We start from the raw sequence: 115,343 nt of genomic DNA on the forward strand, positions 1-115,343 counted from the left end.
TTAAACCCTGAACAAGAAATCGTCAAAGCGGAGAGTGCATAACGTAGTGATCGCGACAACTAGTTTGACAAACACCGTAGGTAATTACCATAATCCTATTAGAACATTCAACGATAAAACAAATCCATTTCAAGAAGTACCAAGTTTAGCTAAACCTTTATTTACAGCTTGCCAGAATATTGTGAGCGAAATTCATAAAAAGGAAATTAAACAGAACTAAAACGGTGAGTTATCGTTCGCTTGCTACACATTGCAACCCACTTTTTTAATCCGCTTATTGCGGCATTATCAATGACCGCAATTGGCATAAACCGGAAATCACCCATCCATAAATTCCGTATTTATACATTAAGTTTTTTAAAGCCTAAAGTAATTCATTCTCAACCATTCAGATATTTACCTAAACCTAATTTTACTCACATTTTAAGTGAGCTCTAATTAATAAATCTCAATCTGTGTGCCACACCTTGCTTGAAATTCAAACTATTCTCAAGCTGCCGCGAATTCTCAACTTAAGTGGCGCTGGCCAAAAAAATTTCAAAAAATACATATATTTTCAAATAACAATTGATAACCATTTTCGTTTAGATTAGTATGCACCTACTAAATGAAATTGAGAGTGGTTTGTATTCATGTATATTTGTCTATGTCACTGTGTGACCGATAAAAAAATTGAGCAAACAATTGACGATGGTGCAACGACCATGCGTGAATTAACTAAAGAGCTTAAAGTAGGCAGCCAATGTGGTAAGTGTTGTGGTTGTACTAAAAAGATCCTTAATCGCAGACTTATTCAAATTGCTGATGTAACGGATCAAGTTGCTTAATTACATATAAAAATTTAGATATAAAAAAAGCAGCTTTTTAGCTGCTTTTTTTATGCTTGTTACTATTTACAGTTGAGATTGTAAGTAGTTTTTAATACCCGTATTTTTAATAAGTAATTGCTGGGTTTCTAACCAGTCAATTTGCTCTTCTTGCTCATTTAAAATGTGATCAAGTGCTTCACGGGTAATGTAATCTTTTTTGCTTTCAGCCAGTTTTACTGCGCTTTGCAACTCGGTAATAGTATCAAGTTCAAAACTCATGTTAGCTGCAATCATTTCTTCGCTGTTTTCACCAATACGTAATCGACCTAAGTCTTGAAGATTTGGTAAGCCTTCTAAAAACAAAATACGTTCGATTAAACGATCGGCGTTTTTCATCTTTTGAATTGATACTTTGTAATCTGCTTTGTCTAGTTGAGTGAAACCAAAATCTTTAAACATGCGTGCATGTAAAAAGTATTGGTTAATACCAACAAGCTCATTAGCGAGTACTTTATTAAGCGCTGCAATAACGTCTTTATCGCCTTTCATAATATGCTCCTACTAAGCCATTTGTGCTTGATGATAGTTTTCAGAACCAATCTTATCAATTAAGCCAAGTTGCTGCTCTAACCAGTAAACATGGTCTTCTTCGGTATCAAATAACAGTTTTTCTAAAATGCTACGAGATTGATAATCTTGTTGTTCTTCACATATTGCGATTACATCTTTAACACACGCAACTACTTCAAGCTCTAGTGTTAAATCGTTTTGCATCATGCTTTTTACATCGTTACCGATAAGTAAATCACGGCGCTTAGTCATATTTGGTACACCTTCTAAAAACAAGATGCGCTTAATAAGCCAGTCTGCGTGATCTTTTTCTTCTTCCATTTCATGGTTAAGGCGCTCGTATAGCTTGTTTAAACCCCAGTCGTCATACATGCGCGAGTGTATAAAATACTGATCGATTGCTGCTAATTCGTTAGCTAACAATGTATTAAACGCATCGATTACTTTTTGATTACCTTTCATGATAAATCGCCTTAACTATTTCAATTGTATGCAGTGTAGTACAAATAGCCTACATTGCAAGTTTTCTCTATAAAAATCATTGTGTTACTATTGGTTTTGATTCTTATTTAAGTTTGCGTTACTGCTTGGTTTATGGACAGTTTTTTATTTGTATTAGCATCTAATACAAGATCATGACTGCTAGATAAAAATTGAGACGTTTATTTATGCGGGATTTGTTAAGCATATAGGCATGCAGGGCATGCCTATAACGTGTGTTTATTTGTTAAAATTGATATTTAGCACCCAGCGTTGCGGTTGTGCCTAAGCCTTTAATGTTATATCCACCGTAGGTGTAAGCCTGTGCGCGGGCAGGGTAGTAATCACTATTGAATAGGTTTTCTATTCCAAAATACCCACTCCATTGAGTGTTAACATTGTATAGGCCACTTAAGTTAAATGTATTGTAGCTACTAACAGGGCCCTGATCGCCAGAGTATTGGCCTTGCGCATTTTTATCAAAGCGCTTTCTGTCGCCTACATATAAAAAGCTCATAGCAAGTGATAGTTCGTCATTTGTTTGCCACGTTACATTCGCTGTTGCTTTAGGTGGGCTAATTTGGCTTGCCCCTAAATATTCATCGGCCTCGGTATTTTTACCTTCAACATAGCTGTACGTTGCGCTTAATTTAAGATCTTGGGTAATAGTGTAGTTAACTAACCCTTCGTATCCCCATATTTCTTGTGGTGCACGTACAGGTTCGTAAACACCCGTTATTTCATTATACTCATTACTTGTACCAAGCTCTGAGGTACTTCTGTAAAGTGCAAATTCAAAACGCACGTTTTCAAACTGTGAAGTAAAACCAACTTCGTAATTATCGATTATTGAAGCTTGGGTTTGAATTAGCGCAATATCGTCAACGGTCGCTGCGCGAAGTAAGCGACCAATATCAGAAATATCAGAGCCCTGTGAGTAACTAAAGAACGGGCTAAAGGCATCTGTTAAGTTATATTTAATACCGGCATTATAGGTTGTTGCATCGTAATTAATGGTGTCGCCACGAACACTTAATGGCACTGAACATTGTGATGCGGTTCTGCACAGCTTTAGTGTTTGATAATCACTTACGCTCAAATCAATGCTTTCGTTTCTTACACCCGCTTTTACAATAATGTTGTCGTTTATTACCCATTTGGTTTGTAAAAAGCCAGCAACACTTTCCATGTCCATTTCTGGCACCCAAACACGACCATCCACTAAAGGTTGCGATGTTTTATCGTTTAAAGCATCAATTCCATAAATTAAAGTAGCGGTTACGTTTTCAAAATCAAACTGGCTGTTAAATGTGGCTCTTGCCCCTTGTTTATCTGACTTAATAACCGATTGACCACCGCTATAACCTTCATCAAGATTGGCTAAAGCGGTTGAGAAAAAGAACACGTTTTCTATATTTTGTTTATACAGATCGAGGGTCATTTGTGTGTTTTCAAACAACGCGTAATCAACATATTTTAGGGTTATATTTTCGTTGCCTTCTGGGCCTTGCGGTTTACCTTGTTTTTGAAGCGCTAAGGGGACGTGTATAGCGTATGTTTTTTCCCCTATATTGACATCGCCAGTAACATCGCCTAAATCAGTTTTTTGCTGTGAACTATAAAAGTTATAGCTAAACTGCAGTTGCTTTTCGTCGTCAAAATCATAAGTTAGTTTGGTAAAATAGTTTTGAGTTTCAGAGTCGGATAAACCATATTGTAAACCTAAAATATCGCCTTCTGCATCGCGTTGTACGCCGTTTTCTTCATAGCTTGCTGTTAACAGATAGCTTAGTTTATCGAGCTTACCGTTTACCGCTGCCGATATTCTACCGCCGCCACTTTCTGCTAATTTAACCGCACTAAAGCGACTTGAAATACTTATTTCGCCTTCAGGCTTACCATCACTGCGAGCCTGTTTTGTTATGTAGTTAATAATGCCACCTGAGGCACCATTACCATAAATAGACGTTGCGCCTTTTATGACTTCAATGCGCGCTATGGCACTTGCATCAAGCGTTTTTACGCCTAAAGAACCATTACGAAGAGGGGTTGATTGCGGTACACCATCAATCATTATTAAAGGCGCACGGCCGCGTAGTGTTTGCCCAGAATTGCTTGAACTGCCAGTATCTGGGGCAAGGCCAGGAACCATTTGCGCGAGTAAACTACTTAGTTCTGAACTTACTTTTAAATGCTGTTGTATTTGTTGCTGATTAATAACGGTAATAGAGGCGGGTACTTCGTCTATGCTTTCTGATATGCGGCTGCCAGATACAATCACGTGCTCTAACTGATCAGAAGTGTATTCATTTTTATTATTTTCATTTGCTAACGTGTTAGCACTTATTGCAACAGCAATAAGGCAAAGCGAAGTTTTTAACATGGGGTGTCTTAGTTGATAATAATTTCCGTAATGGTAATTATTATCAACTAATGACGCAAGTGTTAATGAGATTTATTTCCATTTATGGCGTTTTAACCAAAAATACACACCGCTTACAATAAAAAACGCGAGTGAAAGGGCTATTAATAACCATAAAAACTGCACTATAGGACCTGCAAAATCACCAATGTGAAACTTATACTTAAAGTTCCATGCTTGTGTTGTGAAGTTAGTTTTACTGGCGTCAAATGAGTTTAATACTTTACCAGTAAATGGGTTGGTCCACACCCAACTGTAAGCGTGGCTTTCGCCAGGGTTTTGCATTCTCAGTGCTATTGCTTCGTCGGCTTTTTTAGGTAAATAAATTCTATATACTTTGCCATCTGGAAATACGTTCTCTGCATTTTTAATTGCTTTGTTATAGTCTAAAGTAGCCTGAGAGGGCTGTATTATTTTCGGTGCTTTAGGCCTTTGTTCTACTTTATTAAACGTTACAAATTCTAATACCGATTGAGTTTGTGTTTTCCAATTAAATGCCATGCCAGTGAAGGCAATAAGTACCAGCGGTATAAAAAAGTAAACACCCAGTACGGTATGTAATTGATACATGAGCACTCTAAATTTGGCTTTTGGTTTTATAGCTAAACGCTTAATTCTGTTTTTAGGTTTTACCCATAAATAAAAGCCGAGTAATACATTTATTAAAAGTAGCAATGCACACACCGACATCCAATTTCTAAAGGTTTTTTCACCCTCACTGTCTTCAAACAACAGCCAACGATGTAATCCCATAGCAAACCCATAAATCGTATCGGTTGATTCATAGACGTTTAGCACTCTCCCTGAGTAGGGATCAACACTGGCGTAGTATTTATTAGCTAACCTAAATTGCCATGCAGTTTCTGGTGCTTGCTCGGGCATAAAAAAGGTGATTTTTTGCTTAGTTTGAGCTTGTACATTTTGTATAAGCTCATCGTAAGGCATTAAATTTGCTTGTGGTGTTACTTGCCATTTTGCGGGTTCTATTAAGTGCTGTATGTCTTTTGCATAAATCATAACAGCACCGGTTAAGCTCACTATTAATAAAAATAGTCCGCTAATAAGGGCAAGGCCTAAATGAATTCTACGTAACCAAAGTTTCAAAAACGGTATCTCATTATGAGTTAATGGCAATATTGTAAATGATAATACGAGCTGTTTTCAATTAAATAGTTGTGTATTTGGTTGGATTTCTATTATGCAGTTTTCGATATTAAAATTGTCGTGTAAAAAGCTTTTTACGGCTGGCAAATCAATTGCTTGCTGAGTGCTAATAACAAGCTCGCAGTAGTTTTCTTTATCGTCTAGTTGCCAAAGCTTAATACTGGTTACAGATTCGATATTAAATTCACTACTAATAGCATTCGATATTGCGTGTGTGTCGAAGTTATTGGGTGCTGCTTGCATTAAAATTTTGCAGCTTTGCTTTAATAGTAAAATGCCATGATAAATTACATAGATAGAAATAAGTACAGTGGCAATTAAATCGACAATGTACCATTGATATAAAATAATTAAGGTGCCCGCAATAATTACCACAATAGACGCCATTGCATCAGATACGTTATGGATAAAGGCCGCCTTTATATTTATGCTGTGATTTGCACCTGCTCGGTAGGTTAAAAATGCGGTTGCTAAATCAATAACCAATGCTAGTGCTGCCACCCACACAACTATCCAGCCATTAATTGGTTGAGGGTTTAAATAGCTCGAAATGGCTTCAAAAATTAAATACACGCCAATTATTATTAATGTACTGCTATTAAAAAGGGTGGCGAGTATTTCGGCGCGTTTATAGCCAAAATGATGAGTGCCGTCAGCTGGTTTATTGCCAACTTTACGTGCAATCAAAGCTATAAATATAGCGGCGGCATCACTTAAATTATGAAGGGCATCGGCTATAAGTGACAAACTGCCCGAAAATATCCCGCCAATAACTTGGGCTACGGTTAGCAATACATTAATAACAACCGCGACGGTGAGTTGTTTATTGCTTTGGTTTTCGTCTACATGACTATGTGAGTGATCGTGCGCCATAATGCTCTCAAATGCTTTGATTGAATATTGCTTATATCATGGGTGATTTAAAACAGCTACAGGAGTTATAGCGTAAATGAACGCAATTGTAAGTTAGTAATAAAGACGTACTTTTTTTGAATGCGTGAATTTAAGATCGTAACGCTAAATGTCGATTTTTTAAGGAGTTTACAGCTCAAAACTTGCGTCTTTATATATTTAGTGCATTAATGTAAGTAATATTAAATGATTAAAAGCTGCTGGGTATTAAGCATGGACAAAGGTTTAAACTTTGGTGAATTAACAGGTAAAGGACAATCTGTTCGAAGTAAGTTAATTATAACCTTTATAATTATAGCCTTAGGGCCACTTTGTATACTTACGTGGTTTAGTCTTGAACATGTAAATAGCACCCTTAAACAAAATGCAGACACTGAACTAAACGAGCTTAATAATATAGGCAAGCAATTTGCTGATATTTGGTTTGCGGACCATGTTAAGGACTTATATTTGCTTAGGGAACAGTTTGATATTAGTCCTGCTAAAAAGCAAAAATTAATTAGTCAATTTGTTGAGCAGTACGACTTTGTTAATAATGTAGAGCTTATTGATGTAGACCTCGTTAATTCACTCCCCACATCCCCCTTTTTTAATATTATTAAAGATCAACGCTTTAACGACATTCGTTCTGGTATTAAAAATACAGGAAAAATTCAATTTCAGTCAATGACTGTCTCAGGGCGTGAGTATCATATTATTGGTTTACCGGTATTAAATGGCGAAAATAAGTTACAAACCATATTGCTCGCAGATATAAATTTAAACGGCTTATTGAATAATCTAAGTAAAATACACACAGCTAATAAAGACATAACATTTTATGTTATGCACAATAATAAAATTCAAAAAAGTAATAATACAGACGATGCCCAACCACTATTTTTCTCTCAGAATGGCTCACCAATACAACGTGTTTTTTCTTATAGTAATAAAGATGAAGCCACTTTATATGGGTATATTAATTCTTTAGAGTTTTTAAATGAATCTGGTTGGCAATTACTTGTATCAAAAACAAAAGACGTTGCATTGCAAGGATCTAATTATTATAAGCAGCTCGCTATATTAACAAATATGGGGGCATTACTACTTATATTAACGTCGTCGTGGTGGTTTGGTCGTCGGCTTTCTCGTCCTTTAATTAACTTAGCTAAAATTGTTGAAAACATTACCAAAGGTGATGTGGTTAAAGTGCCAATAATAAACGACAGCATAGAGTTTAATCAGCTTTCATTAGGCCTGCGTAAGTTAGTGGCCGTAAAAGCAGAACAGCAAAGCATACTGCAAAAACAACGCTCTGCGCTTCAAATTGCATTAAAACAATTAGCTGAACAAAAAAGCGCATTAGATGAACATGCCATTGTTGCAGTAACTGATTTGCATGGCACCATTACTTTTGTAAATAAGAAATTTTGTGAAATTAGTGGCTATGATGAGCATGAATTAATAGGTCAAAACCACCGTATTTTAAATTCAGGAAAGCACGAAAAAGAATTTTTTAAAAATATGTATCAAACGCTTAAACGCGGAGATGTATGGAACGGGCAAATATGCAATAAAGCGAAGCATGGTGGTTTTTATTGGGTAGATACGACCATTGCGCCATTTTTAGATGAAAGCGGTAAACCGCAAAGCTATATTGCTATTCGTACCGATATGACATTTCTTAAACTGCAAGAACTAGAACTTGAGCAGCATAAAACACAGTTGCAGTTAGTGATAGATACAACTGCTGTAGGTATTTGGGATTGGTATATTGATACTAACGTAGCTGTTTTAAATAACCGTTGGGCTGAAATTATAGGGTATAAACTCAGCGAAATAGAGCCTTGTACAATACAAACTTGGTATAAATTTATTCACCCAGAGGATTTAATTGAATCAGACTTAAAGCTAAAAGCGCACTTTGCAGGCGAAACAGATTACTACGAAAGTGAAGCGCGTATGAAGCATAAAAATGGCCACTGGGTGTGGGTGCTTGATACAGCTAAAGTGGTTGAATGGAATAGTGATGGTTCGCCTAAGCGAATGATAGGTACTCACTTAGATATCTCAGATAAAAAAGCAACTGAACTTGAACTGCAAGGAAGCCGAGATAGATTTGCATCTTTGGTATCAAATATACCGGGTATTATTTATCAGTGTAAATTTGATGATAAATTAAGCACGCTTTATATGAGTGAGCAAGCAAGTGAGATAACAGGCTATTCACCTGATGAGTTGATAGGCAATGATGCTCTAAGCTTTTTTGATTTAATATGCGAAGACGATTCTAAAAAAATAAAAGCTGAAATTTTACGCTGTGCCAGTGCTAAGCAGTCATGGTCTGTTGAGTATAGAATTACAGCTCGCGATGGCTCTTTGCATTGGGTAAATGAAAAAGGCCAAGCGATTTACGATGAAACTGGTAACGTTTTGTATTTAGATGGATTTATTTTAGATATTACAGAGCGATACAATACGCAATTAAAAATAAATCGTCAGCAAAGCTTGCTAGAGTCAATGAGTAAGCAAGGGCAGATTGGGGCATGGGAAATTGACTTAGAAGCACATACGCTTTATTGGTCTGATGAAGTTAAAGTTATCCACGAAGTACCAGAGGGCTTTGAGCCTAGCATAGATACCGCAATTGATTTTTATAAACCAGGAGTGCACCGAGATACTATAAATACTTTGTTTGAATGCGCAGTGACATTAGGTGAAAGCTGGAGTGTAGAACTTATTATTTTAACCTATGCTGGGCAAGAACGCTGGGTTAAATCGATGGGGCAAACAGAGTTTAAAGATGGTAAATGTGTGCGTGTTTTTGGCTCATTTCAAAGTATCGATGCACATAAACGCCTTGAACTTGAAAGCGAAAAAGCCAATAGATATAACAAAAACTTAGCCGCGCTTACGGTTGCACCTGAAGTACAAAATAGTGATGTAGAGCAAGTTAAAAAGCTAGCGGTTAAATCTATGTGTGAAGTGCTAAATATTGCACGTGCTTCGGTATGGATTTTTAACGAACAACGAGACGCAATGGCGTGTCATAGTTTATATATAGATGGTCAAGGGTTTGTAGATACAGATGCTGTTTTAACAGCCAAAGATTACCCTGCTTATTATGATGTTATTTATGAGCAAAACTTAGTGGCTATTGATGATGTTTATACTCACCCGGCAACTGTTGATTTTATAGAAGCGTATGCAAAACCACTAAATATTAAATCTATGCTTGATGCCGTTATAGCAACAGGCGATGGTAATTTAGGTATTTTATGTGCTGAAACTGTTGGCGAGCACCACTATTGGACGCAAAGTGAAGAAACCTATCTTCGATCATTAGCTACTTTAGTGGGCAGTACGTTGGTTTCTCAAAAACGAAAAGTAATTAGTGAAGAGCTTAAAATTGCGCTTGTAAAAGCAGAGGATGCAGCTATTGCTAAGAGCCAATTTTTAGCCACTATGAGCCATGAAATAAGAACGCCAATGAATGGTGTACTCGGTATGTTAGAGCTTGTTCAATTAGAGTCATTACCTAAACCAATAGAAACTAAAGTCGATATAGCCAAAACAAGTGCACATTCTTTATTGGGTGTAATTAACGATATTTTGGACTTTTCTAAAGCCGAAGCGGGTAAAATTGAGCTTGAAGAAATTAACTTTAATGCCCGCGATTTAATTGGTGAAGTTGCTGCCGCGCAAGCATTTACAGCTCAAGACAAAGGGATTGAAATAATTTTGGATTTGGTTGCACTTGAGCCTTCGCAGTTATGCGGTGATCCTGGGCGAATTCGCCAAGTACTTACTAATTTACTAAGTAACGCCGTTAAGTTTACGAGTAAAGGCGAGGTTGTTGTAAGTGCGAAAATTAATAAAGTGGCTCAAGGCTTAGAATTTATTGTCAGTATAAAAGACTCAGGTATAGGGATCAGTTTAGAAAAACAGCAGCAATTATTTACTCCGTTTTCTCAAGTAGATGCATCAACAACGCGTGAATACGGGGGCAGTGGCTTAGGGCTGGCTATTTGTAAGCAGCTTTGTGAGCTAATGGGTGGGGCAATTTCTCTTAGTAGTGAAGCCGGCGAAGGAAGTACCTTTACTGCCACTATAATGCTGACCCCTGGCGATCAAAAAGAGCGTTATATTCCTAATATTAATATGAAAGAGTTAACGGTTTTAGTTGTTGATGATAACGAAACAAATCGGATAGTAATTTTACAACAGCTTGAGCATTGGGGCGCTAAGGTTGCGCTTGCATGCGATGCACATCAAGCACTTGATATGTGCGCGCAGCAATATGAAAGCAAAAATTGTATGTACGATATTGCAGTGCTTGATATGCAAATGCCAGGAATGGACGGCATAGAGCTTTGTAAAGCACTAAAAGCACATGCACATTATAAATCAATGCCACTTGTAATGATGACCAGTATTGCTGGAATGGAAGGCGCTCAGCGTTATTCTGACGCTGGCTTTCAGGCATACTTTCCTAAACCTGTGACCACTGCCGATTTAATTTCTGCATTGTCGGTTATTACGAGTAATGGAACAGGCGAAACGCTCCCATTAGTTACGTCTGGCTATATTTCGTCACTTAAAAAAGAAAAGGTGCAGGAATCTGCCCAAATACTACTTGTAGAAGATAATCCCATTAACCAACAGGTGGCTAGATTAATGCTCAAAAAGCTTAATTGTGACGTTACGATTGCCGGGAATGGTCAACTGGCAATTGATATACTAAAAGCGCATGATTCAGGATTCTTTAAGCTTGTACTTATGGATTGCCAAATGCCAGTTTTGGATGGCTTTGGGGCAACAGCAGCTATACGCGAAGGGGGAGCGGGTGAGCAGCATAAAAATATAAAAATTATTGCCCTTACTGCTAATGCAATGAACTCCGATAAAGAGCGTTGTATAACGGCTGGAATGGATGATTACTTGAGTAAACCTATTCAATTAGATATTTTAAAAGATAAATTAGAGCTGTATATTTAAGGTCAAAATACAATGAGTAAACCCATTATAATACGTGATGCAAAACCAAGTGACGCAAAAACAATTTTGCACTTTATTACCGAACTTGCCATATACGAAAAAGAACCTGATGCGGTAAAAACAGATGAACAAGCAATTCTAGATACTTTGTTTAGCGAAGGATCAACCGCGCACAGCATAATTTGTTTAGAAGGCGATGAGCCAATTGGTTTTGCAGTATATTTTTATAATTACTCTACCTGGTTAGGTAAAAATGGCCTGTACCTAGAAGATTTATATGTAAGCCCTGATAGCCGTGGCAATGGTGCAGGCAAAGCCATTATGAAGCACTTAGCTAATAAGGCGATTAGTAATAACTGTGGCCGTTTTGAATGGGTGGTGCTTGATTGGAATAAACCCGCTATCGATTTTTACAATAGCATTGGTGCAAAGCCACAAAACGAATGGATTATATATCGCTTAACAGGGCAGGAATTATTAGATTTCGCTAAATAGTTAATGAAAATCATTTGCATTTGCGTTGTTGGGTGTGTAAGTTAAATACACACTCAATAATTAAATGTGCAGATGATTATATGATCTCAAGTCAAAAACAGCCCCACCCAGATCGACTCTATTTTGAGCAAGCATTAAGCCCTTGGCAGTCGAACATAATGCAAGGTAATTATGCATTTGAACAAGGTGCTTTACTCGAAGCACGCGATAAATACTTATTAGCCAAAACACTTGCAGATCATCTCCTTCAGCAGTTTTTATACGCTCAGATTAATAATAATGCCATTCATGCTATTGAGCATTGTATACCCGCACTTGTTGTTGCTTCACATAATTTAGCTGATACCTATATTGCTATGCAACAGCCTGAAAATGCATGTAAATGGTTATGCGAAGTACACTTAACACTCTCTTCATTAATTAAGCATACTCATTACGATATACAAAAAGTGAGTAAGCATCATTACATTAAAACCACCTCTGAACTTGTATCTTTTGCAAGACGTTACCATTTTCTGCCTGAGTTAATAGAGCAAGTTAATTTTTGTTTAAGCTCAAACACACCTTCAAACAACCAGTTGCACTAAAAAGGAGTAATTTATGACGTTTACCTTGCCAGCACTTAATTATGAATATGATGCACTTGAACCTCATATAGACAGTAAAACAATGTATATTCATCATACTTTGCATCATCAAACCTACATAAATAAGGCTAATACAGCATTAGAGAGCACTGAATATGCCAACGTAAATGCTGAGGAGTTACTTATTAATATAAGTAAGCTGCCCACTCAATTGCAAAAAGCGGTTCAAGAACACGTAGGTGGGCACTTTAATCACAGTTTGTTTTGGCAAGTAATGAGCCCGCAAGGAGGTGGTAAACCTGAAGGTATTGTGGCCCAAGCTATAGATGAGCAACTCGGCGGTTTTGATGAATTTAAAGAGGAATTTACAGCCGCTGCAATTAGCCAATTTGGTAGTGGCTGGGCGTGGTTATGTGTGACCCCAGATAAAAAGCTGATTGTACAAAATAGCGCAAATCAAGATTGCCCTTTAATGCAGGGGAATATCCCTATTTTGGGACTTGATGTATGGGAACATGCCTATTACTTGAAGTATCAAAATAAGCGCCCTGAGTATATCGCTGCTTTTTATAATGTAATTAATTGGACTGAAGTTGAAAAGCGCTACTTAGCTGCTATTAGTTGAGTTCCGAATATGGCTAGTAAAGTGAGTTTTTTTCTATAAGCTAGACTCTATTAGGTTATTTTACAGAGTCGCTTATGGACATTTTACATTGGCAAAAAGCACGTCAGAGCCGCGATCCACGTTTTGACGGGCTTTTTTATGTTGCTGTTAAAAGTACCGGTATTTATTGCAGACCTATTTGCCCTGCACCAACGGCTCACGAAAAAAACGTCACGTATTTTCAGTTTGCACATAATGCAGCCCAAGCTGGGTTTAGGCCATGTATACGATGCAGACCCGATAGCGCACCAGGCAGCGCTGCTTGGCAGGGTACAAAAACCACAGCTCTGAGAGCTAAGCAATTAATTGATCAGCACGATGAGCACGACTGCGAAAAATTAGCAGCTCGTTTAGGTATAAGCAGTCGTTATTTAAGACAGTTGTTTAAGCAGTATTTTGGCGTGTCGATTACGCAATACCGATTATTTAACCAGTGTCACTTTGCTAAAAAACTGATTCAAGAAACACATTTACCTCTTACCGAAATAGCATTTGCTGCTGGCTTTAAAAGCATTAGGCGCTTTAATGATGCTTTTTTACAGCAGTTAAATATAGCTCCCTCAAAGCTGCGCAGTGGCGATAAAAAACCAACATCAACACTCACGTTAACGCTACCATTTAGGCCGCCTTATAATTGGCCTGCTTTGCAGGGCTTTTTACAAAGGCGTTTGATAAAACCAATGGAGTGGATAACGCAAACGAGTTACGGGCGCACTTTTGCAAGTGAGGAATATAATGGAAGCTTTACCGCTGAATTTATAGCGAGTAAAAACCATTTTAGTGTATCTATCAATATAGATAATACGGCTTATTTGCAATCGGTTATAAATAATATACGTCGTGTGCTTGATTTAGATGCCGATATTAATTTAATTCAAATGCATTTAAGCGCCAATATAAACAATGCGTTTGCAGTGTGTGAAGGGCTCAGACTTCCAGGGATTTGGTCAAGTTTTGAAGCCGGTATAAGGGCAGTACTTGGGCAACAAGTGAGTGTTACTGCTGCGCATAATTTAGTAACAACGTTAGTTGATGAATTAGGCGAAAAAGAGGGCGATGTTATTTACTTTCCTACGGCTAACATTGTTGCTAATAGTGACTTTGCATTTTTTAAAATGCCACAAGCGCGTAAAAATGCACTGCATAATTTAGCGCAGTTTTGTGCTTTAAACCCTGAAAATGACGATTTAGACGAATGGCTTATTTTAAAGGGAATTGGCCCTTGGACGGTAAATTACGCAAAGCTGCGAGGACAAAGCCAACCCGATATATTACTTGATGGCGATTTGGGTGTTAAAAAAGCTCAAGCGGCGGCAAACCCTTTTGAACCCGCTAATTGCGCTCCCTTTCGGTCTTACTTAACTTTTCAACTTTGGCAGCAATTATAATGATAATTCAAACATCAATCTCAAGCCCAATAGACGACATAATTATTCAAGCGACCAATAAAGGCGTGAGTTACGTCGGGTTTTATCCTCCCGTTGAGCACCCTTATACCCCATTTGAACAAGTCATTAATAAGGCGGTGCTGATTTGCGCTGCGCAGTTAAACGAGTACTTTGCAAAAAAACGCACTACTTTTAATGTACCACTTGATACAAACGGTACTGTATTTCAACAAAGTGTATGGCAAGCACTATTAACGGTGCCTTTTGGGCAATCGCAAACATACGGCTATATTGCAAACCAGCTCAATAACCCTAAAGCAGTGAGAGCGGTAGGCGCTGCGAATGGTAAAAACCCGATTAGCATAATCGTGCCTTGTCATAGGATCATTGGCGCAAATGCAAAGCTAACGGGTTATGCTGGTGGGCTTGATAGAAAACGTTGGTTACTGAAACACGAAGGATTAATGTAAATTAATTTAATATTAAGGTAGCATAAGCGCACTTTTTATAAAATGGCACTGCAATGGCTCAATTATACTTTTACTACTCTGCAATGAACGCAGGTAAATCAACCACGTTATTACAATCTGCATTTAATTATAAAGAACGTGGCATGGAACCTGTGATCCTTACTGCAGCCATTGATGATAGACAAGGCGTGGGTAAAGTATCGTCTCGTATAGGCTTACAAGCTGACGCGCATGTATTTGATGCTAGTAAAGATGTATTTGATCTTATTCAATCGCTTAACAACGACAAAAAACGCCATTGTGTATTAGTTGATGAATGCCAGTTTTTATCAAAAGAACAAGTAATGCAATTAACCGATGTGGTTGATGAGTTAGGTATACCGGTACTGTGTTATGGCTTGCGTAACGACTTTAGAGGCGAGTTATTTATAGGGTCGCAATATTTGCTTGCGTGGGCTGATAAGTTAGTTGAGCTTAAAACTGTATGCCACTGCGGGCGTAAAGCTAACCATGTACTGCGTACCGATGAAAATGGTGATGCAATAGCCGATGGTAACCAAGTAGAAATTGGCGGCAATGACCGATATGTTTCGGTATGCCGCAAACATTATAAAGCCGCGTTAAATATGGGCCGACAAAGCATTTAAAAATGTATCAATATCTTCGCGCGTAATATCTAAATGCGTTACTAGCCTAAGCTGCTTGCTTGGGCTAAATAATATACCTTGTTGTTTAAGCGCCTCAGCAATCTCTTCAATATTTATACTACTAGTGTACGTTGCATAAACCATATTAGTGGTGTTGCTCATATCAACAGTAAAACCACTTATCTCACTTAATTTTTGAGCCAAATAACGTGCATTTGCATGATCGTCTTTTAAGCGATTTACATTGTGCTCAAGTGCGTACTGCCCAGCGGCTGCAAGCATTCCGGCTTGGCGCATACCGCCACCAAGTACTTTTCTCCATCGCCTTGCTTTATTAATAAGTGCTGGTGAACCTAATAATAAAGAGCCAACGGGTGCACCTAAACCTTTAGATAAACAAATAGAAACTGAATCAAAATGTTCTGTAATCTCAGTTATATCAATTTTTAACTCAACAGCAGCATTAAATGCACGTGCGCCGTCTAAATGCAGTGCTAAATTATGCGTATTAACAAAGTTGCGAGCTTGGGCTAAGTAGTCAAGAGGAAGCACTTTTCCGCCAATGGTGTTTTCGAGGCTAAGTAATCGAGTTTTAGCAAAATGGCAATCGTCTGGTTTTATAGCCGCCGCTATTTTACTAAAAGGGATGCTGCCATCAGCTTCGTTTTCAATAGGTTGAGGTTGAACAGATCCTAAAACGGCTGCGCCTCCGCCCTCAAACTTATAGTTATGCGCATTTTGGCCACAAATGTATTCGTCACCTCGCTCACAGTGCGCCATTAACGCAAGTAAGTTGGCTTGTGTGCCTGAGCTACAATAAAGTGCGGCTTCAAAGTTAAAACGCTTACACGCATAGGCTTCTAGTTGGTTAATGCTTTCATCATCACCATATACATCGTCACCAACCGGTGCGCTGTACATAATATCGCGCATTTCTTTTGTTGGTTTTGTAACTGTATCAGAGCGAAAATCTATCATGATTGCCTTATCCTTTTTATTGTTTTTAATAAAATTGGTATTAATCAAGCTCGCTACAAATTTGCTCACGAGTGTCTTTATCAAAGTAAGTCCATGCAATAAAGCGGCTGATTTTTTGACCTTGTGCCATATCAACTATTTTATATTGTGCTATTGGATGAGCTTTTAATACTTCTTCAAGGGCTGCAATATTGTCTTTTTTGGATACTAACGACGTAAACCACATTACTTGCTCTGCAAAGTCTTCGCTCTCTTTAATCATGTTAGAGATAAACTGTACTTCACCGCCTTCACACCATAATTCATTATTATGACCACCAAAATTAAGTGCGCTACTGGGTGTTTTTCCTAAGTTTTTCCATTTACGTTCACTGCCTTTACTTGCCTCTTCTTCACTTGCATGAAACGGAGGGTTACAAAGTGTTAAATGGTATAGATCTTTTTGATTTATAACGCCTTTAAAAATATGTGATGCGTTTTTTTGTTGTTTTAAGGTTATTTTTAAGCCATTAAACTGCGCAATTTGCTTTGCTATTTTAACTGATGCAGCATCAATATCAGTGCCTGTAAAATGCCATTTATATTCACTTGTGCCCGTAAGTGGATAAACTAAGTTAGCGCCAGTGCCAATATCAAGCACTTTAATTTGCTTACCTAAAGGTATTTGTTGTTGATTATCGTCACTTAATAAATCGGCTAAGTAATGAATGTAGTCAACACGCCCTGGTATAGGTGGGCATAAATTATGCTCAGGAATATCCCAAAAATTAATATTGTAGTGTGCTTTTAAAAGCGCCTGATTAAGTGTTTTTACCGCTTTGTTGTCACTAAAATCAATGCTTTTAGTGCCTGCAGGTGTGGTTATAACAAAAGGCAGTAGAGCAGGGTGCTCTGTTGTTAATAAATCGAAGTCGTATCCATTTTTATGTAGGTTACGAGGATGTAATTTTGAACGTGTATTATTTTCTTTCATGGCTTCATTTTAACAACAGATATAATGTGGTGATTGTAACAAATGCAGGTGGGTAAAGTGCAGACATTTCCTTTGGTATATCGAATATTACTGGTAGGATGAGTTGAAAATAATAAAAAGGAACCGCAGTGGCCATTTCTCAGCAATCAATAATTATTACTTTAGCTGATCAACAAACCCTCCATTTACGCCGTATTAGCGATGATAATCAGCAAGGGCCTGTTGTATTTTTTATGCATGGGGCTATAGAAAACGGTAAAATTTTTTACACGCACTCTAATAAAGGGCTCGCACCATTTTTAGCTGAGCATGGATATTGTTGTTATGTTGCTGATTTACGGGGCCGAGGTGATAGTAAACCGGTTATTTCAAGTGACGCTAAGTACGGGCAAACGGAGGCTATTTTAGAAGATATCCCTGCTTTTATTAATCAAATAGAGTTGATTGAAGGTAAAAAGCCCGATTATTGGGTCGCTCATTCTTGGGGCGGGGTATTAATGAATAGTGCGTTTGCACGTTTTCCTGAATATATTAACGATGTAAAAGCATGTGTGTATTTTGGCTCTAAACGCTCTTTATTTAATAACCATCCTCAAAAATTATTACAAGCCAATTTGATTTGGTACTTTATGGCGCCTTTGCTCGCTAAAAAACACGGTTATTTAAATGCAAAAGGCTATAAGTGGGGAAGCGATAACGAAACTCAAAAGTCGCATTATCAAAGTATGCAATGGGCTAAAAAGAAGCCTTGGATAGATTCTGATGATAATTTTGATTATGCAAAAGCGCTAAACAGCCTGCATTTACCGCCAACGCTTCATATTGCTGCAGTAAAAGATAAAGCATTAGCACAGCCAATCGATATTCAAAAATTTATGGCCGAATCTGGGCCTGGCATTCAAAAAATGCAAATTTACGGTCGTAAACACGGACATAATTTTGATTACGATCATATTAATATGCTTACCCACCCAAGTGCGCGTGACGATCAATTTATAGATTTACTTAATTGGTTTAAAGCGCATTCTAATTCTCATTAAGTAACTTTAGAAGAGGTGTTTTGTAGCGCTCCCACTTAGCGATTGCGGCGTTATTAATAGGTTGGCGAATAGCATGCTTACTCAACGTGGTTACTGGTTTTTTATGCTTATAAAACGCTAAACAGCGCTCTTCAAAATGGCAGTTTAAAAAACCAAGTAACTGCGTTAGCTGCTCTTTTGGGTTACTCACTAAATCTTCGTAACTGACATCATAAATTGGCATATCGTTGAAGGAGTGCCAATGGCTCATCAGTTTTTCATACACACTATAGTAAAGCTTAAACTCAGGTAGTGAGCAAAAGTAAGGTTCGTTTTCGGCAAAGTAATTAGTGAAAATAGAAAACGCGGTAGCATTAAAATCACGACTTAAATTTATAAATTTGGCATTTGGAAATAGGATATATATAAGCCCGAGCGACTGATAATTACTCGGCAGTTTATTTATTATAAAAGGCTTGATAGGCGATGCTGTTTTTAATGTTGTGATATAAAACTCGCGGGCTTTTTTGACTAAGTCAGGTGTTAAATGCGCTAAACATTGCGGGTAAGCAACTCCCGTTTTTTGTTCAATAAAAGCAACCGCATTATTACTAATACTTGTACTCTCCCCCAGGCTCGAAAACTGACTATGGCTAGCCAACATTTGCTCCAAAAGTGTAGAGCCACTACGTGGCATACCAATAATAAATACAGGCGTAATATTACCTGTAAACTTTTTATCGGCAGAGGTAATAAATTCCACGGTGTTGTATTTTATTATTTCATCATAAAAAGGGATTAAATCTTTAGTGTTAAATTCACTTAATTTTTTTTGTAATTTATTCGCCAATATAAAATAATTAAATGCTTGCTCGGTGTCCTCAAGTTTATCGTAACTGTTTGCTAATGCGTAGTAACACACCATTTTTAAACGTAAATTGCTCGTTTGAGTTAATAAGTGATGTAAATTACTTACATAATTATGTTCTTTATTAAAGCGACCTAACTGCACAAGTTCGAATAAAATATAGGCTGTTACAGGGTATACACCAATGCTGAGTGCATGGGCAAACGTTGTATGGGCTTTATCTAACTCGCCATGTGTTAAGTAGTGTTGAGCTAAGTAATAATGAGGCTCTGGGTGATGACTTGCTAATTTTTTTGCGTATTCAAGTACGGTTAACGCATCGTTTGGCGAATTAACACCGTTAAATGCATCAGCAAGGGCATGTAATGGTTCAAGCATATGAGGCATGCGCTCACACGCTTTTTGGAGTAAGTATACGCCAGCGTCATAACGCTCTAGTCGTAGGGCAATTCTGCCTAAGCCAAATAAAGCTTCACCATTTTCGGGATTACTATTTAATAGCGTTTTAAAATGAAACTCAGCTTCTTTGAGTTTATTTTGTTGCAGTAGTTGGTTAGCTTTTTCAAGTAGCATAGTTAGGCATTATTATTATTTTTATTAACTATAAAATTAAAAAGGCGAAATGTCTTTAACATTTCGCCTTTGGTTCTTCATGAAAATAGTTTAAAAAGTATACGTTGCTTTAGCGTAGTAAAAGCCACCGTTAATACCAAACGGAGATGTTTCGTAGAACTGACCACCCCAGTTGTTATTAGGGATACCCGTTGCATCTGCAAAATCAAGTTTTTCAGCATCTTGGTCAAACAAGTTTTGAGCGCCTACAGAGAAGCTAACTGATTCATTTAAGAAGTAAGTTACTTCAGCATCAATAGTCACTGCAGCATCTGCTGTTTTAGCTGTTGCATCATAATCAACGTGAACACCTTGGTATTCGCCGTAGTAGTTTGCACGAGCAAATGCAGAAACTGATTCCCATTGTTGAGACAATGTGAAAGTTGCACGATGATTGGGTAAATCTTCTTCTAGACGTTTAACTTTAAACGCACCTGTAATCTCACTAAATTGAGTTACTTCAGTATCATTCCAGTTATAAGCAAGGCTAAATGTAGAGCTACCGCCCATTAGTTCAGCAGTATAGTTTGCAACTAAATCGATACCTTGAGTTGTTGTATCAAAGTCATTTGTAAAAAAGCTTACTTGAGCAAGACCTTGTACATTAGGCACGCCAGCCGCTGTAAGCGTATCTTTATCTGCTTGGCTTAAGTTGATTTTATCTGATTGGCTAATACGGTCATCTACTTGAATGTTGTAGTAATCAAGCGTTAAAAATAACTCGCCGATTGTGTATACAGCACCAAGTGTATAGCTTTGTGATTCTTCCGGCTCAAGCTCTGTACCACCTAATTGCACTGCGATTGGGTTTGTTGGTGGAAGAAGCGCTGAATCTTGTAATACGCCGCCATCTAAATTTGTTTGTACATTACTTACGTTAGCTTGGCCAACTGTAGGTGCACGGAAACCGCTACTTACAGAACCACGAATATTTAAATCTTCAGTTAAATGGTATTGAGCCATTACTTTATAGTTTGTTGTTGTACCAAAGCTGTCGTAGTCTTCAAAGCGAAGCGCTAAGCCCATTAAGAAGTCTTCAGTAAATGGTGCTTCAACATCAACATATGCTGCATAGTTACGACGAGAAAACTCACCAGCTTGTGATGGTTTAAAACCTGGGAAGCCGTTAGAGCCAATACCAAAACCTTGTGCTGTTAAAGGGCCAGCTGTGTAAGATGCTTCATCACCAGAGATGATAGTGAATGTTTCTTCATGCCATTCAAAACCACCGGCAATGTTTACATCATAAGCTAAACCAAAGTTGACACCCTTTGATAAATCAAAGTTAAAGTTTTTCTCTAGTTGCTCATATTTACCTGGGCTGAAATCACGTGGTGTATCTGCACCTAAAGAGGCATTAACCGTATCGTAAATAAAGTAACGTGATTCATTTAAACCCACAGTACCACTTAAGTCATAGTATGTATCTTTTAAGAAACCACCAGTGAATCGACCTTTAGTACCAATAGTTAAAGAAGTATCAGTAATGTTGCCGCCAAAGTTAGGTGTAAAACCACCTGGAAGCATCTCATTAAAGGCAAAACAATCTGGGTTGTTTGCTACACCATTTATATAAGCAGGATCATCTAGTACGTTGCCATCTGTTATTGCAATAGTAGGACAGTTAGCACTCATATCAGGTGTTGTGTCGGCAACGAGTAGTGTTTCACCACCATCGTTTGAGTAAACGCCAGAACGTGTTTGCGGGTTACGGTAGTAAAAGCCGCCGCGTACATCGCGTTCAGAGTAGTTACCAAACATGTAAAATTCAGAATCGTTCGTTAGCTCTAAACCTACATTACCAAAAATTGTAATATCGTCGTTTACTTCTGGTGCGCCCCATACTTGTGCAAGAGAAGATACATCAGGAACACCGGCTGCTGAAAGTGCAGCAGCATCGGCACGTTGAACTGATCGGCTTGTTGCATCAGCTGTTTTATATTGAAAGCTTAAATTAGCAAAGCCATTGTCGGTAAACGGTAAACCCACGTTACCCGACACTTGTGTTGTATCGCCATCACCTTCATAAAATTGACCATGGCGGATTTCTAATTTACCACCTTCAGAAGCGTCTTTTAGTTGGAAGTTCATTACACCCGCAATTGCATCAGAACCATACTGTGCAGCTGCACCATCACGAAGTACTTCTACTTGTTTAATAGCAATGCTTGGAATAACTGAAATATCTGCGCCTTGTGCGCCATCGTTAATACCACCGCCTAAAAATGCAATTACAGAAGCACGATGACGACGTTTGCCGTTTAAAAGAACCAATGTGCTGTCTGATGGTAAACCACGTAAGTTAGCTGGGCGAACAAGAGAGGCCGCATCGCTAATAGGATTTTGATGTACGTTAAAAGATGGCACAGCACCTTTTAAAAGCTCAAGCATGTCGGTATTGCCTGATCTTTCTAATTCTTCGCCGCCAATAATATCGATTGGCACGGGTGAGTCACCAATTGAACGTGGAGCAGAGCGCGTACCTACTACGGCAATTTTCTCTACGTTTTTATTTACTTTAGTTTGTTGTTGCTCGTCTGCTGCAATAGCAGAACCTGAAATAAACAACCCTGCAGTGGTTGTAGCTAAAGCAAATTTAATTGCTTGGTTTAGCGCATTACTTTTTAATTTCATTCTAATTTTCCCCAGTTAGAATAATTCTTATCTTTGATGCTAATTTCACATCATTTATTTTTTACTTAATTTTTTGTTTCACATAAGTTTGAGGTTTTAGCTCAAAAGCCTAATCAATTAAGCTTACTTTTTGTGAAGTCCTATCTACAGACTATAGATAAAAAACAGGAAGGGCAATTACTAATTAACTATTTGATAACAAAAGGATTCAATTTAAGAAAAAATGCAACAGTGGTGCAAAGTAAAGGCAAAATGAACTAAATAGGTGCAAATAGGGCTTTTTAGGGGAGTGTTAATGCGCTGGAAGTGTTTAAATGTTATTTATTTGTTTCTTTTTTGTGGAGGTTTCAATGTTTTGTTCGCATCGCCAAGCTGCTAATTTTTCTTTGTATTCATCCCACACGCAGGGGCAGCAACTGCCTCCACCGCAGCATTCATCAGATTTTGGTTTTTCAGGTTTTTGCGGTAATTGGTTTGTCATATTCAGTGTTGTTGTATGTATTTAATACTAATTTGGTGCAAAGGATAAGTTAAAGGATGTTGTAAGTAAATTATTCTTTGTGAACCTGTGTTGCTGTGTGAAAATAAAAGTTATGCGATTATATAAAGTTATTCACCGTGCACCTTGGCGGGTAGTTAAAATTAGTAAGAAACGCCAACAGCTGCGTTTTCGTCGTGCTATGGTGGCGCTTAAAATTGCACTTGCTCAAGAAAGGCAAGAAACCAAAGAAATGCTCTCTATTTATAGGCGCTACACTCAAGGCCAAACAAGTAAAGAGGAGTTAAAACGCGCCAATGAACAGTTTGTTGATATTTTAAAAGGGTTAGGGCTCGGTGTGTTTGCAGTATTACCTTTTGCCCCGCTTACAATTCCTTTAGTTGTTAAATTAGGGAGTTTAGTGGGAGTTGATGTACTGCCAAGTTCGTTTAATATGAACAAATCTATTAAAGAACTTGATGCTAAAATAGATCAAGAAAATCAAAAGCAAGAATCCAAAAATAGCTTAAAAAAGTAGCTAAAATCCCTTCAAATTAGCGATACCTTTTAGGTGCGCTTATTGATATGCTCTTAAGTACCATTTTTATATTATATGAGCTTTTTAATGAGTGCATTACTACGTCATACATCTTCTGGTATTCCTTTATCTTTTATTCTTAAAAACGAATTATCTGACTGGCAAGCACAGCAGCCTGCATTTATACAAAATTGGTTAACTAATACAGGTTTCGAAAAGCAAGGTGTTGCTTTAATCCCTGATGCTAAAACGGGCGAGTTAAGCCAGGTATTTTGTTTAATGCAAAGTAGCGATGATTTTTGGGCTGCGGGTAATTTAGCAAATACACTTCCTACTGGTACTTATCAAATTCAAGGTGAGAGCGCTTTTGTAGAGCAAGTTGCTTTAGGGTTTGTGCTTGGTGGTTACGAATTTAGTGAATATAAAGAAAAACCAACAGCAAAAGCGCAATTAGCCATTAGCGATAAAGCGTTGTTTGAGCGTATTAGCCAACAAGCTGATGCTATTACACTTGCACGTGATTTAGTTAATACGCCAGCGGTAGATATGATGCCGCAACATTTATCGCAAGTAATGGAAGATTTAGCTGCAACTTACAATGGCGAATTTTCACAGTGGATTGGCGATGAGTTACTAGAGCAAAACTACCCGACTATTCACATGGTGGGTCGTGCAAGCGAAAATAAACCGCGTTTACTCGATTTAAAATGGGGTGCAACAGATGCTCCATTAATTACACTAGTAGGTAAGGGCGTATGTTTTGACTCAGGTGGACTTGATTTAAAACCAAGCTCTGGCATGCGTAACATGAAAAAGGACATGGGCGGTGCCGCGCATGTTATTGCTCTAGCACAGCTTATTATGGCAGCTAACTTACCAATTAGATTACGAGTGCTTGTACCCGCTGTTGAAAATGCGGTATCGCGTAACGCGTTTCGTCCAGGCGATGTTGTTAAAACACGCAAAGGCATTATGGTCGAAATTGATAATACAGACGCAGAAGGGCGCTTAGTATTGTGTGATGCATTAAGCGAAGCACAGAATGATAACCCTGAGCTAATTATTGATTTTGCTACCCTTACGGGGGCATGTCGTGTTGCCTTAGGCACGGAGCTTCCGGGCTTTTTCTCAACAGAGCGCGATGTAGCAAATGGTATTATTGATGCAGGTTTAAGCGTACATGACCCTGTTTGGCAACTTCCGTTGTTTGAGCAATACAAAAACTTACTAAAAAGTGATGTAGCCGATATGGCAAATTGCGCAAGTACACCGTTTGGTGGTGCTATTACTGCGGCGCTTTACTTAAAAGAATTTGTTGAGCCAACAACACCGTGGGTACACTTTGATGTAATGGCGTGGAACTTACGTGCATTACCAGGTCGTCCAACGGGTGGTGAAGCATTAGGTATTCGTGCTGTATTTAACTACTTACAAAATCGTTTTAATAAGTAAGTTTTTTAGTCAATAGTAAGAACTTGAGCTTATGAACTTTAAACCTCGTATAGCTCAAGTGGTAAATTGTCTGGATCGGCAAAAAAGGTAAACTTTTTGCCGGTTATTTCATCCACTCTAATATCCTCAACGTTTACTTCGCACGATTCTAAATACGTTTTTGCAATCTGTACATCAGCTACCTTAAAAGCTAAATGTCTTAGGCCTTGTGCTTCTGGATAGCTTGGTCTTACAGGTGCGCCATCAAACGAAAATAGCTCTATTTGACTGCCATCGGGCATGGCTAAATCTAATTTATATGAATTACGCTCTGCTCTAAAGTGCTCATTAATAACGTTAAGTTTAAGTACGTTGCTATAGAAGTGTTTAGAGCGTACGTAGTCACTGCAAATAATAGCAGCGTGATGAATACCTAAAAGTTTCAAATTTAATTCCTTAAAAAGCAAAAACGCACTTATAAAGTGCGTTTTATGTATAGCTTATTACATGTGTTTTTAGCTTGGCTCAGCTTCTTTACATGCTTTAACGGCCGGTGCTACAAGTTCTAAGCCTGTTTTATCACATGGCGGTAAAGCGGCATCGCTTACACTAATAGGCGTTACACGTTCGCCCCATTTTATGTAACTTGCAGCCCACGTAAGGCCTGCACCAAATGCAGCAGACATAATGTTTGAATGCGGTTTAATTAACCCTTGCTCAACCGCTTCACATAACGCAATAGCAATAGTCGCAGCAGAGGTATTACCATACTCACCAATGTTAACCATTACTTTTTCGTCAGGTACTTTTAAACGATGCTGAATAGCCTGAATAATGCGTAAGTTAGCTTGGTGTGGAACGAGTACATTAATGTCATCAAGGCTCAAATCGGCTTGTTTAAGTACATCGTCACACGCTTCACTCATACCTTTAACAGCACGTTTAAATATTTCACGACCTTCAAATAATAAATCAGATGGGCCAATTGGCTCATACTTATTTAAATCACTACCAAAGTTAGTGATGTGTAAAATATCGCGGTCTTCACTGTCACAACCTGTTTTGGTTGCCAGTAAACCAGCTGGTGTTTCTGCAGCTTCAAGTACGACTGCACCTGAACCATCGCCAAATAAAACAGCGCTATCGCGACGTGACCAGTTTACGTACCACGTCATGCGCTCTGCAGCTATTACTACTGCTTTTTTGATCATACCCGCTTGAATTTGTGCTGTAGCGGCTTGCAATGCATATAAAAAGCCAGAACATGCCGCGTTTGTATCCATTGCGGCAGCGCCGGTTGCACCAATATTTTTTTGCACTTGTGAGGCGGTATTTGCCACAACAGTAGAAGGTGTACAAGTGGCTAATATAACTAAATCAATATCTTTAGGGTCAACGCCTGCGCACGCAATAGCATGCTTAGCTGCAACGGTTGCCAGCTCGGCGGTACTTACATGGCTCACTCGGCGAGATTTAATGCCAGTACGCGTGGTTATCCACTCGTCGGTAGTATCAACTATTTCACTAATCTCATCGTTGCTAATGCTTGCTGGTGGAATGCATTTACCCCAACCAGTGATATGTGCGTAAGGCATAGTATGCTCTCTTAAGGTGGTCTGACATGTATTACTTATGAAGACGTTATATCAAAAAATGGCTTTCAAGACTAGTTTATGAGGTGTTTTGGCGTGTAATTACTGATAATTAAAAGAGAATTATATATAAGTTGATTTAAAAAAGAGCAAGCCTAAGTATAATCTTAGTGTTCAGGCTGATCGCTCTCCTTATAATAAAAATTAGTGGCTTGAGTGTTGGTATGCAAGCAGATAGTATTAATTCAATAAATTATTGTCGAAATGCTACCGTATTTTAGAGCGTCATGAGTTATAAAAACAGAGTCGATTTATAAACAATAGGGAAGGTTATGAGCAGCAAAATAAAAGTGTCGTTGTTTAATCATTTGATTGACGCTGAGCGCCAGTTACTAGACCCAGAAGTTCGCCAATCTGAGCGCGCATTAGATGCTTTACTCGATGATGAATTTATCGAAATTGCTGCCAACGGCACTACATTTAATAAATACCAAGTACTTACCCGCTTACCTACCGAGGTTGTGCCACAGTTTTATAATCAGCATTTTAAGGGCCGAATGCTGAGCGATGATGTAGTGCAACTTAGTTATCAAGCAGCTTATAGGCGCTCTGCTCGCAGTGAATTTAATTATTCATTGCGTATGTCGCTTTGGCGTAAGCAAGGTGAGCAATGGCAAATGGTGTTTCACCAAGGAACGCCTTGTGCTCCGTTTTCAATTTCGATGGATGATGATTAAAAACAATATAACCGTTAAAATAACCTTATTAAACATTTGATTGGGCAATTACCTCTTGTTAATGCGTACCGACCCCACCATTAGTCGACTATTAATGCTGCGAAGCGGCGCTATTGCGGTGCAATTAATCGCGGTGCTTAGCGTTTATTTTTTACTAGAACATCAAATTGCATTACTGCCTTTACTGATTGTTATTGCCGTTGAGGCTGTGTTTCAGCTTATTAGCCTGTTTGCCTATCGTAATGTAAGCCGCGCTAAACCTTTGGGTATGTTGATGCAGTTAACCGCTGATGTATTATTTTTAACGGTTTTGCTCTCTCTAAGCGGTGGTGCAACCAATGCATTTGTATCACTGTTATTGCTCCCAATAATGATCGCTGCTGTTACGCTGCGAGAAAAAGGATTAGCTTATATTGCAGTATTAGCCATTGCCGCATACAGTTTGCTACTGATTAAGATGCCCGAACACAGTATGCATCAAATGAATATGAGTGGTCACTTTATTGGCATGTGGGTCAATTTTGTTTTAAGTGCCAGCGTAATCGCACTTGTTATTGGCGCAATGAACAGGGCGCTTAAAGAGCGAGAGCGTATTATTGCAAACGTGCGTGAAAAACAATTACGTAACGAACAGCTTGTTACCTTAGATGGCGCTGCTGCACAAATAACCCATCAACTAGCGACTCCAATTGCAAATTTACAGTTACTTTTTGAAGAGTTATTAGAAGATCAACCAAACAACCCTATTGTTAAGCACATGCAAGCACCGCTTACTCAGTGCAGTACGCAACTTAACAGCTTTAGAAAACTCTCAGAGCAATTACGCCTTAAAAATTCGCAAGAGCATACAACGGTAAAGCAGCTGCAAACACAAATTACAGATACACTTTTACTGCAATACCCGGATCAGCACATTAAATGGATTACGCCACCAATTGCAGCAACGCTATTGAGTGATGCGATGTTATTGCCTGCTATTTTAAATTTATTGCAAAACGCCGCGCTCGCCAATCAAAAGCAAGGTCAAACTCAATTAGAGTTGAGTTGGCAGCAAGATAACTTACATAGCGAATGCGTTTACTTGTTAATTCGTGATTTTGGCCGTGGCTTTTCATCATCGCAGTTAGCAGAGCTGGGCGGGCAACTTATGCCAAGCGATCAAGGAATGGGGCTTGCTGTGCTTTTATCAAACGTTACTTTTGAGCGTTTAAATGGCTCACTTACCTTGTTTAACCATGCAGATGGCGGCGCTGTTGCCAAAGTGAAACTTGCTATTGTAAACACCGAGAAAACAGCCTCATGAAGTTACTTATAATTGAAGACGACATTAATTTAGCCAGCACACTGGCAAGGCGCTTAACTAAACAGGGCTTTACCTGCGAAGTGGCACATAACCAAAGTGATGCGTTACTTGTTGCGCGCAAATTATTACCTGACTTTGTTTTATTGGACATGAAACTAGGCGACGATAACGGACTTGCACTCATAAAGCCGCTGCGTAGTTTGCTCCCCCAAGCACATATTGTTTTACTAACCGGATTTGCAAGTATAGCAACCGCAGTAGAGGCAATGCGCTTAGGCGCAAACGACTACCTTACTAAGCCGGTTGATATGGCAACATTATTAAAAGCGCTTAACACCGAGCCTGTGGCATCGGCATCGAATGTTATTGATGATGCAGTTATGTCGCCAGAGCGCTTAGAGTGGGAGCATATTCAACAAGTATTGCACAGTAATAATGGCAATGTGTCGGTTACCGCAAGGCAACTTAATATGCACAGGCGCACGTTACAGCGCAAGTTACAAAAAAAGCCGGTGCAGCAGTAGTTTAGTACTTAATTTAAGGAAGGTGTTATGAGTAATGATGCAGCTACAATAATGCTTAATCAAAAAATTATATTATTTGATGCGCAATGTAAGCTTTGCAGCGCGTGGTGTAATTTTATTATTGCTCACGACACTAATACTATTTTTAAATTATGCAGCGTGCAATCTCCAAAAGGAGAGCGGTTGTTAACATACTTTGGTTTTTCAACAATTGAGTACGCTTCAATGGTACTTGTTGAAAATGGCAAAGTGCATACTCAAAGCCATGCTTTTTTTAACGTTGTTAAGCAGCTAGGTTACCCATATAAACTAGCAAACGTATTTAGTGTTTTCCCAAATAGGTTTAATAATTGGTTATACGATAGGGTTGCTTTAAACCGCTATACCTTATTTGGAAAATATCAGTACTGCAGAATTCCCAACCCAGATGATGCTAAACATTATTTATAAATTAGTGGTTAATACACTGCAGTATAAGTAGATGCTAGGTTTATGAGGTTGTGTTAAAATCGCCGCGTTTAATTTTAGCTAACGGTATAAAAGGCTTTTTTCATGGCAAACACAGCACATGCACTTCACATTTTGGTTAAGCACAAAGAAATTGCAGAAGATATTATTAAGCAATTAAGTAAAGGTGCAAAGTTTCAAACCTTAGCTAAAAAGTATTCGTCATGCCCGTCGGGCAAAAAAGGCGGAGACTTAGGTGAATTTGGACGCGGGCAAATGGTCCCACAGTTTGATAAAATTGCATTTAAAGGTGCAATTTTAGAGCCCCACCTAGTTAAAACAAAATTCGGCTGGCATGTAATTAAAGTACTTTATCGTACTTAGTTTACTTAAGCAGTTTGGCAAATTGACGCCGTATTGGGGAGCATCAATTTCATCACCCATTCTAAATTTTATACTTTGACGAATTGAGAATAATTAGAGTGGGTGCTATTTTTGTTTATTTATTCATAACTCTTAATTAACACACATATTTAAAGCTATAGAATGAGAACAGTAATTTCAATTTAACCCTAATTACGCAAAAGTCATATAGAACCAGTACAATCAAGCTCTAAAGTCAATGCTCAGTGAATCCAAGTAAAAGCCCCCGAAAGTAATCGGGTCAGTATCATTTAGCCTTTTTTCCATTGTATTATAGTCTCGACCAATAGCATATGTCTCTGGGGGGAATTGATTACTATAGCGCTCCGTTAACTCATTAAGCATAAATGAACCATTAAAGTGATCGGGTTGAAGATCTTCAAATGAAGAACTCCTAAGCTTAATCGCTTCGACAGTACTTGTATGTACTTGAGAAAAAGCGTCTACCAGCTTATCATTTTTCGCAATTTCTTCTTCTAGTTCTGACAACTTAAAGTCAGATAAATTCGAGTCTATGAGTTTCAAATTACCCTCTTTATCCAAAGATAAATCGAGTTTGCTTAAATCTAACTCTGGATTTTGAGCTGTTTGCATGTTCTTAAAAGCTGCAAACTCTTCTAAGCTAGTATTGAGTGAAGACTGGATTGTCGCCATTTCTTCATCCATTTTTAACGAATTCTCCAATGCATATTCATCAATATACCTCGATAATTCAGCAGAGATCCCTTTATCAATATTAAGCGATATTTTTTCTTGGCTAGGTGGTTGAGATCGCTCAGGCGTTACTGTTTTGAGAGATTTAACAAGCGCTTGTTGTTCAGTTCGACTTGATTGTGGGTAAGTTGAAATTTGATTGTTTCTATTAATTTCTACCATGATTTCAATCCTTGTATATAGTATTTATTTTACACATTACACTTAATCCTAAGTGCTGTAACTAATGGCTTAAATTTAAACTAAAGAAGATAATTTAACAAGCCTGGAATTTGGGGTGGTGTCTCTTAATGCTCTAAAACAGACGTAAAAAAGCTATCGTAAACTTCACGCAGTTGTTTGTTATAATCGCTCCAACCTTCTAAGTTTACTCTAAATTCTAAATTCCAAATTCGAATAAGCATACTCAGAGAGCGCATCAACCAAAAAATTAACAAGACATATATGGACGCTCCCTTGAAGTCAAGACGAGCTAATGTATAAACATCAAAATTGATGCCTTTATTTTATTATCATGTATCCCATTTCACAGTCATGATGCGTCACAAGCTTGCTGAAAAGCAAAGGTACTGACATATATTCGAGCTATGGTGTCATGATTGTCATGCGCCATGCTCCTAATGAGCTTCGTACCAAGGGACCTAAAAAATATTCACCCAAACGAGATTTAATCTCGTGTCTTTATCTGGTTAACCTTGGTTAGCGTGCGCTTTTTGTTTCATTATAAGTGAAGTACATACAGGATAAGCGTATGTTACGACTTAAGTGCCCAAACACCCACTCAGGTTTTAAAACCTATGTCTTCGACGGGCTGTCTTAAGTCGTAAACTCGGGTGTGATTGGTGTGTAAAATACGCATAATTAAGCATCCTTTTGTGTATTCTGCACAAACTGAGGTGAGTAGAGAGTTTGCTTGGTCAGCAATATCCACATCAGTCGCGCCAATCTGTGTGCGGTGGCGACTACCACACAATTAAAGTGTTTTTTCTCGCGAACTGGTTTATCCACTGGCTTAGCGCATCTGTTTTATGGTGGCTTCTGGCGATAAGGGCGCGAGCACCGTGAATAAGTTGTTTTCGTAGGTAACTGTTGCCGCGTTTAGTAATACCAGACATTTTACTTTTATCGCCTGATGCGTATTGTTTAGGTGTTAATCCTAGCCACACACCGAGTTCTTTTGCGCTCTTAAATGCCTGACCGTTCCCGATTGATGCTGCATAGGCTGAGGCATTGAGTACACCCACGCCAGGGATAGAGTGAAGTATTTTAGCGTTTGTATCCCGTTCAACGTGTGCAGTAAGCATCGCTTCAATAGCTTTAATGCGTTTAACAAGGGTTTTGTATTCGGTGTAAATATCACTCACCATTATGCGCAGCTGAGGGCGAAGCTCAGAATCACTTTCTAAGGCAATTATCCCTTGCTCAAACGCCTTAATACCGACAGGAAATACATACCCAAAATCGACCAATAAACCGCGTAACTGGTTGGTTGCAGCAATCCTGTTTTGCAGAAGTCGCTCACGTATCTTATGGAGCATGAGTATTTCTTGCTGAGCTTCGGTTTTAATAGGAACGAATTTAATATGAGGGCGTAAGCTTGCTTCATAGATAGCAAGTGCATCGTTACTGTCGTTTTTATTACCGCGAACAAAGGGGGTAACGTGTTGTGCAGGAATAAGGTCAACGGTATGACCGTAAGACGAAAATACTCTTCCCCAGTAGTGGGAAGAATAACAGGCTTCCATCACCACGCGGCACGGAGGGGTATTAGCTAAGAAGGCGTTGAGTTTAGCTCTGTTTAAGCGTTTATTGCATTCTCTTTTATGGTTAGAATTAAAGCCAGCGACTTGGAATACATTTTTTGCCAAATCAATTGATAATGTGCTAATTTTCATGAAGGACGTTCCCTTTTAACTGAGTGAGTTCAATTACCAGTTTGGCGCATTGACGCCGTTTTGGGGAGCGTCCATCTCATCACCCATCCTAAATTTTTGCGAAAAAGCCAACAAAAACATCATGAAGAGTACATTATTATAAATAATGAATCACGCAAAAAGCTGAGCTATGTAGACAAAATGAAAGTAAAAGTAGATAGCCCAATGGGGCGACGATAGCTGTTTATTAAAGAATGGCAAACGACTAGGCTGTATTGAACCGGCTTTCCTTCAAATAAAAAGCGGAACATTACAGTGAATAAAGGGATGAATAAATTGACCTTACGGGGTCAAACGAAAGTGAATGCCTTACTTCACGCTGCGGCAACTGTATTGTCTTGTTCATAATATAGAAAAACTGCAAAACACGATGCATTAAGAAGGGTAAGCCCTTTTAACCTAAATAAAAGCCACTCAACCACTCGTAACCACTTCCAAAACGCCAATTTAAACAACACCAAACACTTCTTTATATGCTGCGTAAAAATACAGTAATCGATTGAACCAAAATAGGAACTCAGCTATGGTTTGTTTATCAATAAAAACAAATTAAAAAACGAGTTAATCTACAGGCTCGTTATATTTTTCTTAGAGTGCGGAGTTAACATCCATGCTTTTATGCAATATCCGCACTATAAATATCTGGTTGTTCTTATATTCTTTGTAATAAATTACATGGCTAGCTTGCGGATATTTACTATAGCCTTCTCTAATGTAATCACAGTTAATGCCTAGCTCGGGATCAATCGATAATAAATGAAACGTATTATCTAATACTTTAAGGTAATCATTTCGCTGGGAAAGTCCCCACGTTATTTGAGTATATTTAGCTATTTTTATTAAGTCTGTTTTTGCTTTCGAAGATAATACAAACTTATCCATTAATGGTTATCTTTATCTAATTCAGTTAATAGGTTCTCATAGCTGTACTCGGCAACACCGCTTTGCTCACCTTGGATTAGCATATTACGTAAATTTAATAACTTAGCTTCTTGGTCTTCCAAAGCTCTTAATCCAGCTCTAATAATTTCACTTGCAGAGCCATAACGACCAGTGTTAAGTTGTTGGTTTATAAACTGATCGAAGTGATCGCCTAATGTTACGCTTGTATTTTTAGCCATAATATAAAACCTCATAAGTACCTAGATATAATATATTATGGTATAAAAAATATAACAAGTCACTTAAAAGGACAAATAACAATTGGTTTTGGTTTTTGCTCCTGCGTTGCTTATTTTAACCAACCACCTGTATCGAGAGTTGCGCCTTTGGCGGAGTGTGGGATTAGCAAATGCTTTTCAGCAGTGAGGACTGCATCACACGAACAATATTGATGAAGCGTACACAGAGAATTATGTAGGCCATAGGCGCTATCGTGGCCCTGAAGTGCTGGTATCGCTCCGATAAATATTAGATCTGACTGACGAGGTTAATAAATTAACGTGACACCCATCTTAATTGGGATAGCTTTGTTTGTTCAATTAAGGTGCCTGTCTTGCTTTTTCTTGTTATATAAATTAGCTGTTTATGTGCGTCGACACTCAAATAAGTTTATAGTAAGGTAATTATTGTTCGCTTGCCTATACGCAATAGAAAAGGCTGCAATGTGCAGCCTTTTGAAGTGTTAAACAACAATTTTACTCGCTAAGCGTCTTGCTTGGCTTCTTCTTCACTAATTTGTTTTAGTGCTTGAATGAATGAGTCGCTTGGTTGTCCGCCAGTAAGTGCATATTTATCGTTTATGATAAATGTAGGGACTGAAGTAATACCCATTTGTTTAAAGTTGTCTTGCTCTTGGCGTACGTCTTGTACGTATTTGTCTGAATGTAGAATACCGCGCGCAGTTTCTTTATCAAGACCTACTTTTTCAACAACGTCGAGCAGTGCTTCTTCTTGATTTAAGTATTTTAAATCTGTGAAATGCGCTTCAAAAAAGGCGAGTTTTAACTCGGTTTGCTTACCTTCTTCACGTGCCCACATTAATAAACGATGCAAATCAAAGCTGTTGATCATGATGCGTTTGCCATCAAAATTAAAGGTAAATCCAGCACGTTGACCTGCTTCGAACATGTTTTTACGATTTTCGTCGCCTTGCTCTTCACTTAAGTTGTACTTTTGCATTAAGTGTTCGTTTAAGTCTTGACCTTCAATTGGCATATCTGGATTTAGTTCAAAAGGATGCCATGTAATATCTGCGCTCATTTCGTCTTTAAGTTGCTCTAGTGCAGTTTCTAGGTTTTTATAACCCACTACACACCAAGGGCACATTACGTCTGAAACGATATCAATTTTAAAGTTTTTCATATTTATCCTTTTGAGGATTGCTTATAACTAAGTATAAAAAAGGATATTGGGACGAAGTATGCATTATCAATCCTCAAACTAAAAAGAGCAGCTAAACAGCTGCTCTTGAAGGTAATCAGTTTTAGGCGTTAAGCCCAAATGGGTCATCGATGCTGTGGCTAGGCTCTGTAAACCAATGAGGGCCGTTGTCGGTCATGTAAAAATGATCTTCTAAACGTACGCCAAATTCATCGGGTATAACTAACATTGGCTCGTTACTAAAGCACATGCCAGGGGCAAGTGGGGTTTTATCACCGCCAACTAAGTATGGCCATTCGTGAATATCTAGCCCAATACCGTGGCCCGTTCTATGTGGGCAACCCGGTGTTTGATACTGCGGCCCGAGCCCTTGCGCGGCTAAATAGTTACGTGCGCCAGCGTCTACGTCTTCGCAGGTAGCGCCAATTTTAGCGGCATTAAACGCAGCCATTTGCGCTGCTTTTTCATGATCCCAAAACATGCGTTGGCGCATTGTTGGTTCGCCAAATACATAAGTACGGGTTATATCCGATAGGTAATCGTGTACTTTACAGCCGGTATCAATTAATACCATATCGCCTTTTTTAAGTACTTGGGCGTCTTTAACACCATGCGGGAAAGACGTTGCTACACCAAATAAAACAATACAAAAATAGTTACCTGGCGCGCCTACTTTTTGGTGTGCTTGCTTTATAAAAGCTTCTACTTCGGTGGTGGTTATTCCCTCATAAAGCATGCTTGCTGTGGCTTGATGCACGGCTAAGGTCATATCCATAGCGCGCTGCATTAAGCTAAGCTCGTGAACTGATTTATGCATGCGGCAATGCGCCGTTACGGGTTGTGCATTTATGAGTGTTAAACCCGTTTGCGCTTTATTAATACCGTCGAATATAAAAAATTGCGCGCTTTCATCAATGCCAATGGTTGCGTTTTCATTAATGTTTAGTTTTTTTAGCACTTCTACAAAAAGTGCGTAAGGATTTTCGTGCTCTTGCCACCCATGGATAGGCCCATCTATTACTTTAAACCCGTTTAATGAGCCAATCTCAAAGTACGGCGCAATGTATTGCACGTCACCAAGGGCGGGTAATATTGCGCCAACCATACGCTCGCTCGCGTACCATTTCATGCCTGTAAAGTAGGTTAGGTTGGTACCAGCGTTTAAATAAATTGCATCTATGTTGTTTGCTAGCATATAAGCTTGCGCCTTGGCTATGCGCTCTAAATGTTCGTCAGCAGCAATAGGGGTTAGCGTTTGCGTCATATTACTTAAGCTTGCCAGCGCTTGCTCGCTTGATTGTGTACCTATACCTATGGTGGTCATGTTTTTCTCCTTGGTTTTTAGGCATTGTGCGCAATGTGAAAAGGGAATTCAATTTTATGAGATAACATGCACGCTAAGGTTTTTTTGCATAAGGCAGGCGCATTAATTTATTACTTGTGTGGTAGCTATCAAGCCCGGTTACAGCCACTGTTTCTATTGCTTGTAAATCTAAAAAGCCATCACTTTGTAGTGCTGCTTTATCTACATATACATCCATAATTTCGCCAATGACAAGCTCAGTACCATTGATGGCTAAATGTTGGTTTTCTACAAATTTAACCGAGTACTTTAAACGGCTTTCTTGTACAAAGGGCGCTGCAAAGTCGTTTAAGTACTCAGGTGTTAAACCTGTAGCGTCAAACTCAGACTCGTCTTTATCGTAACGGGCTGAAGTTTGATGAGCTTGCTTATAAATTGACTTATTCACTTGGTTTATGGTGTAAGTGCCCGTTTGTAAAATATTTTCAAACGTATGACGCGGCACACTGTGAGGGCGCATAATCATGGCGACTAACGGTGGGTTAGCACCCAAGTGAATAACGGAGCTGACAATAGATAGATTGGTATTGCCAAGTAAGTCTTGCGTACCAATTAAATTAGCGCTTTTAAAACCCGAAAGAGAATTAATTAAATGAGTACGGGTATGTTTTTCCAGTGCGTCTATTTGCGCTTTAGTAAAATGCATTAAAAGTCCTTACCACGGTATTGTAGAGCCTTGCCAATCTAAATAAGCAGGTTCACCGTCTAGTTTTAAATCAGGGTTATTGTTTGTTAATTCAAAAAGTTGCTTGGCTACAAATTCAGGGGTAAATAATTTGCCTTCAGGTACATTCTTTTGAAAGGGCTTTGAAAGTGCTGTATCGGTAGTGCCAGGGTGAAACAGAATGAGTTTGGTATTTTTAGCACGACGAGCAAGCTCTATAGCAGCGGTTTTAAATAGCATGTTAAGCGCCGCCTTAGATGCGCGGTAAGTATACCAACCACCTAATTTATTGTCGTTTATGCTGCCTACGCGCGCACTTAATGCAGTAATAGTACACTGCGTTTTGTGGGTTAACAGCGGCAAAATACTCTGCAAGCAAAGTAGGGGAGTTAGGGTGTTTGAATTTAGAAGTTGGCTAAAATACTCAGCGTCTAAATCCTCCATCTTTTTTTCAGGCATATGGGTTTCGTTGTGCAGTGTACCATTGAATATAATAACTTGTTGTATATCGGCATTTTGCTCTTTTAGGTAATTAGTAACGCGCGCTAAACTTTGTTTTGTGTAGTCAGTATGCAGGTGGACAACACTTGAGCCAGATTCAATACTTTTTGAACTAATACAAACGATCTGATGAGTAGGCGTGTTTATTTGTAGATGTTCTATATATGCATTTGCTATGGCACTGCTTGCGCCGAATAAAACAATAGTTTTCATTTATCACCTTTTGCTTTTAGTCCACATTGGCCATTACTGCACTGAGTATTTGGCATTAAAAAGCGACTGATGGGGTGCCGATACTTAGCAAATAATAGGTATCCGCAGTCAGCGAAAAAGCGAATTATTGGCAAGCGAAAAATTTTCAACCAGCCGTGTTTACCCACTATTTTCCATGCTTCGTAAGTTACATCAAGCCCATAAATCATTTCACCTGATTGCTTTTGAGCTTGAAGGTAGTTCATTGCTTTGTCTTTATCAATATACGGGTAGCGCTCGCTGAAGTCGCTCGCGTTAAGATCTTCAAGCGTAATTAAGTTTTTGTTATCAGCGTGTTTTAGTTGCTGCATTTCGGTGCTACAAAGAGGGTAGTTACCATCGTAAAAAATGATCATGTGAATACTTTGTGATTATTTTATATATACTTTTTTACGACAAGACATTGCAAATGGATCTATTAAATATCTCTTCATGATGATATTAATAGTGTCCTACGAAAAAATGGAGATTGATAAATGAGTGAACAATACGCCGCCTTGCGAGGTAATGTAAATTTACTAGGGCAACTACTAGGACAAACAATCAAAGATGCCCAAGGTCAAGCGATTTTAGATAAAGTGGAAGAAATTCGTGCTTTATCAAAATCATCTCGCAGTGGTAACGAAGACGACAGACAAGCGCTAATAGATGTTTTACATGCGCTTAGTGATGAAGAGCTTTTACCGGTTGCCCGTTCATTTAATCATTTTTTAAACCTTGCTAATGTAGCAGAGCAATTTCATACCGTTTCGCGTTTTAATGACGTTGGCCTTGGCCAACAAAACCCTCTCACTCAAACATTAAAAACGTTAGCTACAAAAGCAGAACAAGGCCAGTTAGACAGTAATCATTTGGCCGAAACACTCTCAAAACTCCACATAAACTTAGTATTGACTGCTCACCCAACCGAGGTTACGCGCCGTACTATTATTAACAAACACGTTGAACTAAGTGATTGCTTAGCGTCATTAGAGCGAAAAGATAACTTAGTGCAAGAGCGGGACAATATTTTAAATCGTATTGAACAACTGATTAGCCAAGCTTGGCATACCGACGATATTCGTCGCTCTCGCCCAACGCCAGTTGATGAAGCCAAATGGGGCTATGCAGTAATAGAAAATAGCCTGTGGCATGCGGTTCCGCGCTTTTTACGTGAATTTTCAGCGAATGTTAAAGACCAGTTGAGCTTAGAGTTACCAATAGATTACAGCCCAATTGAGTTTACATCGTGGATGGGTGGAGACCGTGATGGTAATCCGTTTGTAACATCGCAGGTAACAAAAGAAGTGCTTGATCATGGTCGTTGGATGGCACTTAACTTATACATTCAAGATTTAAAAACGTTGTGCGCTGAACTCTCTATGTCAGATGCCAGTGATGAGCTTGTTGACCTTGCAGGGCAAGAGTTTGAACCATATAGAGCAGTAATCAAAAAGCTTAAAAATCAGGTTGCAGAAACAGTGGCGCACTTAGGTGCTAAAATTAAAAATAAGCGCAGCGATTCACAAGATTTAATTACTAATATTAATCAGCTTAAGCACCCAGTTGAAGTGTGCTATCGCTCGTTATTAAAGTGTAATATGAAAGTAGTTGCGGATGGCTTATTACTTGATTTACTGCACCGTATAAATAGCTTTGGTTTGCGTTTAGCCAAACTTGATGTGCGCCAAGATTCATCTCGCCACGGCGATGTGTTTTCAGAACTGACTCGTTATTTAGGTTTAGGCGACTACAACCAATGGCAAGAGCAAGACAAACAAGCATTTTTACTTGCAGAGCTTAACTCGCGCAGACCGCTTATTCCAAAACATTGGCAACCAAGCCCTGATGTACAAGAAGTACTTGATACCTTTGATGTAATTGCCAAGCAAGACGAAGCAACATTTGGTTTGTATATTATTTCGATGGCACGAACAGCGTCAGACATTTTAGCAGTACAACTATTGCTAAAAGAAAGCGGCTGTAGCTTTGATTTACCAGTAGCACCGTTGTTTGAAACACTCGACGATTTAAACGCAGGCAGTGATGTAATTACCACATTGCTTGATAATGTTTGGTATCGCGGGCACATTAAAAACACCCAAAACGTAATGATTGGTTACTCTGATTCAGCTAAAGATGCTGGCATGATGGCAGCAGGTTGGGCGCAATACGAAGCAATGGATAAGCTAGTACAGCTTGCTGATGCACGTGGTATTGAGCTTGTTTTATTCCACGGACGTGGTGGTACAGTAGGACGTGGTGGTGCACCTGCGGCGCAAGCGCTGCATTCACAACCGCCAGGTTCGTTAAAAGGGGGTTTGCGTGTAACCGAACAGGGCGAGATGATCCGCTTTAAATTTGGTTTACCCGATGTAGCACTGCAAAGCTTAAATATTTACGCAGGCGCAGTTCTGCAAAGTAACTTACTACCGCCGCCGGAGCCAAAGCCAGAATGGCGCGAGGTAATGAAGCTAATAAGTGAAGAGTCGTGTGAGCACTACCGTAACGTAGTTCGTCACGATGAAAACTTTGTGCCTTACTTTAGAATGGCAACACCTGAGCTTGAACTGTCTAAGTTACCGCTTGGCTCGCGTCCTGCAAAACGTAATCCTAATGGTGGCGTTGAAAGCCTACGTGCTATTCCGTGGATTTTTGCGTGGAGCCAAAACCGTTTAATGCTTCCTGCATGGTTAGGTGCGTTAACTGGCTTAAAGGCTGCGCTTGATAAATACGGCGCCGCTACACTAAATGAAATGAGCTTACAGTGGCCGTTTTTTAGATCGCGCCTAGAAATGCTAGAAATGGTATTTAGTAAAGCCGATTGTTGGTTGAGTGAGCATTACGATAATGCGCTGGTGGAAGATATGTACAAACCATTGGGTGTAACGCTTCGTAAAGAGCTACAAGAAGCTATTAGCCTAGTGCAATCACTTAGCCCACAAAAAAGCTTACTAGCTGAACAGCCATGGATTAAGGAATCGATTAACTTACGTAACCCGTACACCGATCCACTTAACTTACTACAGGTTGAGCTTTTACGTCGTGCTCGCTCAGAGGAAAAACGCAACGAAGGTGACATTGATAATGCATTAATGATCACGATGACAGGTATTGCAGCAGGTATGCGTAATACCGGCTAACATGTTATTTTGTTAGGTATACCAATTAATTATTTTGTTGGGTATATCAGTTAAAATTAAAGGGAGCACGCGATGTGCTCCCTTTTTTTGCGTTTAATAACCTAGCAATTAGCGGCTTAACCTTTTAAACTACTTAGCCATTGAATAATTAAAAAATGTTATGGCTTCAGCAACTTTTACTGTACAGCAAGATACAGCACTTACAAATTATCACATCACATTAAACGTAGCGCAAACAGCGTCATTACGTAGTCAATTAAAATCACAACGTGGCATATTAAATTCTAATAATATTAAGCAGTTATGTGCACAACTCAATGTGTCTGATGATGCATTATTACAAGGTTTAGTACCTTTGGCTTCTGAGTATGCTGTTGCGCCGATATCAGATTTTCATGTAGGCGCAATTGTTAAAGCACTTGATGAAAACGATGAGGTAAACTTTTACTTTGGTGCAAATGTAGAATTTGATCATCAAGCATTGAGTTTAGTGGTTCATGCAGAGCAATCGGCTATAAATAACGCATGGTTAAACGGCGCCAAAAAAATAGTTAAAATAGCGATTAGCGATGCACCGTGTGGATATTGCCGCCAGTTTATGAACGAACTCGCTGATGCGAAAGAGTTTGATATTTTATTGCCAGAGCAACACTTTAAGTTGGCAGAATTACTGCCGTACTCGTTTGGGCCGACTGATTTAGGTAACGCGTTTAGCTTGTTTAATCCAGAGCCTCACCAGCAAGTATTTGCAAATGATCAACTAGATGAAAAACTAGCAAGTACAGCATTAAACGCATACGTACCCTATAGTAAAAACTTTAGTGCAGTAAAAATTAGTACATTTGAAAATGGCGATTTTTACGGAAGTTACGCAGAAAACGCAGCGTACAGCCCAAGCTTGTCGCCACTGCAAAGTGCACTTAGCCAATTATTTATCGCAGGGCTTAGCTTTGATGAGCAGACGGTAAAAGGTATTACACTTTTAGAAACCGCAGGCCATGAAAACCAAGCGGGTGTAGCACGTGCTGTACTTGCAAGTTTTAAAAATTTACCGGCAATAGAAGTAATTAGCGCTCAGCTAAAATAACCTCTTAAAAACAATAAAGCACAGGCAAAGCTGTGCTTTATTAAAATGCGCCATTCTATCGAATTAAATAACTCACTAACTGCGTTAAAAATTATTCATATAAGACAACTATACTTCATAATTTTTGCCTTGTTACTGAGCCATTTTCTTATCGTTATAATAGCCCATTAAGAATAGAATCCGTATTAATCAAGTAATACTTTAGCCGCTTCTAATACTACCGCTACAGATTTACGCTCAATTTCACCATGGTCAACATTTGGTATTTCTTGGCGAGTACGATTAACAAGTACGCCTGCTACACATGCTGCTTGTAAACCAAGGGCTGCACACATAGTGAATAATGTTGCTGATTCCATTTCGTAGTTCATCACGCCCAGTTTTTGCCACTCTTCGCAGCTACCTTGTAGTGATTTAGGAACGTAACCAGAATGCGTATCGTAACGCTCTTGTCCTGGATAAAATGTATCGCTTGATGCAGTAATACCAATATGAAAATCGATATTTAAGTTTTTACATGCTTGTACCATAGCTTGTGTTGCATAAAAGTCAGACACAGCAGGGTAGCTAAGAGGAGCAAAATGCTGGCTTGCACCGTCTAAACGTACAGACGCTTGGCTAATTAAAATTTCGCCTTCGTTGATATGTGGCTGAATCGCACCTGTTGTACCAATACGTAAAAATTTACGCACGCCAAGTTGTGCTAATTCTTCTACTGCAATCGACGTAGATGGACCACCAATACCCGTGGAACAAACAACCACCGAATGGCCGTTTAGTTGACCTAAGTAAACATGAAACTCACGAGTTTGAGCAAGGCAAGTTGGGTTGTCTAGGAATTGTGAAATGCGTGCAGCACGATCTGGATCGCCCGGTACAATCGCAAGTTTTGCACCTTTAAGATCGTCAATACATAGTCCTAAGTGAAATACCTTTTCCATAGCTAAGCCTTTTTATAATAAATTGTGTCAATCTAGCATCATTGCTAGAAACGTTTATCAAGTACAGGACGATTGTCCGTTTTACCTTAACTCCTCCAATTAAGTCTTAATAATTTTGAGGATTAATTTGATTTATTCATCAACTATGAATATTCAATCAAGTGCTTATACAAGTAGCCTTGTTGTGCTGTTGACATGTTCAAGCAGACATAATAAGTATCAACCAAGCGCGTAACTACAATTAAATAGTTTATGGTAAATGTTCATTAATATTAAATTAATTCAATGGCTTAAATTTGTATTAAGCACGTAAAAGATAGCGTGTTTATTTATATTAGGCACAGACTTATTTAGCAAAGTGGAATTTATTTGAAGTTTAGGCACTTTTGGTGATTTTGCATAACTAATCAAAAGTAATTAGCTACGTACAGAATAAAAATCGAAGGAGTTTATTATGAGCACACAATTTGAAGCATTTAAAAACAAAGTTGAGCACTGTTTGTGCGCACCTGGTGATGGCGTATACACAGTAAATACTGCAAAAGAGCGCAAAGCCGCACTGCGTAATAAACTTTATGGACAAACTGAAAACGTTGATAATTTGTGGCGCGAGTCTTTAAATGAATTACCAAATTCTCCACATAAAGCCGTTATGTTAGGTATTAGCTCAGACTGTGGCGGTGGTATTTTACGCGGAGCAAACTGGGGGCCACTGTTTGTGCGCTCAGCTTTAATTGATCAGCAACCGCAGTGTCACTCGTTTGATTTAGGCGATGTACGTGTAATCCCACATTTACTTCATGATAAATACCTAAATGATGCAACCATTTCTAATTGCCAAAAAGCCCTATACGGTAATGAAGATAACGACTACTACGTAAGCCCATTATCAATCACTGAGGATGTATGCGACAGTTTTTACGCAACATTTAAAGATAAAGGGATATTTGGTATTGGTGGCGATCACTCAATTAGTTACCCACTTACCAAAGCGTACTTAAAAGCAAAACGTGAGCAAGGTAAGCGTACCGCTATTATTCACTTTGACGCGCATACAGATTTACTTGTTGAGCGGCTAGGCATAGATTTATGTTTTGGCTCTTGGTGTACACATATTTTAGAGTTTTTACCGGCACCACATCATTTAATACAATTTGGTATACGCTCAAGTGGTAAGCCTAAAGCACACTGGGAAAGTACCTTTGGCGTTAAGCAACATTGGGCACATGAAATCATTGAGCGCGGCGCAGCAGCAGTTGCTGCCGACGCTATTGCACAGTTAAAAGCCGATAACGTTGATGAAGTATACGTAAGCTTTGATATTGATGCGCTTGATGCAGAGTTTGCATCTGCCACAGGTACGCCAGAACATAATGGTTTAACACCACAGCATGCGCTTGATATTTTATCAGCCATTGCGGATGAGTTTCCGATTACGGGTGCGGATATGATGGAAATAGCGCCATTTACCGACAGCTCTTTAGTGGGTCAATCAAGCTCTGAAACGACACTTAGAGAAGGCGCTAAAATTTCAGCCTTTTTAATTAGTGCGATGAACAAGTAAGCTGTATGAGCTATAAATACTAGCACTATCAGCGTATAAGTGTACATTGCATGACTAAAAACTAGCAGTTCATAAAGCCTCAGCTATATTTATTAAATACTTATAATGAGTTAGTTGAGGCCTTGCTGAATGAAATTATTGATCTTTTTATTGTTCATTAGCTGTATTAAAGTTGATGCAACTGAAATTACAATAGTAACGGAAGTATTTCCGGACTTTCAGTATCTCAATGAAGATAATAAACTCGTTGGCCGTTCTGTCGATAAAGTTCATAAAGCGCTAGAAGGCACTGGTATAAAATACACTATGTTGGCGCATAGTTGGGCCATATCTTACAATGCAGCGCTACGCGATAAAAACACCTGTATATTTTCAATTGTTCGACTACCTAATAGAGAAAGTAAGTTTAACTGGGTAGGTGAACTGGAAAGCTTTGATTCTGCTATTTATGGTCTAAAATCTAGAGGTATAAAGTTAAATACTCTCAATGATGCTAAAAAATATAAAATAGCAGTACTGCGTGATAACTTTAGTCATCACTATTTGCTTGAGAGGGGCTTTAGTGAGAACAAGCATTTATTACTCATCGATAGCCTAGATAAAATAGATAAACTCATAAGCACTCGTCACGATATTCTTGATTTTGTTGTTCTTAGCAAAAAGCAATTTAGCTATCGAATAAAAACTGAGCCTAGGCTTGAGCTACTCGAGCCATTACTAAATCTAAATACAGCCCAATCTCCATTATTTTTTGCTTGTAATATAAATATGGATCCGGCCTTAGTTGTTCAATTAAAAGTCGCCTTTAAAGGCAATTAAACAGTTTAAAAAAACAGTTTAATCAATGTAACCTCATGAAATTAAATTACTTTAATATATTTTATAAATATAAATTGCCGCATTTAAAAAACCGATTATAATCCAGCTGCTTTTTGTTTAAAAAAGCACTAACTTTTTGGAGCGTTAAATGGGTGATTTAATCGGGATTAGCTTATTGATCTTGATCAGTGCGTTGTTTGCTATGTCAGAAATAGCAATTGCAGCGTCGCGTAAAATAAAACTGCGAGTAATGGCAGATGAAGGGAATATAAAGGCAGCAGCGGTACTAAAGCTACAAGAAAATCCAGGGGCTTTTTTTGCCATGATCCAAATAGCACTCAACGCGATAGCGATATTGGGTGGTATTGTGGGCGAGCAGGCCTTATCGCCTTATGTTGAAAGTGTGTTGGTATTGTTTTATCAAGGTGCGCATTTAGAAAAAATTAGCTTTTTATTCTCATTTTTTACTATTACATCCTTGTTTATATTATTCGCCGATTTAATGCCAAAGCGTTTAGCGATGATCATGCCAGAAGCGGTCGCTGTTAGAGTGGTTACAATAATGCGCTGGGTTACCTTTGCATTAACCCCGCTGGTGATGTTTTTTAATGGTGTCACTAACTTTGTGTTGCGCTTATTTAAAGTGCCCGCTGAGCGAGAAGACAATGTGACAACTGAGGACATTGTTGCCATGATGGAAGCAGGTGCTGCATATGGTAGTTTGCAAAAGCAAGAGTATGAATTAATTGGCAATGTGTTTGACCTAGAAGCACGATTTTTATCAAGCGTGATGACGCCACGTGACCAAATTGTATATTTTGATTTAAACGAATCTAGCCATGATATTGCGACTAAAATTATTGACCATCCTCATAACCACTTTTTAGTGGTGTCAGGAAATTTAGATAAGTTGCATGGCTCTGTTGAATCTAAAGATATTTTACGACAAGTACTAAAAGGCGAAGCTGCCAATATAAACGATGATCTCATTGATAAAGATGTTTTTTACTTACCCGAAACATTAAGCTTATCTGAAGCTTTAAATGCGTTTAAAAGTGCAGCAAAACCATTTGCTGTTGTCGTAAACGAATATGCGCTTTCGGTTGGTATTGTAACGGTAAAAGATTTAATGAAAGGGTTTATGGGTGATTTAATCACTCATCAAGGCGACGAATTAATCATAGAACGCGATAAAAATTCATGGCTTGTAGATGGCTTAACCCCAATTACCGATTTAGCAAAAGTACTTGATATAGAAGAATTTCCTGATCAGATGCACTATGAAACGGTCGCTGGCTTTTTAATTTACAATATGAAGCGAATACCTAAACGCGCGGAGCATTTAACTTTTTCAGGCTTTAAGTTTGAAGTTGTTGATGTAGAAGGAATTAGGGTAGAGCAGTTGTTAGTTTCAAGGGTTATTAACCCGCAGAGTGCTAATATCCTTTAAAATAAGGTGTGCGCTTTAGTTTTTATATAAATAGCCAAGCTGTATTTGCTTGGCTTTTTTGTGTCTGTTAAAAACTTCGTTTCTAAAATGAGATATTATTTCAATATGTTAAGTTGTTTTATTTTCATACAGTCTTGATTCTATTTTCATCTAATTAACATTAAATGCAACCTAAGACGTATATTGTACTGAGGAGTGTAAGTTTGTGTAAATTTCTTCTAATTAAGATTCATTATCAGCGCGTTTTAATTTAGAATGATCGTTCACTCTAAACTAAAAGGTATTTAACATGCAGCGTTCCCGCATCGCTTTATTTGTATTGTCAGCCCTCGTCGGTTCTGTTGCTTTAACTGGTTGCGATCAGGCTGCTGAGCAGTCACAAGCTTCAGCTCCTAAAGCTGTACCAGTGGGTGTACTTACATTAAAAAGCCAAGCGCTTACTCTCAAAAAAGAACTTCCTGGTCGTATCAGTGCATTTCAAATTGCTGAAATTCGCCCACAAGTAAGTGGTATTGTGCAATCTCGTTTATTTGTAGAAGGTAAAGAGGTTAAACAAGGCCAGGCTCTGTACCAAATAGACCCTGCGACATTTGAAGCAGACTTAGCAGCAAGTGAAGCAAGTGTTGCACGTGCTCAGGCGAGTATTTCAAGTAGTAAAGCTAAAGCATCTCGCTTTAGCGAGCTTTTAAAAATAAAAGCGGTAAGTCAGCAAGACTTTGATGAAGCAGATGCTGCATACAAACAAGCAAAAGCAGAATTATTAACGGCTAAAGCGCAGTTAAAATCGGCGCAAATTAACCTTGATTACAGCCATGTGTCGTCACCAATTAGTGGTCAAATTAGTAAATCAAGCGTAACAGTTGGTGCATTAGTAAGTGCCAATCAAAGTACTGCACTTGCTACAGTGACTCAGTTAGATCCAATTTATATCGATTTAACACAATCAAGTAATGAGCTTACCAAACTTAAAAAAGCAATATCATCAGGTGCTCTAAGTGTTGATTCGACTAGCCAAACTGACGTTGAACTTATTATGGAAGATGGTTCTGTTTATCCTCATAAAGGCACATTGCAGTTTTCTGAAGTGACAGTTGATCCAAGTACTGGCTCAGTAATACTACGTGCTAAATTTTCAAATCCAGAAAAATTATTACTGCCAGGCATGTATGCCCGAGCTTCTATTGTGGAAGGTGTTAAGGCGGGTGCTATTTTAGCTCCGCAACGTGGTGTTAGCCGTAATTCAAAAGGCGAACCAACAGCAATGGTTGTCAGCAAAGATAACACAGTAGAAAGCCGCGTATTAAAAGTAGATAGAACGATTGGTTCTGATTGGCTTGTTACTGATGGCTTAATGGATGGCGATAAATTAATAGTTGAAGGTTTACAAAAAATCCGCCCTGGTGCACCAGTGAATCCATCTGAAATTCAATCGTCTACTAAAGCCGATCAAGCGCAATAACGGAGAGTTTTAATGTCACGATTTTTTATCGATAGACCGATATTTGCTTGGGTACTCGCTATTGTAGTGATGCTTGCAGGTATTTTGGCAATTAGGAGTTTACCTATTTCGCAGTATCCTTCAATTGCACCACCTGCAGTGAGTATTACTGCAACGTACCCTGGTGCATCTGCACGTACACTTGAAGATACGGTAACGCAAGTTATTGAGCAAAAAATGAAAGGACTTGATGGCCTGCTTTATATGTCATCTACGTCTGAGTCGAGTGGTTCTGCTACGCTTACACTTTCGTTTAGCGCTGAAACTGACCCTGATATTGCACAAGTCCAAGTGCAAAATAAACTAGCAACAGCGACTCCACTATTACCAGAAGCCGTTCAAAGGCAAGGTGTTGTAGTTGCAAAGTCAGCGCGTAACTTTTTAATGGTTTATGCTTTTGTGTCTAAAGATGGCAGCATGACCAATATTGATATTGGCGATTATGTTTCATCAAACGTGCAAGATATTGTCTCACGTGTTGAAGGCGTAGGTGAAGTGCAGCTGTTTGGTTCTCAGTACGCGATGCGTATTTGGTTAGACCCTTCAAAGTTACAAAATTATAAGCTGACACCTGCTGATATTAGTGCATCAATTAGTGCGCAAAATGCACAAGTATCTGCCGGTCAACTTGGCGGTATGCCTGCCGTTGATGGTCAGCAACTTAATGCAACAGTAACGGCTCAAAGTCGATTACAAACGCCAGAGCAATTTGAACAAATATTGGTTAAAACCAATCCAGATGGCTCTTTTGTACGTCTAGAGGACGTTGCTAGAGTAGAGCTTGGCGGTGAAAGTTACCGCGTTGTTGCTCGTTACGATGGACAACCAGCATCAGGCTTAGGTATTAAACTAGCCAGTGGTGCTAATGCACTTGATACTGCCGCTGGAGTTAAAAAAGCAATTGAAGAGCTAAAACCGTTTTTCCCTGAAGGGTTAGATGCTGTTATACCTTACGACACAACGCCGTTTGTATCGTTATCTATCGAAAAAGTTATTCATACCTTAATTGAAGCTGTTGTACTTGTTTTTGTAGTTATGTATTTGTTCCTACAAAACTTTAGGGCAACACTTATACCAACAATAGCAGTGCCAGTGGTTTTACTAGGTACGTTTGGTATTTTGTACACCTTTGGTTATTCAATAAATACGCTAACGATGTTTGCGATGGTACTTGCCATAGGCTTATTGGTAGATGACGCAATCGTTGTGGTAGAAAACGTTGAGCGCTTAATGACCGAGGAAAAACTCTCGGCACTTGAAGCTACGCGTAAATCGATGGATGAAATTAAAGGCGCGCTGGTAGGTATTGCCATGGTGCTTTCTGCGGTATTTATCCCAATGGCATTCTTTAGTGGCTCTACCGGTATTATTTATCGTCAGTTTTCTATAACACTGGTATCGGCGATGGGGTTATCTGTTTTAGTTGCTCTTATTTTAACGCCTGCATTGTGTGCAACGCTTTTAAAACCAAGCCATGTACATAACAATGAGACGTTATTTGGCCGATTTTTTACAGGCTTTAACCGTGGTTTTGATAAAACAAATTCAGGTGCACAAAGCTTTGTAGGCCGTATGCTTACGCACTCTAAACGCTACTTACTTATTTATGGTGTGATTGTGGGCGGTATGGTTTATGTATTCTCAAGCTTGCCAACGGCATTTTTACCTGACGAAGACCAAGGTATTTTGTTTAACCAAGTTTCACTGCCAGCAGGCTCTACAACACAGCAAACGCTTGAGGTTGTTAAAAAGGTAGAAAATCACTTTTTAAACGATCAATCTGAAGCTGTGAATGGTATTTTTACCGTTACTGGTTTTAGTTTTGCAGGCTCTGGCCAAAACTCAGCAATTGCCTTTGTTAACCTTAAACATTGGGATGAGCGTCAACGTGACGAGTTATCTGTTCAAGGTGTTGCAGGTAAAGCGATGGGCTACTTTTCAACGATAAAAGAAGCGTTTGTGTTTGCATTCCCGCCACCTGCAATTGTTGAACTGGGTACTGCTAATGGCTTCAATATTTTCTTACAAGACCGTGTAGGCCTTGGCCATGACGCACTTTTGGCGGCACGAAATCAGTTATTAGGTTTAGCAAGCCAAAGTCCAATTTTAGCGGGCGTACGTCCAAATGGACAAGAAGATATGCCAGAACTACAACTTGATACAGATTTGGCAAAAGCCGAAGCGCTTGGTGTGTCGCAAAACGATATTAACAGTACACTTTCGACAGCATGGGGTAGTAGTTATGTGAATGACTTTATTGACCGTGGTCGAGTTAAAAAAGTGTATATGCAAGGTGATGCACAATCGCGCATGGTGCCTGAGGATCTAAATAAGTGGTATGTGCGCAATGATAATGGCGATATGGTGCCGTTTTCAGCGTTCGCTAGTGCTTACTGGACGTATGGTTCGCCACGTTTAGAGCGTTACAATGGTTTTTCAGCAATGGAAATTCAAGGTAGCGCAGCGCCGGGTTACAGTACAGGCCAAGCAATGGATGAAATGGAGCGTTTAGTTAAACAATTACCTAATGGTATTTCGTCTGAGTGGACCGGTATTTCATTCCAAGAGCGCTCAAGTAGTGGTCAAGCACCTTTACTATATGGCTTATCGCTATTGTTTGTATTTTTATGTTTAGCTGCACTTTATGAAAGTTGGTCGGTACCGTTTGCGGTAATGATGATTGTGCCACTGGGTATATTTGGTGCAATTATGGCAGCGCTAGGCGGTGGTTTATCAAACGATATTTACTTGCAGGTAGGCTTGTTGACCACCATTGGTTTGGCATCTAAAAATGCGATACTGATTGTAGAGTTTGCGATTCATAAAATGGATGAAGGACTAGGGCTTGTTGATGCTGCAGTTGCTGCGGTACGCCTTCGTTTACGTCCAATTTTAATGACTTCAATGGCGTTTATTTGTGGTGTAATCCCACTAGCAATCGCCTCAAGCGCGGGCTCTGGTGCGCAAAATGCGCTAGGTATTTCGATTATTGGTGGCACACTTGCATCATCAATATTAGTTGTTGTTTTTGTACCTTTATTCTTTGTTTTAGTTCGCCGTGTATTCCCAGGTAAAGCTAAAGAGACAACGAAGGAGAGTGCAGAATGAGTATTAAAACATTCAGCCTAAGTGCAATTACTTTATTGGTGCTAAGTGGTTGTCAATTAGCGCCAGAGCAAAAAGACCTTGCTCTACCAGTATCTGATGCTTATGCATCAGGTACTGAGCAAAGCGCTGCGCAGCAATTAAATTGGCAGCAGTTTTTTAATGATGAAAAACTACAAACGTTAATTAGTCAAAGCCTTGAGCACAATAAAGACATGCAAATTGCAGTGCTTAATGTGCAGCGTGTTCGTGGTTTGTATCAAATTGAAGACTCTGCTTTGTATCCGTCGCTTGATTTAAACGCATCTGGTACGCGCCAGCGTTTACCGGCTGACTTATCAGGTACTGGCGATGCAGCTATTAGCTCACAATACAGTGCAACAGTGGGCATTACGTCTTACGAGTTAGATATTTGGGGCAAAGTACGCAATCAATCAGCGCAAGCACTCCAAAATTTATACTCTACAGAGCTTAGCCAATACAGTACGCAGGTGTCTTTAATTTCAGAGTTGGCAAATGCGTGGCTTAGTTACGCGACGGACTTACAACTGCTAGAGCTTGCAAAAGAAACGCTCACCTCTCAGCAAGAATCATTATCGCTTACGCAAAAAAGCTTTGATTTAGGTGCGACGTCTTCGATTACCCTTGAGCAGCTTAGAAGTACAGTTGCTACAGCAAAAGTAGACATAGCAACGTACAAACGTTTGTTAAAGCGTGATAAAAGTGCCCTAGATTTATTAGTGGGTAAATCTGTTTCAGCTGATTTACTGCCTAGTAAAGACCTGACTAACTTGATCAGTATGCCAGAAGTGCCGGTCGGTTTACCGTCTGACCTGTTATCGCAACGCCCTGATATTAAAGCCGCTGAGCATTTAATGCTTGCTGCAAATGCCAATATTGGTATTGCACGTGCGGCGTTTTATCCAAGTATTAGCTTAACAGCCAATGCCGGGTCTGCTTCAAGTGATTTAAGTGGCTTGTTTGATTCAGGCTCGGGTACATGGAGTTTTGTGCCGTCAATTAGCTTACCTATTTTTAATATGGGACGTAACCAAGCAAATCTTGATGTAGCAAAAGCTGATCAAGAAATTGCAGTGGCTACTTATCAGCAAAAAATTCAAAATGCGTTTCGCGAAGTTGCCGATGCTCTTGCTGATAGAGAAGGTTACCAAGAGCAATTAAGTGCACTTGATATGCTTATAAGTAGCCGACAAATCACATTTGATTTATCAAAAATGCGTTACGAAAAAGGCGCAGATAGCTACTTGCAAGTACTTGATGCTCAGCGTACATGGTACGGCGCACAGCAACAGTTAATTTCGGGTCAGCAAGCGTATCTTGCAAGCCAAATTAACTTGTACAAAGCGCTTGGTGGCGGATGGAATACGAGCGACAAAACAACTCAGGAAGAGCAGTAATATTAGCAGCTCGCTGGCGAGCTGCATTTTAATGATACAGCGAGGCTATTTATAGTGCTCGCTTTACTGAGTTTAAGACTTAGTAGTGGAGTTGAACATGAAGCCTAAAGCAAGAAGGCAAACAGATCCCGCGATAGCGCAAGCTAGGCGCGAACAAATACTAACAGCTGCTGCAGAGTGTTTTCACCGAAAAGGTTACCACGGTGCAGGCATGGCTGAAATATCTAAAACGGCAGGGATGAGTGCAGGCCATATTTATAATTACTTTGAAAGTAAAGAAGCAATTATAGAAAGCATTATTGAAAAAGACATGGAAGAGATGTTTTCTATCTTCCAACAGTTTGAAGATCATCCTGGTGATGTACTTCAAGCGCTCATTGATGGCTTAAACATTGGTGTGCAAAGGCACATGGACACGGGATCGTGTGTTATTGATTTAGACATGATGGCTGAAGCAGGTCGAAATGTTAAAGTGGCAACACTTTTACGCGAAACTGATGTTCAGGCAAGAGATCGCATGAGACAGCTTTTAACAAGTGAGCGAAGTGCGCTAAAAGATATTGATGAACTTGAACTTGAAAGCCGAATTAATGTTATTTTTTCGATGATGGCGGGGTTATTACTCAGAAAGTTACTTTACCCTGAGCTAACCGAAGAAACGGTACTAATAGCACTTCGCCCTGCAATGAAAACATTACTGATGCCATTTGATGAAGCGCAGTAACGCTCAAAATAAATAACCAAAAGTAAGCTAGCCAATATTTTGGCTAGCTTTTTTATTTTAGTCTATTTAAAAGCGCTCGATTGACCACTGAAGTGCAATGATTGCGATAGCAACGGAGCCCATTGGCATTAACCACTTTTTATACCAAGTGTAGTGTCGTACATAAATGAGTATTGGTAAGGCTACTAGTAAGATACTAAGTTGGCCGATTTCGACGCCTAAATTAAACGCTAAAATGCTAAGCAGTTGATAGTCGCTCGACAAGCCAAGTTCGCCAAGTACGCTCGCAAATCCCATCCCATGTAGTAAACCAAAAGCAAAAGTAAGCCAACCTAAACGAAGTACCAACGGCCACACATTATTTAATGCTGCAAATAAAACCGATATAGCAATTCCAAGTTCTACCCAGCGGCTATTTGGTGATACAAGGTTCATAGCGGTGCCGGTAAGCGTAATAGAGTGCGCAAGCGTAAACGCGGTTACTATCCATGCTGTGTGTTTAATAATTTGTTTTTTAGAGCTAATACCTTGCCATGCTTTATCGCTGCGTTTTAAAACACAGGTAAGTAACAGGGCGATTAAAAATAAAATATGATCAATACCAATCCAAATATGTAAAACACCCTGATACACGTATTGATTAAACGTACTTAAATAACTTGTTTGCTCAAAGCTGAACGTTTGTTGTGCCTCGTTGATATTAAATACACGAGATACACCGTTTATATTTACGATGGATTTATGATTGGCATCGGTTTTAAAAAAAGCGGAATAGGAAAGGGAGATTGCTTCATTGTCATCACAGCTAAACAGCAGCGGAATAACCAAATAAGGCTGGTTAAAATGGTTATCTAGCTGATAGATACCTTCACTTTTTAAAGGGCATGATTGCGCGTTTTGCGTGATATTTAAATTTTCTTCAATGAAGTTATTAATTGAGCTGCGTTTTGCTTTTATTTCTGCCCACGAAATTTGCCCATTTTTGTCTAAATCCAGAGGCACTGCGTGCTCTAAGTCGGCTATATTAATTTGCCAGGTACCCGTGTATTGGTTTTTGTTGGTGTCGTTATTGTTCTCGCTATTTAAGGTTATATAACTTGTACTTAATTGATGGGCAAAGCTGTAAGTTGAAAAAATGCACAGCATTAAAGTGAGTATAAATAGATAAGGCGTTTTCATAGTGTGTCTCGTTGCATCGCTTTTGCTTGAGTAAGTAATTGCTCATCGGTGCTCATTTTAGCCTGTTGCCAATTAATATGAGCCCAGTAAAGTGCTTTTTCGCGATTTGGTTGTACATCAAGGTAATATTTAGCTAAGTCACTTGCATGAAAAGAATCTTTGCGAAGCTCTCGTAGTGTAACTCTTTGCGCCATTGTATTTTGCCATTTTTTATCGCGTTTATTTAGTTTTTTTTCTGCGATTGAAAGTCTTAACAAAATAGCATCCTCTAAATTACTTTTATCAGGTAGCAGTACGCTTAATGTATTTAATACTTGTTGTGGTTGATTTAGAGCAATTTGAATATCGGCCCATAAAACAATAAGGCTCACAGGGGCTTGAACTAAATCTACACTTTGTAAGTGAGACAACGCTTGTTTGTAGTTATTTAAACGGTAGCTCATTTCACTTAAAACATGGTTTGTAGCTAGGCTAGTTTGATTATTATTTATAATTTTTACTAATGCTTGGTAGCTGTCTAAAACGCTTTCATGTTGGCTTTGTACATCGAGTACACAGGTGCTAGCAGTAATAGTGCTTACTTGCCCAATTAAGGCTACGCAGTGTTTTTTTGCTTGTGCGAACTTACCTTGAGTCATAAATATATTGGCTAGCAATAAATGGCTATTACTATGTTTTGGCTCTCCAATCAAAACGTTGTTAGCAATATCAATAGCTTCGTCAAAAAGGTGCTCTTTTTGTAAAACGCGAGCATATAAGTAACCAATTTGAGATGAGGGTGTTTGTTTATATAGCTGGGCTAAACGGGTTTTAAGTAGCCCCTGTAAGCGCTCTGTTTGGCCTGCATATTGGCTGTTAGTGACTAATGTATTTATTTCCTCAACAGACAGAGAAGCACTAAGCGTTGAATTACTTTTGGCAATAACTGCATCATCTTTTGGGGTAAAAGGCGCAGCGCTTAACGCAATGGGTGTTAGGCAGAAAGTAATAAATGCGACGGACTTAAAAATTGATAAATGCATTATAAATATCCTTTGAAAAAAGCCATCCATGGCCTGTCAGCTTAATTACTTGGTTAGTTACCGTTTGTTGAAATTAATCCATCAACATCGGTATCGGTGTTTGTAAACACCCGACCGTTAACAGTTAACGGCTCTGCATTTGGGGCTTGATTAAATGCATCGGTTGCAAATTGAGCAAAGTCGACTTGTAGTGCGTCAATTGTAATGTTCACTGTTGCAGTTACTTGCGAATTAACGCCATCACTTACACCAAACATAAAACTATCTGAACCTGTCACTTCTTTATGCGGTGTATAGGTAAAGTTACCATCGCTATTAACGGTAACAGTTCCAAGAGTTGGCTCACTTGTTAACGAGTAAGTAAGCGAATCGCCATCATTGTCGGTTGCGCTAAGCATATCGGTAATGCTTACTTCAGTTTGTGTAGTTAGCATTGCATCACTTGCGGTAGGCGCTGTGTTTACAACCGGTGTAGGTTGTTTTTTATCGTCATCGCTACTACATGCTCCCAATGTTAATGCACTGAGGAGAACACAAATATGGGTAGTTTTTAAATTACGCATTATTTTACTCCTTATTTAGAGCCAGCAAGCGGTGTTGCAAGGTATGGGAATGATGAATCCATCATTGTTGCATCAATAGGCGCGCCGTCTGTAAATGGCACTGTGCCTGTATTAGCATCCTCTGGTGCACAAAGTCCTAAATCAGTGTCTTCACCATTTACAGGAATAGGATGACATAAACGACCCATCACAACACGAAGTGCAATATCAACCACATCATCACCCGGGCGACGACCATTTGGGAAGCCGGCTAAATCATTACCCGCTACACCAAATGCAGATTGATCAGCTTGCGCTGTTGCTGCAATGCCTGTATTTAAACGTAGCATTTCTGAAGGTGTTACAGTTGCTTGTTGATTAACGCCTGCAAAACCTGTTAAAAATGCAGTGATTAAATCAGTACGCGGGAAGTTTGTGGGTGCCAGTGTTTCTAAGTTTGCGCCAAGGGTCGTATTAACAGCATCTTTAAATAAAATGTTTAATAACTCTGGTAGTGCTGGATGAGATACATAATCTAAAAATTGTGCATCATCTTTAGGGTGAGCAGTGGAAAATGTGTCTTTGTCTTTAATGCCAATTACAAGCTCGTTTACAAGCGGGCTACCCAAGCGTGAAACTTGTGTTAAAGCACCACCATTAACGGCGTTATTAGCAAATTTAGCATTAGGGTTTAATACGCGAGCTTGAGGTAGGCTTGCTGTTGTCCACGAACCTATTACGCCGTTACCTTCACCAACAATACAGCTTTTAGGTATTTCGATAGCGATTGATGTTACGTTTTTATCTGCAAGGTCGTCGTTATCAGCTGATTGTGTTATACCACCTGGAAAACCACCGCCGTCACCAGCACCAGGGGCGCTATCACCCTCTACAGGTACATAGTTAACTAAATCAAATGTTTTGCCTAGGTTAACTACAAATGGGTCTTTACGTTGTCCTACAAAAACTTGTGCCATGCTTTCACAGTTAGGAATTGAAACCTGATACACAAATTGGTCAGCGTAAGTTTGGTAATCGCTCATTGAACCAAATGTTTTATTGCCCACATAATCAAGTGGTTTAGAAAATGTACTTGAGTTTGATGCTGTGTTGTTTAGTAGCGTTGTTTCGCCAGTACGCTGCGCGCCGCTAATCATACTCATTGTGTATGATTCGCTAAAATTTGCAGCGCTGTCATCACCGGCAGATACACCGCCTACATTTTTAAGCGGTACAGACACGGTACGCTGATTACCTTCAGGTCCAACAGTTAATTGCACGCCTTGATTATCGTTAGGGAGCATGCTTTTAAAGTTAAACGCAAATGTAATATCTTCAACAGCATCGCCATCGTTATCGATATGAATGCTGTAAGTTGCATCCGGATCCATTGCAAAGTAATTAGGGCCGCCGTATGCGTCTTGTAGCGGGATGTAGTTAGCTATTAGTGTTACAAAATCGCCACGGCCTTGCTCGTAACTATTAAATACATAAAAATCGGTTGAATCTAAAGTCGGGAAACGGCTTATATTTGGCGCTTCTCTGTGGCTTGATGCTTCACTTGGTGCACTTACAAACGTACTACATATTACTACTGCGAGTATTGATGGAGTTAAAGCTTTCATGACTTTGTCCTTTAGTTTTGATTGAAGTCATAGCTAATAACGGGGCAGGATTTAAATTGGATGCAAAAAAGTTAAATTATTTTTATTTTTTGTTAAAAAAGTTTTAAAGAAGGTTGGCTGCTTTAAGTAAACAGCCAACTTTAGTCATAATAGTAGGGTTATAAAAGTACCAGCTCTGTGGTGTATAGTACCTCAGTAGGAGATCCATTTGGTGAGCCACCAATAGGTTCTAAGCTCACTGCTAACAATGCGATATCACTTGCGTTAAAGCGGTTATCTTTAAATAATATTTTACTGCCTTGCTTGGGCAGTAAACCCAGTGAAATAGGTGCATCTTGCCCTTTTAAAATCATCCACAACTCATAATCTTTATTAGTTTGGGCAACCAATTGGCTACTGGCTTTAATTGAGAGCCCTTGCTCGCTTACATCAATAAACCACAATGATTGTTTATCTTGATTTTGAACCAAAGCAATTTGTTGAGTGTGCATAACATTGGTACTAGGTTGAATAACCAAAAAGGCTAAAACAATACACGCAGCAGTTGCCACAAAAGACCATGTACGCCAAATTGAAGGCTTGGTATGTATGACTGTTTTACTTGTTTGTGGCCTGTTTTCAATACGCTGTAGTATATTTACCCATACATCGTCACGTGGCGTTTGCGGTGTAATAGCACTCGCTAAGTTGTTTAGGTTTTGCTCCCATAGACTTGTTGCTTCACGTGCTTGATTTGAGTTAAGTAACAGACGCTGAAAACGCTTACGGGCAAGCCCTCTAAGTGTGCCAAGCACGTACTGCCCAGCAAGCGCGTCTAATAGTTCGGGTTTATTATAATTCATAATGTTAAACACCTTTGTAGCTGCATAAGCCCACGCCTGATCCAGCTTTTAACTGTACCTAATGGCGTCTCTATATGATCCACTAGCTCGCTATGACTCAGCCCCTTATAATAAGCTAAGTGAATAGCTTGTTTTTGTTGCGGCTCAAGTTGTTCGATACAATTAACCAGTTTCGTTTCTTCATCGTAATTAACGTCAACACTTTCATTTTCATATTCGTCATCGCCTAACGACTGCTCTTTTCGTACTTTGTGATAGCGCAGTGAGTCAAGACTTCTATACCTAACTATACTTATCATCCAACTAATAACGGTGCCTTTAGAGGCGTTATATTCAGATGCGTTATGCCAAATTTTTATAAAAGCGTCTTGTAGTGCTTCCTCAGCATGTGCTCTATTTGTGAGCATGTTTAAACTAATCGCAAAAAGTTTGCCGCTAGTTTGTTGATACAAACTCGAGAAAGCATTTTTGTCTCCTTGTGCTGTTGCGCACAAAAGAGGGAGTAAATCATCGTTATCCATAGGGGTCCTGTTTTTCTTATTATCATTGAGAAAACGGTTGAGAGTGTGATTTGGATGCAAAAAATTTAATTGATTTTTAGATTAGCTGCTTTATACGTTAGTACAAGCAATAACCGATCAGTGTTTGAAATTTAGACGTGTAAGTATAATTTATTCACATGTTTGTAAAAAATGCACAAAGAGCAGATTGCACTTAAATTTATTTTATTATTAACATTATATATCAATAGCTTATAATTTTAATTTGAATTTAAAATGCCATTTATATGGCGTGATATTTGCAAAAGAGTACATAAAGCCGTTTAAATTAAAATTAGAAAATTGGAATTATTTACACAAAGGAGAAACTATGTGGGCTGCAATTGGTTATTCACTTTTAGCATTACTACTTATTTTTATTGGTTGGGAAGTAAACTCTGTTTACTTTGCTATTGTTTTTTATTGGACTGCACTGTCACTTTTATTAGTGAGTACCGCATATATTTTTAATACAGCAAAAATATTTAGAAAACGTGAAAATGGGGTGATCCCATTTTATATACGTTGGGCATTTGTGCCATTTTTATTTGGTGTGCAAATTTATAATGCCTGGTCACGTAAGCGCGATAAAGTGCCGCCAATTCAAAAAATAAACGAAAACCTATTTTTAGCTTGCCGATTATTTCCCTCAGACATAGACACATTAAAAGATAACGGAATTACTGCAATTTTAGACGTTACGTGTGAATTTGACGGACTCGAGTGGAGTTCAACACAAGAGAATATAAATTACTTAAACATTCCGGTGCTCGATCATAGTATTCCTACCCATTCTCAGTTAAATCAGGCTATTAATTGGATACATCATCATATTAAAGAAAACCGTCGCGTAGTTGTACATTGTGCTTTAGGCCGTGGGCGGTCAGTTTTTGTAATGGCGGCTTATTTATTGAGTCAAAACAAAAATGCAGATGTACATGAAGTACTTGCACAAATAAAGGAAACCCGCGAAACCGCAAACTTAAATAAGCATCAGCTGCGTCATTTAGCTAAGCGCCATAAAAAAGGCGAGCTGCTGATTAAAAACAAAGCAGTTTTAATTGCAAATCCAGTATCTGGTACACGATTATGGCAAGAAAAAGAGCACTTAATTGTTGCGCGGTTATCGGCCTATTACGATTTAAAAGTACTTACTACTTCACAAGACGTAAACGGTATTGAGCTTGCTAAACAGGCAATTGCGCAAAATCCAGACATGATAATAGCGTGTGGAGGCGATGGTACCGTGGCCGAAGTTGCAAGCGTACTTGTAAATACACAATGTAAGCTAGGTATTATACCAATGGGGACTGCAAACGCACTTGCGCATGTATTGATGGGGATTAGCTCTAAATTTATTCCTGTTGAACAAGCCTGTGATTTAATAATTGATGGTCAAACAAGCACAATAGATACCGCTTATTGTAATAACGAATTAGTACTTTTATTAGCGGGTATTGGTTTTGAGCAATCTATGATAGAAAAAGCAGATAGAGAGTCGAAAAATAAGTCGGGGCAACTTGCCTATTTAAATGGTTTTTTTGAAGCCTTTGGTGAGCAAAAATCACAGCTACTTAGTGTAAAACTCGATGATAATGAGCCGAAAGAAATATGTACAAATAGCTTTATTGTGGCTAATGCTGCGCCTTTTACAACGTTATTGGCTCAAGGTGGTGGGCAGCCAGATCATAGTGACGGGCTTCTTGATGTAAATTGGCTAACACCAAATAATGAAAATTCTACGACAATATTGAGTATTGCAGAACTGATGTTTAGCAGTTTAACGCAAACACATTTAGCTATAAATTCGCATCATACAAATGCTAAAAGAGTCGAGGTGACAGGCGAAGGAGAGCTTAAGTACGTACTTGACGGTGAAGTTAAAACTGCTCACAGACTCGTTATTACTATTGAGCCGGCCTCATTAAATGTGATTTGCAAAGAGCAATAAATCGCGCTAGTTACAATTAAAAAAGGAGCTAAATTAGCTCCTTTTTTACATCATTTTTTAATTGATGGCCAAACAAACCCTGTTGTATCCGGCGCTTGAGAAGATGTTTCTCTCGGTGCACTTTTTGGTCTACGAATAGGTTTGTTATTTATAGTGTGAATATAAAGTGCTTCCACTTTATCGCGAGCCCAAGGCGTTTTACGCAAAAACTTTAAACTCGATTTAATGCTCGGTTGATCAGTAAAACACTTAATTTTCACTTGCTCGCCAAGGGTTCTCCAGCCAAGTCGCTGTTCTAACTCAACAAGTATTTGTTCTAACGTTACCCCATGTAAAGGGTTTTTAGGTTGATTATCCATAGCCATACTACTTATTTAAACTGCGTGCATTGTAGCTCAAATCAGCTTTTAGCGCTAATTCACAGTGATTGTTTTAGGAGCGGTTGGGTAAATAGCATTACCTTGTTTATCTATTTTAAGCCAAATGAGTTGACTGTTACTGTGTTGAGGGTTTTTAGCACCGCATAAAAGTGTAAAAGAGTGAATTTGTATTAACGCGCCTTCGCTATAGCGTTTGTTGTCGTACCAACAGTTTGATTCTTCATTTACAAACTGGTTTGCATCAATAATTGAATGGGTTTTAAGGGTTGTTGCTTCACTAAATATTGAATACGATAAGCTGCTAAAACAAAAGCATAGAATTAAAAAGTTACGCATTAGAGGCCTTTAAATAGGGAGGGTTAAAAATAATACATTAAGCTAAAAAACGTGCTAGTGTAAAGTACACAAAGTGATTTTAATTATAAACTTAGTTACTCACAGAACAACTTGGATTCAAATAAAAGGTGCACACAATGCAATTTAATCAAACAATGATCGAAGAATTCACACTATTAGCAAAGTTTCCTCGCGACAGCAAAATGCAGGGTATTAAATTACACTCAGACGCAGAGCCAAGCTTACTTAGTGCAGCGCAACGTTTATTTGAAAAAGGGATTATAGATAGCCCAGATGGCGGGTATTTAACTGATCTGGGCTTAGATTTAATTGAGCACATTACGGTTATTCATAGTGCGCTACAAAGTTAGTTTTAAATTAGCTTAATTTGCATCGGGTTGATTTTGCGGTGCAGCATCATTAAATGCAGCTAATTTATTACAGTGTTCGTAAATAGCTGCAATTTTTGGATAAGCGCTCATATCTATGTTAAAACGAATTGCATTAAATACTTGCGGTACTAAACAAATGTCAGCAAGTGTTGGTTGGTTACCAATACAGTAGTCATCACTTTCGTTTAGCATCAGTTCTATTTTTTCAAAACCAATTTCTATCCAATGTCGATACCATTTATTTTTAGCCTCGTCATCAACACCTAATTCGTTTGATAAATACTTCAGCACGCGTAAATTATTAACAGGGTGAATATCGCAGGCAATGGCAAAGCTTAAGTTTCTTATTTGTGCTTTTTGCCACGCAGTCCCTGTAATTAATGGCGATTGCGGATAAGTTTCATCAAGCCATTCCAGTATTGCAAGCGATTGTGCTAATACACCATCATCGGTTTCAAGTGCAGGGAGTAAGCCTTGTGGATTAGTAGCTAAATATTCCTCCCCAAGTTGCTCTGATTTTAAAAGGTTAACAATAGCAAGTTCATGATCGATTGCTTTTAAGTTAAGCGCTATACGCACTCTATAAGCCGCTGATGAGCGAAAGTAGCTGTATAATTTCATAATTAATCCTGTGAACCTGTAAATTGTTTTTTAATAGTACGCCAGCAATCGGTGTAGTTTGGTTGGCGCTCTTTGCCTTCTAGTGCATATTTTGTTGGTGAAATTATATAGCGCGACTCAAACATAAAGGCCAATGTGTTTTCGTATTTTTGTGGTGTAAGCTCAGCGTTTGAAGCTTTTTCAAATACGTCGGCTTCAGGTCCATGTGGCGACATACAATTGTGTAAACTTGCGCCACCAGGTACAAAGCCGTGCTCTTTTGCATCATACACACCTTCAATTAAGCCCATAAATTCACTCATAATATTGCGGTGATAATAAGGCGGGCGAAATGTATTTTCGGCTACCATCCAACGCGGTGGAAATATCACAAAATCGACATTAGCCATACCCTCAGTAGCAGAAGGAGAGGTTAGCACAGTAAATATGGAAGGGTCGGGGTGATCAAAACTCACTGTATTCATTACATTAAAACGCGATAAGTCGTATTTATAGGGTGAGCTATTACCGGTCCATGCAACTACATCAAAAGGGGAGTGCTTTATTTCACAGCTAAATAAATTACCGTTAAATTTAGAAACAAGCTCAAAGTCACCTTCTTTATCTTCAAAGGCAGCAACGGGGTATTGAAAGTCTCTGTCGTTAGCGTAGCCATTAGCACCAACAGGGCCTCGCTCAGCAAGCTCTAACGCATGACCATAATTTTCACAAATATAACCACGCGCGGTATCGTCAATTAAATCAACAGAGAATTTAATTCCTCTAGGTATAACCGCAATTTCACCAGGTTTAATGCTTAACTTACCGCACTCGGTGTGAATTAATAACTCACCTTGCTGAGGGACAAACAACATTTCGCCATCGGCATTGCAAAAGTAACGCCCTTTCATTGACTGATTAGCGACATATACATGAATGCCAATACCAGATTGCCCATTAGCACTGCCATTAGCTGCCATCGTTACCAAGCCATCAATAAAGTCAGTAGGCTGTGAAGGCATCTCAATAGGATTCCAACGTAGCATTGTTGGTGGTGTTACGGCTTCAGTGATTGGGGCTGTTCTTATTAGGCCGTTATCAATTGCTTGGTAATCACCTTGCACTACAGATGGGCGAAGGCGGTAAAACCAAGTGCGACGATTTGAAGCGCGAGGAGCCGTAAATGCAGTCGAACTAAATTGCTCAGTGTATAAATCGTATTTAACCTTTTGTGGGCTAAATTGTCCTATTGGCAATGCATCAGGTAGCGCTTGTGTTTCAAATTCATTACCAAAACCTGTCATATAACTTAATTGTGTCGTCATTACTGACTCCTGTGAGAGGGGGTTGGTTTAATATTATTTTTATTTCAGTTAAGATACTCTCAAGTGAGACTAATATCAAATGTGCAACTGCGCGCGTCCGTAAATATAAATGAACACTAAAGTAAAGCTTACAAAGCTGGGATAACCAAAAATGAAAATTGATTTAGCAACGTTTTTACCCTATCAATTAACGAATATAGCAACGCGCGTAAGTAATGATTTTGCAGAGGTTTATCAAACTAAATACGGTTTAAATATTCCTCAGTGGCGAATACTTGCTAATTTAGCGCAGTATGGCCAAAGCAACGCAAAGGATTTATGCGCGCAAGCAAATATGGACAAGTCGACTGTTTCACGCGCGGTAAAAGTTTTAATTGATAAAGGTTTAGTGATAAGTGAGTTAAATGAGCAAGATAAGCGCGCAGCATTACTTGTACTGAGTAAAGCAGGGCAAAGCTTATATGAGCAAATAGCGCCCGATGCATTAAATTGGGAAAAACAATTACTGAGCACTTTGACTAACGAAGAATACGAAGTGTTAGTGAGTATTTTTGAAAAGTTAAATAACAAATTAAAGGCATAAAAAAGCCCACAAAGTGGGCTTTTAAATATTAACTAATTTAATAAGCTAAATTAGAAAGTGTAACGAACACCAACTTTAACTCTGTAAGTTGAATCTTCCGCTTCAAAAGTAAAGTCATCATTTATAGGGTTGCCAATGATGTATTTACCCGTTGCTTGGTCAATATCCATCTCAATAACATCTCTTGAGTTGTTATTCTGGCGGTAAACCTTACCTTTAGATGAATCAATTAAGTTTAATAAGTTATCTATAACGAAATAAAACTCGCCACGATGATCATCTGCAAAACCAGGGATTTCTTGTGATACATACAAATCCATTGTAGTTACCCAAGGTGTTTTTCCTTGGCTTCTATCAGCAAAACCACCAGCAGAACCTGAAAGCCCTAGACTGTCAAAATGAGCTAAAACTTCAGCTTCACTAACACCATCAGCATAAATCACATTTGGATCATTTGCTGTTGGAACATAAGGTAAGTAGTTACCACCAAATGTTGAACCAAAACCAGAAGGCTGAATTAGGTCTTGATTAAAGAAACGTCCACCACTTAGGTTCTCTAAACTTACTAGCTGGCTATAAGCTGAACCAGAATTACGCTCAATAAATAAGTTAAACTTGGTTTTATAATTTTCAATTAATTCAGCCGTATACCCTAGATTAATTACAAATCTGTGCTCAGTTTCATAAGGTGACACACCAACTTGAGTTTCTTGATGGTCTCCAAAATGACCAAAGCGGTAGTTACTACGTGCTGTTGATGAGCTTCCTGGATTGCCATCTGTAATATCTTGGTTTGTATAAGACGCATCAAACTTGAAGCCGTTATCCCAAGACTTAGATATACCAGTGCTTAAGATAACAGATCTGCCATCGTCATCAGCATTTGTAAGCATTATTTCTAGTTCGCGTGTATCGTAAAACGGTAGAGTACCATCTATCGTTGAACCAACCACATCACCATCTTGTAAAAGCGCAGCGTTAATCCATTCAGCGCTATTTTCCTTTTTAGTATAAATAGCTGTAGTTGTCCAAGCAAAACCTTCACCAAGGTATGGAATATCTAAATTAACATCACTGTTTAACATGAATGTCCACTGTGAAGGGATTTCAAAATCAGGATCAATGAAGTTAGAGGTAGAGCCACTAGTACCTGAACTTACTGCAGCTATTGCTTCAGGGATTGGGGTGTTTAAAGCTGTAGAAGGGATAGATATAGGGTCTCTAGGTGCAAAAGACTGCTTACTGATACCATCGCTAGAATACGAGTTAGATATCCAAACGTTAGGGTTGCCACCAGCATAGCGACCAGCACTACCTCTTATGGTTACATCTTCATTAAGTGTATAAGTAAAACCAACGCGAGGTAGTATTATATCTTCGCCATCTAGGTTGTTTGTATTACTAAAACCAGTACGAGTTTCTAAACCTGCGTTGTAAATCGGTTTATCGTCAGAGCCCAAACGCTCATAACGTAAGCCAGCAGACAATATTAAGTCGTCACTGTAATCCCATGTATCATTTACATATAGAGCGATATCATTTCGTGAAAACTTAGCAATTACAGCTGCAGGATTATTACCAGTACCATTACTATAACTATATTCAGATGCTATTTGGTCATTAAAATCTTGTAAACTATTAAATGAGATAACACCTTTTGAACCAGGTAAAAATTGATTCTCAATATCTAGTACATCATATTTGATACCAAACTCTATAGTGTGTTCATCTAAAAGGTATGTACCATCGAACTTAACTGTAAACAAGTCGTTTTCTAGAGTGTTGGAATGACGGAATTCATCAGAGCCAAATGCAATAGCACCTTCTTCACCATCACCATCTACATCAAGGTTTTCAATCGTAATATCGCCTAGATTAAATGAATTACCAAGAGATATAGCCCCAGTTTTAACTGACTTTTGAGTTACGCTAATTTGCGTTGAAAATTCGTCAGTCCAATCTGAATACAAAGTTGAACTGAAGTTGTCTAATTTTTGTGCATTATTGTACCACTGGGTACTCAATCTTAATTCTGTATTATTGTTAGTCATGTTACGAGTGCTATTACCTTCACTGTGCATATATACGAAGTTAGCACGATGGTAATCATTGATATTCCAATCAATTTTTGCAATGTACTTTTCATCATTTAACTGAGGTTGTACATCTGATTCACCAATATCACTAATACCATATACATCATTAGCTATGGCTCTAACAGCCTCTAAATCGGCAGTAGTTACAGTTGTTTTATTTGTTCCAACATTTGAACCAGCTACGCCATATTCTAATTGTTGCGGTGATTCAAATTTTTCATAAGCAGCAAAAATAAACAACTTATCTTCAATTATTGGAGCACCAAAAGACGCGCCATAGTTTTTTTCTTCAAAATCTAATTCAAGCTTTTCACCAGAAGCATCTTTTGGAGAGCCAGCCCAATCGCTGCTTAATTTTTCATAAAAAACACTGCCGTGCAGTTCATTCGTGCCTGATTTGAATACGGCATCTACATTACCACCAGTAAATCCACTTGATTTTGCATTAATTGGAGCAACAGAGACTGAAACTTGATCTAGTGCATCTAGAGGGAAAGGGTTACGCTGAGTAGGGTAGCCATTGCCATTTAGACCAAAATCATCATTTAGTGGGATACCGTCAATGGTTATTGAATTCGTACGAGGATTAGACCCAGCGATCGTCATCGAACTCTCGCTACCAGGCTGAATAACTACTAAAGGATTGTTTTTAACAATATCTTTTATATCACGACCTATACTAGGTGTTGTAGTTATTGCTTCTTGTCCAAAGTAAGAGTCATTTGCAGATGAATTGAATAGAACTGGGGAGCCAGTTACAACAATAGATTCCATGCTGTTACTAGATAGTTGTTGATCTAGCTGTCTAGTTTCGCCAAGTGAAAGATAAACATCTTCAATTTGAACATCTCGGTAAACATCAGAATCAATAATTATTTTGTAAGGACCACCTACACGAAGGCCTGTGGCATTGTATGTACCTGTATCGTTTGTTGTTACTACTCTGCGGGTACCTGTTGGCTCATGAACTAATATTAGCTTAGTATTTGCTGCAGGATTACCGTTAGGGCCAGATATTTGCCCTTTAACTGATGACGTTGTGTCACTAGCGAATACGCCACCACTCACACCAACACATGCTGCGATAGCAAGTGAAAGAGCTGTTTTGCGAAGTTGAGTTTTCATTTAATTTTCCCGTGTAGTTATTAATTAAATTTTTATATTTTTATTTTAAAATTTTGCAAAATAAACAGTTGAAGTTCATTTATTCAAAATCCGTTACTAGTGTACCTTATTTATTCGTTACAAATAAAATACAACTGCAATATATTTTTAATAAATAGTAATGTTTTTGTCTATTTTAATGTTTTTTTGAGCAATAACTCTATATCGGGGTTTATATTACGTGGGTTTTATGACAAACATGTGAAATTGTAGGGGGAATATAAAAAAACCCATTACAAATTTGTAATGGGTTTATTGTAACTTACAAATAACTTAACAAGTTATTGATGTAGAGTTTTTAAGGCTTAAAACTTGTAGCTAATACCAATTTTAGCCTGCCATGCAGAAGAACTAGTTACATACTGGCTATAGTTACGAACGTCAGCACCGTCGTGTCGAGGGTCAATTTTGTAACGACCTTCAGCATCTAAACCTTCAAAGTCATATACAGCTTGGTCAGAAAAGCCTAAACGTTTTTCAACACCCCAATCGCTATTTAATAAGTTTGCAAAGTTATCAACCATGAAATAAATTTCACCGCTGTGACCTTCGGCAAAGCCAGGTATTTCTTGTTTGATACTTACATCCATAGTAGTTACCCAAGGTTGAGTGCCTGAGTTTCGACCTAAAATTTCACCACGTTCAGAAATACCAGCACGATTTAGAAGCGTTTCTAATTCATTCCAAGATAAACCAGACTCATCCCAGTTTACATTTGGATCATCAGCACCTGTAGGTATATAAGCTAAGTAAGCTGAGCTACTATCAAAATCTTTAGTATCACCTAGGCCGCGCTCTTGGTACATACCCATAGTGTAGCTAAAAGGGCGACCCGAACGACGTTCAAAAAATACGTTAAACTTAGTTGCGTAGCCACTAAAGAATTCAGTGTTATACGCTAAATTAACTTTAAAGCTGTGCTCTACTTCATAAGAGCCACGGTCAGCAAAATCTTCATTGCGATTACGTGTTATGTTGTACTGATAATTACTTTGTGCACGTGAAGATGAACCAGAAGATGCTTCAGTTACGTCTTGGTGTGCGTAGCTTGCTGAAACGTAAAGACCATTTTCGAACTCTTTTGCAAGACCCGTTGAGATAATAATTGAACGGCCATCGTCAGATGAGTTAGTCATTGCAATATCAAAGTTTTGAGCAAGGTCACCGCTATAAATACTTTCGTTGATTACACGCTCACCATCGGCAGCTAAACCAACAGGTTGGATAGCCGTGTTATGCCATACAGCTTCGTTCTCTTTCTTATGGTAAGCAATTTCAGCTTGCCATTTAAATCCATCGCCAAGCAATTCTGAGTCAAACTCATATTCAAAACCAACTTGAGCACGAATACTTGAAGGTAATTTAAAGTCAGGGTCAATGTAGTTTGTACTACCAGTACCTTGCACTAACGAATTTTTAATTGCGTCAGGCACTTGTGTAATATCAGCTTGGTTGTTTGCATAATAGTTGTTAACGAAGTTTTCTGTCGGTTCAACAATTGTAATACCATCATTTTGGAATGAGTTGTTATACCAAACATTTGGAATGCCACCTTGGAAGCGACCTATGCCACCGTTGATGGTTAATGCTTCAGTTGCATAATATTTAAAGCCTATACGTGGTAGGAAAATATCTAAGCCATCAAGGTTTTCTTGGTTATTGAAGTCATCAACTCCATATAATGCGCTGTAAGCATTAACAAAATTTTCATTACGTGTTGGTTTATCATCTGATGATAAACGCTCATAGCGAATACCTGCAGTGACTTCTAAATCGTCACCAACGTAAAATGTATCCTCAATGTAAAGCGCTAATTGATTACGTGTTGCATCGTATGCAGTGTCATTTGGATTGTTTGTAAATGCGTTACTGTAAGAAAAATCGTAAGTGCCGTCGTAGTTACCAACTTCACGGTTTTCGAAGCCTTCAAAGTTATCAAACTCCCAAGAGCCTAATGAATTGGAAGCGAATAAGTTGTATAAGTTTAACGATTCATACTGCATACCAAAGTTAATCTCATGGTCATCCATTAAATAAGTTGCATCAAACGTGAGTGTTAAGTTTTCAGTTGATGCGCTATTTGCATGGCGGAATTCGTCGGTACCAAACTCGTAAGCAGGACCACGATAGTATTCTTCAACTTTAACGTAACCGATATCAGAATTTGTTAAGCTTCTAGATGAAACATCTTTATAAGCTATACCAATTTCAGTTGAGAAGTTTTCATTCCAGTCTGAGTATAATTTAGTCGCAAAATTATTAAATTTAGTGGCGTAAGTGTAACGGCTTGACGCTAAATTTACAGTGCTTCCGCCAGTACCAACATTTGTTTCGTCTTTGTCATCTTGCCATTGGTAAGTGAAATCTAGACGGTGGGCATCATTAATATTCCAGCTTAACTTAACAAGTAGTGACTCGTTTGTATCTTTAGGATCCCCACCTAAAGAGTCAGTTAATCCATATTCATTACTTAAAATATTAAGAAAATTATTGTAATTATCTTCTGTTACGTCGTACTCATTCGTTGCGCCTGAACCTTCAAAACCATAATCCAAATCAAGTTCGCTTGTCCATTTATTGTAGTTTACAAAATAAAACAAAGTGTCGTCGATCAATGGTCCGCCAACGTTAAAACCATAGCGTTTTTCAGTTTGGATTGGCTCAACTTTTTCAATAACATATGTACGATGACCATCTTCATCTAAAGCCGGTCGGCCATCAGTATAAACTTGAGAAATACTGTCTACATCGCCTGCAATATCAGGAGTTGATGTTTCATAAAAACCAGAAAACTTAAATTCGTTCGTACCTGATTTTGTTACCGCATTAATAGTACCGCCGCCAAAGTTACCTTTAGAAGCTGAAAAAGGAGATACATCAACAGAAATTTGTTCAATAGCATCAAGTGCAACTGGAGGCTGTGAAGTCGGGTAACCACCGTAACTTAAACCAAAATCATCGTTTTGGCCGATGCCATCAACAGTTAAACCATTTGAACGAGGGTTACTACCTGCAAACGTTAGCTCGCCATTACCGTTAATACTCGCAAGTGGGTTTAAACGCGCAATATCTTTAATGTCACGATTAAAGCTTGGCATGTTTTCAATTGTATCAGAGCCAAATGTACTGCTAGAGCCACCTGATTGTTGAACAATTTTATAACCAGACACTTCAATTTTTTCGATGTTTCGCGGAGCAAGCTGTGAGCTTAAACGGTAAGTTTCACCCAGGTTCAAGTAGATATTTTCAACAGTGGTATCGTTAAACGTATCAGAGTCGATGATAACCATGTAAGGGCCACCTACACGTAAACCATTAGCGATAAACGTACCACTTTCGTTTGTAGTTAATTCGCTAATAGTTCCCGTTGGTTGGTGAACTACTTTAATTTTAACGTTTGCAGCACTGCCACCTGAAGGCGTTGTAATTTTACCACGCATTGCAGATGAAGTATCAGCAGCCATTGCGCTTGTAGAAACACCTAGCGCTAAAATTACCGCTCCAGTTAATTTCGAAAGGCGAAGCTTAGTCATAATGTTGATTTCCCGTGTGTAGGTTATATAAATTTAATACAGTTTATTTGTCAGTCGTCATTTTTAGTGCTGTTTTTAACTCTTTTGCAGAAGGGTCAAATAAAGCATTTAATAATCCAGCTAATCGAATACCCGCCTGTTGTAAGCGCGTTTTTACGATAGGCGTATTGTTATAAATGTAGCTGTATCCAACTTCGTCGTTGGTGTACTTATAAATTTTTGTTGCTAAGTTGTGCGATTCTTCAACCCAGGTTTTAGGAGAACTTTGTAAATACTGTGCAATTAACTCGCTGTTATTAGTATCTATAAATTGCGCGTATTCAGTAAACGACAAGTTTTCGTTCTCAACTAGCTTTGTATCCCAAAGACTATGAAGATTTGTTTCTTCATTAAAAAATGAAACCTTTATACGATTACCACCTCTGTCTTCACCTCTACCTGCATGAAATGGCTGATGGCTATCACCTACTAAATGCACTAAAAAACGTAAACTAAATTGCTTAGCGTCTAACGTGCTATTGGTATCTGTAAGTGTCTGCATTGAGTAGTGAATACCTTCAAGGATATTACTTACAGATTCTTTGTTTTTAGTATGTTCGTGGTTGAAGCTGAAAGACTTACCCGGTGCTGCATTTATATAATGCCAACGAGATGATTTCTTTTGCCAAAACTCACCAGGAGCAGATCGCATTTCATCAGGCCACGTTGATATTTGAGCTAGTGACTCGCCATCTAAATAAGGCTTAATTGCTGCTTTAGTTGTTTCGCTTATATGAGATTGTGCAATCTGCCCTACAATACGATGGCCATTTTGACCCCAAGCATGTGAGTCGGTGCTTGTGAATATCGCACTAACCAAAAGTGCAGAGGATATCGAGTACTTTATACTGTTATGCATTAGAACTTCCTAAATGAATATTTCATGGGGTTGCTATAAGCTAATGCGGTCAATTGTCCTCACTTTTCGTGTTGATAGGAAGGACTTATTAAAATTCATAGTTTCTTATTTAGATTTGATATAAATCAATAGCTTATGTTTAACAGGTAAAATTACTTGTTGTAATAAGTAAGCGAAATTGTTCAAATGCACTATATAATCTTTTTTTGAGTAGCATTGCTTTGAATTTTAAAAATATCGTGTTGCACAAAATGTTAATTGTTACATTTTTGTTTCTATTGTTGGTCGTTACGTGGATTTGCGGTCAAGTTAGTGTATACAACGATGATTTGCATTTTCCAGTTATGATTGAAACCTCAACAGAATGTCAAACAACTGCAACAAGTAATAAAGACCAGCTAATTATTTTCACGCAATCGAAAAAAATAGCCAAGTTATTAACACAGAATTTGTGTTCTGATAACGTAGTGGCTAAACAATATGGCTCTGTAAAAGGGTATTGGGGGTATAGAACCGCAGAAAGCTTTGAGTTTGTTGGTAAAGGAATTGCTGACTTAATTTTAGCTAAAAATAATATTATGGCCGCCTTCAAAGCTGAGTCGACTTATAACTACCAGCCCGTTGTTGGGTTTTCTGACTACACTGCCTTTTTTATATCGTCTAAAGAAAAACCTCGCATTACAAAACAGTACTTTTTAGATAAGCGTATAGGTTTGCTTGATTATCCAACTAGCCGCTCAGGGCACATATTACCAAAGAAGGTATTTAAAGAGCTGGATATTAATTTAGCTAATTTGAAAATTACCTATGCTAGTTCTCATAATGAATTACGTGATCTACTAGCCGACGGAAAAGTCGATATTATTGCTTCATTTTGGAAAGAGAGTGACGAAAAACGCTTTTCAAAAAATTATATTACGCCTTTGAGTAATAATATTTCTGGAACAAGGTGGTATTTAAAAATGCGGCAAAACAATACTGATTTGTTGTGTGCAGTTCAGGAAAACTTACTTGCTATGTCTAAAGATCAAAGGTTGCACTACTATCAAAATGTGCAGCCGTTTTGGAGTTGCGGTACTAGCTCAGTAAACTTAAAAGAGGAAGTTAGTGATGAGTAAATATAAGCAATTACTTGTTTTTATATGTTTATTTTTAATTCTATCGTCTGTTTTTTATATTTCTGTAACCCAAAAAAGCCAGCAAGTAGTTAAACAAAAAATAATTCAGATAGAGAAGCAAATAGCACTAGATTTACCCTTACTTGATTTATCAAATGAGCTGCTTAAACACTCAGGCAATAAAGACGCGGTTAATAGCTACATTAAAACCTTAAATAGCTATATCGATTCGGATGATCTTAGGGTTGTTACTATTGTGCCCAAAAGCGAGATGGTAACACCTATAAAGCCCAACCAAATAATACGTAGTTTGAGTACAAACAGCGGGTTTGTATTAGTTGTATTTAGCGTTAAGCACACTCACTTTATGTTGAGTCAGATTATTTATTATTTAATATTTTTTGTTTTAAGTGTGTTGGTTAGCTTTTGGATAAAATTTGCGTTTATTAAGCAAAGTAATAAACAATTGATTAATACAGAGCATCAAACAATTACTGAGCCTGCGCCGCTTGTACTTATTGTTGATCTTAACGATAAAACACTATCGAGTAGCTGTAATCCAGAACAAAAAATGAGTTTAGCTAATAAGCCATTATGCTTTTATTTAGCACTTGTAGAGTATTGTACAAATAACGATGATGTAACGCTTAGTCATAATAAAGATGTACCAGAGGAGCTGCTAGAGCTTGCGAATAAGTATTTTTATAGGTTGATTGAGCTTGGTCACACGGTTAGAAAAAGGCCTAACTTTAATAATAGTCTTGAAAAAACCTTAAGTGAAATACGTGCGGCATTAGATGAAGTGCTTAACGAATGTCCTGAAGAGAAAGAATTATATTATCCCCCAAAAGCATATGGAGAAGGGTCGCGTTCTCGACTGCATAGTTATGGGCTGGCAAATATTAGAAAAGGCAATATTGAAATAATAGGAAAGTAACACAGTTACTTTCCTATTATTATCTTCATTTATTTAGGGGTAAATTCAGCCGCTTTAAGAGGGCTGTTTTTTGATATAAAGTCTTGTAGCGCTTGGGCATCTGTTTCGTCTGTACTAACAAAGCCTTCTTTATTTGTAAGCGTAGGATAACCATCACCGCCTGATGCGTTATAGCTATTTAGACTCATGCGGTACGTTTTATTTTTATTCAAAGGTTGGCCATTAATAACCACATTAACTAGTTGGCCATTTTTACGTTCAAACGATAGCTTATGGTACTGTAAGTAAGCACCTGCATCCGGTGGGAAGCTCGTTACTGTATTTAAGTAATCCCATAAATCACTGCCTTGCCAATCCATATAAGTAATACGGTTTTTAAAAGGATGCACCTTTAAAATATCTTTATAGCTTACTTCACCCGCTTCTATTGAGCTGCGAATACCACCACCACTTATTAGTCCAAAGTCTGCATTTACTACATTCATTTGAGCTTGAATAATTACGCGCGCAAGATTAGTTTGTTGGTAGCGAACTTTGTTTCTGTCGCCTTCTAAGCGAGCATCAACTTCACCAATGGTACCTTCAATTTGTTTAGCGCCTTTTGCTTGGTATACCGCTAAATAAGATTCAAGTTTTGGATCTGGTTTTATGTACTCGTTTGCTAATACTTCTTTAGTAGAACCATCAGCTTGTACTTTATCAACATACAAATTAACTGGCATAAGTTTGTAGTCAAGTAACGTTAATTTACCGTTTTCAAGTTTAAACTCAGCTTTACCAACATACTTACCCCATTCATGGGCTTGCATAATGTAAGTACCGTTTTGTTGGTCTGGTTTACAGGCAAGGCCTGGTTTAAAGTTGTCGTCATTTACATTTGTATCACTCATACATACAGGTTCTTGAGAGTGACCACCAATGATCATATCAAGCGTGTTTGCTGGCAATGAACGAGCAAGTGTTACATCACCGGGTGCATTAATACCAAAGTTAGCATCAACATAATGGCCCATATGAGTAAGCGCGATTGTAATATCAGGGTTGTACTTAGCTTTTATTTCTTTAGCTAGTTTTGCTGTAACGTCAACAGGGTCTTTAAACTCTAAGTGCCCAATATATTGAGGATTACCAATTTTAGCTGTGTCGGTTGTTGTTAAACCAATAACAGCAATAGTTAATCCATTCTTTTTGAATATTTTGTAGCTATCAAACGCGTGTTCGCCTGATTCTTTTTCAAATATATTGGCTGATAAAAAAGGGAAATTCACCCATTTTTGTTGTTGCTTCAATACATCAATAGGGTTGTCGAATTCGTGATTACCCAATGCCATTGCATCGTAACCAATCAAAGACATACCTTTAAAGTCAGGCTCTGCTTTTTGTAAATCTGACTCAGGAATACCCGTATTAATATCGCCACCAGAGAGAAGCAATACCGCATGACCTTGTTTTTGAGCTTTACTGCGTAAAGAGTCAATCAGCGTTTTACGCGCTGCCATACCATATTCGCCTTTTTCGTTGTGCCAAAAGCGCCCATGATTATCGTTAGTATGAAGTACAGTAAGATATTGAGTTGCAGGAGAGTTATTTACACTTGAGTCGGTTGTAGCCGATGTACACCCAAGTACGCTTAAAAAAACTGAAAATAAAATAATTATTCGCATAAAATACCTGTCTATTAAGGCCCACTTAATTTATTGAGCGGCTAGTTTAAACTAGTTTTATGCGAAAAAAACGTACTTATTTACATTTCATCTTAATTACGGCTTGTCGCAGCAGTTTCTCTGCGCTTTAACTCTTTACTCGCATATTCAGATTTTTCATGGTTTGCTGCAATCATCCATGTTAAAAAGCTGGCAGGTAGCTTTGTGTAAGCTTCGCCTCTGTGTAAACCAAAGTCGCAAATTGTGTGTCGTGTGTTTGACATTATTATTACCAGTGTTTTTTATTTTGGTTGATAGTAGCAAAAGTACACACAGAGGTAAGATGATTTAGCTTTAGCTGTTTTAATTTTTATAACTAAAAAGAATATATAAAATGTAATTTAAATGTTACCAAGGCGGTCTAATTTGTATCAATCACCTTTTTATTATCGATTTTTTAACTGAATAATATTAACTTACTTGTATTAACAATTATTTAAATAAATATAACAACAGGATGTAACATGAAAAAACTCTTACTTGGCTCAGCACTCGCCGCAGCAAGCTTTACAAGTACTGCCACTATTATCGAAATGAACACGAGCCAAGGTGTCATAGAAATTAACTTATTTGATCAACAAACACCTAAAACAGTCGCAAATTTTTTAAGTTATGTTCAAGATGATTCATATAACGAAACAGTGATTCACCGTTCAATAAGTAACTTTGTTATTCAAGGTGGTGGATTTACATACTCTGATTCATTAGATGCGATTACTACAAAGCCAGCCGTAGAAAATGAGCCTGTTTTTTCAAACGTTAAAGGCACCATTGCAATGGCTAAGTTATCAGGCAATGAGAATAGCGCTACAAGCCAGTGGTTTTTTAATATGGCTAATAACAGCGCAGGAAGTGCAGCGCTAGATACACAAAACGGCGGTTTTACTGTGTTTGGGCAAATAACAGCAGCGAGTCAGTCCACTTTAGATAAAATCGCCGCATTGGTGCATTGTGGTGATACACCGGTGGTTGGTATTACCACTGAGCAATGCTCAAGCAGTGATGTAGCCATTAGTAATGCTAATTTAGTAACTATTCAAAGTGTAACCGTGATGGATGATGATCCGAATTCGGCTGCTGGTCTAATCGTAACTGAAAACACGTTAATTGACTCAGGTGCACCAATAAACTCAGATAGTAGTTCTGGCGGTGGGCTAGCGTGGCTTTTAGGCGCTTTTTTACTTGTGCTTCCTCGCTTAAGACGTGCTAAATAATTAAATCTAATCAATAGTAATGTGGCAGGCGTAAATTGCCTTTCACATTACTGCTTAGCATGAGCTGTTTAAAGCATTACTCGCCAAACCATTGCCAGCCAAATTGAAAACACACAAACACAACCCAATAAAAATACATTAAAACGTGCTCGTACGTTATTTTCACCTAAATGAATAACACTGTGCACAATACGTGTTGCTACAAATAAACAGGCCAGTATAGCCACAAGTGTACTGGCGCTATTTAGTTGTAGTGCAAGTAAACATCCCGCGTAAAAAAGCACAGGTATTTCAAACTGATTCGAAAAATTTCTATCTGCAACCCTAATAGTGTCGCCAGCCTTATCTAACTGCATTGTTTTAAAATCGCTTAAATCTAGCTGTTTGTTTTTAGCTGCTGCAAAGCGCCTTTTACCCATAATGAGCATGACAACCAGTGAAAGCGTAACGTGTGCAAACATGGCAAGTATGATGATTTTTTCCATCGTTTTTCCTTATTATTATTTAGGGTTTGTGTATCTTTTGATATTGAATGATTTTTAATCACGGAAGGTTGGCAGACTCGTAACTAATATTCGATTATGAAGACATTTTTCACAATGTGTTACACAAAATAGCGTTATTTTGTAGAAAGTTATTAATCGAAAATGTTAGTTTAGCTTAACTATATTGCTTTGAATTGGCGCATGCTATTTTGCGCAATACTTTTTAATGGAAAACAAAAATGAAAAAGATTATTGGTTTTAGTGCTATTGCACTTGCAGTTTTAAGTGGTTGTTCAAATACAGCTTCGGTTTCTGTGGCGCCTCAGGCCTCTTTACTATCAGATACGTTAGTTGTAAGCCCTAATGATAACCGCGAATATAAAACACTTAAATTAGCAAACGACATTGAAGTTATTTTAGTGTCTGATCCTAGTGCTGAAAAATCAGCAGCGGCATTAAGCGTAGGTGTTGGTTTACTGCACGACCCGATGTCGCAACAAGGTATGGCGCATTATTTAGAGCACATGCTGTTTTTAGGCACAGATCGTTACCCAGACACAAAAGGGTATTCTGATTTTATGACCAAAAATGGTGGTGCGCACAATGCGTATACGTGGCTCGATATTACTAATTACATGTTTAAAATTAATAACGACGCGTTTGATGAAGGACTAGATCGTTTTTCTGATTTTTTTAAAGCGCCTAAGTTATACCCAGAGTACACAGACAAAGAAAAAAATGCAGTAAATGCTGAATGGTCAATGCGCCGCGAAATGGACTTTTTTGGTCAGTTTAAATTAGCACGTAAAATGATGGGAGATCACCCCGCTAATCGCTTTTTAATTGGTAACCTAGAAACCCTTGGTGATAAAGAAGGCAGTTCTCTTCACAAAGAAACGGTTGATTTTTATAATAAATATTACTCTTCAAATATTATGAAAGTAGCGCTTATTTCTAATTTATCGATTGCAGAAATGGAGCAAAAAGCGCAAAAATACTTTGCTGATATAAAAAATAAAAACATCGAAAAACCAACAGTAACTGCAAAACTTGATTTTGATAACGCTGGCGGAAAACGCGTGTTTTATGCACCAAATGAAGATGTAAAACAGCTACAACTTGATTTCACCATTGCTAATAATAATAGCGAATTCGCGCTTAAACCAAATCGGTTTGTAGCATATTTACTAAGTAATGAAATGCCGGGCAGCCCAGCGCAATTGCTTCGTGACAAAGGGTGGGTATCTCAGTTGTCAGCTTCAGCTGCACCAAATCAATATGGTAACTACGGGTCATTAAACGTAAACGCAGAGCTTACAGATGAAGGCATGAGAAATCGTGACGAAATAGTTGCGACTATTATGCAGTACATCGATTTAATTAAAAAAGAAGGCGTTGATAGCAAGTACTTCAACGAAATTCGCACATCATTAAATAACCAGTTTAAGTTTTTAGAAAAAGGTGATGAGTTTAATTATGTAAGCTCGCTTACACAAAGCATGCAAGACTATCCGTTAAATCACGCTATTAATGCGCCATATTATTATGCAAAATTTGATGCTGACGCTGTAAACAATGTACTTAAGCAGTTAAATGCCGATACTCTTCGTATTTGGTATGTATCGCAGCAAGAAGAAACAGACTCACAACTACACTTTTACGACGGTAAATACCGCATTAGTGATATTAGCGATGATGAAATTGCCAGCTGGAAAAAGCCAAGCGAGTTTAAGCTAGCATTACCAACTGTAAACAATTTATTACCTGAAAACTTTGCAATAAAAACCCAAGCTTTTAAAGAGCAAAAACACCCTGAGCTTGCTTACGATAAAAATGGTGTAAAAGTATGGCGCCAAGCAAGTCAAAAATTTGCAGAGCAACCCAAAGGGCTTGTTGAAGTATATATAAATACCCAACCGGGTTTGAACGACATTAAAGCAGAAGTTTTATACTCTGTTTGGGCTGATTTATATAACATTCAACAAAGTCAGTTAAGTACCGAAGCGGCAATCGCTGGTATGAGCGTAAGCCTTGCACCGAGTAACGGTCTTGTTTTATCTATGAGTGGTTTTACAGATAAACAAGATGTATTACTTAAACAAGCTTTAACCGGATTAAAAGCCGATGAAACAGCACAAGCATTTAGCCAAGCTGTTGATCGCTTTAAACGTAATTTACTAAACCAACAAAAACAGTTTCCGTATGCACAAGCATTTGGTGAATATTCAAAACTAACGCGTACAGGTGGTTTTGATACAGATGCGCTTATTAAAGCCGCTGACTCACTGAGTGTTGCCGACTTAGCACAATTAAAAACAGCTACGTTTGCACAAAATGATTTACGCGTATTTAGTTACGGTAACTACAACCAACAAGATATTAACGCAATTGCAGAAGAGCTAAGCGCAACACTACCAAGTAATCATACACGTACTGCATTTGCACGTAGTAAAGCATGGTTACCACAACCAGGTGAAACGCTTGTACTGCAAAAAGACATTGATGTAGCTGACGTAGCCGTAGTTGATATGACGGTTCACCCAATTGCTGGCTATAAACAAAAAGCACAGGCGGCAGTATTACAAAGCCACTTTAGAACAGTTGCGTTTGATAAAATGCGTACTGAGGAGCAGCTCGCTTATGCAGTAGGTGCATTGGCTCGCCCAATTGAAGATTACTCAGCTATTGGTTTGTTTATACAAACACCAGTTAAAGGCCCTAAAGAAATTCAAAATCGTTTTGATAAGTTTAAAAAAGAATACGCAGTTGAACTTGATAACATGAGCGAAGAGACGTTTGAGCAACTTAAAAACTCAACCCTTGTATCACTTAAAGAGCAGCCTAAAAACTTAAGCGACGAAATGAGCCCACTTATAAGCGATTGGTACCGTGAAAACTTTACCTTTGATTCTAAGCAAAAGCTGATTGATGAAGTTGAAAAAGTAACGCTTGCAGATATAAAAGACTACTACAAGCTAACAATGCTTAACCCTAATGCAGCACGTTTAAATGTGCAATTACGTGGTACTAAGTTTATTAAAAGTGACTTTGCTGATTTACCTAATCAAACAAAAATCACAACGCTTGATGCCTATTACAATGGTATCAAACTACAAAAGTAACCTTTATTCGTACGGTTAAAAATAAACCCCAATGTATCGCTACATTGGGGTTTATTATTTTTTAAGCTAATTTAAGCCATTATTAAAAAGCCTATTACGGCAAGTGCCGCAGCAATCAGTGTATATGGCAATTGTGTAACGGCATGGCTCATTAAGTTACAACCTGAGCCTTGCGCTGCAAGTACGGTTGAATCTGAGTAAAAACACGCTTGGCTACCAAAAGAAGAGGCCGATAATAGCGCACCAATTACCAAGGGGATGTTCGCATCAACCGCATTTGCCAGTGGCATAACAATCGGAATTGATACAGCAAAAATACCCCAACTCGAACCCGTTGCAAACGCTAAAATAGCCATCGAAATAAACACCACTGCCGGTAAATATCCTGCAGTCATATAAGGGCTTAAGCTACCAATAACAAACTGAGGCAAACCAATTAAATCGCATACATCTTTGAATATAAACGCCGCTATAACAGTGCCAATAGCGGGGATCATACTTTTAAAGCCATCAAGCATGCGCTCAATCATTTCACTTACGCTCATTAACTTTTGTAGCGCATAAAACGGGAGAGTGACCGCCATCGTTGCTAGTAAGCCTTTGTATACGTCTATTTCAAAGTAAACAGTAAATGCGACCAGTAAAATAATCGGCACTAAAAAATTACGTAATTTACCTTTAGGATCAGCATCTTCAAAGTTTTCTTCAGCTGCTTTTACTGCGTATTCATCTGCTGTTTGAACGTCATTGTATTGAGCTGGATCGACTTGAGCTTGCTCTATTTGCGCCATTTGCTCTGCTTTTTTCATTGGCCCAATCGCAGGAATAACACCCAACACAACAAGTAAAACAACAAGCACTGCAAACCATGCGTAAAACATGTACGGGATGGCTTGAATATAGACAGCAATACCTTTGCCTTCCTCAGCAATACCGTTATCTACCAATAAGCCACCAAAAAATACCGCCCAAGTAGATAAAGGAACAAGTACACAGATTGGTGCGGCAGTAGAGTCAACAACGTAAGCAAGCATTTCACGGCTAACTTTAAATTTATCAGTAATGCGTTTCATGGTTTCACCCACAGTAAGCGCATTTAAGTAGTCATCAATAAAAATAACCACACCCAAGCAAAAGGTCATAAACAAAGATGAACGCTTACCTTTGGTGTATTTAAGGGCTAACTTACCAAAAGCCGACGCGCCACCTGTACGTACTAATAGCGCGATAAGAGCACCAAAACCACCACATACAAGTATTAGCCAGCCGATGGTTTCGTCTGTCATCACTTTTAGCGATGTACTCGCAAAGTTAGTAAGTACTTGTGCAGGGTCGGCTATAACTAAACCAACTAATGCACCAATAAGTAAAGATAAAATAGGGCGGCGTAATACAACAGCCAATACAACCACCACTAACGGTGGTAGTAAACTCAACGCAGAAGGTTCAAGCATTTAAGTATTCACAAAATTAAAAGCATGCATAAAAATTAAATTAATTTTCAAGCTGCTTATACAAAAACAAAGAAGATGATAAGTTTGTTGTTAAATCATCTTCCAAGTCACTGCTTTTGTACGCGAGGGAGGGACACATAAACAGTTATGTTAAATAGCAGCTTAAGTGAAACGCGTTGGCTTTGGCGCCAGACGGTGCAAGGAGTGCAAACCGCTATTGTTGTGCCTGTAAAAACATCGGCGCAAAAATAATCTGCTTTTGTATTTCAGTCAACAAAAAAACACATGATTGATAAAATTTATTAGAGGCGGCTTTAATAGTGTGATTCATATGGCTCACTTTTTTGTGGCGCGGAGTGTTGAGCAGGATGAAAATTATTAAAGAAGGAGTTTTAAGCGAAAGGTACGGCGGTAATTGATGATAAAACCGCCGTGCTTGCATTTTTACTCAATGATTAGAGTCTTGCTTGTTCTATTTGTTTTGCAACATTTAGGTTTATATTGAGCCATGTTGCTTCAAGCGTTGAAACTAAACCATCGTAGCCGTCATCATCAATAGCTACTACGTTTGAGAAGTTATGAATGCTGATCAAACGCCTGCCGGTCTCTGGGTGTGTGTAATATAATCGCCAAAGACCAGAAATATCAGCGTTACCTTGCATATCGCCATTAAAGTGGTGAATCTCGTACTCAAGTTCATAAAACGTTTGTTGATCGAGTTCAGTAATCACCGGTAAGCCCTTTATCACCATCCAGTTAGGCATAGCATTAAAAAGTGTTTGCTGGGCTGTTGCAGTAAGCATTACATCCGGCGATTCACCCCACAGGTTGTAATTAGCAGCATGTATTTGGTTGCTATCTATTTTCATAGCGATGCCTAAATTATTTAAAGCACTTCTAAGTACAACTGTTTGTATTCTTAATTGTGCGTCTGTATCAGCAACGTTTCGAGATGATGCACCAATAGGCTGCTCAAACTGATAATACTGTGTCGCAGTTTGTATTGATGAACTACAACCTGCTAATAGTAATAATAAACTTGCAGTTAAAAATAACGATTTCATTATTGCTTCCTTGGTTTTGGATCTGCTGGTAATGATTTATCAAAAATTAGCATATTAGGTTGCTCGTTCAAACCGCGAGTAAGTGGCTGTAGGCCTTCACTTAAACGTTTAAATTCTTTTAACGTTTGCTGTATTTGATGATGAAGCTCAGAGCCTGCTTGGTAACTGGCCATGGTTTTATCAAATTGGCGCATGGTTACTTCAAACTGCTCCATACTTTTTGTCATCTTTTCAAAGTTACGGTTAAAGTCACCCGGTAAGTTTTGTGTATCTTTTTGGCTTAGCAACTCTCGCATTTCATTAGCAAGCGCTCGGTAATCGGTAAATGTGGCTTGCATTTGTTCTAAGCTATCTTCAACTTTTAAGTTATTTACTTTATTAAGTACGTCAGATACTTGGTCTGCCAATACGGTTATGCCGCTAGAAATACTCGGAAAAACATCATACTGTACAAGTTTACCTAGTTGCGTTTGTGGTGCATCGGGGTATATATCAAAATCAACATACACAGCACCTGTTAATAAATTACCTGGCTTTAACGACGCACGCATACCACTTTCAATCCAGCCTTTTAAACTGCCTTGCCAATACTCCTTAGCTGAAGCGCTATCGTGATACAAGCGTCCGTATTCAACTTTTATTAATACTGGCACAGCGGTGCTGTTATTTCTAAAGTGTGCAGGTTTACCGTCAATAATTACATTGGCTGGGGCTTCTACCACTGTACCTACGCGCATACCTCTATACTCTACTGGAGCACCTGGGCGTAACCCTCTAATTGATTGTTCAAACTCAATTAGGTAGTAATCAAAATCGTAAAAACGCTCCTCAAGTGCTTCTTTGTAACTTTGACTTAGTGAAAAGCTATACCCATCATCAGCTATATCGCCAGGGGCTTGTTGCTCAGGTAAGCCAACCGAAATACCGCCTTTTAAAAGCTTGCTTAAAGAACCTGTATTAATATTTATGCCATCGGCAGACAGGTCAATTTCTATTCCTGCATTTACCCAAAAAATAGAGTTCTTGGTGATGAGGTTTTGATATGGTTCTTTAATAAATACGCCGTACTTCATTGCTTGGTTTTCCCAATCAAAAGTGGCGGTTTCTATTTGACCTATTTTGTAGTTTTTGAAAAATATACCGGTACTTACATCAAGTACTTCAGCGCTGTAGCTCATTAATTTAAAACGGCCGCCTTTTACATCTTTACCAATAAGGGCGGGTTCATCTTGTAATTGAAAACGCTCTTTTAATTCTTTACTTTCACCTGGCGAAAACTCTAAATATACACCAGACAATAGCGTGCTCATTCCGCTAATACCCGTTTCATCAATGCGTGGTTTTACGACCCAAATTTTCGCATCATTAGTTAACAAGTTATTGTAGTTTTTGTCTATTTGCGCTCGGGCAATAACGCTGTCTTGGGTATCAGATAGTCGAACATGATCAATTTGGCCTATTTTTACGCTACGTACTTTTATTTCAGTTTTACCTGCAATAATGCCTTCGGCTTGTGGCATTTCTATAAAAATCGTAGGGCCTTTATTAGCTTGGTATTGGTATAGCATCCACATGCCTACTAACAGCGCAATTGCCGGAATGATCCAGATAGCGGAAATTTTCGGTTCTTTTGTTATTTCGGCAGTTTCGGTCATGCTTTGTTCTCTGATTATTTATTTTTGGGTGAATCCCACAATAAACGTGGGTCAAAGGCATGGGCAGCCATCATTTGGCATATTACCATAATTGTAAAAAATACAATGCCTAATCCTGGTGTTACTGACATTAAATTACCCAATTGAACTAAGGCAACTAAAATTGCCACCACAAATACATCTATCATCGACCATTTGCCAATAAACTCTGTCAGTTGATAAATTCGTGTATAACTTTTTGTGTGTCTGTTTGCGGGCCTTGTTACCATAAAGCATAAAAAGCTCAACACAAAAGCTTTAGCAAGTGGCACCACTACGCTGGCTAAAAAGATAATAGCAGCAATAGGGTAGGAGCCACTTTTCCAAAGTGTAATTACGCCACCAATTAAAGTTGAAGGTGATTCATCCCCAAGGCTAGTGGTGTGCATAATAGGTAAAACATTAGCTGGAATATAACAAACAACAGAAGTAATTAGCCAAGCAGCTGCTTTTTGTACGCTATAAGGGTTTCTGACGTGTGTTTTAGTATGACAACGCTGACAAATATTACCCGTACAAAGTTGATGGCACACATGGCAAGCTTTAATGTTTTCATCTATTGCACGTTTAGCATGCTCTGCGCCTTCGAGTATTTTTACAGGCTTTATTTGAGCCCACAAGCGTGGGCGGTTTAAGTGAACAAGCGCCGCTATATATAAAATAACAAACCCCACATAAGCCCAAAAACTCGTACCAAAACTAATATCAGCCAGCGACATGATTTTAACCATACTAACCAGTACACCGATTAAAAATATTTCCGACATAATCCAGGGCTCTAACGCAAGGGTGAACTTTAGTAGTCGCCTTGCAATCCCCTCTGGTAATGTTTTTAAAAGGCCAAGATGCAAAGGAATTAAAATAAGAAGCAAACCCATAGGCAGAGCAATAATGCTCAAATCGATAAATAAGCCGAGGAGTTCACTATCATAATTAAATAAAATTCGGGCAGCATCGGGCAGAGTAATTGTTTGAGTAATACCACTACTGCTAAAAGAAATAAACGGGTAAAACATACTACTAAGTAGCATGAGTAGGGCACTAAAACTCAGTGCGACAATTCGGCTGTCGTGATTAACATCAGCTTCGCAAAGTTTATGGTGGCAGTGCGGGCATATCGCCATTTGTTTTGCGATTATGCGAGGTATATCTATGATCAGATCGCAGCAGGGGCATACAGTTTGCAATTTAATACCAAGCATGAAGAAAATTTCTCCAATTTTGCAATATTTAATGCATTAATACAACGCGAACAGCTAATAAGCATTTAATGGCCAAACAATTTAATATTGTTTGGCCATGCTTTTAGTCAAATAAAGCGACTGTTTGGCGTGTAAGGGCTATTAACTCACCCGATTGTGACCATATACAGCCATCTTCTAAACCGTAACCATCTTTTGAATGATGTGTCATTGCTTCAAAACCTAGCCATTCGCCGGGAGTTAAGTTCGGCTCTTGTACAAACTCTAAATACCACGACATGCTACTTGCCGGCGCAGGTTGTTTGAACATTTGTAAGAGGGTTGGCGGCCATGCATCGGTAAGTGCAATAACATGTGCCTCTGTTATTTGCTCTGGCGTATGCTTAAAGCGCATCCAACCACCTAGGTGAGACGTTTCTGCACTACTAAATGGCATACCACCTTGTTGGGGGCATAAATCAACATGCTGAAAAAACTCAGGCATCTGACCTTTTATAAAAGGTAATGTATGACGCGCATCTACCGGCTTTAAGCCCAATGACTTTGAAACAGGCACATTAATGCCCGAGTCTCTGCTTTTTGCAAAACACGCTTGTACTATTACACATACTTGTTCATTTTGAATCGCTTTGGCCAATACCTGTGTACTACTTTTACCTTGGCGTAGTATTTCAACCGACAATGAAAAAGGAGTATCGGCAAGTAATGGCCCTACAAAATTAGTACTGAGAGAGAGTAAGCGACGATCATCCGTTACCTTACCTCTAATTGCTTGATAAAGTAATGCAGCAGAAAGACCACCAAACGTGGTTCTGCCTTGGCACCAATTTTCTGGAAATTGCATGGTGCTAGTTGATTGTTCGATATTATCTGAATTTCCAAGATTTGCGGCTTGTTGAAGTAATTGCTCAAAATGCATGTGGATGTCCTTTTAAAGTGCGATTTAATAAATTTATAACACAACCCAACTGGTCAGACTAGTAATTAAAAACCTCCCTGACGGTGTAAAAATCACCATTCCTTACAATTATTAGGGTTATTTTGTAAATAAATCACAAAAAATGAATTTTTTTTCATTTTTACAGTTGAATTAAGTTTGCAGCATCCCTATTAACTAAGTCATCGAACGTATTAACGAATATTGAAGTTGGAGAAGTTTCATGGGTAAAATTATCGGAATCGATTTAGGTACTACAAACTCTTGTGTTGCAGTACTTGATGGTGGCAAAGCACGTGTTATTGAAAACGCTGAAGGCGATCGCACAACCCCGTCTATTATTGCTTATACGCAAGACGGTGAAACATTAGTTGGTCAATCAGCTAAACGTCAAGCGGTTACTAACCCGACAAACACATTATTTGCAATCAAGCGTTTAATTGGTCGTCGTTTTGAAGACGAAGAAGTACAACGCGATATCGGCATCATGCCGTTTAAAATTGTTAAAGCTGACAACGGCGATGCATGGGTAGAAGCGGGCGGCGAAAAACGCGCTGCACCACAAATTTCTGCTGAAGTACTGAAAAAAATGAAAAAAACTGCTGAAGACTTCTTAGGTGAAGAAGTAACTGAAGCCGTAATCACAGTACCTGCATATTTTAACGATTCACAACGTCAAGCAACTAAAGATGCGGGTCGTATTGCGGGTCTTGAAGTTAAACGTATTATTAATGAGCCAACTGCTGCGGCACTTGCTTACGGTATGGACAAAAACCGTGGCGAAAACGTAGTTGCAGTATATGACTTAGGTGGCGGTACTTTCGATTTATCAATCATTGAAATTGATGAAGTTGAAGGCGAGCACACTTTTGAAGTACTTGCTACAAACGGCGACACTCACTTAGGTGGTGAAGATTTCGATAACCGCGTAATCAACTACTTAGTAGCTGAATTCAAGAAGGATCAAGGCTTAGACTTAAAAACTGATCCTCTTGCAATGCAACGTGTTAAAGAAGCTGCTGAAAAAGCTAAAATAGAACTTTCATCTGCACAGTCTACTGAAGTAAATCTTCCGTATGTAACTGCTGATGCATCTGGTCCTAAGCACATGAACGTGAAACTAACACGCGCTAAGCTTGAGTCACTAGTTGAAGATTTAGTAATGAAGTCTCTAGAGCCGCTTAAACGTGCACTTGCTGATGCTGATTTATCAGTAAGCGACATCAACGACATTATCCTTGTTGGTGGCCAAACACGTATGCCTTTAGTACAAAAAACGGTTGCTGATTTCTTCGGTAAAGAGCCACGTAAAGATGTTAACCCTGATGAAGCAGTTGCAGTAGGCGCAGCGATTCAAGGTGGTGTATTAGCGGGTGATGTTAAAGATGTACTTTTACTAGACGTTTCTCCATTATCTCTAGGTATCGAGACAATGGGTTCAGTAATGACTGCATTGATTGAGAAAAATACGACGATTCCTACTAAGAAATCGCAAACATTCTCAACAGCTGAAGACAACCAATCTGCTGTAACAATTCACGTGTTACAAGGTGAGCGTAAACGTTCAAGCGATAATAAATCTTTAGGTCAATTTAACCTAGAAGGTATTCGCCCAGCACAACGTGGTACACCGCAAATTGAAGTAACATTTGATGTTGATGCTGATGGTATCTTACATGTATCTGCTAAAGATAAAGATACAGGTAAAGAGCAAAAAATTACGATTCAAGCATCTTCTGGCTTAAGCGATGAAGAAGTTGAAAAAATGGTTCGTGATGCAGAAGCACATGCTGAGGACGATAAAAAGTTTGAAGAACTTGTAGCTGCTCGTAACCAAGCTGATGCTTTAGTTCACGGTACTCGTAAGCAAATTGAAGAAGCTGGCGATGCATTACCAAGCGAAGATAAAGAAGCGATTGAAGCTGCTGTTGTAGATTTAGAAGCTGCAATTAAGAGCGACAATAAAGAAGAGATTGAAGCTAAAACTCAAGCTCTTGCTGAAAAGTCTCAAAAACTGATGGAAATTGCCCAAGCGAAAGCACAGCAAGGTTCAGCAGATGCAGGCGAGCAACAGCAATCAGCTAAGCAAGACGACGACGTTGTTGATGCAGAGTTCGAAGAAGTGAAAGACGACAAGTAATTGTTGCTACCGCTTCTCGCTAACCAAAAACACTTAACTACGTTAGGTGTTTAGGTTAGGATGAACAATTGAGGCGCGCGAGCAATAGCTTGTCGCGCCTTTTGCATGTGTTTAAGGTTCAAAAATTCAATGATAAATCGATGCGATTTATCGGTTTATCCTGCAGCTTATGCTGTAAACAGAAAAGAGTAGTGTGATAGATATGTCAAAACGCGATTATTACGAAGTCCTCGGCGTAAGCAAAGATGCGAGTGAGCGAGACATAAAAAAGGCGTATAAACGCTTAGCGATGAAATATCATCCAGATCGTACCGCAGGCGATAAAGATCTCGAAACAAAGTTTAAAGAAGTTAAAGAAGCGTACGAAATTTTAACTGATAGCCAAAAACGTCAAATGTATGACCAACATGGTCACGCAGCATTTGAACAAGGTGGCGGCGGTGGTCACGGTGGTTTTGGTGGCGGCCATGGCGACTTTGGTGATGTATTTGGCGACGTGTTTGGTGATATTTTTGGTGGCGGCGGTGGCCGACGTCAATCTCGTCAGCAACGAGGATCTGATTTACGTTACAACATGGACTTAAGCTTAGAAGAAGCGGTTCGTGGTAAAGAAGTTGAAATTAAAGTACCTACATGGGTTGGCTGTGAGCCGTGTGATGGCAGCGGTGCTAAAGCGGGTTCTAAACCTAAAACATGTACTACATGTCATGGTGCTGGCCAAGTGCAAATGCGCCAAGGTTTCTTTGCTGTGCAGCAAACATGTCCAACGTGTCAGGGACAAGGTCAGATTATTTCAGATCCTTGTAACAAGTGTCATGGTCAAGGCCGCGTAGAAAAAACTAAAACGCTTTCAGTGAAAATTCCAGCTGGCGTTGATACAGGCGATCGTATCCGCTTAACAGGTGAAGGCGAAGCCGGAATGCATGGCGCGCCATCAGGCGACTTGTACGTGCAAGTATCGGTTCGTGAACATGAAATATTTGTACGTGAAGCAAACAATTTATACTGTGAAGTACCAATTAGCTTTACGACTGCAGGCCTTGGTGGCGAAATTCAGGTGCCAACACTTGATGGTCGTGCAAAACTTAAAATACCGTCTGAAACGCAAACAGGCAAAATGTTCCGTATGCGTGGCAAAGGTGTTAAGTCTGTACGCAGCGGCGCTCAGGGCGATCTAATTTGTAAGGTAGTAATCGAAACGCCAGTTAATTTGAATGAGCGTCAACGTGAACTATTAACAGAGTTAGATGAAAGCATGGGCACAGACAGCTCAAAAAACCGACCTAAAGAGCAAGGCTTTTTTGACGGTGTTAAAAAGTTTTTTGATGACTTAACTAAATAAATTTACGTTTAGTTATTAATAAAACGGCGCTATTTTAGCGCCGTTTTTTTTGCTTAAAATTGTGCTACTTTAATATTAATTCAGCAATATGATAAATGATTATGACACCAGCAATCGAACTATTAAAAAAACAAAAAATTCCCTTTGAAGTGCTCAGCTATGAACACGATACAAGTAATAGCCATTATGGGCTTGAAGCCGTTGAAAAGTTAAATTTAGATAGTGCTCAGGTATATAAAACTCTCGTTCTTGAAACGCACGAAGGCCAACTAATTGTTGCTGTCACCCCTGTTTCTCAACAAGTTAACTTAAAACAGCTAGCAAAATTATGTGGTACTAAAAAAGTAGTGATGGCTGCCCCACAAAAAGTCCAAACTAGCACGGGTTATATTTTAGGTGGAGTAAGTCCTCTTGGGCAAAAAAAACGTCTAACTACGTTTATTCATAGTAGTGCTTCACTGTTTAGCACTATTTATGTGAGCGCCGGAAAACGAGGCTTAGAAATTGCACTCTCACCAACTGATTTGGCTGTATTGACTAACGCTAAATTTGGCGATTTATAGACTTTATTTTGTATAATTACCTTCTGTACAGGTAATTAATTCAAGTTAAGCCATTTGCTCAATCCCCTATTTGTAGCTACATTTAGAGTATCTTTATACCGTTAATATTTAATACTAAACGGTATTATACTTTTGTATACGGCTGTTTGTATGAACCTTTTAGATGTTGATTATTTTGCAATACTTGTAGCTGCACTTTCATCTTTTATGCTTGGCGGTGTATGGTACTCAAAAGCTTTATTTAAAAATGCATGGCTAGAAAGTATTGGCTTAACCGACCAAGATTTGCAGTCGGCTAATCCTAAGTTGATATTTGGCGGCAGCTTTTTTTTAGTGTTTATAGCGGCTTTAATGCTGTCTCTTTTTTTAGGTAAAGACGCAAGCTTAGGTGAAAGTATAGGGACTGGCTTTATTATCGGCTTTTTTTGGATTGGCAGTTCATTAGGATTAAGTTATATATTTGAGCAACGTCCTTTAAAGCTTTTTTTAATTAACGGGGGGTATCACATTTTACAGTTTTCGTTAATGGGGCTTATTTTAGGGCTATGGCCGTAAAATTTTAATAACCATTAACGCCTAATTTGATTCTTATCTACGAGTAGAGTAGTTTTATATAATCTCCATTTACATGATTGGTAAAGGTATTAATGAAAATATTAGTTGTTGATGATATGCCGCTTATGCGTCATGTATTAATTAATATGTTGAGAAAACTAGAGTATAGCAATATCGTTGAAGCCACTGATGGATTGCAAGCTTTGGCTTTTTTACACAATCAGCATTTTGATTTGGTTATTACAGACCTCCATATGCCAAAAATGAATGGTGTTGATTTACTCGCAAATATTAGAAAAGATGAAGCTCTTGCTGATATTCCTGTATTGATGGTCACCTGTGAAGATGGTACAGATAAAGTTAAGCAAGTTATTGCAGCTAAAGTGTCGGGGTTTATAATTAAACCTTTTAATATGAATGTATTATCATCTCAATTAAACCGCTTCTTTTTTAAAGATTAGGCTGTATTTATTTATAGCCACAAAACTATTATGAGCTTATTATCAATAAACATACCGCATAAAAATTCTAAGTTCCTGTTGTAACCTTTACCTATCTAAACTGATATCATAGTTAATTACTTTTTATAATCCAGTAGGACGTAATGGCAAAACCCAATAAAAAAGGCCCTACTAAAACGGTCGATATTTTTTGCTCAGCCTGTAAAGCTTCGTTATTTAAATACCGAAAAGGAGGGAAAGGGGCATTAGTTAAGTGTTTTAAAGAGCGTATTAGTCAAGACTTTACAAGTGAGCCATGTATTTGCCCTAACTGTAGCCGTCCATTTGCCCGAGAAACTATTATTCGTGGTGCACCAGCCTATAAAATTATCGGCGGAAAAGTAACGTTTAAATAAAGTTTTGAAGTAAAGCCTTCTCCATACGGACATATGGCCTTGTTAGAATTTACCATATTGATAGAATCGCTCGGTTTGCTGTTTCAATGAATGAAAAAACACCCTCCCCATGGATTGGGCCAGTTTATTGGGTTATTTTAAAAATGGATAAAGGATAGTTTCGTGATAGCACTCTTATTTGACATCATAGGCATGACAGGTACTTTTTTAGTAGTTGGTTCATTTTTCTTACTGCAGCTAGGTAAAACGTCTCCAGCTAGCCTAACGTATAATATGATGAATTTAACAGGGGCGATTTTATTGTTAATTAGCCTTTGCTATAACTTTAATTTAGCAAGCTTTGTGATTGAAATATTTTGGATAGCCGCATCATTAATCGGTTTATACAAATACTTAAAAAACAGATCAACTTTAGCTACAAATTAATAAAGTATTAATTTTGTTCTACATCTTAGGCACTGCAAACATAACTGTTTGCGGTGTTTTTTGCTTTTAGGGTTAAATTTAGTTAGTAAGTATAATTAAATGCTTTTGTTAACAAAAAGTTTATATCTCTGTGTCCTATAAGTCGTTACACTAGCTGCCTTAAATTTTTAGGCTATTTCTCGGGCAGGCCATGTTTACGTTTTCTAAAAAAATAATTACAGTATGTTTATTATTAGTATTAATTTTAGTTGTTACATTTTGGGTAGGCCGCACTAACGATATTGAAAAAGCAACGGTGCAAGCACAAAGCCAAATTACTCAATTAAATAATTATATTGATACAGAGCTAGCTCGTTTTTCTGCTATTCCACAACTGCTCACTTACAATCAGTTAATGATTGATTTTGTAAGTGGTGAGCAACAACATTACAACGCTATTAATAACTACTTGGCCGACATTCAACAGGCAAGTGGCTCCTCTGATATATTCGTACTTAATACTCAAGGCGAGGTTACAGCGAGTAGCAATTGGCAAGTTGATTACACCTTTTTAGGTAGTAACTTTGCATTTAGACCTTATTTTAAACGTGCCTTCGCAGGCGAAAAAGTGGCCTATTTTGCCTTAGGTATGCGCTCAAAAGAGCGAGGAATTTATTTTTCACAAGCGGTTTATCACGACAACAAAGCGGTAGGTGTTGTGGTATTAAAGGTTAATGTAAGTAAATTTGAAAATGATAGAGAGCTTTTAAATACATCAATGGCGAGTCATTTTTACTTGCAGCTTGCTGATGACGTTATTGCTATGTCGGATGTGCCCGCTTGGCGTTTAAATAGTTTTAGTGAGTTTGATATAACGCAGCGTCGTGATATTAAATTACGCAGAGCGTATTTAGATCATCAACCTGCATATGTTGAGCAATTTCAATATATTAGTGAAGGTATAACGCATTATAAAATAAATAAAAAGTTATATGTAAGCGCAGCTAAACCACTGCGTTATTTTAGCGCAAATATGTATGTGCTTGTTGATGTAACCTCTGTAAATTCGGCGCAATTACCTCGATTATTTTGGGTTAGTGTTATTTACGGTTTAATAACTATTATAGGCTATAGCTTACTGGCTCGTTTTGCTGGCTATAAAAAACTTTTATATTCAAGACACAGTCTAGAAACAAAAGTAATTGAGCGAACACAAGAGCTTGAAAAAACACAAGTTGCGCTAATGCAATCTGCTAAGCTGGCCACAATAGGGCAGTTAAGTGCAGGCATTAATCATGAAATAAATCAGCCATTAAGTGCAATTAACACTTACCTTGCAAGTGCTAAAAGATTGTTAGCTAAGCAAAACTATAGCGCTCTAGCTGAGAGCCTTAATGTTGTTGAAGGGCTTGTAGAGCGAGTGCACAAAATAGTCGGACAGTTAAAGCATTTTAGCAAACCCTCACAAACTCAGTTACGGCCTCACCCATTGGCGGGTTTAATTAATAACGCTTTAATGATAGCCAGCTCGCAATTAAAGCAAGATAACGTGCTGGTAGAGCCACCTCAAATAGATGACGCATTGATTGTATGGGTAGATTCGCTTAAATTTGAGCAAGTGCTGGTTAATCTGATTACTAATGCAAGCCAGGCAATGAATGGCGCAATAGTTCGTAAATTGAGCTTCAAGGTTGAATGCTTTGATAACCGCGTAAAACTCTCAATTTTAGATACCGGTTCGGGTATCGAACAACATGCATTTGGTAATTTATTTGAACCATTTTACAGTACTAAAGCAAGTAATGGTTTAGGGCTTGGGTTATCTATATCAAAGCAAATTATTGATTCGTTTAGTGGATCTTTAAGTGCACATAATAGATTAGAAGGAGGTGCTGAGTTTATAATAAGCTTATCGAGTACGCAGGATAAAGCAGATGATTGAACAATCAGCATGTAAGCACATCATTATTATTGATGATGAAGCTATGATCAGAGATTCATTAAAGCAATTACTGACCCTTGAAGGCTATACAGTTGAGTGTTTTAGCGATGCAAGCGCCGCCTTAACTAAGCTCAACCGCCGTTTTATGGGCGTGGTGCTTAGCGATATAAATATGCCCACAATGGATGGGATAACACTGCTTGAGCAAGTAACTGCCTTTGACAGTGAGCTTCCGGTTATATTTTTAACAGGTTATGCCGATGTAACAATTGCTGTTAAAGCGATGCAACTAGGGGCCTATGATTTATTTGAAAAGCCACTCAATGAAACACTACTCGATTGCATAGCCAGGGCCTGCGATAAACGCAGCCTTGTGATTCAAAACCGCGCATTAAAATTAGCCGTACAAAAAACCTCAGCACCCGGCGTTCGCATATTGGGTGATACGCCTAAAATGCAAGACATGATGCATTTGCTAAATACCGTGATTGATACGCCTGCTGATGTGATGATTGAAGGCGAAACAGGTACGGGTAAAGAGCTTGTAGCACGTTATTTACACGACCAAAGCATTCGTTCTAGTTCTAACTTTGTTGCGATTAATTGCGGCGCAGTGCCTGAGCAATTAATAGAAAGCGAGTTATTTGGCGCAGCAAGTGGTGCCTACACTGGAGCAACTCATGCTCGCAAAGGTAAGTTTGAATTTGCGCAAGGCGGCACCGTATTTTTAGATGAAATTGAAAGTACGCCTATGTCGCTACAAGTTAAATTACTGCGTGTATTAGAGGAGCGCAAAGTAACCCCTGTTGGTGATAATAAAGCAATTAATTTAGATATACGAATTGTGGCTGCAACTAAAGTTGATTTGCTCTCGTTGGTTGAAAAAGGCGAGTTTAGAGCTGATTTATACTACAGACTCAGCTTAGTAAAAGTAAACATACCGCCACTGCGCGCCCGAAAAGCCGACATATTACTTTTGTTTAAGCATTTTAGCTCTATTGCAGCAACGCGTTACCATAAACCACCAGCCCCTCTTAATAGCGAATTACAGCAGCGCTTAATTGCATACGATTGGCCAGGTAATGTAAGGGAGCTCAGAAACCAAGCTGAGCGCGCCGTTTTACTCGGTGTTGAGCTGGCTTTTGTCGTTACAAAAACGCAGTCTCAAGGTGAACTATCTCCCGATTTAAGTCTATCTGAAAAAGTCTCATTTTATGAACAATCCCTAATAGAAGAGGCGTTAGAGCGACACCATGGCAGCATTAAAAATACAATGGAAACACTGCAAATTGCCCGTAAAACCCTCTACGATAAAATGAGTAAATACAATTTAAACCGTGATATGTTCACTGACTAACGTGTGCGGTATTTGTGACAATCTAATTATTTTAATGTGTGGAAAACCGCACATTTTTTTCTTTTATTGTTGATTTATAAAACCAACCATCTGAAATTTAATAACTTTATATCATTGGCAGTAAAGTTGCTCTATTAGAACTGACAACAAGTAGATTCTAATAATCAGGACACACAATGATAAAGTTTACACACCCCTATATTTTACTCACCTCAATGAGTGGCCTCGCTATTTGCTCGTACTCTGCTCAAGCGGCTGAATATGCTGTATATGGTAAAGCTGAGGTACAAATTGCTAATACCGACACGGGTATAATGCGCTACGCAGATGAAGGCACACAAATAGAAGCGCCATTCTCGCGTATTGGTATTAAAGGCGACCACAAACTTAACGAATACCTAAGCGTTGTTTTTAAATATGAAGTACAAGTAAAAGGCTTTGAGGAAGACGACACCGATGAACCTTTCACTGCACGTAATACTTACTTAGGTTTAAAAGGCGCGTTTGGTGAAGTTGTAGTAGGAAGAAACGATACACGTTTTAAATACTCAGAAGGAAAAGTTGATAACTTTAACGAAACCCAAGGCGATATATCACAAGTTATTGCTGGGCAAGACAGACTCGGTGATACGTTAACTTATACCTCTAAATACTGGCATAATGCACAGTTTTCATTTACCTACGCCCCAAAAGATGACAATAAAGATAACGAAGCGGGTTTTGCTGCTACGCTTATCTATGGTGATCGCAATTTAAGCAATACAGCATATTATGTATCATTGAGTCATGTAGAATCGCTTAACAACATCACCGCAAGTCGTATTGCGGGCGCTTATAAGTTTGAACAATTACAATTAGGCGCTCTGTACCAGCATTCAGAATCGGAAGATGGCATTAAATCAGGCAATTGCTATGTTGTAAGTCTAAGCTATACACTTGATAAGTGGGTACCAAAAATTCAGTTTGCTAAAGATGATTCAGCACTTCGTCAAGCTTCAGATGCCACACAATGGACTACTGGGCTTGACTACGTGTTCGATAAGCAAACAACTGCTTACCTTTTATACACCGATCTTAATTTAGAAGAACAAGACGACAGCAGTGTTGCGCTTGGTCTTAAATACAAATTTTAGAGGCCTGCCATGACAGATAATATACTCACACAAGAACCAGGTAAGAAAAGAAATTTTCAATGGCTTTTTTTAATACTAGGCCCTTTAATAATGCTATTAACATGTTTACTCGATCCACCAACGGGTATGTCTGTAGCCGCATTTAAAACCGCAGGTTTAGCATTCTGGATGGCATCGTGGTGGGTGAGCGAAGTAGTACCAATTCCTGCAACTGCTTTATTACCACTGGTAATATCACCACTTGCTGATATAGCAGCAATTAAAAGCGTGGCAGCCCCGTACGCACATCCATTAATATTTTTATTTCTAGGTGGTTTTTTAATTTCCATTGCTATGGAGCGTTGGGGGTTACATAAACGTATTGCACTAAGCACTATGCTCTATGCGGGTAAGAAACCAAGTTTGCAAATTTTAGCCATGATGCTGGTAACCGCATTTTTATCTATGTGGATGTCTAATACGGCTACAGCCGTAATGATGCTGCCTATTGCACTTTCGATCACCAATTTAGTTAAACAGTCAGATCCTGAAAACGAAGGTTTTGGCAAAGCATTGTTGTTGTCGATTGCTTATGGCGCAAGTATTGGTGGTATTGCTACTTTAATTGGCACACCGCCTAATGCTTTAATGGCTGCTTATTTGTCAGATAGCTACCAAATTGAAATAGGCTTCGCGCAATGGATGATTGTAGGTGTACCTCTGTCTTTAAGCATGCTAATTATTAGCTGGGTTTGGCTTACTAAATTTGCGTATAAAGTAGATGCTAATGTTAAAAACGGTCAAAAAATTGATACGAAAGCGGTGTTTTCAACGCAGTTAAAAAATCTTGGAGTAATGCAACGTGCAGAAAAAGGCGTGTTGTTTGTATTTGTACTTGCTGCACTTTGTTGGATATTTAGACCTTTATTAGGTGATATAACGGGTCTTAATATTTCAGATACTACAATTGCAATTGCAGCGGCATTGCTGTTGTTTGTAATGCCAGCGAATAAAGACAAAGAGGAACGTATTCTAGATTGGCATCACGCGTCAGATGTACCGTGGGGCGTATTACTATTGTTTGGAGGCGGATTAACACTCGCGTCTCAAATAAAGTCATCGGGGTTAGCTGAGTATATAGCGCATATGATTGAAGGCGCGAGTGCTATACCTTTAGTTATGAGTGTACTTGTTGTGGTTGCCTTAATTACCTTTTTAACTGAGATCACCAGTAACACAGCCACCGCAGCTGGTTTTTTACCTTTGTTAGGACCCGTTGCAGAGTCTATAACAGGTTCGCCATTGGTTTGGGTTATCCCAGCAGCTATAGCGTGTAGTTGTGCGTTTATGATGCCGGTAGCGACACCACCAAACGCTATTGTGTTTGGCTCAGGGCAAATACAAATGCGCGACATGATCCGCGCAGGTTTTGTACTCAATATTGTCGCTATTGTATTAATTACGCTGGTAACAATGACTATTGCAGCTCAAGTATTTGGTTTTTAAATACCCACTAAATTAGTTCCAACCATATGAGCAGCCTGAAATTTAATTTAGGCTGCTATTTAATCGCATTAGTTAGTGTTATTGCTCGAAAAACAGAACAAGGTTATAGTCTGCGGTAACTTTAAAAATTGAGTAATCTATTTTGAGCACCGACACACCACACGCAATGCCTTTAATTCCCCAATTTGATGAATTGCAAAAAAGCTTTCTCGAAACGCCTTATTTGCCAGTTGATAAACGTCTCGTTTTATTAAAAAAACTACGCACTCGTATTGTTGAACTTGAGCAAGAGCTAGTGGATGCTGCTTCAAAAGATTTTGGTTACAGGACTGCGTTCGATACATTAGTTGGTGACATATTACCTACAGTGCAAACACTCGCGCACATTATTAAAAAGCTACCAAAGTGGGCAAAGCCAAGTAATCGCTCTGTGGGTTTAAGCTTATGGCCTTCTAAAGTCAGTGTTAATTACCAGCCCAAGGGTGTAGTCGGTATTATTGCACCGTGGAATTACCCAATTCAGCTAGCGTTAGTACCTGTACTTACCGCGATAGCCGCTGGTAATAGAGTTATGCTTAAATTGAGCGAATTTACACCTCACACAAACGTCGTTATCGAAAAAATATTTAAAGACGACATGCAAACGCATTGCAAAATAATACAAGGCGGTAGCGACGTAGCCGCGCAGTTTTCATCGCTCCCATTTGCTCATTTATTATTTACGGGCTCAACGGCCGTAGGTAAATTAGTAATGGCTTCGGCTAGTCGTAATTTAACACCCGTAACGCTTGAGCTCGGTGGTAAATCGCCAGTTATTATTACCCAAAATGCCGATATTAAAAAAGCGGCGCAAGCTTTACTGTTTGGCAAGATGGCCAACGCAGGGCAAATATGTGTAGCACCCGATTACGTATTTGTACCCAAAGCGCTTGAGCATCAACTTATTCAGCAGTTATGTGAGCTATATAAAAAGCATTTTAAAGAGGGTGTTGAAGGTAAAAACTTAACCTCTATTATTAGTGATTCGCACTATCAACGTTTAGCAAGTTACTTAGAGCAAGCACAAGAGCTTGGCGCAAATATTATTAAGCCACTTGAACAAAACCAACAAGATGCAGACAAGCATCGTATGGGGCTGCACTTAGTGACTCAAGTTACTGACGATATGCAGCTTATGCAAGACGAGTTATTTGGTCCAATATTACCAATAATGAGTTATGAAAAGCTCGACACTGTAATTGATTACATTAAAGCACATCATCACCCGTTAGCGCTTTATATTTTAGGGCAAGATAAGCACGCTCAAGAATACATTATGAAGCAAACCATCAGTGGCACTGTGGCAGTAAACGACACGCTTGTACAAGTGACTGCTGATGACGTCCCTTTTGGTGGAGTGGGGCACTCAGGTATGGGGCACTATCATGGTGTTGAAGGGTTTTTAACGTTTAGCCACGCTAAAAATACGTTAGTATCAGGATCGTTTAATCCTCGTATTAATCTGTTACTTAAACAAAATAAGCTTATTATTAAGTTATTAAAATGGCTTTACATAAAATAATAGGGTGTTGATTTTGTAAAGTTAAATAGATTTTTAACTTGCTCAATCAAGATATATTAAAAAGGCTGAATTACGTTATGCAATTCAGCCTTTTTTAGATTAGTTTTAAACTAAACTCTTAAACTTAAAATAAGCGACCTTCACCGGCATACGTGCCTACTTGAATTTTTGCATAAATGGCATCGGCTTTTTCTTTAGCTTCTTCAATTTCTTTAGGTAGCATTTTACGCTCATCAAGTTTGCGGCTGTGGCTCGCTTCCATGTTGCCGTTGTACTCAGCAATCGTGTTCCAAATGTATGACTTTTCTAAATCTTTTGGCATACCTAGGCCTTCAAAATACATAAGTGCCAGGTTAAATTGTGCTAAAGAGTAGTTATTAGCCGCCGCTTTTTCGTACCAGTTACGTGCAGCTTCGTAATCACGTGTAACGCCCACGCCATTAGAGTACATAACGCCTAAATTAAACTGAGCTGCAGGTAGGTTTTTATTTGCAGCTTTTTCAAATAAGGTAACGGCCATTTGGTGATCAAGCTTAACGCCTTTACCTTCGTCATATAAAACCGCTAAAGCAAACATAGAATCCGGGTGGTTCTTTTTTACGCCTTGCTGATAAAGTGCAGCCGCTTTTCGGTAATCGCGTGTTACACCGTATCCACCTTCATACAATTTGGCTAATTCGTAAATCCCTGGTGCAAAGCCTTTATCGGCAAGGTATTCAAATTCTTTCAGGGCGACTGCAAATTCACCTTCGTTAGCTGCTCTTATGCCATCTTCTAATGTGGCATGAGCAAAAGGGCTGGCAAGTAAAGCGCCAGCAAGAACGAGTGCTTTAAAATTAAACTGTGACATAACAATGTCTCCAATTAGTAATAGTTACGATAGGTATTAATTAGATGCTAATTTATTAATTTTTTGCACTATTTGCGTGTTTCAAGCGTTTAATACTGATAATTAACGACAAATAAGTGCTTAAGAGTGCCTACTATTATGTTTTACGCCTGCTTTAGTATAAACGCAAGGCGATGCTGTTTAAGATAGCGAGTGTAGAATGCAAGCACATCAATTTAGAAGTGTAAGATACAGATTTTATAGAAAAATTAAAGAAATAAAAAAAGCCCGTTAGGGCTTTTTGGGGTCATATTAACCGTCACTAATATGAGCAATGTAGCAAGTAAATGTGATATTTGATGTTATAACTTGAATCGAGTAAGTAATAACACGAAGCGGCACGCTCTTCTTTTAATGTGTCAGCATCCTTGCTGAATATTCTTCCGTAGGCACTGAGGTCGTTACACTGTGTTTGTACGAATGATTATTAATTAGATTAAAGCACAAGTCAACACTTAAATGATAATTATTATCAAATGACTATTATCTTTACTATACAATTTTTAAAATGGAGAAAGTGATGCTTAATAATCTTAAAACTAAAAAGCTAATACGCTCATGCTTCGCTATAAGTATGCTGTTTTTATGTAGTTGCTCAGCATCCTTTACGTATAACAATTTAAGTTGGCTTTCATCGTTTTGGGTTGATGATTATATTGATTTGAATAAAAAACAAAATGAGCAGCTAAAAGATATAATTAAGACCACTCAAACGTGGCATAGACGCACTCAGTTACCTGCATATAAGCAAGATATACAAAATATTAAAACGCTTTTTAATCAATCACTCGAAACCGATCAATTAAAAGAACAAGTCGTTTTTGCAAAAAAGCATTGGCAAAACTTACTTGAGTACGCACATCTTCCTCTTGCAGAACTAGGTGCAACATTATCTGGTGAGCAACGAGATGAACTTTTAAATAATATTCAATCACAAATTGATGAAGAGCGAGAAGAGTTTAACGATCAAACTGCGCATGAGCGTAAAACTGAGCGTTTAGAGTCACAATTTGAATACTACGAAGAGTGGGCGGGTAAGCTCAGTAAAGGGCAAAAAGCATTAATAACCACGGCCAATGAGCAACATCAAGATTCAAATACACTTTGGTTAGAGTACAAGCAAAACAGGTTAGATTCTGCTAAACAAATATTTGAAAATAAAAGCTTAACGCAAAGCCAATTTATTGATCAATTGAGTACGGTAATAAAAGAGCGTGAGATTTATATGAGCCAAGAGCTACTCAAAATAAATGAAGAAAACCTCAATTTATACATTAATTTATTGTACGAATTAAATATGACGTTGAGCATAAAGCAACGCCAAAGCGTAAATGATCAATTTGATGAGTTAATTGAGACTTTAAACGATATAATAGAAAACTAAATTGTGCATGAATCGCTAAGTCTTGAATTCAGAAGTTTTAAAATAGCTTCTCAGACTAATTTTTTAAACGCAAAAAATGCTTTTAAAGGGCAGTATATGGTTACAGATTTGAAAAGTATCTTAAACTCGTGGTATCCCGAAAGAGATAATCAAGAGTGGGTTTTAGCTACTTTGTACAAAATAGAAGGCTCTAGCTACAGAAAACTAGGCGCTATGATGCTTATTTCTAGCCTAGGCGAGCGCTTAGGGATGCTTTCGGGTGGCTGTTTAGAAGCTGACATACAGCGCCATGCTAAACAAGTAATGAGTACTTTAACAAGTAAAACCATTAGTTATGATGCCACCGATGAAGACGATTTAACATTTCAACTAGGCATTGGTTGTGGGGGAATAGTACACATTTTACTGCAGCCCATTCACAAGGCTAATGACTATTTACAGTTAGATCATGTATCTAAAGCACTTAATGAGAATAAACCAGGGCGGTACCTTCAACAAGTAAGCCCCATTTTGCCAGCCGGTAGTGGCGTATTTACGCAAAATGATGAGCCACATGGTTTATCGATGAACCGCAAAGCGCAGTTGCTAGAGTTACAAGGCGCTACGTGCCTGCAAACCTCTATTTATCCGCCGCCTCATTTACTAATAGTAGGTGGAGGCGCTGATGCAGTGCCTGTTTATGCTCTAGCAAAGCAGCTTGGTTGGAGTGTAACTGTATGGGACACACGCCCTGCAAATGCAAAAAGGCAATATTTTAAAAATGCAGATGCTATTTTGCGCATCACGCCGAGTGAGTTAAAAGAATATTGCATAATAAACAAAGTAGATGCGGCTATTTTAATGGCTCACAGTGTTGAACTAGATGCAATTACGCTCAGTCAATTTGCTGATGTTGCTTTTAAATATATAGGGTTACTTGGGCCTAAGCACAGACGCGAACAGGTACTAGAGCATGCAAGTACAAAACGTGAACAAATTAAGGCTCCTGTGTTTGGTCCTGTAGGGCTAAATTTAGGTGGGGATTCGCCAGAGAGCATAGCGCTTTCGCTCATTAGTGAAATACATGCGGTGCTTAGCAATAAAAATGCACAGTCGTTAAGTAATTGGGGTCAAGAGCTGTGCTAATTGCAAAAGTAGTGCTGGCAGCAGGTCAATCATCTCGTTTTGATGGTTGTAAGCTAATAGCCGATGTGGGCTTAGGGCAAACAATGATTGAGCGAGCGGTTGAAGTGCTGCAAGCGCTTGATGATTCACCCGTATATGTAGTTACAGGAAAGTGGCATGCAGAGGTTGTACAAGCACTCAGCGGGCATTCAAATATATATATTATTGAAAACAAACGGTGGGATGACGGCTTAGGTGTTTCAATTGCTGTCGCTTCGCAAGCGCTATCTAAACACCCTGCTTATAATGGAATTTTATTTATGCTTGCCGATCAGGTTGAGCTTAAAACGCAGGATCTAGCTGCATTAGTTACAGGTTTTACACGTGAATCCACGCGCTGGTGTGCAAACTATGGCGAGCGTTTAGGTGTACCCGCTATATTCCCAGCGGTTGATTTATCAAAGCTTACAAGCTTAACTTCAGATAAGGGTGCACAGCAATTACTGCGTTCCAGCAGTGAAGTCGTCAATACAATTAATTTAAGTAGTGCGAGTGTAGATATAGATACACAACAGCAGCTGAGTAATTTTATAGCTAAGCATGAATTAAAAGCACACGAAAAGTAATTGAATTATATCAGTTGTAACTATGATTATGTTTAAAGTATTTAGCTGTGAATACAATGGGTATTACACAGTAAATGATGTTTTTAGAGTGAGTAGTTACAACAATTTTAACGGTTAAAGCCAAAGTATTAACTAATACTGAGGTTATAAAGCTTAATCAAGGGGCAAGCTATGGTGACATTTACAATTAATGGCAAGGTGGTTGAATCACACGCAAGTGAAGATACACCATTGTTATGGGTTATTCGTGATGAAATTGGATTAAAAGGTACGAAGTTTGGTTGCGGTATTGCAATGTGTGGTGCATGTACGGTGCATTTAGATGGGCAAGCAACTCGCTCATGTGTGCTACCAATTGGCGCTATTGCGGGTAAAAGCATTACCACAATTGAAGGACTTAATAACGAACACCCACTTCAAAAAGCGTGGATTGAAGAGCAAGTACCACAGTGCGGTTACTGTCAATCGGGGCAAATAATGCAAGCTGCTACATTACTTGCTGCAAACCCTAGCCCGTCAGATGAAGAAATAGTCAGCCACATGAATGGCAACTATTGCCGCTGTATGGCTTACAAGCGTATTAAAACTGCTATTCAACGCGCTGCAGATGAGTCACAAAGTGTAGTAAATATATTTGATCCAAATGCACAAGACGCTTAACTGGAGCCGATAATGAAAAAATTATTTCAAAAAAATAGCGAAACCGTTAATTTAAACCGTCGCTCGTTTATGATTGGTACTGCAAGTGCGGGCTTAGTTATGGCGTTCGCCCCTGCGTTGTTTTCGGGTTCGCTCAGTGCAAAAGAATCAATTGCACAACAGGCTTTTTCACCGACTATTTGGTGGACTATGAGCAGCGATGGCGCCGTAGAAGTAAGTATTGCTAAAGCTGAAATGGGTCAACATATCGGTACTGCACTTGCGCGCATTGTAGCTGATGAACTTGAATGTGATTGGGATAAAGTATCAATTACCTACGTAGATACTCACGAAAAATGGGGCTACATGGTTACCGGTGGTTCGTGGTCAGTGTTCCAAAGCTTTAAGCCACTGTCGCAGGCGGGTGCTGCGGGCAGAATTGCGTTAATAGACGCAGGCGCGAAAATGCTAGGTATGGCTGCGGATAAATGCCACGCTGAAAAAGGTTATATTGTATCGGGTGATAAATCGGTTAGTTACGCTGACATTGTTAAAAAAGGCGAGTTTAATCGCACATTTACCAGTGATGAAGTTGCAAACCTGCCACTAAAATCAGCTAATAAACGTCACTTAACGGGTCTTAAACAAGACTTTAAAGCGCTCGATATACCGGCTAAAACAAATGGCACCGCAGTATATGGGATAGATGTAGAAGTTGAAGGCATGTTGTACGCGCGCCCAGTAATACCGCCAACCCGTTATGGCAGTACGGTGACAAATGTTGACGATAGTGCAGCAAAAGCGATTAAAGGCTACAAAGGTTATGAAGTTTTAAATGACCCTAGTAACACAGTGCAAGGCTGGGTTGTTGTTCTTGCGGACAACTACCCAAGTGCCATTAAAGCAGTAGATGCTTTAAAGGTGAGTTATAAAAAGGGTGAGTCGGCAAATATATCTGAAGCTGATATTCAAAATGAAGGTAAACGATTGTGCGAGCAAAGCGACTCCGGTACTTTGTTTGTTGATGACGGCGATATAAAGAAAACCCAAGCCGATGCCAATGAATCGTTAGAATCAATGTATACCACAGCAACAGCGAGTCATTATCAGCTAGAGCCACTCAATGCGTTAGCCGAATTTAAAGACGGTAATTGGATTATTCATACGGGGAACCAATGGCAATCTCTTACGTTACCCGCTATTGCAAAAGCACTTGAAGTCGCCCAAGAGAAAGTAATTATTCGCCCTTATTATTTAGGCGGTGGCTTTGGTCGCCGACTATTTGGTGATTGGACTGTACCGGCAGCCCTAACTGCTAAAGCAGTAGGTAAACCAGTAAAGCTAGTATTTACACGCGCGGACGATAGTTTATTTGATCAGTCTCGCTCTGCATCTGCAGCAAAAATGACAGCATCGTTTGATAAAAACGGCACTTTCACAGGAATGGAACATGCATTTGCGGCAGGTTGGCCTACCAAAGCAATGGCACCCGGGTTTTTAGCTCCAGGTGTTGATGGTAAAGGTAAATTTGATGCGTTTTCAGCATCGGGCGCCGATCATTGGTATAGCATGAGTAGTCATCGAGCACGTGCTATTAATAACGAAGTTGCACAAAGCACCTTTACTCCAGGCTGGTTACGCTCAGTAGGACCAGGTTGGATTGCATGGAGCCTTGAGTCGTTTATTGACGAAATTGCCCATAAGCAAGGCAAAGATCCGGTTCAATTTAGAATCGAAATGTTAGATGGTAAAGGCAAGCAAGCAGGTAAAGCACCTGAGAGTGTTGGTGGAGCGCTACGTTTACGTAATGTACTTAAAACAGTGTCTGATAAAGTCGCTTCTGTTAAATTAGCGAAAGATGAAGGCATTGGTTTTTCAGTGAGTTCGGGGCAAGAGCGCACAATGCCAGCTTGGCTTGCAACCGCAGCACATGTTCATGTTAACCGTGATAGTGGTAAAATAACGCTTAAAAAACTTTATGTTGTTGTAGATGCAGGCTTAATTGTTCATCCTGATGGGGCATTGGCGCAAATTGAAGGGTCGTTATTATGGGGTAGCAGCCTTGCTTTACACGAGTCAAATACGTATAAAGATGGACAAGTATCGGCTACTAACTTTAATACTTATTTACCGCTAAGAATGCAAGATGTACCAGATATAGACATTGAATTTTTACAAAGTGATGAGTTTCCTGTTGGTTTAGGTGAGCCTGGGGTTATAGGCGTTGCACCAGCCATAGGTAATGCCGTATTTAATGCTGTAGGTGTGCGTTTACGTGATCTACCAATGAAGCCAAGCGCAGTTAAAAAAGGCTTGGATGCGTAAAGCATAATTAAAATAGTTAAAGGGGCCTGTTTTAGAAGGTTCCTTTAGCTATTACACGTATTTTTGTAATTATTATTATATATTAATAACTAAAGCAGTTTAGGTAGCGATGGCTTATTGATATTAGTTAAGGTTTGTTTATGCTAATCGACCCAACAGGGCGAGAGTTTAGTTACTTGCGTTTGTCTATTACTGACGTATGCAATTTTAAGTGTGTTTATTGTTTACCCGACGGTTATCAAGGCGGGAGTGACCGTGGTTTTTTAAGTGTGAATGAAATTAGCAATACGCTTAAAGCATTTGCTCACCATGGTATTGAAAAAGTAAGGATCACTGGCGGAGAGCCCACCTTACGTAAAGATTTTATAGATGTTATTCGCGCCGCAAAAGATATTGCAGGTATCAAAAAAATTGCAATGACCACCAATGGCTTTTCTCTTCATAAAAACATTCACAACTGGGTAGATGCCGGCTTAAATGCAATTAATGTAAGCATTGATACCTTAGACCCACGCATGTTTAACACTATTACTGGGCACGATAAATTTACCTCAGTAATGAAAGGTATTGATACCGCGCTTGAAACAGGGATTGATTCGGTAAAAATAAACAGTGTGCTTATGAAGCAATATAACGCAAAAGAGTTTGATACGTTTTTAAATTGGGTTAAACATCGCCCCGTTACTATTCGCTTTATTGAGTTGATGCAAACAAACGATAACAAAGCCTTTTTTGATGCTAACCATGTCTCTGGTCAGGTGTTAAAAGCTCAGTTATTACAAACAGGGTGGCAGCAAGTTGCGCGTAGTGCATCAGCGGGTCCTGCGCAAGAGTTTGCACATCCTGATTATCAAGGCAGAATTGGTTTGATTATGCCTTACAGTAATGACTTTTGTAGTACCTGTAATAGGCTAAGAGTAACAGCCAAAGGGAATCTGCATTTATGTTTATTCTCTGAAGAGGGGATATCGCTAAGAGAATATATGAATGATAGTTCTAATAGTGAGTTAATGGCATTGCTATCGCGTTATATTAAAACTAAAAAACCAACTCATCTTTTACATCAAGGTAATACAGGTATTACGACTAATTTATCTATGCTAGGTGGCTAGTTATTAAGGTTGCTTGATGAAGCTAAAATACCAAACATGCCCCTAAAATGCATAACATTATCCTAAAAAAAGGTAATAACAGGGTTTATCTACATGGTTTTAGAGCAACAAAGCTTGTTAAATTATATTTTCCCGTTAAACTTAATTTTTATTTTTTGTTAAGTGATTAGAATGGATATCGCAGCTCTTAATAGCACTAAATCATTAAGGAAGGACGTCCTGAGAGGGATGTGTCTTTGTTTTGGTTTTTTATCAGCTGGATTTGCGGGGCTTAATTTAACCGTAAATAACTTTCCACTGCTTGGCTATATCGAAATCTGTTTTTCCATTTATTGTATATTTACTTATATTTCACTTACACGCCGTCCACTACAGTTTTGGCAATCGGTTGTGATGTGCGCACTTGTAACGTTTATTGTTATTTTAGCTACAGCGTTAGCATCGCCTCGTAACGGTGTATTTGTATGGTCGTTTGCATTACCTATTTTGTACTACCTGTTGTTAGGTAAACAATATGGTGTAATTTTCTCTGCAAATTTATTAGCTATCCAAGTGTTTATTTTAGGGAGTAAATATACTCTTTCACCCTTTGAAACCTTTAACTTATCCCTAAATTTAATTTGTGCTTATTTTAGTATTTGGGCGATTTCTCATGTTTTTGAAGGGAGTCGTTCGAATTTTTCAAAGCGACTTAAAAATTTAGCGTTACTTGATCCATTAACGGGTGCAGGTAATCGGCTTTCAATGAGCCACTACTTTGAAGTAGAACTACAAGATAAGTCACAGTTATATTTATTTTTACTCGATTTAGACTTTTTTAAACAAGTAAATGACGAGCACGGACATGGCGTGGGTGACCAAGTACTTGTCGAAGTGGCCACTTTACTAAGGGTTGCACTTGGCAGAGGGTACGTATTTAGAGTTGGCGGTGAAGAGTTTGCTTTATTTAGCTCTTTTGCAAATGAAGAGGCTGCACTAGACGCCGCTGAACAAATAAGAGCACGTTTTGAAAATACAACTTTTGATATTGATGGCCTTGCTATCAATATTACAACGAGTATTGGGATCGCAAAATTTAAAAGTACTAATTCATTGGAAAGCTTTGTAAACCAAGCGGATAAACAGTTATACAAAGCAAAACAATTTGGTCGTAATAAAGTGTATTGTAAGCTTAAAAAAGAGCACGATTGTGAGGCGGTAGTTGCTTAAGTTGCCTTACCTAGTACATTACCTAATACATTTGCTCGAAGTTAGGGATCCCGTTTTCCCAAATTGGTTTATCTTTTCCTATATGTTCGCGTACAGCATCAAAAAATAACCGAGTTCTTACCGGTAAATCTCGATGCGGATACACGGCATACATCGCACTAAACTCCATGAGTTTCACATCAGTCAATAAAGGCACTAGTTTACCCTGTGATATTTCATCACCAATAATAAATGCAGGGGCGACAAAGTAAGTGGTGCCCGATAATGTTTTCATCAGTAATGACTCTGCATCGTTTGCTCTAAACACACTTTTTATTTTTTGCTCGCAGGGCTCACCTTTACTGTTGTAGTAATCTATAGCATCTATCCGAATAGAGTTACTGGCGTAGCTTGCTGCTGGCAATTGTGCTAAATCTTCCATTGTTTTGGGCATACCATAAGTGTCTATGTACTCTGGTGCTGCAACAATGAGTAAGCGATTACGCGCTATTTTACGTGCAATAAGGGATGAATCTTTGGGCTCACCAACACGAAATGCTAAATCAAACCCTTCAGAAACTATATCTACTAATCTATCGTCTAAGCGCAGTTCAACTTCTACTTGCGGAAAGCGTTTTTGAAAATCATTAAGTACAGGTTGCAAATAACGCCTGCCAATCAATGTTGATGACGTGATTTTTAACACCCCGCGTGGCTCTAAATGGTAATTTTCTGCCATGCGTACTGTTTCGCCGAGCAACTCTCTAAGCTCAGCGGCCTTTTTAATCATTTCGGCGCCCGCCGCTGTGAGCGAAAACGAACGCGTTGTGCGGTTAAGTAACCTAACGCCTAGCTCATCCTCTAAACGGCTAATTTGCTTAGATATAACAGAGCGATCTATGTTGCGTAATTCTGCAGCTTTTGCAAAAGAGCCTTGCTCAACCACTTCAAGTAACATTAAAAGTCGACTTGTTGTATCCATTATTACACCTTAACTAATTCATTGATGCCATTTTGGCATTAATGAATTTAAAAATCTATGGTTTTTACACACGGGTTTAATCCGTATTATACGAGGCTAATCAACAATGGAGCGTCTTCATGAACAAACATCTAATTGCTGCAGCACTTACTGCGGCATCTTTAACACTAGCAGGTTGTGCTGATGAGAGCACAGCTCAATCAGCACCTGCACAGCAACTTCAACCAATTGATGTAGCACAGGTGCTTGTTAAGCCGGTACAAAGCTGGCACACATATACAACTCGTTTAGAGTCTCCACAAGAAGTTGCTTTAATGCCGCGTGTGTCGGGAATAATCGATAGCATTGAATTTAAAGAAGGCGACGTGGTTAAAGAAGGCGATGTTTTATTTCAATTAGATGCTCGCCCATTTGCAGCGGTTGTTGCTAGTTTAAAAGCGCAAATCAACAGCGCACAAGCTGCCTTAGAGCAAGCTAAAAGTGAAGACAAACGTGCGGTACGATTATTAGACCGTAAAGCAATCTCTACTGAGCAAGCACAAGCGCGTACTTCAACACTACGCCAACGCGAAGCACAGCTTTCTGCACTTCAAGCACAGCTTACATCGGCAGAACTTGATTTAGAATTTACGTCTGTTGTATCACCAATTGATGGCATTATTTCTCGCGCAAATATTACCAAAGGTAATAACATACTTGCGGGCCAAAGCGTATTAACGTCAATTGTTTCAAACCAAGCAATGTACGCTTATTTTGATGTTGATGAACGCACATGGAATCACTCTTTTAATGATGTTACTGCTGCGAGTCAACAAACTGTTGTAATGCAAAAAGTGGGTCAAAGCGATTTTGCATACAAAGGTTACATTAACTTTATTGATAACCAAATTAATTCATCAACAGGTACATTACGTGTACGTGCAGTATTTAATGAAGACAGCAACCAGTTACGAGCAGGCTCGTTTGCACGTATAAAGCTGGCTGCAAATTCTATTAGCGACGCGATTATTATCCCAGAACGTGCAATTGGTACCGATTTAAAAAATCGTTTTGTATTAACGGTTGGCGAAAACAACGTACTTGAATACAAACTAATTACTACTGGTGAGCGTTACGGTGCATTACGTGCGGTTACATCGGGTCTTAATGAAGGTGATGTTATTGCTGTAAATGGCCCCGCTCGCGTAGGCCCAGGTATGCCAATCTCTCCGCAAACAGTAACAATTGATACAAGTGGTGTGGCATTTACATTGTTAAATGACAATGCACAATTTGTGGCTAAGCAATAAGGTTTATTGATGAAATTTTCGCATTTCTTTATACAGCGTCCAATATTTGCGGCCATGCTGTCATTGGTTATTTTAATTGCTGGTGGTATATCACTATTTCAATTACCAGTAAGTGAATACCCAGAAGTAGTTCCTCCAACAGTGGTTGTAACTGCCAATTACCCGGGTGCTAACCCGACCGTTATTGCGCAAACAGTGGCAACACCGCTGGAGCAAGAAATTAACGGCACTGAAAACATGTTATATATGTTTTCGCAAGGTACCAGTGATGGCCGTATGACATTAACGGTGACCTTTGCGTTAGGTACCGATTTAGATCGTGCTCAAGTACAAGTACAAAACCGTGTAAACAGTGCACTTCCGCGTTTGCCTGAAGAAGTACAACGTTTAGGTGTTGTGGCTGAAAAGTCATCACCAGATTTAACCATGGTAGTGCATTTATACTCACCTGAAAAAACGCACGACACAGCGTACTTATCTAACTATGCCGATTTAAACATTAAAGATGAAATTGCACGTTTACCAGGTGTAGGTGATATTCGCATGTTTGGTGCTGGCAAATACTCAATGCGAGTATGGCTAAACCCAGATGCACTGGCTGCACGCGAATTAACAGCAACAGATGTTGTAACAGCACTTCGCTCGCAAAATCAGCAAGTTGCTGCAGGTAGCTTAGGCGCGCAACCAATTTCAAACGACAGTCAATTTCAAATATTGTTAAACGTTAAAGGTCGTTTAAATAGTATTGAAGAATTTGAACAAGTTATTATTAAAGTAGGCAATGAAGGTCAGTTAACGCGTTTATCTGATATAGCCCGTGTTGATTTAGGTCAAGACACTTACTCACTACGAGCAGAGCTTGATAACCAACCAGCACTTGCAATGCCAATATTTCAACGCCCTGGTTCTAACGCTATTGAGCTTTCCGATCAAGTACGCGAAACAATGGCGCGCTTATCTAAAGACTTTCCTACCGGTGTTGAATACGACATTGTGTACGACCCAACGGTATTTGTTCGCGGCTCAATTGAAGCGGTAATTGCCACTTTGCTTGAAGCCATTGTACTGGTAGTTATTGTTGTTATTGTATTTTTACAAACGTGGCGTGCATCAATCATCCCGCTAATAGCCGTGCCTATTTCACTTATTGGTACGTTTGCAGTAATGCAGTGGTTAGGCGTATCAATTAATACCTTATCGTTGTTTGGCTTAGTACTGGCTATAGGTATTGTTGTAGATGATGCGATTGTAGTTGTTGAAAACGTAGAACGTAATATCGAAAAAGGCTTATCGCCACTTGAAGCAACCCGCGTTGCAATGAGCGAAGTAACAGGCCCTATTATTGCAATTGCGCTAGTACTAAGTGCTGTATTTATTCCTACTGCGTTTATTACCGGTTTATCAGGTCAATTTTATAAGCAATTTGCACTTACAATTACAATTTCGACTATTATCTCAGCGTTTAACTCATTAACGTTATCGCCTGCGCTTGCTGCATTGTTATTAAAACCGCATGATGCAAAACCAGATGCGTTCACGCGTTTACTTAATAAACTGTTTGGTCGTTGGTTGTTCCAACCATTTAACCGCGTGTTTAATCGTGGTGCTAAAGGTTACGAAAAACTGGTACAAAAACTAATTCGTATGACCGTTGTTGTTATGGTGGCTTACATTGCATTAGTTGGTGGCACAATTAAGTTATTTGATGCTGTACCGGGTGGCTTTATTCCACAGCAAGATAAACAGTATTTAGTGGCGATTGCGCAGTTACCTGATGCATCAAGCCTTGACCGTACTGAAGATGTGCTTTCTCAAATGCAGCAAATTGCATTAGAAGTACCAGGCGTTGCACATACCGTTGCATTTCCTGGTTTATCAGTGAACGGTTTTACTAATAGCCCTAACAGCGGCATTGTATTTACACCACTTGAAAGCTTTGACAAACGTACCGATCCAAGCCAATCAGCGATGGCGATAGCGGCAGAGTTGAATAAACGCTTTGCTGCCATTGATGAAGCATTTGTAGCGGTATTTCCGCCGCCGCCAATTCAAGGTTTAGGCACTACCGGCGGTTTTAAACTGCAAATAGAAGACAGAGCTAATAAAGGGTTTGAAGCCTTATTTAATAGTCTGCAAGCTGTTATCGGTAAAGCGCAGCAAGATCCAGCATTAATGGGCTTGTACTCAAGCTTCCGTATCCAAGTTCCACAAATGGATATTGATATTGACCGTGAGCAAGCGCTAATTCAAGGTATTCCACTTGATGAAGTATTTGATGCACTGCAAATTTACTTAGGCTCTGTGTACGTAAATGACTTTAATATGTTTGGCCGTACCTACCAAGTAAATGCACAGGCTGATGCTGACTACCGCTTAGACCCTGATCAAATACTTAATTTAAAAGTACGTAACCGCTCAGGTAATATGGTGTCACTAGGCTCTGTATTAACAGTTACACCAACAATTGGTCCTGACCGTGTTATGCATTACAACGGTTACCCAAGTGCAGAACTAAATGGTAGCCCAGCACCAGGTTACAGCTCTGATCAAGCACAAGTTGCTATTGAAAAAGTACTCGCAGACACACTACCAACAGGTATTGAATATGAGTGGACTGAAGTAACGTACCAACAAGTACTTGCCGGTAACACCATGGTTTATGTATTCCCGTTAGTTGTATTACTTGTATTTATGGTACTTGCAGCGCAGTACGAGAGCTTACGTTTACCACTGGCAATTATATTAATTGTACCAATGACTATTTTCTCAGCCTTGTTAGGTGTGTGGTTTGTTGGCTCTGACAACAACATATTCACCCAAATAGCGTTAATAGTACTGGTTGCGCTGGCCTCTAAAAATGCGATATTGATGGTTGAGTTTGCAAAAGACAGACACGACACTGGCTTATC

The 115,343-nt window shown here is 38.8% G+C and carries 97 protein-coding genes and 2 pseudogenes (1 of these 99 running past the window's edge); 54 read left to right on the forward strand and 45 right to left on the reverse strand.

Going from position 1 to position 115,343, the window contains the following annotated elements:
* Window positions 1–632: 632 nt before the first annotated feature.
* Window positions 633–827, forward strand: a complete 195-nt coding sequence (locus I6F53_RS02110; protein ID WP_197238316.1) for a (2Fe-2S)-binding protein — start codon at window positions 633–635, stop codon at window positions 825–827.
* A gap of 66 nt (window positions 828–893) precedes the next feature.
* On the opposite strand, the gene bfr (I6F53_RS02115) is transcribed toward I6F53_RS02110, so the two are convergent.
* The 5 genes from bfr (I6F53_RS02115) to I6F53_RS02135 all read right to left on the reverse strand — a co-directional run bounded on the left by bfr (I6F53_RS02115) (window position 894) and on the right by I6F53_RS02135 (window position 6,318).
* Window positions 894–1,358: a bacterioferritin gene (bfr, locus tag I6F53_RS02115; RefSeq protein ID WP_197180135.1), complete on the reverse strand. Its 465-nt coding sequence runs from the start codon at window positions 1,356–1,358 to the stop codon at window positions 894–896.
* 12 nt (window positions 1,359–1,370) lie between these two features.
* Complete coding sequence (bfr, locus tag I6F53_RS02120) at window positions 1,371–1,841, reverse strand: bacterioferritin (RefSeq protein ID WP_002958985.1); 471 nt, start codon at window positions 1,839–1,841, stop codon at window positions 1,371–1,373.
* Window positions 1,842–2,106: 265 nt separating this feature from the next.
* Window positions 2,107–4,242, reverse strand: a complete 2,136-nt coding sequence (locus I6F53_RS02125; RefSeq protein ID WP_197238317.1) for a TonB-dependent receptor — start codon at window positions 4,240–4,242, stop codon at window positions 2,107–2,109.
* A gap of 72 nt (window positions 4,243–4,314) precedes the next feature.
* Window positions 4,315–5,385: a PepSY-associated TM helix domain-containing protein gene (locus I6F53_RS02130; protein ID WP_166421148.1), complete on the reverse strand. Its 1,071-nt coding sequence runs from the start codon at window positions 5,383–5,385 to the stop codon at window positions 4,315–4,317.
* A gap of 57 nt (window positions 5,386–5,442) precedes the next feature.
* A complete protein-coding gene (locus tag I6F53_RS02135; RefSeq protein ID WP_197238318.1) occupies window positions 5,443–6,318 on the reverse strand; it encodes a cation diffusion facilitator family transporter in 876 nt (291 codons plus the stop codon).
* 252 nt (window positions 6,319–6,570) lie between these two features.
* On the opposite strand from I6F53_RS02135, the gene I6F53_RS02140 reads away from it, so the two are divergent.
* From I6F53_RS02140 to I6F53_RS02170, 7 genes are all read left to right on the forward strand, one after another.
* The gene (locus tag I6F53_RS02140) at window positions 6,571–11,334 is read left to right on the forward strand and encodes a PAS domain-containing protein (protein ID WP_197238319.1); all 4,764 of its coding nucleotides are present in this window, start codon (window positions 6,571–6,573) and stop codon (window positions 11,332–11,334) included.
* A 12-nt stretch (window positions 11,335–11,346) separates the two neighbouring features.
* The gene (locus I6F53_RS02145) at window positions 11,347–11,829 is read left to right on the forward strand and encodes a GNAT family N-acetyltransferase (RefSeq protein ID WP_197238320.1); all 483 of its coding nucleotides are present in this window, start codon (window positions 11,347–11,349) and stop codon (window positions 11,827–11,829) included.
* Between the two features lie 80 nt (window positions 11,830–11,909).
* Window positions 11,910–12,416, forward strand: a complete 507-nt coding sequence (locus I6F53_RS02150) for a hypothetical protein (RefSeq protein WP_197238321.1) — start codon at window positions 11,910–11,912, stop codon at window positions 12,414–12,416.
* Window positions 12,417–12,429: 13 nt separating this feature from the next.
* Window positions 12,430–13,041, forward strand: a complete 612-nt coding sequence (locus I6F53_RS02155; RefSeq protein ID WP_197238322.1) for a superoxide dismutase — start codon at window positions 12,430–12,432, stop codon at window positions 13,039–13,041.
* A 74-nt stretch (window positions 13,042–13,115) separates the two neighbouring features.
* Entirely contained in the window at window positions 13,116–14,468 is a 1,353-nt protein-coding gene (locus I6F53_RS02160; protein ID WP_197238323.1) for a DNA-3-methyladenine glycosylase 2 family protein, read from the forward strand.
* A complete protein-coding gene (locus tag I6F53_RS02165; RefSeq protein WP_197238324.1) occupies window positions 14,468–14,938 on the forward strand; it encodes a methylated-DNA--[protein]-cysteine S-methyltransferase in 471 nt (156 codons plus the stop codon). Before I6F53_RS02160 ends, I6F53_RS02165 begins: the two co-directional genes overlap by 1 nt.
* Before the next feature lie 53 nt (window positions 14,939–14,991).
* The gene (locus I6F53_RS02170) at window positions 14,992–15,585 is read left to right on the forward strand and encodes a thymidine kinase (protein WP_166377125.1); all 594 of its coding nucleotides are present in this window, start codon (window positions 14,992–14,994) and stop codon (window positions 15,583–15,585) included.
* On the opposite strand, the gene ltaE is transcribed toward I6F53_RS02170, so the two are convergent.
* Together ltaE and rlmF are read right to left on the reverse strand one after the other, a co-directional pair.
* Window positions 15,559–16,563: a low-specificity L-threonine aldolase gene (gene ltaE / locus I6F53_RS02175; RefSeq protein ID WP_197238325.1), complete on the reverse strand. Its 1,005-nt coding sequence runs from the start codon at window positions 16,561–16,563 to the stop codon at window positions 15,559–15,561. The two genes, I6F53_RS02170 and ltaE, sit on opposite strands and share 27 nt — an antisense overlap.
* Window positions 16,564–16,603: 40 nt before the next feature.
* Complete coding sequence (gene rlmF / locus I6F53_RS02180; RefSeq protein WP_197238326.1) at window positions 16,604–17,536, reverse strand: 23S rRNA (adenine(1618)-N(6))-methyltransferase RlmF; 933 nt, start codon at window positions 17,534–17,536, stop codon at window positions 16,604–16,606.
* 128 nt (window positions 17,537–17,664) lie between these two features.
* Here rlmF and I6F53_RS02185 point away from each other — a divergent pair, with 128 nt between their 5' ends.
* The gene (locus tag I6F53_RS02185) at window positions 17,665–18,576 is read left to right on the forward strand and encodes an alpha/beta fold hydrolase (RefSeq protein ID WP_197238327.1); all 912 of its coding nucleotides are present in this window, start codon (window positions 17,665–17,667) and stop codon (window positions 18,574–18,576) included.
* Here I6F53_RS02185 and I6F53_RS02190 read toward each other — a convergent pair.
* From I6F53_RS02190 to I6F53_RS02200, 3 genes are all read right to left on the reverse strand, one after another.
* A complete protein-coding gene (locus tag I6F53_RS02190) occupies window positions 18,563–19,996 on the reverse strand; it encodes a tetratricopeptide repeat-containing sulfotransferase family protein (protein ID WP_197238328.1) in 1,434 nt (477 codons plus the stop codon). The two genes, I6F53_RS02185 and I6F53_RS02190, sit on opposite strands and share 14 nt — an antisense overlap.
* A 90-nt stretch (window positions 19,997–20,086) precedes the next feature.
* The gene (locus I6F53_RS02195) at window positions 20,087–22,669 is read right to left on the reverse strand and encodes a TonB-dependent receptor plug domain-containing protein (protein WP_197238329.1); all 2,583 of its coding nucleotides are present in this window, start codon (window positions 22,667–22,669) and stop codon (window positions 20,087–20,089) included.
* A 310-nt stretch (window positions 22,670–22,979) separates the two neighbouring features.
* Window positions 22,980–23,150, reverse strand: a complete 171-nt coding sequence (locus I6F53_RS02200; protein WP_166421158.1) for an oxidoreductase-like domain-containing protein — start codon at window positions 23,148–23,150, stop codon at window positions 22,980–22,982.
* Between the two features lie 112 nt (window positions 23,151–23,262).
* Between I6F53_RS02200 and I6F53_RS02205 the strand changes: the two genes are divergently transcribed.
* Complete coding sequence (locus I6F53_RS02205; protein WP_165741172.1) at window positions 23,263–23,685, forward strand: hypothetical protein; 423 nt, start codon at window positions 23,263–23,265, stop codon at window positions 23,683–23,685.
* Between the two features lie 87 nt (window positions 23,686–23,772).
* Window positions 23,773–25,137: a leucyl aminopeptidase family protein gene (locus I6F53_RS02210; RefSeq protein WP_024605692.1), complete on the forward strand. Its 1,365-nt coding sequence runs from the start codon at window positions 23,773–23,775 to the stop codon at window positions 25,135–25,137.
* 38 nt (window positions 25,138–25,175) lie between these two features.
* On the opposite strand, the gene gloA2 is transcribed toward I6F53_RS02210, so the two are convergent.
* Window positions 25,176–25,562 carry an SMU1112c/YaeR family gloxylase I-like metalloprotein gene (gene gloA2, locus I6F53_RS02215; protein ID WP_166421160.1) on the reverse strand — a complete coding sequence of 129 codons (387 nt, stop codon included), beginning with the start codon at window positions 25,560–25,562 and terminating at the stop codon, window positions 25,176–25,178.
* A 69-nt stretch (window positions 25,563–25,631) separates the two neighbouring features.
* Window positions 25,632–26,711: a ketoacyl-ACP synthase III gene (locus I6F53_RS02220; RefSeq protein WP_166421161.1), complete on the reverse strand. Its 1,080-nt coding sequence runs from the start codon at window positions 26,709–26,711 to the stop codon at window positions 25,632–25,634.
* Window positions 26,712–27,040: 329 nt separating this feature from the next.
* On the opposite strand from I6F53_RS02220, the gene I6F53_RS02225 reads away from it, so the two are divergent.
* The 5 genes from I6F53_RS02225 to I6F53_RS02245 all read left to right on the forward strand — a co-directional run bounded on the left by I6F53_RS02225 (window position 27,041) and on the right by I6F53_RS02245 (window position 30,103).
* Window positions 27,041–27,445 (forward strand): nuclear transport factor 2 family protein, encoded by a 405-nt coding sequence (locus tag I6F53_RS02225; protein WP_008171412.1) that lies wholly within the window; start codon window positions 27,041–27,043, stop codon window positions 27,443–27,445.
* A 61-nt stretch (window positions 27,446–27,506) separates the two neighbouring features.
* The gene (locus I6F53_RS02230) at window positions 27,507–28,748 is read left to right on the forward strand and encodes a sensor histidine kinase (RefSeq protein WP_197238330.1); all 1,242 of its coding nucleotides are present in this window, start codon (window positions 27,507–27,509) and stop codon (window positions 28,746–28,748) included.
* Window positions 28,745–29,272: a response regulator transcription factor gene (locus tag I6F53_RS02235; protein ID WP_166421164.1), complete on the forward strand. Its 528-nt coding sequence runs from the start codon at window positions 28,745–28,747 to the stop codon at window positions 29,270–29,272. Before I6F53_RS02230 ends, I6F53_RS02235 begins: the two co-directional genes overlap by 4 nt.
* A gap of 27 nt (window positions 29,273–29,299) precedes the next feature.
* Window positions 29,300–29,722, forward strand: a complete 423-nt coding sequence (locus I6F53_RS02240) for a thiol-disulfide oxidoreductase DCC family protein (RefSeq protein WP_166421165.1) — start codon at window positions 29,300–29,302, stop codon at window positions 29,720–29,722.
* A 102-nt stretch (window positions 29,723–29,824) separates the two neighbouring features.
* Window positions 29,825–30,103: a peptidylprolyl isomerase gene (locus I6F53_RS02245; protein ID WP_166421166.1), complete on the forward strand. Its 279-nt coding sequence runs from the start codon at window positions 29,825–29,827 to the stop codon at window positions 30,101–30,103.
* A gap of 222 nt (window positions 30,104–30,325) precedes the next feature.
* Here the strand turns inward: I6F53_RS02245 and I6F53_RS02250 are convergent, their stop codons facing one another.
* Together I6F53_RS02250 and I6F53_RS02255 are read right to left on the reverse strand one after the other, a co-directional pair.
* On the reverse strand, window positions 30,326–31,018 hold the full coding sequence (locus I6F53_RS02250; RefSeq protein ID WP_166421167.1) for a hypothetical protein: 693 nt from the start codon (window positions 31,016–31,018) through the stop codon (window positions 30,326–30,328).
* Between the two features lie 699 nt (window positions 31,019–31,717).
* Window positions 31,718–32,751: pseudogene (locus I6F53_RS02255) on the reverse strand (IS110 family transposase).
* 96 nt (window positions 32,752–32,847) lie between these two features.
* Here I6F53_RS02255 and I6F53_RS20825 point away from each other — a divergent pair.
* Window positions 32,848–33,169 (forward strand): annotated as a pseudogene (locus tag I6F53_RS20825) (hypothetical protein); the annotation flags it as partial.
* Between the two features lie 209 nt (window positions 33,170–33,378).
* Here I6F53_RS20825 and I6F53_RS02260 read toward each other — a convergent pair.
* The 7 genes from I6F53_RS02260 to I6F53_RS02290 form a co-directional block, all read right to left on the reverse strand.
* On the reverse strand, window positions 33,379–33,672 hold the full coding sequence (locus I6F53_RS02260) for a type II toxin-antitoxin system RelE/ParE family toxin (RefSeq protein ID WP_165724952.1): 294 nt from the start codon (window positions 33,670–33,672) through the stop codon (window positions 33,379–33,381).
* Window positions 33,672–33,911, reverse strand: a complete 240-nt coding sequence (locus I6F53_RS02265; RefSeq protein WP_166420011.1) for a type II toxin-antitoxin system ParD family antitoxin — start codon at window positions 33,909–33,911, stop codon at window positions 33,672–33,674. Before I6F53_RS02265 ends, I6F53_RS02260 begins: the two co-directional genes overlap by 1 nt.
* 523 nt (window positions 33,912–34,434) lie before the next feature.
* Complete coding sequence (locus I6F53_RS02270; protein WP_008134379.1) at window positions 34,435–35,094, reverse strand: DsbA family oxidoreductase; 660 nt, start codon at window positions 35,092–35,094, stop codon at window positions 34,435–34,437.
* A gap of 121 nt (window positions 35,095–35,215) precedes the next feature.
* Window positions 35,216–36,436, reverse strand: a complete 1,221-nt coding sequence (locus I6F53_RS02275) for a M24 family metallopeptidase (protein WP_197238331.1) — start codon at window positions 36,434–36,436, stop codon at window positions 35,216–35,218.
* 73 nt (window positions 36,437–36,509) lie between these two features.
* Window positions 36,510–37,121 carry a flavin reductase family protein gene (locus I6F53_RS02280; protein ID WP_165728372.1) on the reverse strand — a complete coding sequence of 204 codons (612 nt, stop codon included), beginning with the start codon at window positions 37,119–37,121 and terminating at the stop codon, window positions 36,510–36,512.
* Between the two features lie 9 nt (window positions 37,122–37,130).
* Window positions 37,131–37,853, reverse strand: coding sequence for an SDR family NAD(P)-dependent oxidoreductase (locus I6F53_RS02285; RefSeq protein WP_197209169.1), 723 nt, complete (start codon window positions 37,851–37,853; stop codon window positions 37,131–37,133).
* On the reverse strand, window positions 37,850–38,248 hold the full coding sequence (locus tag I6F53_RS02290) for a thiol-disulfide oxidoreductase DCC family protein (RefSeq protein ID WP_197238332.1): 399 nt from the start codon (window positions 38,246–38,248) through the stop codon (window positions 37,850–37,852). The genes I6F53_RS02285 and I6F53_RS02290 overlap by 4 nt, the downstream gene beginning before the upstream one ends.
* Window positions 38,249–38,368: 120 nt before the next feature.
* Between I6F53_RS02290 and ppc the strand changes: the two genes are divergently transcribed.
* A complete protein-coding gene (ppc, locus tag I6F53_RS02295) occupies window positions 38,369–41,014 on the forward strand; it encodes a phosphoenolpyruvate carboxylase (RefSeq protein ID WP_197238333.1) in 2,646 nt (881 codons plus the stop codon).
* 160 nt (window positions 41,015–41,174) lie between these two features.
* Entirely contained in the window at window positions 41,175–42,101 is a 927-nt protein-coding gene (gene cdd / locus I6F53_RS02300; RefSeq protein WP_197238334.1) for a cytidine deaminase, read from the forward strand.
* Between the two features lie 185 nt (window positions 42,102–42,286).
* On the opposite strand, the gene udp is transcribed toward cdd, so the two are convergent.
* On the reverse strand, window positions 42,287–43,042 hold the full coding sequence (udp, locus tag I6F53_RS02305; RefSeq protein WP_007582384.1) for a uridine phosphorylase: 756 nt from the start codon (window positions 43,040–43,042) through the stop codon (window positions 42,287–42,289).
* 454 nt (window positions 43,043–43,496) lie between these two features.
* On the opposite strand from udp, the gene I6F53_RS02310 reads away from it, so the two are divergent.
* The 7 genes from I6F53_RS02310 (at window position 43,497) to I6F53_RS02340 (ending at window position 53,620) form a co-directional block, all read left to right on the forward strand.
* Entirely contained in the window at window positions 43,497–44,606 is a 1,110-nt protein-coding gene (locus I6F53_RS02310) for an arginase family protein (protein WP_007582386.1), read from the forward strand.
* 129 nt (window positions 44,607–44,735) lie between these two features.
* Window positions 44,736–45,425 (forward strand): transporter substrate-binding domain-containing protein, encoded by a 690-nt coding sequence (locus tag I6F53_RS02315; protein ID WP_024591832.1) that lies wholly within the window; start codon window positions 44,736–44,738, stop codon window positions 45,423–45,425.
* 148 nt (window positions 45,426–45,573) lie between these two features.
* Window positions 45,574–46,875, forward strand: a complete 1,302-nt coding sequence (locus I6F53_RS02320) for a hemolysin family protein (RefSeq protein WP_007582388.1) — start codon at window positions 45,574–45,576, stop codon at window positions 46,873–46,875.
* Window positions 46,876–47,164: 289 nt separating this feature from the next.
* Complete coding sequence (locus I6F53_RS02325) at window positions 47,165–48,334, forward strand: efflux RND transporter periplasmic adaptor subunit (RefSeq protein ID WP_010553970.1); 1,170 nt, start codon at window positions 47,165–47,167, stop codon at window positions 48,332–48,334.
* Between the two features lie 12 nt (window positions 48,335–48,346).
* Window positions 48,347–51,481, forward strand: coding sequence for an efflux RND transporter permease subunit (locus tag I6F53_RS02330; RefSeq protein ID WP_165728365.1), 3,135 nt, complete (start codon window positions 48,347–48,349; stop codon window positions 51,479–51,481).
* A complete protein-coding gene (locus I6F53_RS02335; RefSeq protein WP_197238335.1) occupies window positions 51,478–52,896 on the forward strand; it encodes an efflux transporter outer membrane subunit in 1,419 nt (472 codons plus the stop codon). Before I6F53_RS02330 ends, I6F53_RS02335 begins: the two co-directional genes overlap by 4 nt.
* 97 nt (window positions 52,897–52,993) lie before the next feature.
* On the forward strand, window positions 52,994–53,620 hold the full coding sequence (locus tag I6F53_RS02340; protein WP_165728363.1) for a TetR/AcrR family transcriptional regulator: 627 nt from the start codon (window positions 52,994–52,996) through the stop codon (window positions 53,618–53,620).
* A 66-nt stretch (window positions 53,621–53,686) separates the two neighbouring features.
* Here the strand turns inward: I6F53_RS02340 and I6F53_RS02345 are convergent, their stop codons facing one another.
* The 6 genes from I6F53_RS02345 to I6F53_RS02370 form a co-directional block, all read right to left on the reverse strand.
* Window positions 53,687–54,799 (reverse strand): HupE/UreJ family protein, encoded by a 1,113-nt coding sequence (locus tag I6F53_RS02345; protein ID WP_165740725.1) that lies wholly within the window; start codon window positions 54,797–54,799, stop codon window positions 53,687–53,689.
* A complete protein-coding gene (locus I6F53_RS02350; protein ID WP_165728361.1) occupies window positions 54,796–55,821 on the reverse strand; it encodes a hypothetical protein in 1,026 nt (341 codons plus the stop codon). The genes I6F53_RS02345 and I6F53_RS02350 overlap by 4 nt, the downstream gene beginning before the upstream one ends.
* Before the next feature lie 53 nt (window positions 55,822–55,874).
* A complete protein-coding gene (locus tag I6F53_RS02355) occupies window positions 55,875–56,384 on the reverse strand; it encodes an Ig-like domain-containing protein (protein WP_165728360.1) in 510 nt (169 codons plus the stop codon).
* Window positions 56,385–56,395: 11 nt separating this feature from the next.
* Window positions 56,396–57,988: a DUF4331 domain-containing protein gene (locus I6F53_RS02360; protein WP_197238336.1), complete on the reverse strand. Its 1,593-nt coding sequence runs from the start codon at window positions 57,986–57,988 to the stop codon at window positions 56,396–56,398.
* A gap of 158 nt (window positions 57,989–58,146) precedes the next feature.
* Window positions 58,147–58,830: an anti-sigma factor gene (locus tag I6F53_RS02365; protein ID WP_165742202.1), complete on the reverse strand. Its 684-nt coding sequence runs from the start codon at window positions 58,828–58,830 to the stop codon at window positions 58,147–58,149.
* Window positions 58,827–59,351 (reverse strand): sigma-70 family RNA polymerase sigma factor, encoded by a 525-nt coding sequence (locus tag I6F53_RS02370; RefSeq protein WP_197238337.1) that lies wholly within the window; start codon window positions 59,349–59,351, stop codon window positions 58,827–58,829. The genes I6F53_RS02365 and I6F53_RS02370 overlap by 4 nt, the downstream gene beginning before the upstream one ends.
* Window positions 59,352–59,700: 349 nt before the next feature.
* On the opposite strand from I6F53_RS02370, the gene I6F53_RS02375 reads away from it, so the two are divergent.
* Window positions 59,701–61,320 (forward strand): diacylglycerol kinase family protein, encoded by a 1,620-nt coding sequence (locus I6F53_RS02375; protein WP_165728356.1) that lies wholly within the window; start codon window positions 59,701–59,703, stop codon window positions 61,318–61,320.
* Window positions 61,321–61,370: 50 nt separating this feature from the next.
* Here the strand turns inward: I6F53_RS02375 and I6F53_RS02380 are convergent, their stop codons facing one another.
* A complete protein-coding gene (locus tag I6F53_RS02380) occupies window positions 61,371–61,679 on the reverse strand; it encodes a VF530 family DNA-binding protein (protein ID WP_010553962.1) in 309 nt (102 codons plus the stop codon).
* A 54-nt stretch (window positions 61,680–61,733) separates the two neighbouring features.
* Window positions 61,734–62,036 carry a DUF1496 domain-containing protein gene (locus tag I6F53_RS02385; RefSeq protein ID WP_165728355.1) on the reverse strand — a complete coding sequence of 101 codons (303 nt, stop codon included), beginning with the start codon at window positions 62,034–62,036 and terminating at the stop codon, window positions 61,734–61,736.
* A 137-nt stretch (window positions 62,037–62,173) separates the two neighbouring features.
* On the opposite strand from I6F53_RS02385, the gene I6F53_RS02390 reads away from it, so the two are divergent.
* Window positions 62,174–62,407 (forward strand): TIGR02647 family protein, encoded by a 234-nt coding sequence (locus I6F53_RS02390; protein ID WP_007582405.1) that lies wholly within the window; start codon window positions 62,174–62,176, stop codon window positions 62,405–62,407.
* A 12-nt stretch (window positions 62,408–62,419) separates the two neighbouring features.
* On the opposite strand, the gene maiA is transcribed toward I6F53_RS02390, so the two are convergent.
* Window positions 62,420–63,049, reverse strand: a complete 630-nt coding sequence (maiA, locus tag I6F53_RS02395; RefSeq protein WP_197238338.1) for a maleylacetoacetate isomerase — start codon at window positions 63,047–63,049, stop codon at window positions 62,420–62,422.
* 2 nt (window positions 63,050–63,051) lie between these two features.
* Window positions 63,052–64,353: a homogentisate 1,2-dioxygenase gene (hmgA, locus tag I6F53_RS02400; protein ID WP_197238339.1), complete on the reverse strand. Its 1,302-nt coding sequence runs from the start codon at window positions 64,351–64,353 to the stop codon at window positions 63,052–63,054.
* A 151-nt stretch (window positions 64,354–64,504) separates the two neighbouring features.
* Between hmgA and I6F53_RS02405 the strand changes: the two genes are divergently transcribed.
* A complete protein-coding gene (locus I6F53_RS02405; protein WP_197238340.1) occupies window positions 64,505–64,936 on the forward strand; it encodes a MarR family winged helix-turn-helix transcriptional regulator in 432 nt (143 codons plus the stop codon).
* Between the two features lie 50 nt (window positions 64,937–64,986).
* Here the strand turns inward: I6F53_RS02405 and I6F53_RS02410 are convergent, their stop codons facing one another.
* The 3 genes from I6F53_RS02410 to I6F53_RS02420 all read right to left on the reverse strand — a co-directional run bounded on the left by I6F53_RS02410 (window position 64,987) and on the right by I6F53_RS02420 (window position 72,627).
* A complete protein-coding gene (locus I6F53_RS02410) occupies window positions 64,987–68,157 on the reverse strand; it encodes a TonB-dependent receptor (RefSeq protein ID WP_197238341.1) in 3,171 nt (1,056 codons plus the stop codon).
* Between the two features lie 344 nt (window positions 68,158–68,501).
* A complete protein-coding gene (locus I6F53_RS02415) occupies window positions 68,502–71,729 on the reverse strand; it encodes a TonB-dependent receptor (protein ID WP_197238342.1) in 3,228 nt (1,075 codons plus the stop codon).
* 43 nt (window positions 71,730–71,772) lie between these two features.
* Window positions 71,773–72,627, reverse strand: coding sequence for a S1/P1 nuclease (locus I6F53_RS02420; RefSeq protein ID WP_197238343.1), 855 nt, complete (start codon window positions 72,625–72,627; stop codon window positions 71,773–71,775).
* Window positions 72,628–72,878: 251 nt separating this feature from the next.
* On the opposite strand from I6F53_RS02420, the gene I6F53_RS02425 reads away from it, so the two are divergent.
* Together I6F53_RS02425 and I6F53_RS02430 are read left to right on the forward strand one after the other, a co-directional pair.
* The gene (locus I6F53_RS02425) at window positions 72,879–73,745 is read left to right on the forward strand and encodes a hypothetical protein (protein WP_197180260.1); all 867 of its coding nucleotides are present in this window, start codon (window positions 72,879–72,881) and stop codon (window positions 73,743–73,745) included.
* Window positions 73,738–74,682, forward strand: a complete 945-nt coding sequence (locus I6F53_RS02430) for a hypothetical protein (protein ID WP_166420037.1) — start codon at window positions 73,738–73,740, stop codon at window positions 74,680–74,682. The genes I6F53_RS02425 and I6F53_RS02430 overlap by 8 nt, the downstream gene beginning before the upstream one ends.
* A gap of 29 nt (window positions 74,683–74,711) precedes the next feature.
* Here I6F53_RS02430 and ushA read toward each other — a convergent pair whose 3' ends face one another.
* Entirely contained in the window at window positions 74,712–76,346 is a 1,635-nt protein-coding gene (ushA, locus tag I6F53_RS02435) for a bifunctional UDP-sugar hydrolase/5'-nucleotidase UshA (protein ID WP_197238344.1), read from the reverse strand.
* Between the two features lie 92 nt (window positions 76,347–76,438).
* On the reverse strand, window positions 76,439–76,609 hold the full coding sequence (locus I6F53_RS02440) for a hypothetical protein (RefSeq protein WP_165741117.1): 171 nt from the start codon (window positions 76,607–76,609) through the stop codon (window positions 76,439–76,441).
* 240 nt (window positions 76,610–76,849) lie between these two features.
* On the opposite strand from I6F53_RS02440, the gene I6F53_RS02445 reads away from it, so the two are divergent.
* The gene (locus I6F53_RS02445) at window positions 76,850–77,599 is read left to right on the forward strand and encodes a peptidylprolyl isomerase (RefSeq protein ID WP_197238345.1); all 750 of its coding nucleotides are present in this window, start codon (window positions 76,850–76,852) and stop codon (window positions 77,597–77,599) included.
* Between the two features lie 68 nt (window positions 77,600–77,667).
* On the opposite strand, the gene I6F53_RS02450 is transcribed toward I6F53_RS02445, so the two are convergent.
* The gene (locus tag I6F53_RS02450) at window positions 77,668–78,084 is read right to left on the reverse strand and encodes an MAPEG family protein (protein WP_197238346.1); all 417 of its coding nucleotides are present in this window, start codon (window positions 78,082–78,084) and stop codon (window positions 77,668–77,670) included.
* 239 nt (window positions 78,085–78,323) lie between these two features.
* On the opposite strand from I6F53_RS02450, the gene I6F53_RS02455 reads away from it, so the two are divergent.
* The gene (locus tag I6F53_RS02455; protein ID WP_197238347.1) at window positions 78,324–81,206 is read left to right on the forward strand and encodes an insulinase family protein; all 2,883 of its coding nucleotides are present in this window, start codon (window positions 78,324–78,326) and stop codon (window positions 81,204–81,206) included.
* A gap of 71 nt (window positions 81,207–81,277) precedes the next feature.
* Here I6F53_RS02455 and I6F53_RS02460 read toward each other — a convergent pair whose 3' ends face one another.
* The 5 genes from I6F53_RS02460 to I6F53_RS02480 form a co-directional block, all read right to left on the reverse strand.
* Window positions 81,278–82,660, reverse strand: coding sequence for a Na+/H+ antiporter NhaC family protein (locus I6F53_RS02460; RefSeq protein ID WP_197238348.1), 1,383 nt, complete (start codon window positions 82,658–82,660; stop codon window positions 81,278–81,280).
* 455 nt (window positions 82,661–83,115) lie between these two features.
* Window positions 83,116–83,724, reverse strand: a complete 609-nt coding sequence (locus I6F53_RS02465; protein WP_197238349.1) for a PqiC family protein — start codon at window positions 83,722–83,724, stop codon at window positions 83,116–83,118.
* Window positions 83,724–85,379 carry an intermembrane transport protein PqiB gene (gene pqiB / locus I6F53_RS02470; RefSeq protein ID WP_197238350.1) on the reverse strand — a complete coding sequence of 552 codons (1,656 nt, stop codon included), beginning with the start codon at window positions 85,377–85,379 and terminating at the stop codon, window positions 83,724–83,726. The genes I6F53_RS02465 and pqiB overlap by 1 nt, the downstream gene beginning before the upstream one ends.
* Before the next feature lie 14 nt (window positions 85,380–85,393).
* The gene (locus I6F53_RS02475) at window positions 85,394–86,542 is read right to left on the reverse strand and encodes a paraquat-inducible protein A (protein WP_231616516.1); all 1,149 of its coding nucleotides are present in this window, start codon (window positions 86,540–86,542) and stop codon (window positions 85,394–85,396) included.
* A 181-nt stretch (window positions 86,543–86,723) separates the two neighbouring features.
* Window positions 86,724–87,539 carry a thioesterase family protein gene (locus I6F53_RS02480; protein WP_197238351.1) on the reverse strand — a complete coding sequence of 272 codons (816 nt, stop codon included), beginning with the start codon at window positions 87,537–87,539 and terminating at the stop codon, window positions 86,724–86,726.
* Window positions 87,540–87,780: 241 nt separating this feature from the next.
* On the opposite strand from I6F53_RS02480, the gene dnaK reads away from it, so the two are divergent.
* The 12 genes from dnaK to I6F53_RS02540 all read left to right on the forward strand — a co-directional run bounded on the left by dnaK (window position 87,781) and on the right by I6F53_RS02540 (window position 100,896).
* Window positions 87,781–89,697, forward strand: a complete 1,917-nt coding sequence (dnaK, locus tag I6F53_RS02485) for a molecular chaperone DnaK (protein WP_166420046.1) — start codon at window positions 87,781–87,783, stop codon at window positions 89,695–89,697.
* Between the two features lie 202 nt (window positions 89,698–89,899).
* Window positions 89,900–91,039 carry a molecular chaperone DnaJ gene (dnaJ, locus tag I6F53_RS02490; RefSeq protein ID WP_166420074.1) on the forward strand — a complete coding sequence of 380 codons (1,140 nt, stop codon included), beginning with the start codon at window positions 89,900–89,902 and terminating at the stop codon, window positions 91,037–91,039.
* A gap of 101 nt (window positions 91,040–91,140) precedes the next feature.
* Window positions 91,141–91,602: a Cys-tRNA(Pro) deacylase gene (ybaK, locus tag I6F53_RS02495; RefSeq protein ID WP_197180224.1), complete on the forward strand. Its 462-nt coding sequence runs from the start codon at window positions 91,141–91,143 to the stop codon at window positions 91,600–91,602.
* 150 nt (window positions 91,603–91,752) lie between these two features.
* Complete coding sequence (locus tag I6F53_RS02500) at window positions 91,753–92,157, forward strand: DUF1761 domain-containing protein (protein WP_166420048.1); 405 nt, start codon at window positions 91,753–91,755, stop codon at window positions 92,155–92,157.
* A 92-nt stretch (window positions 92,158–92,249) separates the two neighbouring features.
* Window positions 92,250–92,618, forward strand: a complete 369-nt coding sequence (locus I6F53_RS02505) for a response regulator (protein WP_166420049.1) — start codon at window positions 92,250–92,252, stop codon at window positions 92,616–92,618.
* A gap of 143 nt (window positions 92,619–92,761) precedes the next feature.
* The gene (locus tag I6F53_RS02510; protein WP_197238352.1) at window positions 92,762–93,013 is read left to right on the forward strand and encodes a hypothetical protein; all 252 of its coding nucleotides are present in this window, start codon (window positions 92,762–92,764) and stop codon (window positions 93,011–93,013) included.
* A gap of 162 nt (window positions 93,014–93,175) precedes the next feature.
* Window positions 93,176–93,439: a CBU_0592 family membrane protein gene (locus tag I6F53_RS02515; protein WP_166420050.1), complete on the forward strand. Its 264-nt coding sequence runs from the start codon at window positions 93,176–93,178 to the stop codon at window positions 93,437–93,439.
* Between the two features lie 190 nt (window positions 93,440–93,629).
* On the forward strand, window positions 93,630–95,360 hold the full coding sequence (locus I6F53_RS02520; RefSeq protein WP_197238353.1) for a sensor histidine kinase: 1,731 nt from the start codon (window positions 93,630–93,632) through the stop codon (window positions 95,358–95,360).
* Window positions 95,353–96,717 (forward strand): sigma-54-dependent transcriptional regulator, encoded by a 1,365-nt coding sequence (locus I6F53_RS02525; protein ID WP_197180226.1) that lies wholly within the window; start codon window positions 95,353–95,355, stop codon window positions 96,715–96,717. The genes I6F53_RS02520 and I6F53_RS02525 overlap by 8 nt, the downstream gene beginning before the upstream one ends.
* 176 nt (window positions 96,718–96,893) lie before the next feature.
* Window positions 96,894–97,850, forward strand: coding sequence for a porin (locus tag I6F53_RS02530; protein ID WP_197238354.1), 957 nt, complete (start codon window positions 96,894–96,896; stop codon window positions 97,848–97,850).
* A gap of 9 nt (window positions 97,851–97,859) precedes the next feature.
* Entirely contained in the window at window positions 97,860–99,335 is a 1,476-nt protein-coding gene (locus I6F53_RS02535) for an SLC13 family permease (RefSeq protein ID WP_197238355.1), read from the forward strand.
* Window positions 99,336–99,501: 166 nt separating this feature from the next.
* Window positions 99,502–100,896, forward strand: coding sequence for a coniferyl aldehyde dehydrogenase (locus I6F53_RS02540; protein ID WP_197238379.1), 1,395 nt, complete (start codon window positions 99,502–99,504; stop codon window positions 100,894–100,896).
* Window positions 100,897–101,020: 124 nt separating this feature from the next.
* Here I6F53_RS02540 and I6F53_RS02545 read toward each other — a convergent pair whose 3' ends face one another.
* A complete protein-coding gene (locus I6F53_RS02545; RefSeq protein ID WP_197238356.1) occupies window positions 101,021–101,746 on the reverse strand; it encodes a tetratricopeptide repeat protein in 726 nt (241 codons plus the stop codon).
* Between the two features lie 559 nt (window positions 101,747–102,305).
* Here I6F53_RS02545 and I6F53_RS02550 point away from each other — a divergent pair.
* From I6F53_RS02550 to I6F53_RS02580, 7 genes are all read left to right on the forward strand, one after another.
* A complete protein-coding gene (locus I6F53_RS02550) occupies window positions 102,306–103,169 on the forward strand; it encodes a DUF6279 family lipoprotein (RefSeq protein WP_197238357.1) in 864 nt (287 codons plus the stop codon).
* Window positions 103,170–103,265: 96 nt separating this feature from the next.
* Window positions 103,266–104,294 carry an XdhC family protein gene (locus I6F53_RS02555; RefSeq protein ID WP_197238358.1) on the forward strand — a complete coding sequence of 343 codons (1,029 nt, stop codon included), beginning with the start codon at window positions 103,266–103,268 and terminating at the stop codon, window positions 104,292–104,294.
* On the forward strand, window positions 104,288–104,899 hold the full coding sequence (locus tag I6F53_RS02560) for a nucleotidyltransferase family protein (protein WP_197238359.1): 612 nt from the start codon (window positions 104,288–104,290) through the stop codon (window positions 104,897–104,899). The genes I6F53_RS02555 and I6F53_RS02560 overlap by 7 nt, the downstream gene beginning before the upstream one ends.
* Before the next feature lie 171 nt (window positions 104,900–105,070).
* Window positions 105,071–105,559 carry a (2Fe-2S)-binding protein gene (locus I6F53_RS02565; protein WP_166420059.1) on the forward strand — a complete coding sequence of 163 codons (489 nt, stop codon included), beginning with the start codon at window positions 105,071–105,073 and terminating at the stop codon, window positions 105,557–105,559.
* Window positions 105,560–105,571: 12 nt separating this feature from the next.
* Window positions 105,572–107,863, forward strand: coding sequence for a xanthine dehydrogenase family protein molybdopterin-binding subunit (locus I6F53_RS02570; protein ID WP_197238360.1), 2,292 nt, complete (start codon window positions 105,572–105,574; stop codon window positions 107,861–107,863).
* Window positions 107,864–108,003: 140 nt separating this feature from the next.
* Window positions 108,004–108,975: a GTP 3',8-cyclase MoaA gene (moaA, locus tag I6F53_RS02575; protein ID WP_197238361.1), complete on the forward strand. Its 972-nt coding sequence runs from the start codon at window positions 108,004–108,006 to the stop codon at window positions 108,973–108,975.
* A 171-nt stretch (window positions 108,976–109,146) separates the two neighbouring features.
* Window positions 109,147–110,184: a GGDEF domain-containing protein gene (locus I6F53_RS02580; RefSeq protein ID WP_197238362.1), complete on the forward strand. Its 1,038-nt coding sequence runs from the start codon at window positions 109,147–109,149 to the stop codon at window positions 110,182–110,184.
* Between the two features lie 22 nt (window positions 110,185–110,206).
* On the opposite strand, the gene I6F53_RS02585 is transcribed toward I6F53_RS02580, so the two are convergent.
* Window positions 110,207–111,145, reverse strand: coding sequence for a LysR family transcriptional regulator (locus I6F53_RS02585; RefSeq protein ID WP_165729475.1), 939 nt, complete (start codon window positions 111,143–111,145; stop codon window positions 110,207–110,209).
* Window positions 111,146–111,264: 119 nt separating this feature from the next.
* Here I6F53_RS02585 and I6F53_RS02590 point away from each other — a divergent pair, with 119 nt between their 5' ends.
* Entirely contained in the window at window positions 111,265–112,434 is a 1,170-nt protein-coding gene (locus tag I6F53_RS02590; protein ID WP_197238363.1) for an efflux RND transporter periplasmic adaptor subunit, read from the forward strand.
* Between the two features lie 9 nt (window positions 112,435–112,443).
* Window positions 112,444–115,343, forward strand: the 5' portion of a protein-coding gene (locus I6F53_RS02595) for an efflux RND transporter permease subunit (protein WP_197238364.1). It continues 253 nt past the right edge of the window; 2,900 of the gene's 3,153 nt are visible here — the first part of the coding sequence; its start codon is at window positions 112,444–112,446; the stop codon falls past the right edge of the window.

The sequence above is a fragment of the Pseudoalteromonas sp. SWN29 genome (genome assembly GCF_015864465.1).
GTDB lineage: Bacteria > Pseudomonadota > Gammaproteobacteria > Enterobacterales > Alteromonadaceae > Pseudoalteromonas.

Excerpts from the sequence above, each read along its gene's own strand:
- maiA (WP_197238338.1), bottom strand. The coding sequence starts at position 63,049 with ATGAAATTATACAGCTACTTTCGCTCATCAGCGGCTTATAGAGTGCGT.
- I6F53_RS02370 (WP_197238337.1), bottom strand. The coding sequence starts at position 59,351 with ATGGATAACGATGATTTACTCCCTCTTTTGTGCGCAACAGCACAAGGA.
- I6F53_RS02205 (WP_165741172.1), top strand. The coding sequence starts at position 23,263 with ATGCGATTATATAAAGTTATTCACCGTGCACCTTGGCGGGTAGTTAAA.
- I6F53_RS02325 (WP_010553970.1), top strand. The coding sequence starts at position 47,165 with ATGCAGCGTTCCCGCATCGCTTTATTTGTATTGTCAGCCCTCGTCGGT.
- I6F53_RS02465 (WP_197238349.1), bottom strand. The coding sequence starts at position 83,724 with ATGAAATCGTTATTTTTAACTGCAAGTTTATTATTACTATTAGCAGGT.
- I6F53_RS02330 (WP_165728365.1), top strand. The coding sequence starts at position 48,347 with ATGTCACGATTTTTTATCGATAGACCGATATTTGCTTGGGTACTCGCT.
- I6F53_RS02235 (WP_166421164.1), top strand. The coding sequence starts at position 28,745 with ATGAAGTTACTTATAATTGAAGACGACATTAATTTAGCCAGCACACTG.
- bfr (WP_002958985.1), bottom strand. The coding sequence starts at position 1,841 with ATGAAAGGTAATCAAAAAGTAATCGATGCGTTTAATACATTGTTAGCT.
- I6F53_RS02590 (WP_197238363.1), top strand. The coding sequence starts at position 111,265 with ATGAACAAACATCTAATTGCTGCAGCACTTACTGCGGCATCTTTAACA.
- I6F53_RS02545 (WP_197238356.1), bottom strand. The coding sequence starts at position 101,746 with ATGTCACAGTTTAATTTTAAAGCACTCGTTCTTGCTGGCGCTTTACTT.
- I6F53_RS02240 (WP_166421165.1), top strand. The coding sequence starts at position 29,300 with ATGAGTAATGATGCAGCTACAATAATGCTTAATCAAAAAATTATATTA.
- ushA (WP_197238344.1), bottom strand. The coding sequence starts at position 76,346 with ATGCGAATAATTATTTTATTTTCAGTTTTTTTAAGCGTACTTGGGTGT.
- ltaE (WP_197238325.1), bottom strand. The coding sequence starts at position 16,563 with ATGATAGATTTTCGCTCTGATACAGTTACAAAACCAACAAAAGAAATG.
- I6F53_RS02280 (WP_165728372.1), bottom strand. The coding sequence starts at position 37,121 with ATGCATTTTACTAAAGCGCAAATAGACGCACTGGAAAAACATACCCGT.
- I6F53_RS02170 (WP_166377125.1), top strand. The coding sequence starts at position 14,992 with ATGGCTCAATTATACTTTTACTACTCTGCAATGAACGCAGGTAAATCA.
- I6F53_RS02390 (WP_007582405.1), top strand. The coding sequence starts at position 62,174 with ATGCAATTTAATCAAACAATGATCGAAGAATTCACACTATTAGCAAAG.
- I6F53_RS02540 (WP_197238379.1), top strand. The coding sequence starts at position 99,502 with ATGCCTTTAATTCCCCAATTTGATGAATTGCAAAAAAGCTTTCTCGAA.
- pqiB (WP_197238350.1), bottom strand. The coding sequence starts at position 85,379 with ATGACCGAAACTGCCGAAATAACAAAAGAACCGAAAATTTCCGCTATC.
- I6F53_RS02160 (WP_197238323.1), top strand. The coding sequence starts at position 13,116 with ATGGACATTTTACATTGGCAAAAAGCACGTCAGAGCCGCGATCCACGT.
- I6F53_RS02265 (WP_166420011.1), bottom strand. The coding sequence starts at position 33,911 with ATGGCTAAAAATACAAGCGTAACATTAGGCGATCACTTCGATCAGTTT.
- I6F53_RS02195 (WP_197238329.1), bottom strand. The coding sequence starts at position 22,669 with ATGAAATTAAAAAGTAATGCGCTAAACCAAGCAATTAAATTTGCTTTA.
- I6F53_RS02365 (WP_165742202.1), bottom strand. The coding sequence starts at position 58,830 with ATGAATTATAATAAACCCGAACTATTAGACGCGCTTGCTGGGCAGTAC.
- I6F53_RS02565 (WP_166420059.1), top strand. The coding sequence starts at position 105,071 with ATGGTGACATTTACAATTAATGGCAAGGTGGTTGAATCACACGCAAGT.
- I6F53_RS02480 (WP_197238351.1), bottom strand. The coding sequence starts at position 87,539 with ATGCATTTTGAGCAATTACTTCAACAAGCCGCAAATCTTGGAAATTCA.
- I6F53_RS02310 (WP_007582386.1), top strand. The coding sequence starts at position 43,497 with ATGAGCACACAATTTGAAGCATTTAAAAACAAAGTTGAGCACTGTTTG.
- I6F53_RS02355 (WP_165728360.1), bottom strand. The coding sequence starts at position 56,384 with ATGCGTAATTTAAAAACTACCCATATTTGTGTTCTCCTCAGTGCATTA.
- I6F53_RS02580 (WP_197238362.1), top strand. The coding sequence starts at position 109,147 with ATGGATATCGCAGCTCTTAATAGCACTAAATCATTAAGGAAGGACGTC.
- I6F53_RS02245 (WP_166421166.1), top strand. The coding sequence starts at position 29,825 with ATGGCAAACACAGCACATGCACTTCACATTTTGGTTAAGCACAAAGAA.
- I6F53_RS02190 (WP_197238328.1), bottom strand. The coding sequence starts at position 19,996 with ATGCTACTTGAAAAAGCTAACCAACTACTGCAACAAAATAAACTCAAA.
- I6F53_RS02230 (WP_197238330.1), top strand. The coding sequence starts at position 27,507 with ATGCGTACCGACCCCACCATTAGTCGACTATTAATGCTGCGAAGCGGC.
- I6F53_RS02530 (WP_197238354.1), top strand. The coding sequence starts at position 96,894 with ATGATAAAGTTTACACACCCCTATATTTTACTCACCTCAATGAGTGGC.
- I6F53_RS02405 (WP_197238340.1), top strand. The coding sequence starts at position 64,505 with ATGAAAATTGATTTAGCAACGTTTTTACCCTATCAATTAACGAATATA.
- I6F53_RS02200 (WP_166421158.1), bottom strand. The coding sequence starts at position 23,150 with ATGACAAACCAATTACCGCAAAAACCTGAAAAACCAAAATCTGATGAA.
- I6F53_RS02430 (WP_166420037.1), top strand. The coding sequence starts at position 73,738 with ATGAGTAAATATAAGCAATTACTTGTTTTTATATGTTTATTTTTAATT.
- I6F53_RS02140 (WP_197238319.1), top strand. The coding sequence starts at position 6,571 with ATGGACAAAGGTTTAAACTTTGGTGAATTAACAGGTAAAGGACAATCT.
- I6F53_RS02150 (WP_197238321.1), top strand. The coding sequence starts at position 11,910 with ATGATCTCAAGTCAAAAACAGCCCCACCCAGATCGACTCTATTTTGAG.
- I6F53_RS02440 (WP_165741117.1), bottom strand. The coding sequence starts at position 76,609 with ATGTCAAACACACGACACACAATTTGCGACTTTGGTTTACACAGAGGC.
- dnaK (WP_166420046.1), top strand. The coding sequence starts at position 87,781 with ATGGGTAAAATTATCGGAATCGATTTAGGTACTACAAACTCTTGTGTT.
- I6F53_RS02270 (WP_008134379.1), bottom strand. The coding sequence starts at position 35,094 with ATGAAAAACTTTAAAATTGATATCGTTTCAGACGTAATGTGCCCTTGG.
- I6F53_RS02385 (WP_165728355.1), bottom strand. The coding sequence starts at position 62,036 with ATGCGTAACTTTTTAATTCTATGCTTTTGTTTTAGCAGCTTATCGTAT.
- I6F53_RS02285 (WP_197209169.1), bottom strand. The coding sequence starts at position 37,853 with ATGAAAACTATTGTTTTATTCGGCGCAAGCAGTGCCATAGCAAATGCA.
- I6F53_RS02315 (WP_024591832.1), top strand. The coding sequence starts at position 44,736 with ATGAAATTATTGATCTTTTTATTGTTCATTAGCTGTATTAAAGTTGAT.
- I6F53_RS02555 (WP_197238358.1), top strand. The coding sequence starts at position 103,266 with ATGGTTACAGATTTGAAAAGTATCTTAAACTCGTGGTATCCCGAAAGA.
- I6F53_RS02500 (WP_166420048.1), top strand. The coding sequence starts at position 91,753 with ATGAACCTTTTAGATGTTGATTATTTTGCAATACTTGTAGCTGCACTT.
- I6F53_RS02350 (WP_165728361.1), bottom strand. The coding sequence starts at position 55,821 with ATGCATTTATCAATTTTTAAGTCCGTCGCATTTATTACTTTCTGCCTA.
- I6F53_RS02210 (WP_024605692.1), top strand. The coding sequence starts at position 23,773 with ATGAGTGCATTACTACGTCATACATCTTCTGGTATTCCTTTATCTTTT.
- I6F53_RS02220 (WP_166421161.1), bottom strand. The coding sequence starts at position 26,711 with ATGCCTTACGCACATATCACTGGTTGGGGTAAATGCATTCCACCAGCA.
- I6F53_RS02535 (WP_197238355.1), top strand. The coding sequence starts at position 97,860 with ATGACAGATAATATACTCACACAAGAACCAGGTAAGAAAAGAAATTTT.
- I6F53_RS02340 (WP_165728363.1), top strand. The coding sequence starts at position 52,994 with ATGAAGCCTAAAGCAAGAAGGCAAACAGATCCCGCGATAGCGCAAGCT.
- I6F53_RS02165 (WP_197238324.1), top strand. The coding sequence starts at position 14,468 with ATGATAATTCAAACATCAATCTCAAGCCCAATAGACGACATAATTATT.
- I6F53_RS02250 (WP_166421167.1), bottom strand. The coding sequence starts at position 31,018 with ATGGTAGAAATTAATAGAAACAATCAAATTTCAACTTACCCACAATCA.
- I6F53_RS02260 (WP_165724952.1), bottom strand. The coding sequence starts at position 33,672 with ATGGATAAGTTTGTATTATCTTCGAAAGCAAAAACAGACTTAATAAAA.
- I6F53_RS02550 (WP_197238357.1), top strand. The coding sequence starts at position 102,306 with ATGCTTAATAATCTTAAAACTAAAAAGCTAATACGCTCATGCTTCGCT.
- I6F53_RS02520 (WP_197238353.1), top strand. The coding sequence starts at position 93,630 with ATGTTTACGTTTTCTAAAAAAATAATTACAGTATGTTTATTATTAGTA.
- I6F53_RS02145 (WP_197238320.1), top strand. The coding sequence starts at position 11,347 with ATGAGTAAACCCATTATAATACGTGATGCAAAACCAAGTGACGCAAAA.
- I6F53_RS02110 (WP_197238316.1), top strand. The coding sequence starts at position 633 with ATGTATATTTGTCTATGTCACTGTGTGACCGATAAAAAAATTGAGCAA.
- ppc (WP_197238333.1), top strand. The coding sequence starts at position 38,369 with ATGAGTGAACAATACGCCGCCTTGCGAGGTAATGTAAATTTACTAGGG.
- I6F53_RS02420 (WP_197238343.1), bottom strand. The coding sequence starts at position 72,627 with ATGCATAACAGTATAAAGTACTCGATATCCTCTGCACTTTTGGTTAGT.
- bfr (WP_197180135.1), bottom strand. The coding sequence starts at position 1,358 with ATGAAAGGCGATAAAGACGTTATTGCAGCGCTTAATAAAGTACTCGCT.
- I6F53_RS02425 (WP_197180260.1), top strand. The coding sequence starts at position 72,879 with ATGTTAATTGTTACATTTTTGTTTCTATTGTTGGTCGTTACGTGGATT.
- I6F53_RS02135 (WP_197238318.1), bottom strand. The coding sequence starts at position 6,318 with ATGGCGCACGATCACTCACATAGTCATGTAGACGAAAACCAAAGCAAT.
- I6F53_RS02505 (WP_166420049.1), top strand. The coding sequence starts at position 92,250 with ATGAAAATATTAGTTGTTGATGATATGCCGCTTATGCGTCATGTATTA.
- I6F53_RS02415 (WP_197238342.1), bottom strand. The coding sequence starts at position 71,729 with ATGACTAAGCTTCGCCTTTCGAAATTAACTGGAGCGGTAATTTTAGCG.
- dnaJ (WP_166420074.1), top strand. The coding sequence starts at position 89,900 with ATGTCAAAACGCGATTATTACGAAGTCCTCGGCGTAAGCAAAGATGCG.
- I6F53_RS02125 (WP_197238317.1), bottom strand. The coding sequence starts at position 4,242 with ATGTTAAAAACTTCGCTTTGCCTTATTGCTGTTGCAATAAGTGCTAAC.
- I6F53_RS02360 (WP_197238336.1), bottom strand. The coding sequence starts at position 57,988 with ATGAAAGCTTTAACTCCATCAATACTCGCAGTAGTAATATGTAGTACG.
- I6F53_RS02290 (WP_197238332.1), bottom strand. The coding sequence starts at position 38,248 with ATGATCATTTTTTACGATGGTAACTACCCTCTTTGTAGCACCGAAATG.
- I6F53_RS02570 (WP_197238360.1), top strand. The coding sequence starts at position 105,572 with ATGAAAAAATTATTTCAAAAAAATAGCGAAACCGTTAATTTAAACCGT.
- I6F53_RS02155 (WP_197238322.1), top strand. The coding sequence starts at position 12,430 with ATGACGTTTACCTTGCCAGCACTTAATTATGAATATGATGCACTTGAA.
- udp (WP_007582384.1), bottom strand. The coding sequence starts at position 43,042 with ATGGAAAAGGTATTTCACTTAGGACTATGTATTGACGATCTTAAAGGT.
- I6F53_RS02335 (WP_197238335.1), top strand. The coding sequence starts at position 51,478 with ATGAGTATTAAAACATTCAGCCTAAGTGCAATTACTTTATTGGTGCTA.
- I6F53_RS02445 (WP_197238345.1), top strand. The coding sequence starts at position 76,850 with ATGAAAAAACTCTTACTTGGCTCAGCACTCGCCGCAGCAAGCTTTACA.
- I6F53_RS02410 (WP_197238341.1), bottom strand. The coding sequence starts at position 68,157 with ATGAAAACTCAACTTCGCAAAACAGCTCTTTCACTTGCTATCGCAGCA.
- I6F53_RS02380 (WP_010553962.1), bottom strand. The coding sequence starts at position 61,679 with ATGGATAATCAACCTAAAAACCCTTTACATGGGGTAACGTTAGAACAA.
- I6F53_RS02320 (WP_007582388.1), top strand. The coding sequence starts at position 45,574 with ATGGGTGATTTAATCGGGATTAGCTTATTGATCTTGATCAGTGCGTTG.
- hmgA (WP_197238339.1), bottom strand. The coding sequence starts at position 64,353 with ATGACGACACAATTAAGTTATATGACAGGTTTTGGTAATGAATTTGAA.
- I6F53_RS02345 (WP_165740725.1), bottom strand. The coding sequence starts at position 54,799 with ATGAAAACGCCTTATCTATTTATACTCACTTTAATGCTGTGCATTTTT.
- I6F53_RS02510 (WP_197238352.1), top strand. The coding sequence starts at position 92,762 with ATGGCAAAACCCAATAAAAAAGGCCCTACTAAAACGGTCGATATTTTT.
- I6F53_RS02450 (WP_197238346.1), bottom strand. The coding sequence starts at position 78,084 with ATGGAAAAAATCATCATACTTGCCATGTTTGCACACGTTACGCTTTCA.
- I6F53_RS02225 (WP_008171412.1), top strand. The coding sequence starts at position 27,041 with ATGAGCAGCAAAATAAAAGTGTCGTTGTTTAATCATTTGATTGACGCT.
- rlmF (WP_197238326.1), bottom strand. The coding sequence starts at position 17,536 with ATGAAAGAAAATAATACACGTTCAAAATTACATCCTCGTAACCTACAT.
- I6F53_RS02375 (WP_165728356.1), top strand. The coding sequence starts at position 59,701 with ATGTGGGCTGCAATTGGTTATTCACTTTTAGCATTACTACTTATTTTT.
- I6F53_RS02275 (WP_197238331.1), bottom strand. The coding sequence starts at position 36,436 with ATGACCACCATAGGTATAGGTACACAATCAAGCGAGCAAGCGCTGGCA.
- moaA (WP_197238361.1), top strand. The coding sequence starts at position 108,004 with ATGCTAATCGACCCAACAGGGCGAGAGTTTAGTTACTTGCGTTTGTCT.
- I6F53_RS02525 (WP_197180226.1), top strand. The coding sequence starts at position 95,353 with ATGATTGAACAATCAGCATGTAAGCACATCATTATTATTGATGATGAA.
- cdd (WP_197238334.1), top strand. The coding sequence starts at position 41,175 with ATGGCTTCAGCAACTTTTACTGTACAGCAAGATACAGCACTTACAAAT.
- I6F53_RS02585 (WP_165729475.1), bottom strand. The coding sequence starts at position 111,145 with ATGGATACAACAAGTCGACTTTTAATGTTACTTGAAGTGGTTGAGCAA.
- I6F53_RS02475 (WP_231616516.1), bottom strand. The coding sequence starts at position 86,542 with ATGGCGATATGCCCGCACTGCCACCATAAACTTTGCGAAGCTGATGTT.
- I6F53_RS02460 (WP_197238348.1), bottom strand. The coding sequence starts at position 82,660 with ATGCTTGAACCTTCTGCGTTGAGTTTACTACCACCGTTAGTGGTGGTT.
- I6F53_RS02455 (WP_197238347.1), top strand. The coding sequence starts at position 78,324 with ATGAAAAAGATTATTGGTTTTAGTGCTATTGCACTTGCAGTTTTAAGT.
- ybaK (WP_197180224.1), top strand. The coding sequence starts at position 91,141 with ATGACACCAGCAATCGAACTATTAAAAAAACAAAAAATTCCCTTTGAA.